The organism is Gluconobacter vitians (assembly GCF_015244565.1).
In the GTDB taxonomy this organism is placed as follows: Bacteria; Pseudomonadota; Alphaproteobacteria; order Acetobacterales; family Acetobacteraceae; genus Gluconobacter; species Gluconobacter vitians.
Genome location: NZ_JABCQG010000011.1, coordinates 1 through 109,474, shown reverse-complemented (window position 1 = coordinate 109,474; position 109,474 = coordinate 1). Strand labels below are relative to the sequence as shown.

At 60.0% G+C, this 109,474-nt stretch carries 102 protein-coding genes; 55 read left to right on the top strand and 47 right to left on the bottom strand.

What is annotated here, in order from left to right; genetic code table 11:
• The coding region (locus tag HKD24_RS09905) for a retropepsin-like aspartic protease (protein ID WP_194260152.1) at positions 1-1,116 on the top strand (1,116 nt) is incomplete at its 5' end.
• On the opposite strand, the gene amaB is transcribed toward HKD24_RS09905, so the two are convergent.
• Both amaB and HKD24_RS09895 read right to left on the bottom strand, forming a co-directional pair.
• The gene (amaB, locus tag HKD24_RS09900; RefSeq protein WP_194260151.1) at positions 1,117-2,655 is read right to left on the bottom strand and encodes an L-piperidine-6-carboxylate dehydrogenase; all 1,539 of its coding nucleotides are present in this window, start codon (positions 2,653-2,655) and stop codon (positions 1,117-1,119) included.
• A 71-nt stretch (positions 2,656-2,726) separates the two neighbouring features.
• Complete coding sequence (locus HKD24_RS09895; RefSeq protein ID WP_194260150.1) at positions 2,727-4,013, bottom strand: NAD(P)/FAD-dependent oxidoreductase; 1,287 nt, start codon at positions 4,011-4,013, stop codon at positions 2,727-2,729.
• 221 nt (positions 4,014-4,234) lie between these two features.
• Between HKD24_RS09895 and HKD24_RS09890 the strand changes: the two genes are divergently transcribed.
• On the top strand, positions 4,235-5,176 hold the full coding sequence (locus HKD24_RS09890) for a LysR substrate-binding domain-containing protein (RefSeq protein WP_194260149.1): 942 nt from the start codon (positions 4,235-4,237) through the stop codon (positions 5,174-5,176).
• 15 nt (positions 5,177-5,191) lie between these two features.
• Here HKD24_RS09890 and HKD24_RS09885 read toward each other — a convergent pair whose 3' ends face one another.
• Positions 5,192-5,506 (bottom strand): antibiotic biosynthesis monooxygenase family protein, encoded by a 315-nt coding sequence (locus tag HKD24_RS09885; RefSeq protein WP_062509089.1) that lies wholly within the window; start codon positions 5,504-5,506, stop codon positions 5,192-5,194.
• Positions 5,507-5,727: 221 nt separating this feature from the next.
• Here HKD24_RS09885 and HKD24_RS09880 point away from each other — a divergent pair, with 221 nt between their 5' ends.
• The gene (locus tag HKD24_RS09880) at positions 5,728-6,885 is read left to right on the top strand and encodes an iron-containing alcohol dehydrogenase (RefSeq protein WP_194260148.1); all 1,158 of its coding nucleotides are present in this window, start codon (positions 5,728-5,730) and stop codon (positions 6,883-6,885) included.
• 38 nt (positions 6,886-6,923) lie between these two features.
• Here the strand turns inward: HKD24_RS09880 and HKD24_RS09875 are convergent, their stop codons facing one another.
• On the bottom strand, positions 6,924-7,514 hold the full coding sequence (locus HKD24_RS09875) for an NAD(P)H-dependent oxidoreductase (protein ID WP_194260147.1): 591 nt from the start codon (positions 7,512-7,514) through the stop codon (positions 6,924-6,926).
• Positions 7,515-7,645: 131 nt separating this feature from the next.
• Here HKD24_RS09875 and HKD24_RS09870 point away from each other — a divergent pair, with 131 nt between their 5' ends.
• Positions 7,646-8,542, top strand: a complete 897-nt coding sequence (locus tag HKD24_RS09870; RefSeq protein WP_194260146.1) for a LysR family transcriptional regulator — start codon at positions 7,646-7,648, stop codon at positions 8,540-8,542.
• 42 nt (positions 8,543-8,584) lie between these two features.
• Here the strand turns inward: HKD24_RS09870 and HKD24_RS09865 are convergent, their stop codons facing one another.
• Positions 8,585-9,559, bottom strand: a complete 975-nt coding sequence (locus tag HKD24_RS09865) for a LysR family transcriptional regulator (RefSeq protein WP_194260145.1) — start codon at positions 9,557-9,559, stop codon at positions 8,585-8,587.
• 166 nt (positions 9,560-9,725) lie between these two features.
• Here HKD24_RS09865 and HKD24_RS09860 point away from each other — a divergent pair, with 166 nt between their 5' ends.
• From HKD24_RS09860 to HKD24_RS09850, 3 genes are read left to right on the top strand one after another with little or no spacing between them, the layout of a single operon-like run.
• Complete coding sequence (locus HKD24_RS09860) at positions 9,726-11,402, top strand: MFS transporter (RefSeq protein WP_194260144.1); 1,677 nt, start codon at positions 9,726-9,728, stop codon at positions 11,400-11,402.
• A 16-nt stretch (positions 11,403-11,418) separates the two neighbouring features.
• Positions 11,419-12,495: an HlyD family secretion protein gene (locus HKD24_RS09855; protein WP_194260143.1), complete on the top strand. Its 1,077-nt coding sequence runs from the start codon at positions 11,419-11,421 to the stop codon at positions 12,493-12,495.
• Positions 12,496-12,503: 8 nt separating this feature from the next.
• On the top strand, positions 12,504-14,003 hold the full coding sequence (locus HKD24_RS09850; RefSeq protein ID WP_228124302.1) for an efflux transporter outer membrane subunit: 1,500 nt from the start codon (positions 12,504-12,506) through the stop codon (positions 14,001-14,003).
• Between the two features lie 24 nt (positions 14,004-14,027).
• On the opposite strand, the gene HKD24_RS09845 is transcribed toward HKD24_RS09850, so the two are convergent.
• Positions 14,028-14,930, bottom strand: coding sequence for a S1/P1 nuclease (locus tag HKD24_RS09845; RefSeq protein ID WP_194260141.1), 903 nt, complete (start codon positions 14,928-14,930; stop codon positions 14,028-14,030).
• 579 nt (positions 14,931-15,509) lie between these two features.
• On the opposite strand from HKD24_RS09845, the gene HKD24_RS09840 reads away from it, so the two are divergent.
• The 4 genes from HKD24_RS09840 to HKD24_RS09825 all read left to right on the top strand — a co-directional run bounded on the left by HKD24_RS09840 (position 15,510) and on the right by HKD24_RS09825 (position 21,165).
• Positions 15,510-17,156: a lactate permease LctP family transporter gene (locus HKD24_RS09840; RefSeq protein ID WP_194260140.1), complete on the top strand. Its 1,647-nt coding sequence runs from the start codon at positions 15,510-15,512 to the stop codon at positions 17,154-17,156.
• A 424-nt stretch (positions 17,157-17,580) separates the two neighbouring features.
• Positions 17,581-18,198 carry a sorbitol dehydrogenase family protein gene (locus tag HKD24_RS09835; RefSeq protein WP_194260139.1) on the top strand — a complete coding sequence of 206 codons (618 nt, stop codon included), beginning with the start codon at positions 17,581-17,583 and terminating at the stop codon, positions 18,196-18,198.
• A 20-nt stretch (positions 18,199-18,218) separates the two neighbouring features.
• Entirely contained in the window at positions 18,219-19,856 is a 1,638-nt protein-coding gene (locus tag HKD24_RS09830) for a GMC family oxidoreductase (RefSeq protein WP_062509116.1), read from the top strand.
• Positions 19,849-21,165: a c-type cytochrome gene (locus HKD24_RS09825; protein ID WP_194260138.1), complete on the top strand. Its 1,317-nt coding sequence runs from the start codon at positions 19,849-19,851 to the stop codon at positions 21,163-21,165. Before HKD24_RS09830 ends, HKD24_RS09825 begins: the two co-directional genes overlap by 8 nt.
• Before the next feature lie 74 nt (positions 21,166-21,239).
• On the opposite strand, the gene HKD24_RS09820 is transcribed toward HKD24_RS09825, so the two are convergent.
• Positions 21,240-21,494 carry a hypothetical protein gene (locus tag HKD24_RS09820; protein WP_062509120.1) on the bottom strand — a complete coding sequence of 85 codons (255 nt, stop codon included), beginning with the start codon at positions 21,492-21,494 and terminating at the stop codon, positions 21,240-21,242.
• A 238-nt stretch (positions 21,495-21,732) separates the two neighbouring features.
• Between HKD24_RS09820 and HKD24_RS09815 the strand changes: the two genes are divergently transcribed.
• On the top strand, positions 21,733-22,788 hold the full coding sequence (locus HKD24_RS09815; RefSeq protein ID WP_194260137.1) for a Rieske 2Fe-2S domain-containing protein: 1,056 nt from the start codon (positions 21,733-21,735) through the stop codon (positions 22,786-22,788).
• A gap of 9 nt (positions 22,789-22,797) precedes the next feature.
• Here HKD24_RS09815 and HKD24_RS09810 read toward each other — a convergent pair whose 3' ends face one another.
• From HKD24_RS09810 to HKD24_RS09790, 5 genes are all read right to left on the bottom strand, one after another.
• Entirely contained in the window at positions 22,798-23,844 is a 1,047-nt protein-coding gene (locus HKD24_RS09810) for an aldo/keto reductase (protein ID WP_194260136.1), read from the bottom strand.
• Between the two features lie 254 nt (positions 23,845-24,098).
• Complete coding sequence (gene glpK / locus HKD24_RS09805) at positions 24,099-25,628, bottom strand: glycerol kinase GlpK (RefSeq protein ID WP_194260135.1); 1,530 nt, start codon at positions 25,626-25,628, stop codon at positions 24,099-24,101.
• Between the two features lie 52 nt (positions 25,629-25,680).
• Positions 25,681-26,568, bottom strand: a complete 888-nt coding sequence (locus HKD24_RS09800; RefSeq protein ID WP_194260134.1) for an MIP/aquaporin family protein — start codon at positions 26,566-26,568, stop codon at positions 25,681-25,683.
• A 36-nt stretch (positions 26,569-26,604) separates the two neighbouring features.
• Positions 26,605-28,185, bottom strand: a complete 1,581-nt coding sequence (glpD, locus tag HKD24_RS09795; protein WP_194260133.1) for a glycerol-3-phosphate dehydrogenase — start codon at positions 28,183-28,185, stop codon at positions 26,605-26,607.
• Positions 28,186-28,303: 118 nt separating this feature from the next.
• Positions 28,304-29,089, bottom strand: coding sequence for a DeoR/GlpR family DNA-binding transcription regulator (locus HKD24_RS09790; RefSeq protein WP_194260132.1), 786 nt, complete (start codon positions 29,087-29,089; stop codon positions 28,304-28,306).
• A gap of 247 nt (positions 29,090-29,336) precedes the next feature.
• On the opposite strand from HKD24_RS09790, the gene HKD24_RS09785 reads away from it, so the two are divergent.
• Entirely contained in the window at positions 29,337-29,789 is a 453-nt protein-coding gene (locus tag HKD24_RS09785; protein WP_194260131.1) for an RcnB family protein, read from the top strand.
• A gap of 79 nt (positions 29,790-29,868) precedes the next feature.
• Here the strand turns inward: HKD24_RS09785 and HKD24_RS09780 are convergent, their stop codons facing one another.
• From HKD24_RS09780 to HKD24_RS09770, 3 genes are all read right to left on the bottom strand, one after another.
• On the bottom strand, positions 29,869-30,051 hold the full coding sequence (locus HKD24_RS09780; RefSeq protein WP_062509130.1) for a hypothetical protein: 183 nt from the start codon (positions 30,049-30,051) through the stop codon (positions 29,869-29,871).
• Between the two features lie 82 nt (positions 30,052-30,133).
• Positions 30,134-31,078 (bottom strand): ribokinase, encoded by a 945-nt coding sequence (locus HKD24_RS09775; RefSeq protein WP_194260157.1) that lies wholly within the window; start codon positions 31,076-31,078, stop codon positions 30,134-30,136.
• 85 nt (positions 31,079-31,163) lie between these two features.
• On the bottom strand, positions 31,164-31,718 hold the full coding sequence (locus tag HKD24_RS09770; RefSeq protein ID WP_194260130.1) for a YceI family protein: 555 nt from the start codon (positions 31,716-31,718) through the stop codon (positions 31,164-31,166).
• Positions 31,719-31,884: 166 nt separating this feature from the next.
• Here HKD24_RS09770 and HKD24_RS09765 point away from each other — a divergent pair, with 166 nt between their 5' ends.
• From HKD24_RS09765 to HKD24_RS09750, 4 genes are all read left to right on the top strand, one after another.
• Positions 31,885-32,160 carry a YtcA family lipoprotein gene (locus HKD24_RS09765; protein ID WP_194260129.1) on the top strand — a complete coding sequence of 92 codons (276 nt, stop codon included), beginning with the start codon at positions 31,885-31,887 and terminating at the stop codon, positions 32,158-32,160.
• Between the two features lie 2 nt (positions 32,161-32,162).
• Positions 32,163-33,212: a multidrug transporter subunit MdtN gene (gene mdtN, locus HKD24_RS09760; protein WP_194260128.1), complete on the top strand. Its 1,050-nt coding sequence runs from the start codon at positions 32,163-32,165 to the stop codon at positions 33,210-33,212.
• Complete coding sequence (locus tag HKD24_RS09755) at positions 33,193-35,025, top strand: FUSC family protein (RefSeq protein WP_194260127.1); 1,833 nt, start codon at positions 33,193-33,195, stop codon at positions 35,023-35,025. The genes mdtN and HKD24_RS09755 overlap by 20 nt, the downstream gene beginning before the upstream one ends.
• Positions 35,026-35,111: 86 nt before the next feature.
• Positions 35,112-36,674, top strand: a complete 1,563-nt coding sequence (locus HKD24_RS09750) for a TolC family protein (RefSeq protein WP_194260156.1) — start codon at positions 35,112-35,114, stop codon at positions 36,672-36,674.
• A gap of 98 nt (positions 36,675-36,772) precedes the next feature.
• On the opposite strand, the gene HKD24_RS09745 is transcribed toward HKD24_RS09750, so the two are convergent.
• Positions 36,773-37,042 carry a con-10 family general stress protein gene (locus HKD24_RS09745; protein ID WP_062509140.1) on the bottom strand — a complete coding sequence of 90 codons (270 nt, stop codon included), beginning with the start codon at positions 37,040-37,042 and terminating at the stop codon, positions 36,773-36,775.
• 297 nt (positions 37,043-37,339) lie between these two features.
• On the opposite strand from HKD24_RS09745, the gene HKD24_RS09740 reads away from it, so the two are divergent.
• Together HKD24_RS09740 and HKD24_RS09735 are read left to right on the top strand one after the other, a co-directional pair.
• Positions 37,340-37,894 carry a 5' nucleotidase, NT5C type gene (locus tag HKD24_RS09740; protein ID WP_194260126.1) on the top strand — a complete coding sequence of 185 codons (555 nt, stop codon included), beginning with the start codon at positions 37,340-37,342 and terminating at the stop codon, positions 37,892-37,894.
• Positions 37,895-38,049: 155 nt separating this feature from the next.
• A complete protein-coding gene (locus tag HKD24_RS09735; protein WP_194260125.1) occupies positions 38,050-40,257 on the top strand; it encodes a TonB-dependent receptor in 2,208 nt (735 codons plus the stop codon).
• A gap of 16 nt (positions 40,258-40,273) precedes the next feature.
• Here the strand turns inward: HKD24_RS09735 and HKD24_RS09730 are convergent, their stop codons facing one another.
• Both HKD24_RS09730 and HKD24_RS09725 read right to left on the bottom strand, forming a co-directional pair.
• The gene (locus tag HKD24_RS09730) at positions 40,274-40,903 is read right to left on the bottom strand and encodes a TetR family transcriptional regulator (RefSeq protein ID WP_194260124.1); all 630 of its coding nucleotides are present in this window, start codon (positions 40,901-40,903) and stop codon (positions 40,274-40,276) included.
• A 70-nt stretch (positions 40,904-40,973) separates the two neighbouring features.
• On the bottom strand, positions 40,974-41,345 hold the full coding sequence (locus HKD24_RS09725; protein WP_194260123.1) for a hypothetical protein: 372 nt from the start codon (positions 41,343-41,345) through the stop codon (positions 40,974-40,976).
• 175 nt (positions 41,346-41,520) lie between these two features.
• On the opposite strand from HKD24_RS09725, the gene metH reads away from it, so the two are divergent.
• The 6 genes from metH to HKD24_RS09695 all read left to right on the top strand — a co-directional run bounded on the left by metH (position 41,521) and on the right by HKD24_RS09695 (position 50,548).
• Positions 41,521-45,027, top strand: a complete 3,507-nt coding sequence (gene metH / locus HKD24_RS09720; RefSeq protein ID WP_194260122.1) for a methionine synthase — start codon at positions 41,521-41,523, stop codon at positions 45,025-45,027.
• A gap of 35 nt (positions 45,028-45,062) precedes the next feature.
• Complete coding sequence (gene purU / locus HKD24_RS09715) at positions 45,063-45,941, top strand: formyltetrahydrofolate deformylase (RefSeq protein WP_194260121.1); 879 nt, start codon at positions 45,063-45,065, stop codon at positions 45,939-45,941.
• A gap of 101 nt (positions 45,942-46,042) precedes the next feature.
• A complete protein-coding gene (locus tag HKD24_RS09710) occupies positions 46,043-46,489 on the top strand; it encodes a hypothetical protein (protein WP_194260120.1) in 447 nt (148 codons plus the stop codon).
• Between the two features lie 143 nt (positions 46,490-46,632).
• Positions 46,633-48,051 (top strand): FAD-binding oxidoreductase, encoded by a 1,419-nt coding sequence (locus HKD24_RS09705; RefSeq protein ID WP_194260119.1) that lies wholly within the window; start codon positions 46,633-46,635, stop codon positions 48,049-48,051.
• A gap of 57 nt (positions 48,052-48,108) precedes the next feature.
• Positions 48,109-49,608, top strand: a complete 1,500-nt coding sequence (mqo, locus tag HKD24_RS09700; RefSeq protein WP_194260118.1) for a malate dehydrogenase (quinone) — start codon at positions 48,109-48,111, stop codon at positions 49,606-49,608.
• Positions 49,609-49,729: 121 nt separating this feature from the next.
• Positions 49,730-50,548, top strand: coding sequence for a DeoR/GlpR family DNA-binding transcription regulator (locus tag HKD24_RS09695; protein WP_194260117.1), 819 nt, complete (start codon positions 49,730-49,732; stop codon positions 50,546-50,548).
• Positions 50,549-50,557: 9 nt separating this feature from the next.
• On the opposite strand, the gene mntR is transcribed toward HKD24_RS09695, so the two are convergent.
• Entirely contained in the window at positions 50,558-51,049 is a 492-nt protein-coding gene (gene mntR / locus HKD24_RS09690; protein ID WP_194260116.1) for a manganese-binding transcriptional regulator MntR, read from the bottom strand.
• Positions 51,050-51,274: 225 nt separating this feature from the next.
• On the opposite strand from mntR, the gene HKD24_RS09685 reads away from it, so the two are divergent.
• On the top strand, positions 51,275-52,570 hold the full coding sequence (locus HKD24_RS09685; RefSeq protein WP_228124310.1) for an Nramp family divalent metal transporter: 1,296 nt from the start codon (positions 51,275-51,277) through the stop codon (positions 52,568-52,570).
• A gap of 3 nt (positions 52,571-52,573) precedes the next feature.
• On the opposite strand, the gene HKD24_RS09680 is transcribed toward HKD24_RS09685, so the two are convergent.
• The 3 genes from HKD24_RS09680 to HKD24_RS09670 all read right to left on the bottom strand — a co-directional run bounded on the left by HKD24_RS09680 (position 52,574) and on the right by HKD24_RS09670 (position 55,470).
• On the bottom strand, positions 52,574-53,530 hold the full coding sequence (locus HKD24_RS09680; protein WP_194260114.1) for a glutaminase: 957 nt from the start codon (positions 53,528-53,530) through the stop codon (positions 52,574-52,576).
• A gap of 152 nt (positions 53,531-53,682) precedes the next feature.
• Entirely contained in the window at positions 53,683-55,104 is a 1,422-nt protein-coding gene (gene cysG / locus HKD24_RS09675) for a siroheme synthase CysG (RefSeq protein WP_194260113.1), read from the bottom strand.
• 147 nt (positions 55,105-55,251) lie between these two features.
• Positions 55,252-55,470, bottom strand: a complete 219-nt coding sequence (locus tag HKD24_RS09670; RefSeq protein ID WP_194260112.1) for a hypothetical protein — start codon at positions 55,468-55,470, stop codon at positions 55,252-55,254.
• Between the two features lie 207 nt (positions 55,471-55,677).
• On the opposite strand from HKD24_RS09670, the gene HKD24_RS15465 reads away from it, so the two are divergent.
• The 3 genes from HKD24_RS15465 to HKD24_RS09660 all read left to right on the top strand — a co-directional run bounded on the left by HKD24_RS15465 (position 55,678) and on the right by HKD24_RS09660 (position 59,254).
• Positions 55,678-55,803 (top strand): hypothetical protein, encoded by a 126-nt coding sequence (locus tag HKD24_RS15465; protein ID WP_264787796.1) that lies wholly within the window; start codon positions 55,678-55,680, stop codon positions 55,801-55,803.
• A 49-nt stretch (positions 55,804-55,852) separates the two neighbouring features.
• Positions 55,853-56,440 carry an HD domain-containing protein gene (locus HKD24_RS09665; RefSeq protein ID WP_194260111.1) on the top strand — a complete coding sequence of 196 codons (588 nt, stop codon included), beginning with the start codon at positions 55,853-55,855 and terminating at the stop codon, positions 56,438-56,440.
• A gap of 153 nt (positions 56,441-56,593) precedes the next feature.
• Entirely contained in the window at positions 56,594-59,254 is a 2,661-nt protein-coding gene (locus HKD24_RS09660; RefSeq protein WP_194260110.1) for a hypothetical protein, read from the top strand.
• A gap of 6 nt (positions 59,255-59,260) precedes the next feature.
• Here HKD24_RS09660 and alr read toward each other — a convergent pair whose 3' ends face one another.
• Positions 59,261-60,364, bottom strand: coding sequence for an alanine racemase (gene alr / locus HKD24_RS09655; protein WP_194260109.1), 1,104 nt, complete (start codon positions 60,362-60,364; stop codon positions 59,261-59,263).
• A gap of 225 nt (positions 60,365-60,589) precedes the next feature.
• Between alr and HKD24_RS09650 the strand changes: the two genes are divergently transcribed.
• The 5 genes from HKD24_RS09650 (at position 60,590) to spt (ending at position 66,456) form a co-directional block, all read left to right on the top strand.
• Complete coding sequence (locus HKD24_RS09650) at positions 60,590-61,957, top strand: lipopolysaccharide biosynthesis protein (RefSeq protein WP_194260108.1); 1,368 nt, start codon at positions 60,590-60,592, stop codon at positions 61,955-61,957.
• Complete coding sequence (locus HKD24_RS09645) at positions 61,957-63,087, top strand: hypothetical protein (protein WP_062509173.1); 1,131 nt, start codon at positions 61,957-61,959, stop codon at positions 63,085-63,087. Before HKD24_RS09650 ends, HKD24_RS09645 begins: the two co-directional genes overlap by 1 nt.
• A complete protein-coding gene (locus tag HKD24_RS09640; protein WP_194260107.1) occupies positions 63,087-64,898 on the top strand; it encodes a fatty acyl-AMP ligase in 1,812 nt (603 codons plus the stop codon). Before HKD24_RS09645 ends, HKD24_RS09640 begins: the two co-directional genes overlap by 1 nt.
• 113 nt (positions 64,899-65,011) lie before the next feature.
• On the top strand, positions 65,012-65,266 hold the full coding sequence (locus tag HKD24_RS09635; protein ID WP_062509391.1) for an acyl carrier protein: 255 nt from the start codon (positions 65,012-65,014) through the stop codon (positions 65,264-65,266).
• On the top strand, positions 65,263-66,456 hold the full coding sequence (gene spt, locus HKD24_RS09630; RefSeq protein WP_194260106.1) for a serine palmitoyltransferase: 1,194 nt from the start codon (positions 65,263-65,265) through the stop codon (positions 66,454-66,456). The genes HKD24_RS09635 and spt overlap by 4 nt, the downstream gene beginning before the upstream one ends.
• 40 nt (positions 66,457-66,496) lie before the next feature.
• Here the strand turns inward: spt and HKD24_RS09625 are convergent, their stop codons facing one another.
• Together HKD24_RS09625 and HKD24_RS09620 are read right to left on the bottom strand one after the other, a co-directional pair.
• Positions 66,497-67,435, bottom strand: coding sequence for a hypothetical protein (locus HKD24_RS09625; protein WP_194260105.1), 939 nt, complete (start codon positions 67,433-67,435; stop codon positions 66,497-66,499).
• Positions 67,428-68,375, bottom strand: a complete 948-nt coding sequence (locus HKD24_RS09620; RefSeq protein ID WP_194260104.1) for a diacylglycerol/lipid kinase family protein — start codon at positions 68,373-68,375, stop codon at positions 67,428-67,430. Before HKD24_RS09620 ends, HKD24_RS09625 begins: the two co-directional genes overlap by 8 nt.
• Positions 68,376-68,517: 142 nt before the next feature.
• Between HKD24_RS09620 and HKD24_RS09615 the strand changes: the two genes are divergently transcribed.
• From HKD24_RS09615 to HKD24_RS09590, 6 genes are read left to right on the top strand one after another with little or no spacing between them, the layout of a single operon-like run.
• Entirely contained in the window at positions 68,518-69,441 is a 924-nt protein-coding gene (locus HKD24_RS09615) for a metallophosphoesterase family protein (RefSeq protein WP_194260103.1), read from the top strand.
• Complete coding sequence (locus HKD24_RS09610; RefSeq protein WP_194260102.1) at positions 69,438-70,592, top strand: LptF/LptG family permease; 1,155 nt, start codon at positions 69,438-69,440, stop codon at positions 70,590-70,592. The genes HKD24_RS09615 and HKD24_RS09610 overlap by 4 nt, the downstream gene beginning before the upstream one ends.
• Positions 70,589-71,698 carry an LptF/LptG family permease gene (locus tag HKD24_RS09605; protein ID WP_194260101.1) on the top strand — a complete coding sequence of 370 codons (1,110 nt, stop codon included), beginning with the start codon at positions 70,589-70,591 and terminating at the stop codon, positions 71,696-71,698. The genes HKD24_RS09610 and HKD24_RS09605 overlap by 4 nt, the downstream gene beginning before the upstream one ends.
• Entirely contained in the window at positions 71,695-72,510 is an 816-nt protein-coding gene (locus tag HKD24_RS09600) for a sterol desaturase family protein (RefSeq protein ID WP_194260100.1), read from the top strand. Before HKD24_RS09605 ends, HKD24_RS09600 begins: the two co-directional genes overlap by 4 nt.
• Entirely contained in the window at positions 72,507-73,262 is a 756-nt protein-coding gene (locus HKD24_RS09595) for a nucleotidyltransferase family protein (protein ID WP_194260099.1), read from the top strand. The genes HKD24_RS09600 and HKD24_RS09595 overlap by 4 nt, the downstream gene beginning before the upstream one ends.
• Positions 73,259-74,329, top strand: coding sequence for a glycosyltransferase (locus HKD24_RS09590; RefSeq protein ID WP_194260098.1), 1,071 nt, complete (start codon positions 73,259-73,261; stop codon positions 74,327-74,329). The genes HKD24_RS09595 and HKD24_RS09590 overlap by 4 nt, the downstream gene beginning before the upstream one ends.
• 20 nt (positions 74,330-74,349) lie before the next feature.
• Here the strand turns inward: HKD24_RS09590 and HKD24_RS09585 are convergent, their stop codons facing one another.
• Positions 74,350-75,336 carry a glucosamine inositolphosphorylceramide transferase family protein gene (locus tag HKD24_RS09585; protein WP_228124301.1) on the bottom strand — a complete coding sequence of 329 codons (987 nt, stop codon included), beginning with the start codon at positions 75,334-75,336 and terminating at the stop codon, positions 74,350-74,352.
• Between HKD24_RS09585 and HKD24_RS09580 the strand changes: the two genes are divergently transcribed.
• The 3 genes from HKD24_RS09580 to HKD24_RS09570 all read left to right on the top strand — a co-directional run bounded on the left by HKD24_RS09580 (position 75,335) and on the right by HKD24_RS09570 (position 77,663).
• Positions 75,335-75,898 (top strand): MmcB family DNA repair protein, encoded by a 564-nt coding sequence (locus tag HKD24_RS09580; protein ID WP_083541360.1) that lies wholly within the window; start codon positions 75,335-75,337, stop codon positions 75,896-75,898. The genes HKD24_RS09585 and HKD24_RS09580 overlap by 2 nt on opposite strands.
• A 10-nt stretch (positions 75,899-75,908) precedes the next feature.
• Complete coding sequence (locus HKD24_RS09575) at positions 75,909-76,697, top strand: inositol monophosphatase family protein (RefSeq protein WP_194260097.1); 789 nt, start codon at positions 75,909-75,911, stop codon at positions 76,695-76,697.
• Between the two features lie 87 nt (positions 76,698-76,784).
• Positions 76,785-77,663: a lipid-binding SYLF domain-containing protein gene (locus HKD24_RS09570; protein WP_194260096.1), complete on the top strand. Its 879-nt coding sequence runs from the start codon at positions 76,785-76,787 to the stop codon at positions 77,661-77,663.
• Positions 77,664-77,699: 36 nt separating this feature from the next.
• On the opposite strand, the gene mltG is transcribed toward HKD24_RS09570, so the two are convergent.
• The 7 genes from mltG to HKD24_RS09535 all read right to left on the bottom strand — a co-directional run bounded on the left by mltG (position 77,700) and on the right by HKD24_RS09535 (position 84,073).
• On the bottom strand, positions 77,700-78,749 hold the full coding sequence (mltG, locus tag HKD24_RS09565) for an endolytic transglycosylase MltG (protein ID WP_194260095.1): 1,050 nt from the start codon (positions 78,747-78,749) through the stop codon (positions 77,700-77,702).
• A gap of 17 nt (positions 78,750-78,766) precedes the next feature.
• Positions 78,767-80,053, bottom strand: a complete 1,287-nt coding sequence (fabF, locus tag HKD24_RS09560; RefSeq protein WP_194260094.1) for a beta-ketoacyl-ACP synthase II — start codon at positions 80,051-80,053, stop codon at positions 78,767-78,769.
• Between the two features lie 122 nt (positions 80,054-80,175).
• Positions 80,176-80,415: an acyl carrier protein gene (locus HKD24_RS09555; RefSeq protein WP_011253554.1), complete on the bottom strand. Its 240-nt coding sequence runs from the start codon at positions 80,413-80,415 to the stop codon at positions 80,176-80,178.
• Positions 80,416-80,635: 220 nt separating this feature from the next.
• Positions 80,636-81,376, bottom strand: coding sequence for a 3-oxoacyl-[acyl-carrier-protein] reductase (fabG, locus tag HKD24_RS09550; RefSeq protein WP_194260093.1), 741 nt, complete (start codon positions 81,374-81,376; stop codon positions 80,636-80,638).
• 12 nt (positions 81,377-81,388) lie between these two features.
• A complete protein-coding gene (gene fabD / locus HKD24_RS09545; RefSeq protein ID WP_194260092.1) occupies positions 81,389-82,333 on the bottom strand; it encodes an ACP S-malonyltransferase in 945 nt (314 codons plus the stop codon).
• Between the two features lie 72 nt (positions 82,334-82,405).
• The gene (locus HKD24_RS09540) at positions 82,406-83,152 is read right to left on the bottom strand and encodes a hypothetical protein (protein ID WP_322783303.1); all 747 of its coding nucleotides are present in this window, start codon (positions 83,150-83,152) and stop codon (positions 82,406-82,408) included.
• 42 nt (positions 83,153-83,194) lie between these two features.
• Positions 83,195-84,073 (bottom strand): class I SAM-dependent methyltransferase, encoded by an 879-nt coding sequence (locus HKD24_RS09535; RefSeq protein WP_194260091.1) that lies wholly within the window; start codon positions 84,071-84,073, stop codon positions 83,195-83,197.
• A 258-nt stretch (positions 84,074-84,331) separates the two neighbouring features.
• Here HKD24_RS09535 and HKD24_RS09530 point away from each other — a divergent pair, with 258 nt between their 5' ends.
• Complete coding sequence (locus HKD24_RS09530; protein WP_194260090.1) at positions 84,332-85,111, top strand: acetoin reductase; 780 nt, start codon at positions 84,332-84,334, stop codon at positions 85,109-85,111.
• Positions 85,112-85,157: 46 nt separating this feature from the next.
• Here the strand turns inward: HKD24_RS09530 and HKD24_RS09525 are convergent, their stop codons facing one another.
• From HKD24_RS09525 to HKD24_RS09510, 4 genes are all read right to left on the bottom strand, one after another.
• A complete protein-coding gene (locus HKD24_RS09525; protein ID WP_194260089.1) occupies positions 85,158-85,883 on the bottom strand; it encodes a glycine betaine ABC transporter substrate-binding protein in 726 nt (241 codons plus the stop codon).
• A gap of 74 nt (positions 85,884-85,957) precedes the next feature.
• Positions 85,958-88,042: a M13 family metallopeptidase gene (locus HKD24_RS09520; protein ID WP_407646364.1), complete on the bottom strand. Its 2,085-nt coding sequence runs from the start codon at positions 88,040-88,042 to the stop codon at positions 85,958-85,960.
• Positions 88,043-88,125: 83 nt separating this feature from the next.
• A complete protein-coding gene (locus HKD24_RS09515) occupies positions 88,126-88,761 on the bottom strand; it encodes a Dabb family protein (protein WP_194260087.1) in 636 nt (211 codons plus the stop codon).
• Positions 88,762-88,861: 100 nt separating this feature from the next.
• Positions 88,862-89,683 (bottom strand): acyl-ACP desaturase, encoded by an 822-nt coding sequence (locus HKD24_RS09510; RefSeq protein ID WP_194260086.1) that lies wholly within the window; start codon positions 89,681-89,683, stop codon positions 88,862-88,864.
• Between the two features lie 103 nt (positions 89,684-89,786).
• Between HKD24_RS09510 and bioB the strand changes: the two genes are divergently transcribed.
• The 4 genes from bioB (at position 89,787) to HKD24_RS09490 (ending at position 94,546) form a co-directional block, all read left to right on the top strand.
• Positions 89,787-90,827: a biotin synthase BioB gene (gene bioB, locus HKD24_RS09505; protein WP_194260085.1), complete on the top strand. Its 1,041-nt coding sequence runs from the start codon at positions 89,787-89,789 to the stop codon at positions 90,825-90,827.
• A gap of 123 nt (positions 90,828-90,950) precedes the next feature.
• Complete coding sequence (locus HKD24_RS09500; RefSeq protein ID WP_194260084.1) at positions 90,951-92,252, top strand: Hsp70 family protein; 1,302 nt, start codon at positions 90,951-90,953, stop codon at positions 92,250-92,252.
• A 296-nt stretch (positions 92,253-92,548) separates the two neighbouring features.
• Positions 92,549-94,108: a carbohydrate porin gene (locus HKD24_RS09495; protein ID WP_194260083.1), complete on the top strand. Its 1,560-nt coding sequence runs from the start codon at positions 92,549-92,551 to the stop codon at positions 94,106-94,108.
• A gap of 147 nt (positions 94,109-94,255) precedes the next feature.
• A complete protein-coding gene (locus tag HKD24_RS09490; protein ID WP_194260082.1) occupies positions 94,256-94,546 on the top strand; it encodes a hypothetical protein in 291 nt (96 codons plus the stop codon).
• A 60-nt stretch (positions 94,547-94,606) separates the two neighbouring features.
• Here the strand turns inward: HKD24_RS09490 and HKD24_RS09485 are convergent, their stop codons facing one another.
• The 6 genes from HKD24_RS09485 to HKD24_RS09460 form a co-directional block, all read right to left on the bottom strand.
• The gene (locus HKD24_RS09485) at positions 94,607-95,509 is read right to left on the bottom strand and encodes a hypothetical protein (protein ID WP_194260081.1); all 903 of its coding nucleotides are present in this window, start codon (positions 95,507-95,509) and stop codon (positions 94,607-94,609) included.
• Entirely contained in the window at positions 95,506-96,462 is a 957-nt protein-coding gene (locus tag HKD24_RS09480; RefSeq protein WP_194260080.1) for an MlaD family protein, read from the bottom strand. The genes HKD24_RS09485 and HKD24_RS09480 overlap by 4 nt, the downstream gene beginning before the upstream one ends.
• Positions 96,462-97,181, bottom strand: coding sequence for a P-loop NTPase family protein (locus HKD24_RS09475; protein WP_194260079.1), 720 nt, complete (start codon positions 97,179-97,181; stop codon positions 96,462-96,464). Before HKD24_RS09475 ends, HKD24_RS09480 begins: the two co-directional genes overlap by 1 nt.
• A complete protein-coding gene (locus tag HKD24_RS09470; RefSeq protein ID WP_194260078.1) occupies positions 97,174-97,998 on the bottom strand; it encodes an MlaE family ABC transporter permease in 825 nt (274 codons plus the stop codon). Before HKD24_RS09470 ends, HKD24_RS09475 begins: the two co-directional genes overlap by 8 nt.
• Complete coding sequence (locus HKD24_RS09465; protein ID WP_194260077.1) at positions 97,995-100,316, bottom strand: cache domain-containing protein; 2,322 nt, start codon at positions 100,314-100,316, stop codon at positions 97,995-97,997. The genes HKD24_RS09470 and HKD24_RS09465 overlap by 4 nt, the downstream gene beginning before the upstream one ends.
• Positions 100,317-100,438: 122 nt before the next feature.
• Positions 100,439-100,594 carry a hypothetical protein gene (locus HKD24_RS09460; RefSeq protein WP_194260076.1) on the bottom strand — a complete coding sequence of 52 codons (156 nt, stop codon included), beginning with the start codon at positions 100,592-100,594 and terminating at the stop codon, positions 100,439-100,441.
• Here HKD24_RS09460 and ygfZ point away from each other — a divergent pair.
• On the top strand, positions 100,593-101,405 hold the full coding sequence (ygfZ, locus tag HKD24_RS09455; protein WP_194260075.1) for a CAF17-like 4Fe-4S cluster assembly/insertion protein YgfZ: 813 nt from the start codon (positions 100,593-100,595) through the stop codon (positions 101,403-101,405). The genes HKD24_RS09460 and ygfZ overlap by 2 nt on opposite strands.
• The gene (hisI, locus tag HKD24_RS09450; protein ID WP_194260074.1) at positions 101,402-101,812 is read left to right on the top strand and encodes a phosphoribosyl-AMP cyclohydrolase; all 411 of its coding nucleotides are present in this window, start codon (positions 101,402-101,404) and stop codon (positions 101,810-101,812) included. The genes ygfZ and hisI overlap by 4 nt, the downstream gene beginning before the upstream one ends.
• Here hisI and HKD24_RS09445 read toward each other — a convergent pair.
• From HKD24_RS09445 to HKD24_RS09435, 3 genes are read right to left on the bottom strand one after another with little or no spacing between them, the layout of a single operon-like run.
• Positions 101,800-102,564 (bottom strand): ribonuclease T2 family protein, encoded by a 765-nt coding sequence (locus HKD24_RS09445; protein WP_194260073.1) that lies wholly within the window; start codon positions 102,562-102,564, stop codon positions 101,800-101,802. The genes hisI and HKD24_RS09445 overlap by 13 nt on opposite strands.
• Positions 102,561-103,409, bottom strand: coding sequence for an S-formylglutathione hydrolase (gene fghA / locus HKD24_RS09440; RefSeq protein WP_228124300.1), 849 nt, complete (start codon positions 103,407-103,409; stop codon positions 102,561-102,563). The genes HKD24_RS09445 and fghA overlap by 4 nt, the downstream gene beginning before the upstream one ends.
• 2 nt (positions 103,410-103,411) lie before the next feature.
• Positions 103,412-104,527: an S-(hydroxymethyl)glutathione dehydrogenase/class III alcohol dehydrogenase gene (locus HKD24_RS09435; RefSeq protein WP_194260072.1), complete on the bottom strand. Its 1,116-nt coding sequence runs from the start codon at positions 104,525-104,527 to the stop codon at positions 103,412-103,414.
• 180 nt (positions 104,528-104,707) lie between these two features.
• Here HKD24_RS09435 and HKD24_RS09430 point away from each other — a divergent pair, with 180 nt between their 5' ends.
• The 5 genes from HKD24_RS09430 (at position 104,708) to HKD24_RS09410 (ending at position 109,258) form a co-directional block, all read left to right on the top strand.
• Positions 104,708-105,583 carry a bestrophin family protein gene (locus HKD24_RS09430; RefSeq protein WP_194260071.1) on the top strand — a complete coding sequence of 292 codons (876 nt, stop codon included), beginning with the start codon at positions 104,708-104,710 and terminating at the stop codon, positions 105,581-105,583.
• 77 nt (positions 105,584-105,660) lie between these two features.
• Positions 105,661-106,248 carry a CarD family transcriptional regulator gene (locus HKD24_RS09425; protein WP_194260070.1) on the top strand — a complete coding sequence of 196 codons (588 nt, stop codon included), beginning with the start codon at positions 105,661-105,663 and terminating at the stop codon, positions 106,246-106,248.
• Positions 106,249-106,433: 185 nt separating this feature from the next.
• Positions 106,434-107,234, top strand: a complete 801-nt coding sequence (locus HKD24_RS09420) for an SDR family NAD(P)-dependent oxidoreductase (protein WP_194260069.1) — start codon at positions 106,434-106,436, stop codon at positions 107,232-107,234.
• A 5-nt stretch (positions 107,235-107,239) separates the two neighbouring features.
• Entirely contained in the window at positions 107,240-107,620 is a 381-nt protein-coding gene (locus tag HKD24_RS09415) for a response regulator (protein ID WP_194260068.1), read from the top strand.
• Between the two features lie 9 nt (positions 107,621-107,629).
• The gene (locus HKD24_RS09410) at positions 107,630-109,258 is read left to right on the top strand and encodes a tetratricopeptide repeat protein (RefSeq protein WP_194260067.1); all 1,629 of its coding nucleotides are present in this window, start codon (positions 107,630-107,632) and stop codon (positions 109,256-109,258) included.
• A gap of 6 nt (positions 109,259-109,264) precedes the next feature.
• Here HKD24_RS09410 and HKD24_RS09405 read toward each other — a convergent pair.
• Positions 109,265-109,474, bottom strand: a 210-nt coding sequence (locus HKD24_RS09405; protein ID WP_194260066.1) for a transposase, incomplete at its 5' end; no start/stop codon positions are given.

Genomic DNA, 109,474 nt, shown 5'->3' with positions numbered 1-109,474 from the left:
GGGCGAACCGCTTCAATCAGAGGCTCCCAGATCGCCCATGTCTCGTCCGTAAAAGTGCCTGTTCCGTCTCCTTCTTCCATCCCTATAATATGGGAAGTGTTTCAAGTGCTAACAGGCCCTAGAACCATTCATGATTGTGTTCTGACGAGTGAGGTTCTTCCTTTTCTCAATCCCGCTGGCGCGCCCGTCATTCATGTCAAGATTAACGGAAAGGATGTCGGGGCCTTTTTCTCGACTCTAACGACACTCAGCAGCGTGTGGAACGCCAAGGGTTTTAATTTCTTTCGCGACGATTTTATCAATACAACGTCTGTAACGGGCTACGGTACCAATTATACCACTACGATCCATAGTCTACAGATTGGCAATTCCGTTGTAAAAAACATGTCTGCCCTTTTGGTCGATGACCAGCCTCCGAAAACACCGGACGGGTTGCTGCTTATGCTGGATCTTGGCTGGGATATCTTGGGACAGTTTTATGTCCTGATAGACAGACATTCCCAGAAAATGGCTTTCTTTACTTATGATACTGCACAGGATTGTCCAGATATTGGGACACTCCTGCAGAATCCAGGCCCTTTTCTGCCTCTTAACGCAATAGATGACGAATCATCTCAAAAAAATCAGGTCAGTGTCCTTCTCGACGGTTACAAAGTCGATATGCAGGTCAATACAAGCGCCAACCGCTCGATCATTCAGCAGCGCATTGCAAGAAAGATGGGTATTTCCAGACGCATTCTGTCTCAGGATGACGAGATCCGTGTTGGAGCAGGAGAAGTACTACTCGGACACCGACATCATTTCAAAACTCTTCAACTTGGCACACACACGCTTCATGACATCACACTGGATGTCGTGCCCGACGCAGAGTTCAATATCCTGGGGATGGATATCCTCAAGCATTTCAATATTCTGATAAATTCCGAAGTGGGGAGACTCTGGTTAGAAGACTATACGCCCCCACCAGGGCAGGTGCAGGATAAAGCTCTTCCATGGTCCCCCACACATGATCGGCTTGGCCATACGCACGCAAGTGAGGAAAAACCACCGCGTTCGACACCTGCCAAAGACCAAGAGGCGGAGCCTGCTGCGCTCCACCCCTCTGAAAATCCGTAGTCAGGCGTCCGCCGAGCCACCATCCACATCGAACTTCACACCCTGCGCAAGCGGCAGGGTCCGCCCATAATTGATGGCGTTGGTCTGCCGACGCATATAGGCCTTCCACGCATCGGAACCGGACTCACGGCCGCCGCCGGTTTCCTTCTCGCCCCCGAAAGCCCCGCCGATTTCCGCGCCAGAGGGCCCCATATTGACGTTCGCAATACCACAGTCGGAACCCTGGGCCGACAGGAACTGCTCAACTTCGCGGATATCGGTCGCGAAGATCGAGGACGACAGCCCCTGCACCACATCGTTCTGAAGCGTGATGGCTTCATCGAGCGTGTCATATTTCATGACGTAAAGGATCGGCGCGAAGGTTTCTTCCAGAACCGGTCCCGTCTGTGATGGCATTTCGACCATGGCCGGGCGGACATAGAATGACGCCTCGCCGTTCACATCCACACGCGTTCCGCCGTGGACCGTACCGCCAGCATCAGCCGCAGCCTTCAGGCTGTCCTGCATCATCCTGAAGGAGGCCGCATCGATCAGCGGACCAACGAGCGCGTCCCCCTCGACCGGATTACCGACCGAAATCGTCTTATAGACAGTGACCAGATTCGGCACGAGCGTGTCGTAGACGCTGGAATGAACAAACAGGCGACGCAGCGTCGTGCAGCGCTGGCCAGCCGTTCCCATGGCACCGAAAGCAACAGCACGCAGCGTCAGATCCAGATCGGCGGAGGGTGTGACGATGGACGCATTGTTGCCGCCAAGTTCCAGAATGGAGCGCCCGAAACGACGCGCCACACGCTCACCAACATCGCGGCCCATCCGTGTCGAACCCGTTGCCGAGATGACGGGAACACGACGGTCTTCCACCATCAATTCGCCGATCTCGCGACCACCGACCAGAAGCGTGCTGAGCGCGGCCGGTGCGTCACTGCCGAAACGGGCAGCGGCTTTCAGAAACAGAGCCTGCGTGGCCAGCGCCGTCAGCGGGGTCTTTTCCGAAGGTTTCCAGATTACGCTGTCACCGCAGACCAACGCCAGCGCGGCATTCCAGGACCAGACGGCCACCGGGAAATTGAACGCCGAAATGATGCCCACCGGGCCGGCGGGATGCCACTGCTCCGTCAGGCGATGGTCCGGACGCTCGGACTGGATTGTCAGACCGTAAAGTTGGCGGGACAGACCAACCGCGAAGTCGCAGATGTCAATCATTTCCTGCACTTCGCCCAGACCTTCAGACGGCACCTTGCCCACTTCCAGCGTGACGAGACGTCCGAGCGCCTCCTTGTTCGCCCGGAGCTCTTCACCCAGCAGGCGCACAAGCTCGCCACGACGCGGCGCTGGCACCTTGCGCCAAGCTTTGAACGCATCAACCGAACGGGCAATCGCCGCCTTCGCCTGCTCCGCGCCGATTTCCACAACCTCGGCAATCACGTCTCCCGTAAGGGGTGACTTCACCGTCAAACTGCCGCCCGTGTAGAGATCGGCTGACACATCAAGGCTGTCGAGGAGTGCTTTTACTTCGGAACGGAGAGATGCCGTCATTGTTCTTCCTGTCTTGGGTATCATGCCGGACGCATAAGACGTCCGGATCTGTAAAAACTGTCCAGCGTGTCTCAGAAGCGATCCATTACAAGATGGGCGGCAGAAGCACCTACCTCGTACCAGGCTTCCTGAACATTCCGGAACCTGACCGGAACGGCTGCCGACATCGGAAGCGGCATGTCCTCAGAGGTATGCTTTCCGAGAATCAGCTCTGCTACGGCTCGGCCGAAAACCGTTCCGGGCCCGATCCCACGTCCGTTATATCCACAAACGGTTACGACACGTTCGTCAAGATGATGAAAGCGCGGAACATTATCGCTGGTCATTCCAATACTGCCCCACCAGCCGCTTTCAAATGCGACACCCTTAAGCTGCGGAAACAACCGCTCCATCGCCCGTCGGGACCATTCCTTATGAATGGCCTGCCCTCCACCTCTTAGCGCGCCTACACTTCCAATCACCAGTCGTCCGGCCTGATCCATCCGAACGGAAGTCAGGATCTCTTCCGTATCCCAGATGCCGTGGCTTTCCGGCAGAACAGTTGCACGAAGATCGGGCGGAAGAGGAACGGTCGCAATGTTGAAATATGGCAGATGAACCAGTTCGCTGCGTATGGAGCTCCACGGACTGACCGTATAGGCATTGGTCGCCACAATGACCCAGGGCGTCGTGACACTGCCGTTATCGGTCTGAACCTTCCAGTCCCCGCCCGGAAGACGACATGCCCCCATAACCCTACTGCCAGTATGGATACGGGCTCCGGCATTAAGGGCAGCTCCGGCAAGACCGCGGGCATAGGCAAGCGGCTGGATCGTACCGGCCCGCTGGTCCAGCAGACTGCCGTGATAGGCGCTGCTTCCGGTCAGGTGTTCCGTCTGAGCCGCATCCAGAAACATGACCGGTGCGCCGAATTTCTGCCACTGTCGCTCCCGTTCCCGGAGTTGGCGCGCGCCTTTTTCTCCAACCGCACAATGTAGAGTGCCCGGACGCAACGCTTCACAGGCGATATCATGTTTTCGGATCAGATCGAAAACGGCCGAAGGCGCCTGATCGAGGTATGTCAGGATCCGCTCACCATACACATCTCCCAACTGCTGGCGGACCTCGTCTGGCTGTAGCCAGAGCCCCGCGTTTACCAACCCGACATTGCGCCCAGAGCCGCCAAATCCGATCTCCTCAGCATCAAGAACGACACAGGATCGTCCCTCTTCCGCAAGTGTCAGAGCAGCAGAAAGGCCCGTATATCCAGCCCCGACAATCACGACATCCGCTACAATATCCCTGTCGAGCACGGTCGTCGGAGGAGCCGGAGGTGCAGAATGCTCCCAGAGGCCATGACTGCGTGGATCATTTTTCATTGGTATTGCCTCCAGCCCATCAGAAACCAAACAGTGAACAGACGCACAGGTCTCGGCAATCTTTCAGAATATCGAAACCTGTCGCAGCCCAGAAATCCTGATGCGAGACCGTTACGAAATTACCGTCATGACTTTTGCTCTGCCAAACGATAATGCTGCGTAAGGTCATGCAAAAACGGAATGACCCTGAGTCTTCAGACGCCTGGAAGGAGCAAGAGCCTATGACCATTGCCCGTCGTTTCCTTCCCTCGACGTCCCTGCTCTATTCCTTCGAAGCCTCGGCCCGCCATCAAAGCTTCACAGCTGCAGCCGACGAACTGAACCTCACGCAGAGTGCCGTAAGCCGGCATATCCGCGCCCTGGAAAGTCATCTGGGTGCAGAACTTTTTCTTCGGGAACGCCAGACCGTTCGTTTGACCCGCGCTGGCGAGAATTATGCCCGTGAGATCCGCGAAGCCCTGAAGCATATTTCTGCTGCAACCCTGGCCTTTCGCGCCAACCCGGCCGGCGGGACGATCAATCTGGGCGTCCTTCCTACTCTTGGCACGCGTTGGCTTACTCCCCGCCTCGTCAGGTTCATGACGGAACATCCTGACATCACGGTCCATCTGCATACCCGACTGCAGCCGTTCGATTTTTCGGGCGATCCTCTGGATGCCGCCATCCATTTCGGCCTTCCCGAGTGGCCCGGTGCAGAATTGTCCCTGTTAATGCCTGAGGATATCGTAGTGGTCTGTAGTCCAGGTTTTGCAGACAAAATGGAATTTTCTTCCTGCGAGGATCTTCTGACGGCGCCACTTCTGCATCTCGTAAGCCGCCCCAATGCGTGGGAACAGTGGTTCATCACGCAGAATGTCAAAGCGATCAGCCTTCATGGGCCGCTTTTTGACCAGTTCAGTTTCATTATTGTCGCAGCACTTCATGGCGCAGGATGCGCACTTATTCCGCGTTTCCTGATTCAGGAAGAACTGGCTGCAGGTACATTGATCGAACTCCTTGCTCCACCATTACGCAGTGAAGCAGCCTATTATTTTGTTCGACCGATGACCCATACAGCATCAGACAGTGTACAACTGTTCCGTAAATGGCTTGCTCAGGAAGCGGTTTACAACAATACGAAGCCGTCGTCACACTTCAGTAGGCGGACGTTGCATCTGTCCTGAAAGGCGTGAAAATACTTACGCCTCGATATCCTGAAGAACCTGAAAACCTTCGAAAACCGGAGGGCCAAGCGTCAGAACCGGTCCCTGCCCTGCACCGGCATGAGCAGCGCGGAATTCCTCCGATCGCGTCCAGCCGATAAAGGCATCGTAGGACGCCCAGACGGTGTGCGAGGCGTAGAGGACATAATCTTCCATTGCAGGCCCACGCAGAAACTGGAAGCTGACAAACCCGGGGACAGTTCTGAGAAGGACGTCGCGATCCAGCCATTTCTTACGAAAGGCTTCTTCGCTGTCCGGCCGGACCCTGAAGCGGTTCATGGCAATATACATCGGAAGATCCTCGCTTTTCGCCTCACCGGCTCCGTGCCCGGCGGTCAATATAACGGTCGGGCCACAGCCGGGTTTTCCTTGCGACCCTCTTCCGGTCTGGGACGCGGCCCTCAAACCGGTTAGGGTGGAAAGAAAGCAGGACCCTGCGGTGGCTTTTGCTGGACCGCATGTTCCGTGTCGAATACGGCGCAATCAGAACATTCATCTTGAAGTCAGGACCCATGCAGAATTTCGAATTCTACAATCCCACACGCATCATTTTCGGCGAGAACACGATCCCGAAACTGGTGGAGCAGATCCCGGCCGAAGCCCGCCTCCTGATCCTGTTTGGCGGATCGAGCGCGGAGCGTAACGGGACGCTCCCGGAGGTCCGCAAGGCACTGGAAGGCCGATATACGCGGGAATTCGGCGGAATTGAAGCCAATCCGACCTATGAGACCCTGATGAAGGCCGTGGACCTCATTCGGACAGACAAGCTGGATTTCCTGCTGGCCGTGGGCGGAGGCTCCGTGATCGACGGAACAAAATTCGTGGCCGCAGCCGTGGATTTCGAAGGCGATCCGTGGAGCATTCTCACGACGCATGGCGCGAACGTCAAAGCCGCGATGCCACTAGGCACCGTCCTGACGCTGCCGGCCACGGGTTCGGAAATGAACAGCTTCAGCGTCATCACGCGCCAGTCCACGCGCGAGAAGCTGGCCTTCGGCAGCCCGCATGTCTTCCCGCGCTTCTCGGTCTTGGACCCGACCCGCACCTATTCCCTGCCCGTCCGGCAGGTTGCGAATGGTGTCGTGGATTCCTTCGTCCACATCATGGAGCAGTATCTCACCTATCCGGCCGATGGTCTGGCGCAGGACCGCTTTGCCGAAGGTCTGCTTCTCAGCCTGATCGAGATCGGGCCAAAAGTCCTGAAAGAGCCTGAGAACTATACGCTGCGTGCCAATTTCATGTGGATCGCAACGCTGGCGCTCAACGGAATTATTGGTGTCGGCATGCCGGAAGACTGGTCCACGCACAGCATCGGCCATGAACTGACGGCACGGTATGATATCGACCACGCCCGGACGCTCGCGATCGTCCTGCCCTCCATGCTGCGCGCACGGAAAGATGCCAAGCGCGGAAAGCTGCTTCAGTACGCTTCCCGCGTCTGGAACCTGCATGAGGGCACGGAAGACGAGCGGATCGAAGCCGCTATCTTACGAACCGAAGAGTTTTTCGAAAGTCTGGACATTCCGACGCGGCTGTCAGCCTACGAGATTGGCAAGGACGCGATCGAGCCTCTGATCGGGCAGCTTGAGGCGCATGGCATGACGGCGCTGGGCGAACATGCTGACATCACGCCAGATATCAGCCGCCGTGTCCTGCAGATGAGCCTGTGAAAATCAGGGGCAGCTTACAGGCTGCCCTCCTTTTCTGCTCAGGACGCCGTGCCGACGACATCCTGCAGGTGCTGATGGTAGGCCGCGAGAGTGGCATCAACATTCGGTGCCTTCATCACGTCGGTAGCCAGGAAAGTCGGCACGGCAGACATGCCCAGAAACTCATGGGCCTTGTGGAACGGGAAATAGACCCCGTCCACGCCACGTCCTTCAAAGAACTGCTTCGGATCCGTGAAGGCCTCTTCCGGTGCATTCCAGGTGACGGACAGCATGTAGCGCTTGCCCTGTGCCAGACCGCCCGAGCCATATTTGCGTTCGGGACGGGACCGGCTGCGACCATCATTGGCGTAGAGCTTTCCGTGCCCGGCCGTCAGAACCTCGTCCATGTATTTCTTGACGGTCCAGGGCACACCCATCCACCAGCCGGGGCACTGGTAGATGACCAGATCGGCCCACATGAAGTTTTCGACTTCCTGCTCCACGTCATAGCCATCGTCAATTTTTGTTTGACGGATTTCATGGCCGCTCTTGGGCAGAATATCTACTGCCAGAGCCTGAAGCGTGTCGTTCAGCCGTCCGTGGGAATGGGCAAACGCCTTGCCACCATTCAGGAGAAGAATTCTTGTCATGAGTGCATGTCCATTCTGTCAGGCATCGGGGATGTGACTGTTTGAGAGTCATCATGAACCGATAAATGTCTCTTGATAATTGTTTCAGGCTCCACAAAACCTGTGAAGCAGTTTCACAGATCGGAAAGCTGATGGATAACCGTTTCGGCGAAATGAAAATCTTCCTCCGCGTCGTGGAGAGTGGAAGCTTTTCCGAAGCCGCCCGCCTGTCCATGACCACGCCATCCACGGTCAGCAAGCTGATCGGACGGGTAGAGAACCGTCTGGGCGTGCGCCTTGTGGAGCGATCAACACGGCGGCTGTCGGTCACGCCTGAAGGTCTGGCCTATTACGACCGGGCGCAGGCTTTAATTGCAGAGCTGGATGACATGGAAGGTTTCCTGTCCAAAAAGACCGTCCAACTCAAGGGGACGGTGCGGATCAACGCCTCCGTGGCATTCGGAACGCTGGCGCTGGAGCCATTGCTACCGGCGTTCTGGGCGGCATATCCGGATATTCTGCTGGATCTGTCACTGTCGGATGAAATGGCGGATCTGTATCTGGACCGGACGGATATCGCCTTCCGCGTTGGAAAACTTCAGGATTCCAGCCTCACCGCCCGGCATCTGGGGACCGTGCCGCGGCTTATCGTGGGGGCGCCGCACTATCTGGCGCAGTTCGGACGCCCGGAAACCGTGGACGATCTGGAGCATCATCGTTGTCTGGGATTCAATTTCCGTCGGGCAGCCCCAGTCTGGCCGTTACAGGAACGCGGCCGGATCGTGGATCGGATCGTGCGGGGCCCTCTGCTCGCCAATAATGGTGAGACCGTGCGGCGGGCAGCCCTTCGCGGCGCCGGACTGGCGCGGCTGGCGGAATATCATGTGCGCGAGGATCTGGCGGCAGGACGGCTGGTCGAGGTTCTGGCAGAAAGCGGAACGCGGGATGAAGAGGAAATCCATGCGCTCTATCAAGGTGGCAAACGCGTTCCGCAGCGTATCCGGGTGTTCCTGGATTTCGTGGTGCCGCGCCTTCAAGCTTATCTTTAGCCGCTTCGGGAAAATCTATGAACGCAATTCCCAGATCCTGTTTCAGGCATCTGGCAATGCTGGCCCGTTGCCTTCGCCCCTGAACCGGACGAGTTCACGGCGGATGACCTGAAAGACCGTATCCCGCAGCCAGCGGTGAACCCCGTCCGTATCCACACGGGGATGCCAGGCCTGAAAGGACGTGACAGGCGGCAGTTCAAACGGGAAATCGAAAGCCTCAAGCTGGATCTGGGAGAGTGGAAGGCGATCGATCACGATATCGGGCAGCGGCAGGATCATGTCCGTCTCGCGCATGGTCTCGATCATGGAATGGTAGGTCGGCACGACCATCGCGATGGGGCGGGTCAGGCCGTAGCGTTCCTTGAGAATAGTGTCGATTGGACCATAGGGACGACCTTTGCGGGAGACACTGATATGGTCGTAATCGACGAGCGTCTGGGGCGTGATGCCGCGCGCGAAAATGGGGTGCCCCTCGCGGACCATGGCGCGGAATGACGTCAGGAACAGGGTCTGGCGCATGATTTCAGGGCGCAGATCGTCTGTGGCACCCACATAGAGGTCGATCCGGCTGTTGCGTAAAGCCTCGCTGGCCGGCTCCTCCGTTTCGGGCGAAAACACGATGCTGCATTCCGGGCAATCCTGTTTCAGGGCCATCAGGATCGCATTCCCGAAAGCCCCCACGATCAGGTCATTGGCCCGGATCGTGAAACGGGGCGAGAGATGCTTCAGGTTTAGCGTTTCGCTGTCATTCACGAGCGCATCAGCGTCCCGCACGATGGTCTGGACGCGGTCGCGGATGCGGTTGGCAAAGCTCGTCGCCATCATACGGCGGCCCGACAGGACCAGGATCGGGTCTCCGAACACGGTTCGCAGCGTGGCGAGATGGCGGCTCATGGCGGCGTCGCTCACCTTCAGGCGGCGTGCAGCCTGTGAGACGCTCTCTTCCTCCACCAGAACCTGAAGATAGCGCAGAAGATCAAGATCGTAGCGTCTGTGGCTATCGGTCCGCTTCGCCATCGTACACTCCGTTTTCCGCGGGTCTCACGCGCATTTTCACGCCTTCGTGTAAAAATGGAAGGGATTTCTTCAACCCTTGCGAAAAGTGGAAACGTCACTTGCTGCAAACGTGGGTTTTCGGACCCATACACTCCGGATAGGGGCTGTCTGGTAACGGAAGAGATCCATGGAACCAGCAGCCTCGTCGCCATCTGCCGCACCACCCGCCCAGCCCTCCTATATTCCGCCTTTCGGCATGCGGACCATTGTCGGCTGTCTGGGGATGCTGCTGGCCGTGCATGTGGCCGGTTTCAACGAACACATCACGGAAATCGGCCTCGCTGATATCCGCGGTGCAATGCATATCGGGCATGACGAGGGGACGTGGTTCACCTCGATCTATGAGGCCTTCAACATTGCGGCCATGGCGTTCACGCCCTGGTTCTACATGACGTTCTCAATCTACCGGTTCTCGATCTTCATGACGGCCGTGCTCGCCATGCTGTCGATCCCCCTGCCCTTCATGCCGGACATGATCTCGCTGTGCTTCCTGCGCGCGGCGCAGGGGCTGAGTGCCGGATGTCTGCCGCCTGTCCTGATGACGGTCATGCTCAAATACCTGCCACCGCCCATCAAGGTGTTCGGCATCGGCGGCTATGCGATGAGCGCGACCTTCGGACCCAATCTGGGCGGACCGCTGGAAGCGATGTGGTTCGAGCATGTGGGCTGGCGCTGGCTGTACTGGGAGGTCATTCCCCTCAGCATCATCGCAATCGCCATGATGGCCTATGGCCTGCCCCGCGACCCGGTGCATCTCGAACGGTTCAGAAAGTTCAACTGGCGCGGCTTCTTCATTGGCGTGCCGTCCATCATCTGCGTGGTGACGGTGCTCTATCAGGGGGACCGGCTGGACTGGTTCCGCTCGCCCATCATTTCCCATCTGACGTTCTGGGGTGGTGCGCTGTTCGTGGGGTTCCTGTTCCATGAATGGCATCATCACAGCCCGTTTTTCAGGCTTCAGTACTGGAAAAACCGCAACATCACGATGTCACTCCTCACACTGGTTGCGGTGCTCATCATCTGCGGGCTAATGCTCGAAGTGCCGATGACGTATCTGGAAGCCGTGCGCGGATACCGGCCGATCCAGGCGGCCCCGGTTGCACTGACGGTGGCTCTGCCCCAACTCATCATGCTTCCGCTGACAGCCGCGCTCTGTAACTCCGCGCGGGTGGACTGTCGGTATGTGCTGGCCTTCGGCATGTCGTGCCTGGCGCTCTCGGCCTTCCTTGGAACCTGGCTGACGCCGGACTGGGTGCGGGACAATTTCTACGTCATGCAGGGGCTTCAGATCTTTGGCCAGCCTATGGTCGTGATCCCGGTGCTGATGCTGGCGACCATGTCCCTTGGCCCGGCGGACGGGCCGTTCATTTCTGGCATGGTGAACATGCTCAAAGGCATGGCCAATGCGTTTGCAACCGCCATTTTCGAAATCCTGCTGCGCCGCCGGGAACAGTATCATTCCACGATGCTGCTGGACCGGGCAGGCAACAATGCCACGTCGCTCTCGGGCATGGGCGATCCGATCCATGCGGCGATCAGCAACACCTCGCCTGACAGCGATCATGTGGCGCGCAATACGCTTCAGATTTTCCACACCTATCTGCACGAACAGTCGATCACGCTGGCGCTGGTGGACATCTACTTCGTCGTGATGTGCATCTGCATCTTCTATGTCGCGCTGACCGCCGTGCTGCCGAAACGGGTCTATCCGCCCGGCAAGGGCCCTGCGCCCGCCATTCCTGCCGCGGCCCGCGAACCGGATCCCGAACCGGCCCCTTCCTCCATTCCCGCCACCGCACACTGACGGACCTGCCTCGAACATGATTTACGGAAAACCCCTTCTCCTGGCCGGATGTGCGGTCATTGTCCTGACGGGTCTGGCCTGGACGGCTGACCGCTTCTTCGTGGGTGACGGCATCCGTCAGGAAACCAACGACGCCTATGTCACGGCCGATTTCACGACTGTGGCTCCGAAAGTTTCGGGACGTATTGACCGCGTACTGGCCGAGGACAACGAATACGTCCATGCCGGGGAAGAACTCGCCCATATCGAGGACGATGATTACCGCGCGGCTTTGGGGGCTGCCCGTGGTGATACCGCCGCAGCGCAGGGCGATGTGGACAATCTTCAGGCTTTGCTGGACCGTCAGGGCTCCATTGTCGATGCGGCGAAATATACCGTGCAGTCCGACGAGGCCGCACTGGTCTTTGCCCGGCAGAATGCGGCACGATATCGCAATCTCTCGGCCGGAGGGGCCAGCACGATTGAGCAGCAGCAGGGCGCGGAAGCCCGGCAGCTTGAAGCCGTCGCTGCTCTGGCCCGCGACAAGGCCGAAACCAGCACGGCTGAACAGCAGGTCGCCGTGCTGAAGGCGCAGCTCGAAAAAGCGCAGGGCGCGCTTCTGAAGGCCCAGAATGCGGAGCATCAGGCCGAACTGAACCTGTCCTACTGCACGATCCCCGCCCCCGTGAATGGCGTGGTCGGCGAGCGTGGCGTGCGCGTTGGTGCGTATGTCCATCCGGGCACGGGGCTGCTGGCGGTCGTACCGGTCCGCAAGGCGTATGTGCTGGCGAATTTTCAGGAAACGCAGCTGACGAAGGTCCAGACCGGCCAGAGCGCGACGATCTGGGTCGATACGTTTCCCGGTCATCCGCTCAAGGCGCATGTGGACAGTCTGGCCCCGGCGACGGGTGTGGCCTTCGCCGCCATTCAGCCGGACAATGCGACGGGTAACTTTACCAAAGTCGTCCAGCGCGTGCCGGTCAAGCTGACCTTCGATCCCGGCCAGCCTCTGGCAGAAAAAGTGCGCGTCGGCATGTCCGTCGAAGCGCGGATCGACACGTCCTCAACGCCTGAAGGCATTCATGCCCATGACGAGCGGTACCTCTGGAAATGAGACCTTCCATGCTCCAGCCTTCCCGCTGCCTTCTTCTGGCCCTGACCGCGCTGTCTGCCTGTACGGTCGGGCCGGACTATCATCGTCCCGATCCGCATGCGCCAGCCCACTGGCACCAGAGCCTCGCTCCTGCTGCGAGCCATCCGCAGGAAATCTCCACAATCGATGCGCAGTGGTGGCGGATCTATCGTGATCCAACGCTGACGGCGCTGGAAGAAGACGTGGCGCGCAACAACCTCGATCTGCGCGAAGCCGCCCTGCATTTCACGGAAAGTCAGGCTGAACGGAAGATCGCCAGTGCGGCCCAGATGCCGCATATGGAAGGTGCTGCGGCTTATGCCCGCGAGCGCGCCAGCACGAACGGTATCCTTGGTCTTCTGGGAACCATGCAGCAGGCCGGACCGGGCGAAGTCGCCAGCGGACAGCAGGGTTTTGGACCGGCTGCCGCAGACGGCGCAAAAGGCAACCCGTCGTTCAACCTGCCGCAATACGGGCTCAGCGCGTCTTGGGAAGTCGATTTCTGGGGGCATGTCCGGCGGCAGGTCGAAGCGGCGACGGCGGCCATGCATGAGACGGATGAACTGCGTCGCGATGTGCTGGTCTCGCTCATGGCCGAGACCGCGCAGGACTATCTGAACCTGCGCAACATCCAGACGCAGATCGGCATCACGCAGCAGAGCATCGCCATTGCACAGCATAGCGTGAAACTGACGGAACTGCGCTTTGCACAGGGTACGGCAACGAAGCTCGATGTCGCCTATTCCCGCGGACAGATGCATGGCTTTGAGGCACGCCTTCCGGTCCTGAAAAGTCAGGAAGTGCATCTTGTGAACGCGCTGAGCTTCCTCACGGCACGGGAACCCGGCGCGCTGAAAGACAGGCTTGGATCGTCCCAGACGATACCGCCCGTTCCCGATATTATTCCGGTTGGCTTGCCCTCCGAGCTGGCCGAACGGCGCCCGGATGTGCGGGCGGCCGAAGACCATCTCCATGCCGCAACAGCCAGTATCGGTGTGGCAGTTGCAGACTTTTTCCCGCGCGTGACGCTCTCGGGCAGTCTCGATATTCAGGCGTTGCAGTTCAGCGGCTTAGGCTCATGGGCTTCCCGTCAGTACGGGTTTGGCCCGACCATGACGCTACCGCTGTTCGAGGGTGGACGCCTGACCGGACAGCTTCATCTGCGCCGGGCCCAGCAAAAGGAAGCAGCGATTGCCTTACAGCGCACGCTTCTGAAAGCCTGGGAAGAGGTCGATGACTCCATGGCGGATCTGAGTGCCGCGCAGGAGCGTCGGAACCGGCTGGAAGAGACGGTTTCAGAAGACGCGACCGCCGTGCATATCGCGCAGCTTCAGTACAGTCAGGGTGCGGGAGACTTCCTCAACGTCCTGACGACGCAGAATGCCCTTCTGGCGAGCCGGAGCGCGCTGGCTGAATCCAGTGCCGGCGTATCTGTTTCCGTGGCCCATCTGTACCGGGCACTGGGTGGAGGATGGACGCAGAAATCCTGACATCCATCCACACGGCCACTGTTCTCAGCCGCCGTTCAGGGCGGTGTTGAGGACGGCGGCCAGACGCACGCCGGCCTGTTCCAGACGCAGTTCCATGATTGGCCAGGTCAGCGCGGTGTAGTCCTTGCCGATATCGGCACCCTTGTTGGCGGGAAGCGCGCCATAGGCCACGCTGCGAGCCAGGGAATGGCTCTCATCGGCCCAGTCAACGGTCGCATTGTAAACATCGCCGCCATCCAGATCCTGCACCCAGTATTTCGTCTCATCCGGCGTGATCAGGGTGCCCAGACGGTCGGCTTCCTTTTTCGCGCGGGAGGCGTCGATGCTGTAGAATGGGCCGACATGCAGATCCGCCTCATGGTCGATCACACCTTCGTCCCACAGAGAATGCAGGTTCATATGGCCGTTGGCGTTGTCGCCGAAATAGGTCAGGCGGATCGCGTTTCCGCCCATATCCTTGTTACGTTCGGCAGCATGCAGCGGTTGATGGATGTCACCAACAAGATGCACCACCCATTTCAGGGCTACGAGACGCTCCTGCGCGGGCGCATGCGTATCGGCGAGGATCCTGATCTCCTCGGGTAGCTTCTCGACGACACAAGCATGGTCGGGGCAGTCACGGGCCTGATCATAGGCGGGATGGGACACGTCAATATCAACGTAATGCCATTTCAGCGTCTCAGGCAGGCCACCCTTCTTCTTGGGTACATGGCCAATCGTATCCGGCCAGGACGCAACCTGATCGAGCGTCTGATGGTTCTCCAGCGCCAGCAGCGCAGTTGCGGCCTTCTGGGCCTGCGGGGTCAGCCGTTCCTGGGCGATGTCTGCAACGATTGCGTGACCATAAGGCCCCCAGGCGAATGCGCTGGATGAAAAGGCAATCGTGCTGGCCCCAATCAGGGACGCACATAGAAGACGAAGATGCATGGGAACCTGACTATCCATCTGTGAGGGTGACGTTTGAACCTGTTTCTCACCCTTTCGAGAGCCGGACAAGGCGTCGGGGTCTCGCAGCGGTCCTGCGAAACGAGTGATCTGTTTGTGTAACATAAAAGCGAGTGGACCAGCCCTAAGGAGGTTGCGGAGCAGGCTGTATTTCAGCGTCTGTCCCGAATTGTTGTGACGCCTTTTCGAAATCAGTGATATTTTTCCTGAAATCCAAATATTATTAAATTCACTTTTAAGTTTCGTATCAAATATTCCGCAAATACTTATGTTCGGAGAAAGCGTTCAACCCGCTTTTCCGGTTTCGAAACCGGATTTTTGAGCGAAATTACCTTGAAGACGGGAGGTATTTACCTTCCATGATCCATCCCAAGTGAAATCTTTAGAAAATAATAACTGAATATATCTAACTATTAAAAACAGTATGTCATAAAGTTTACCCACAGTTATATGCGCGGCTTATTGCGCTTATTGTTTTCGAAAAATACGATCCGCCAAAGAGAGGAAGAAAAAGCGATCAATTTCTTATTATCACTTAATTTTTACTTGGAGGCTTTCGGGATGTCATCCTGGGCACAGGTTTACGATCCAATTGGAAATATCTGGATTTCCGGCGCAATCGCTCTTATCCCAATCCTGTTTTTCTTTTTCGCCCTTCTGTATCTGCGCATGAAGGGTCATGTGGCCTGTACGATTACTGTTGGAATTACTTTCGTTCTGGCGGTCGCATTTTACGGAATGCCGTTCTTCATGGCCATATCGGCCTGCCTGTACGGGTTTGCCTATGGATTGTGGCCCATTTCGTGGATCATCATCGGGGCGGTCTTTCTCTACAAGGTGTCGGTCCGGACCGGTCAGTTCGACATCATCCGTCATTCGATTTCCACGGTTTCGGAAGACCAGCGCATCCAGCTTCTGCTGGTCGCCTTTGCGTTCGGGGCCTTTCTTGAGGGCGCTGCCGGTTTTGGTGCACCGGTGGCGATTACCACGGCCCTGCTCGTGGGCCTGGGCTTTCCGCCGATCTATGCAGCCGGACTGTGCCTGATCGCCAATGCTGCACCAGGTGCTTTCGGTGCCATGGGTATTCCCGTCATCGTGGGGGCACAGGTCATCGGCGCCGAACCTTATGCGGTCGGCCGACTGGTCGTGATGCAGCTTATCGTGATTGGCGTGGTCATCCCGTTCTGGCTGGTGGGTGTGGTGGACGGACTGCGGGGCATTCGTGAAACATGGCCCGTCATCCTGATGACGGGGGCGACGTTCGCCATTACACAAACCCTGACAGCCCTGCTGATCGGGCCTGAACTTCCCGACATTATCGCACCACTGCTGACGATGATTGCCATTCCGGTCTTTCTGCGGGTCTGGAAGCCGCGCCGGATTTTCCGCTTCGAGACCGGCGAGGCTCCCGCCAGTGCCGTCACTGAAAAGCCCTCCTATACAGCGTCGCAGATCCTGCGGGCCTGGTCTCCGTTCATAATCCTCACGGCTTTTGTAGCCGTCTGGAGCATCAAGCCTTTCAAGGCGCTTTTCGCTGCGGGTGGCCCACTGGACTGGACGGTACTCGTCGTCCGGTTCCCCGGACTGCACAACCTGGTGCTGAAAACAGCACCGATTGTTCCGAGTCCGACACCTTATGCAGCCATTTTCAAGCTTGATTTCATTTCATCCGTTGGAACAGCCATTCTGCTGGCGGGCATAGTCTCCGTCCTGTTCCTGAAAATGCGCCCTAAAGATGCCCTGACGACTTTTGGAGACACCCTGCGCGAACTGAAGACGCCGATCTACGCCATCGGCATGGTGCTGGCCTTTGCGTTTCTCGCGAATTACTCGGGCCTTTCCACAACGCTCGCCCTGGTGCTCGCCATGACCAAGGGGGCATTCACGTTCTTTGCGCCGCTGCTGGGCTGGCTCGGTGTGTTCCTGACAGGTTCAGACACCTCGTCCAACGCGCTGTTCGGCGGCCTTCAGGCAGCAACCGGACGCCAGATCGGCGTGAGTGGAGAGCTTCTGGTCGCAGCCAATACGGTTGGCGGTGCTGTTGGAAAGATGATCTCCCCGCAATCCATTGCCGTTGCCTCGGCAGCCGTGGGACTGGTCGGACAGGAAGGCGCGCTCCTTCAGTTCACCCTCAAATGCAGCATTGTTCTGGCCGTTCTGGTTGGCCTGATGACTACGGCGCTGGTCTTTATGGGGATCGGCACCTAGCCTTTTCCCTTTTTGAATGAGGTCAGCAGGGCGCGGACCATACCGCGCCCTGTTCTGTTTTTCAGGACCTGTAGAGTACCATATTCATCATTCAAGAATCGGGGTTGGGAGACTTTCGCATTCAATAGAGAGAGCTCCGGGAGGAAGCGTCTGACGACTCCAATATATTCACGACCATCAATGCGCATTTAATACTTCAAGTCTCTTTGATGACTACCAAAAACCGCAATAGGGTAACGGGCGTTACCGCCTGCTATCCTTTTTGCAGACACCCGTCGATCCGCTTCTTTCGCCGAGATATTTCCGGATAATTGGCCGTTCACGGTTGCATGATCACTCTGTCTCTGTAGGTTGAGGCCCATTGAAGGTGACATGGATCACGGTCGTGTCACCGGTCTCGAGTGTATGCAAAGAGTGATTTTCCATGACGAAAGAGCGTCACTGCCCTCTTGTTGACCTCCATGTCTCCTCTCCGAATGCCATGCGCCTGAACCGGCTGATGCGGATGTCCCGTCGCGATACGCTGATGACGGGCATGGCCGGCATGGGAGTTCTGGCGACAGGAACAGCAGTTTCCGCAGAGCCTGCAACCGGCGCAGATCCTGAACTTGAACGCTTCATGAAAGTCTCGGAGCGCCTGACGGATCGCCCGTCCCTGGACCCGCGCATCGGACAGGCCCTTTACGAGCGCATTCTTCAGTCCGGGCCCGAGCGGAAAGCCCAGCTGGGCAGACTGGCCGATCTTCTGGCTGGCGGCACTTACGAAGATGCCTCCGCATTCGCCAAGGCTGCCGAACAGTCCGATCCGGCATTCAAGGACGTCATCCATGACCTGATGTCCGGTTGGTATCGCGGGGTCGCGAACGGCAAGGTCGTGGTTTACCGCTCGGCGCTGATGTTCGACATCACCAAGGACGCCATCTACCCCAAGACCTATGCCGCAGGCGGTCCGTTCTACTGGACGACGCAGCCGCCTGAAGTCGACAGGCCGACCGGCGCACCTGCGCTGTCGCCATCGAAGTTCGACGTGGAACCTACCTGAGAGCGGGAACAGCATCTCCTATGTCTTCTGAGCAGAATCTCTCCGCCGATGTCGTGATCGTCGGATCCGGTGTCGCGGGCAGTTCCATTGCGAACGAACTGGCGCGCGCGGGCATTTCCGTCATCGTGCTGGAAGCCGGCCCGCGTGTGGACCGACAGCATTTCGTGGATAATTTCCGCAATCTGGAAAACAAGCCCTCCTATCAGGGGCCTTTCCCATCTACACCCTGGGCCGAACATCCGCCCAACCAGATCACGCCGAATAAGTACCTGCATACGAGCGGCCCGAACGCCGAAGCCTATCAGCAGGTCTATCTGCGGATGATGGGGGGCACGACCTGGCACTGGGCCGGGTGTGCCTGGCGTTATCTTCCGTCCGATTTCGAGCTCAAGACCCGCTATGGTCAGGGCCGTGACTGGGCGCTGAAATATGACGATCTCGAGCCGTTCTATTATCAGGCCGAAGTCATGATGGGCGTCTGTGGTCCGGACCCGAAAGTCGAGGATCTGGGGTCGCCCCGCAGGCAGCCCTACCCTATGGAAGCCCTGCCGATTTCCTATGCGGCGCAGCAGTTCCGCAAGCTCATCAGCGAAAAGACGCCCTACCGCGTCGTGCATGAGCCGCAGGCCCGGAACACCAAGCCCTATGACGGCCGTCCGACCTGCGAAGGGCACAATAACTGCATGCCGATCTGCCCGATCGGGGCGATGTATAACGGTGGATATTCCGTCTATCACGCCGAGGCAGCCGGAGCGAAGTTCGTCCCGAATGCGGTCGTCTACAAGATCGAGCGGGACAGCGCGAACAAGAAGGTGACGGCCGTTCACTATTACGATCCGGACAAGGGATCGCACCGTGTGACGGGCAAGTATTTCGTCATCGCCGCACACTGCATCGAGACGGCCAAGCTGCTGCTGGTTTCGGCAGATGAAAAGAGCCCCAACGGTATTGCCAACAGCTCGGGCCATGTCGGCCGGAACATGATGGACCATACCGGCGTGCAGGTGACGTTCATCAGCGGTGACAAGGCGCTATGGCCGGGACGCGGTCCACTTGAGACCAATGTGATCGACAATTTCCGTGATGGCGACTGGCGTGGTGATCGCGGCGCGTATCTCGTGCACATGGTCGATGACAACCAGGTTGATTTTGCAACGCAGCTTGCGATTTCAAAGGGTTATGTCGGCAAGGCCCTGGAAGAGCAGATCCGCTATCTGGCCTCCCACACAGTCCGCCTGTTCAGCCATAACGAGGCCCTGCCCGATCCGGACAACCGCCTGACGCTGAGCACGACGCACAAGGACGCGCTCGGCATTCCGCACCCGGATGTCTATTACAAGCTGCCGGAATACACAGTCCGCAGTTGCGAGCACACGCGCGGACTGTTCAAGAACCTCATCGGCCTGATGCATGGCACGGACGAGCAGTGGACGCCGGGTTACTTCCCGCAGGATCATCCCTCGGGCAGCACCATCATGGGCGTGGACCCGAAGGATTCCGTGGTGGACGGCCATTGCCGGACGCATGACCACGAGAACCTGTTCATCGCAAGTTCGTCCGTGTTCTCCACGGTCGGAACCGGGAACATCACCCTCACCGTCGCAGCCCTTGCGCTTCGTGTTGCCGATACGCTGAAAAAAGAACTGCTCCATGCCTGATTTCAAAACCGTTTTCTGGTCTTTCCTTGTTGGCGGAACGGTTCTGGGTGGACTGTCTGCTCATGCTGCGCGGGCGGCAGATGTGGATCAGGATGTCATGAACCGTGGCGCCTATCTCGCCACGGCTGCGGACTGTGTTGCCTGTCACACCAAACAGGGCGGCACGCCGTTCGCGGGTGGGCTGAAAATCGCAACCCCCATGGGCGACATCATTTCCACGAATATTACGCCTGACGCCGATCATGGCATCGGGAAATATTCGGAACATGATTTCGAACAGGCCCTGCGTCGCGGCAAACGCCGCGATGGCGAAAACCTGTATCCCGTGATGCCTTACGTGTCTTACGCCGGCATGACGGATCAGGACATTCACGCGCTGTATGTCTGGTTCATGCACGGGGTCAAACCGGTTGCGGAAACACCCCCCGCCACGCAGCTGAGCTTTCCCAGCAATATCCGCCTCACCCTGTCAGGCTGGAACATGCTGGCAGGGAGCGAGAAGCAGGAAACGGGCGATTCCGCCACTTATGACACGCTGCGGCGCGGCAAATACCTCGCGACCGCGCTAGAACACTGCGGAACTTGTCATACGCCCCGCAATGTGATGCTGATGGAGAAATCCGATCAGTATCTGGCGGGCAGCCCGCTTGCAGGCTGGTATGCGCCAAACATCACGCCGAGCAGGACCGGCGGCATTGGCGACTGGAGCGAAGATGACATCGTCCAGTATCTGCGCACCGGCCGGGTCAAGGGCAAAAGCCAGGCAGCCGGACCGATGGGCGAAGCTGTCGAACACAGCACGAGCCATCTGACCGATGCCGACCTGCATGCGCTTGCGGCCTTCATCCGCCAGGTCAAACCCATGGAGGATGACGCCGATCATCAGCCGCGTGACGGGTTCGGCAAGGCCAATGATATCCCCGATATCCGCTCGGGCGAGCTGACGCGGATCGACAACCTGTCGCACAAGAGCCCGGCAAACCTGTTCGATGCCAACTGCGCCGCCTGCCACGGGCAGAATGGTGCGGGAACAGTCGATCAGTACGCGCCGTCCCTTTATAAAAACTCCGCCGTTGGCGCCGGTCGTCCCGACAACCTGATCATGACGATCCTGATGGGCGTGAACCGCACGACCGCAGACGGTCATGCCAGCATGCCTGCCTTTGGCAGCACGGGAGACGTGCAGCGTCTGGATGACGAGGAAGTCGCAAGCCTCGTAAACTATGTCAGTAAGACGTTTGGCAACGGCTCCTATAACGTGACGGCCGATCAGGTCGCACAGGTGCGCAAGAACAATACGCCGCACTGATATTGGCGGCATACAGACAAAAAAGGGGAGACGGATCTGATCCGCCTCCCCTTTTTTGTGGGTCATTCCGAAGTTCAGCTTTCGCCGGAGCGGCGGTTCGTCAGCAGCAGAATGAAATACGGCACGAAGAAATAGAGCGCGATCATGACCATGAGCGGCCCCAGAAGCCATGCCATGTTTTCATGAAAAAGCGACTGGCTGAACAGATTGCCCAGCCCCATCATGCAGCTGACGCAGAAGAAACCGCCCAGATTTGCAAGAAATCCACGATCTCCATTGATCTGACGCAGCTGCTGGAAAAAGGGGCTGGATTGCTGCGGGACGGTCATGCGGACATACTTCCTGTTTGCCGGCAGGGAATGAAAAAACGCGCCATTCGCGCCTGTCCATGCTGCGGACTGCGTGACAGGATACTGCCAAGTCCCGCAGGATCAAAGCCTGAACTCTATAAACTGGGCCTCACAATACTCCGGTGATCTCTTTTTGCGAACATATGATCATTGAATTTGATATATCTGAGAACACTCAGGTGAGGAATGATGGGGCTCCAACGCCTAGGAGCCCCTCATGACCTTACAGGCCCCTCAGACCGAACGCCCGTCCTCTGCTCCCCTGCCCCGCAACTGCACGTTCGAGCCTGCCGACTGGGATCTGCTGTCCCGCTGCTGGCATCCGGTGGCGCTGGTCCGTGAACTGAGAGACAGTCCGCTTGGCGTCACGCTGCTGGACGCGCCACTCGTGATTTATCGCGCTGGTGAGCGGATCGTGATTGCGGATGATCTGTGCCCGCATCGGGGCGTGCCACTGAGCATGAGCAAGGGTAACGGCGAGACGATCGCCTGCGCCTATCACGGGTTCCGCTTCGGGGCGGAGGGACGTTGCGTCCGGGTCCCGGCACATCCTGACAATGCCATTCCCTCCAAGCTGAACCTGCAGACTTATCCGGCTGTCGAGCAATACGGGCTGATCTGGACGTGCCTGAACTCCGATGGCTCCCAGAACATTCCGCCGATGCCGCACTGGGATGAGCCAGACTATCAGCAGATCAACTGCCCCTGGATCGATATTGCGGGCTTTGCAGGTCGGCAGGTTGAGGGGTTCATCGACGTGGCGCATTTCGCTTTCGTCCATACGGAGACCTTCGCCGATCCCGACAATCCCGTCGTTCCCTCTTATATGCCTAAGATGACGAAAGACGGCTTTGAGGCAGAATACCGCAGCACAGCCAGCAATTTTCCCGTGGGTCACGAAGACTGGGAAAAGCCGGGCTTCGAATGGCTGCGGCATTTCCGCGTGCATGTGCCCTTCGTCGCAACACTGGAAATCCATTTCCCGGATAATGGGCGGCTGGTCATCATGAATGCCGCCTCCCCCGTCTCGGCACGAATGACGCGGATGTTCTCACCGATCTGTAAGAACTTCGACAAGCATATCCCGGTTCAGGCCGTCTATGATTTCAACCGCAAGGTTTTTGAAGAGGACCGTGCTCTGGTCGAGGCGCAGAAACCCGAGAACCTGCCGCTGGACCCCACGCTGGAAGCGCATGTGATGGCGGATCGGAGTTCGATCGCCTATCGCCGTGCCCTGCGCAGCATGGGTTTCAGCCAATTCTTCACGGCTTGAAAATGGGCGTCAGTTAGGCTCCAGCTCTTTCTCAGCCATATCAGACGGAACGGGCGCATTTTCTGCCAGAAGGCCGCGCTGCTTCAGGGCTTCCCAGAACTCAGGCGGGATTGGATGGCTGAACCAGCCAAGGTTCTGTTCAAGCTGATCGACTGTCCGGGTTCCGGCGCAGAAAGCCTTGATGGCCGGGTGTGCCACGACGAACTGCAAGGCTGCGGCCGGCAGGGGCACGTTGTATTCCCGGCAGACGGCTTCGATCCGTGAAACACGGTCAAGGATTTCGGCCGGTGCGGGCGTGTAGTTATATTTCGCACCGGGGACGGCGCCTGTCGCGAGAATGCCGGAATTGAAACCTCCGCCCACCAGAAGGCTGACGCCGCGTTCTTCGCAAAGCGGCAGAAAACTTTCGAGCGCATCCTGTTCAAGCAGTGTGTAGCGGCCTGCCAGCAGGAAGCAGTCGAAATCCCGCTGTTGCAGGGCTTCATGGCAGACCTGCCATTCATTGGCCCCGACACCGATGCCTTTGATTACGCCTTCAGAGCGCAGTTTTTCCAGCGCGCGCCAGCTTCCATTCATGGCCGCTCTGAAATGCTCGGGCTGTGCGTCCCCATGAGTGAAGCGATCAATATCGTGAATGAACACGAAATCGATCCGTTCCAGTGCCAGACGCTGAAGGGAGTCTTCAAATGCCCGCATCGTGCCGTCATAGCTGTAATCGAACGTCATCGTGTTGGCAGCGGCATTGTTCCAGGGCGCAAAATCAATGCTGGAGCGCGGCGCCGGATGAAGGACACGGCCGACTTTCGACGTAAGAGCGTAATCATCCCGGTTTTTCCAGCGCAGGGCGTGTCCGAGCCGAAGTTCCGCCAGTCCGTGGCCGTACATGGGCGCCGTATCAAACAGCCTGATCCCGCTGTCCCAGGCATGGCTGATCATGGTCTGGGCTGCCTCTTCCCCAACTTCATGAAGGAAATTTCCCAGCGGGGCGGTCCCGAACGCGAAGGCCGTAACGTCAACTCCGCTCCGCCCGAAGATGCGTTTTTCCGTTGGTTTCATGCCGTTCTTTCCTTTTCAGAGATGCCTGTGCCGGTCGCTTCAATGCCGGGCTACGTCTTTGTTCAAGTCGAAGCTTGACGCTCCGAAGGAAAAGCGGATTTGTTTACACGCAAACTTCATCTGTAGCGTGTATTTCAGGTTTTTCAGATATATTTATTTCCGTTTTACTATGCAGACCTTTTTTATAGCGTGAACGCCATAAAAAAAGCCGGCGCTCCTTTCAGAGCGCCGGCCGGTCAAAACATGTTTAACGCTCAAGCCGCACGGATCGACGTGACCTCTGCGGTGGGCTGGGCGGGCGGTGTCAGCGTGCGACGCACCGCGTCATGCCAGCCGTCGATCATGATGCGGCGCTGGGCCGGATCCATCTTCGGCGCAAAAACGCGCTCCTGTTTCCAGGTTGCTGCAACTTCATCCAAGCTCTTCCACAGGCCGACCTGCAGACCGGCAAGGAAGGCCGCACCAAGAGCCGTGGTCTCGATATTGACCGGACGCTCGACTTCAGCCTTCAGCATGGACGACAGAAACTGGGCGAACCAGTCATTGACGGCCATACCACCATCGATACGCAGGATGCTGGTGCGCATGGCGCCGTCCTCACGCATCGCGCGGATCAGGTCGTAGGTCTGGAATGCCACCGATTCCAGCATGGCACGGGCGATATGAGCCTGCGTGGAACCCAGCGTCAGACCACAGATCAGTCCACGGGCATCTGGATCCCAGTGCGGTGCACCAAGTCCGACAAAAGCCGGAACCATATAGACGCCATGACTGTCCGGGATGCGCGTCGCCATGTCATCGGTCTGGGAAGCATGCGTAATCAGCTTCAGTCCGTCACGCAGCCACTTGATGCCGGCACCGGCGACGAAGATGGAGCCTTCGAGCGCATAGAAGGTCTTGCCCCCGATGCGATAGGCGATCGTCGTCAGCAGACGGTTATGGGACATGATGGGCTTCTCACCGGTATTGAGCAGCATGAAGCAGCCCGTGCCGTAAGTCGCCTTTGCCATGCCTTCCTGGAAGCAGGCCTGCCCGATGACGGCAGCGTGCTGGTCACCCGCCATGCCACCAATGGCAATTTTCTCCCCGAACAGCTTGGCTTCCGTTTCGCCGAAATCGCTGCTGTTGTCGCAGACTTCCGGCAGGAGCGAACGCGGGACGTTGAAAAGCTGAAGAAGGTCCTCGTCCCATTCCTGCGTATGGATGTTGAACAGTGACGTCCGGCAGGCATTGGTGATGTCTGTTGCATGACGCTTGCCGCCCGTCAGACGCCACAGCAGGAAGCTGTCGATCGTACCCGCGGCAAGTTCGCCCGCTTCCGCACGACGGCGCGCATCGGGCACATGATCCAGCAGCCAGGCAATCTTGCTTGCGGAGAAATACGGATCGAGCAGAAGGCCGGTCTTTTCCCGGACCATGGCTTCCTTGCCCTGCTGACGGAGCAGGTTGCACTCATGGGCCGTCCGGCGGTCCTGCCAGACGAGCGCACGATGGATCGCACGGCCCGTCTCACGGTCCCAGATCACGATGGTTTCGCGCTGGTTGGTGATGCCGAGGGCCGCGATACGGTCCGGACCGCCGACCTCGTCGATCGCTTCACGTGCCGTAGCCAGCACATCGCGCCAGATGTCTTCCACATCATGCTCGACCCAGCCGAGTTCGGGGTAATGCTGGGGGAACTCGCGACGGGAAATCGACAGCGCCTGCGCATCTTTTCCAAAGACGATGCTGCGGGTCGAGGTCGTGCCCTGATCGATGGCGAGGATGCAGTCTTTGTTGCTCATTGTATATTCTCCGGCAGAAGGTCTTGAGAATTCGGAAGGTTTCGGACGGATTTCAGGAGACACGGTTGATGACGGGTTCGGCAGGATTGGAGACGACCAGAACCGGCTCGGCAGGGTTGATGCCTTCAGGTGTGACGGTAATGGTCTGCTCGACATAGCGGGGCATGAAGGGACGCAGACCGTACTGATAGATGGCCGCCCCGATCGGACCACCGACCAGCGGGGCTACGATCGGAACCCAGAAATAGTTGCCCGGTGCCGGCAGGGCGCTCTGTCCCCATCCTGCAAGGAAGCAGAACAGCCGCGGGCCGAAATCACGGGCCGGATTGATGGCCCAGGCATCCAGATAGCCACAGGATGCACCGATGATTGCGACCAGCAGACCGATGATCAGCGCGCTGGAGTTCGCCTGCGGGGCCTGCGTGTTGTACTGGCAGGTGATCGCGAAGATGCCGAACACCAGAACGGCCGTCAGAACCAGCTCATCCCAGAACGCATGCGAGACCGTGACGAAATCACCCGGATGGGTAAAGAACACGCCCGCTGCACCACCATCGACAGCGCGCGTCAGGTTATGCGCCACGTTGAAATGGTCGATCACCGGGACATAAAGCGAGTACACGAGTGCTGCGCCGACAAAACCGCCCAGAGCTTGAGCGCTAATGTAAGGAAGCACTTTTTTCCACGAAAAGCCGCGGAACATGGCCAGCGACAACGTGACAGCCGGGTTTGCATGGGTTCCGCTGATGGCGCCGGTCGCGTAGATCGCTACCGTCACGCCAAGGCCCCAGACGATACACACACCCCAGTAGGCCGTTTTATACGGACTGGGATCGTACAGAGAGTACATGGCCGCAACACCATCTCCGAAGAGAATGATGATTGCGACTGCGAAGAACTCCGAGAGGAGCTCACCAAGGTAACGCCTGTTTTCTGACATGACTGGTATCCGCCATGAAAAGATGAAGCTATGCGGTCAGGCGACGTTCTGACGCGTGACCAGGCTGGGGTCGGGAATGGAGACAACACCGCCCTGCAGACGGCCTTCGACATAGGTCTGAAGGTCCGCACGGTCGGCATCGCTGACGAACAGGCCAAGCCGCGAGCGGCGCCACAGGATGTCCTCGGCGGTCCGGGCCCATTCATTGTCGATCAGGTAATCCACCTCACGCGCACTGAGCGTATCGCCGAAATTCCGGCCCATACCCTCGGGATCAGGTGTCGCAATGTCATAGGCCCGCAGGCCGTAATTGCGCATCAGACGCCAGGAACTGCGCTCGGACAGATGCGGTGCATACCCTCTGAAACGGCGAAGCTGTGCCTCGAAATCCTTCGGGGCGAACTCGCCTCCGGGAAGCGGCGTCCCATCCGTCCAGCCCGGCTTGCGCAGGACGGGAAGATGCTGTGCGAGCTTCTCAACGGCATGCTCGGCGAGCTTGCGGAACGTCGTGATCTTGCCGCCGAAAACGGACAGGATCGGCGCGGCAGTCGCATCCACGTCCAGGACGTAATCACGGGTCACGGCCGAAGCATTGCCCGAGTTGTCATCATAGAGCGGACGCACGCCGGCATAGGTCCAGACAACGTCATCGGGACGCACGGTCTTCGTGAAGTAGCGGTTTACGCTCTCACACAGATAGGTCACTTCGTCGGGCGAGATTTCGACATGACCCGGATCCTGCTCCCACGGAACATCCGTGGTGCCGATCAGGGTGAAATCCTGCTCGTAAGGAATGGCGAAGACGATCCGCTTGTCCGGGTTCTGGAAGATGTAAGCCTGCGAGCCTTCGAAGACGCGCGGCACCACGATGTGGCTTCCCTTGACCAGACGCACGCGGTTGCGGCTCGGCACGTTCAGGCGATCCTGAAGCAGTTCGGCAACCCATGGACCCGCCGCATTGACGACAGCCCTGGCGTAAACCGTGCTCTGCTCGCCAGTCTCGGTGTTTTCAATCGTTGCGGTCCAGCCCTGAGGCGCACGCACAGCCTTCACCAGACGGGTCCGCGTCCGGATGTCTGCCCCGACGCGCACGGCATCCATGGCGTTGAGAACGACAAGCCGGCTGTCTTGCACCCAGCCATCGGAATATTCGAAACCGCGCACATATTCCGGACGCAGCGGCTTACCGGCCGGAGCCGTCCGCAGGTTCAGCGCCTTCGTTCGCGGCAGCGTCATGTTCGGACAGAGGTGATCGTACAGGAACAGTCCTGTCCGCAGCAGCCAGGCCGGACGCAGCATTTTCGAATGTGGCAGGACAAAACGCATCGGCCAGATGATGTGCGGCGCGATCTTCAGCAGACGCTCACGCTCCATCAGGGCCTCGCGGACCAGCCGGAACTCGTAATATTCGAGATAGCGCAGGCCACCGTGGATCAGCTTGGTGCTCGCGGAAGATGTATGGTTCGCAAGGTCATCCTGCTCGACGAGAAGCACCTTTGCTCCCCTGCCCGCGGCATCCCTTGCAATTCCACAGCCATTGATGCCACCGCCCACGACCAGCAGGTCGTAAGGTGCGGAAGCACTGGCCGCGGAAGAAACCTCATGAATCGATGACATCACACTCTCCTGTCATCACGCTCCAAAACGAGCGGTCGATGTTCGTTTTGGAGCATGTTGAGCGATAAAGAAAGAGATTTATGTGATTCGTAACGAGATAGTGTTCGTTTTTGTGAAATCAGGCGTGATTTTCAGCAATGTGAAGCGTAACACCCGCAGCATCCAGATGCCGCTGAAACGCTTCGGGGACCGGCTGGTCGGTAATCAGATCATCAATATTTCGCAGATCCCCCACCCGTCCCATCGGATGGCGGCTGAACTTGGTGTGATCGGCCAGAAGCAGGACGCGGCGCGAGTTGCGGATGATCGTCCGGGCGCACTGGATTTCGCTCAGATCGAAGTCCAGCAGTGTTCCATCATCTTCGATTCCACTGATGCCGATGACGCCGAATTCCGTCCGGAAAGACGACAGGGACTCGATCGCACTGCTTCCCAGAATGGCGCCATCCTGAGGCCGTAACTGGCCGCCGGTAATGACCGTGTGAAAATCCATCCGGCCTGATACGAGCGACGCCACGTGCAGATTATTCGTCACAATCCGCAGATCCCTGTGCTTTGTAAGCGATCGCGCAAAGGCTTCCGTGGTCGTGCCGATATTGATGAACAGGGAAGAGCGGTCCGGAATCAGGGAGGCGGCATAACGTCCGATGGCGTCTTTGGCCGAGGCGTTCAGAATCTGGCGCGCGTCATAATCCAGGTTCTCGACCGTGGAGACAGGCGTTGCACCGCCGTGATGCCGACAGAGCAGACCGAGCCCCGCAAGAGACGTCACATCCCGGCGGATGGTCTGGACCGCGACGCCAAAATGCTGCGCCATTTCCTCATTGGCCATATAGCCGTTGCTGCGCACCAGACGCACGATCTGGTCCTGACGCGGGCTGATCAAAGGCGATTCCTGGCGCATGGAAGAAGGTCCGGATACAGGGCTGTAAGAAAACGAACATAAGCGCACATTTTCCCGGACGGAAAGCCATAGAAACGCACAGTCCTTTTGATCCATCACATGAAAGGAAACCTCTGCCCCTCGAACACCGTTACAAAGCGCGCCTCGAAAGCCATATTCCAGCCATGCTTGAAGGGCTTTATGACAGTCCGGTACATGCCCCCGGCCGTTTTATCCGGGTGGTGATGACTGGATTTAAAGGCGAGTTATGAAGACAAAACTATTCGCAGGGTTGATGGCTGGCGGCCTCCTCGCCGCAGCACCTCTCGCATCTGCTGATCCCCGCGGCGGTGGTCCTGGCGGACCTGGCATGAATGGCCCGGGCGGTCACGGAGACTATCGTGGTGGTGGACGTGGCGACGGCCATGATCGCGTCTGGCGTCGGGGGGACCGTTACGACGGACCCCGTGGCAGCCGCTGGGCCATCAATAACTGGCGCAACTATCGCGGTCTCTATGCTCCGCCTCGTGGGTATTACTGGATGCGCTATGGCAACCAGTTCCTGCTGACCGCCCTTGCGACGGGCCTGATCGCTGGCGTCGTGAGCGCCAATGGCATGGGTGTCGCACCGGGCGTCGTGCAGCCTGGCGTTCCCGTGGCACCTGCACCGGGTGCGGTCGCACCGGGATATGGTCCTGGCTACGGACCCGGACCTTACTGATCCGCTCCGGCCTCGACAAAAAGCAGGGTACCTTCTGGTGCCCTGTTTTTTTATGCCTCTGGCGACTGAAAGAAGCCCGTTATTTTGACATGCATGTGCAGTAAACATGCACGATGGCAAAAATGATGAACCCGGCCATCCAGAAATAGCTGGCGTGGATGTGTCCTGCGGCATCCATCGTCGTTGTCATGCAGGCGACAAGAAAAAACGCCGTCATGAGGGCTCCGGAGAGAACCATCCATGTGATGCGTCTTTTCGTCATTGTCCCGCAGTTCCGTTTTTCAGTTCGGTTTGTCTTGTGTGCGGGAACCTGAACCTGAAAAACCGATGACGCAAGCAGCTTTTCAGCCTGCGACCAGCGCGGCGACCTCATCCCACTCCGGAGCCGCATCCGCAGCGCCATGCCGTGTCGTAGCAAGTGCTCCGCAGGCGGAGGCAATCTTTGCTGCTTCCGGAAGGCTCTTGCCAAGCGCGAGCGCCACGGCAAGTCCCGCATTGAAACAGTCACCGGCGGCCACCGTATCAATCGGGACGACACGAAATGGCGCCAGATGCCCGGACGCTGTTCCGTCATGCCAGAACACCCCTTTCGCGCCCATCTTGACCAGTACGGCACCCACCCCTTTTGCGAGCAGGATATCCGCAGCCTCCCGCGCCTCCTCGACGGTCGTGGGGCGGATACCGGTCAGGCTGAAAGTCTCGCTCTCATTGGGGGTGAGAATATCAATCTCGGACCAGAGCGGTTCAGGCAGACCCTTTTCAGGAGCCGGAGCCGGATCGAGCACGACAGTCCCCCCTGCCCGGCGCATCTGGCGCGCAGCGGCGAGGACAGCATCCTGCGGGATTTCGAGTTGCAGCAGAAGAACTTTGGCCCGCTCCAGCCAACGTGCGGCCGCGTCGATATCCGTGCCGTCCACCGCCATGTTCGCACCACCAGCAACAGTGATGCAGTTTTCCGCCAGGGCATCGATCCCGATCAGGGCAATCCCCGTTGGGTTCTCCGGATCATCACGCAGCGGGGAAAGGTCCACGCCAAAGCCTGACAGGCTGGCACGGGCCTGCGCGCCGAACGCATCGCACCCGACCCGCCCGGCAAGCGCCACGTCCAGATCGAAGCTTCGCGCCAGCCGCGCCGCAGCGGCGGCCTGATTGCTGCCCTTGCCGCCCAGACCAATCGCATAGCTGTCGGCATGGACGGTTTCGCCCGGTCGGGGAAGCCGCTGGCTGCGGGCCGTCAGATCGATATTGATGCTGCCGAAGGAAAGGATCAGGGGCGTCTCGAAGGTCATGTCCACAAGGCCGGAAAGCTGGAGGAACGGGGAGTCGAAGGCCTGCTTATCGGAGGAACCGGTACCCTTCAAGAACGCCCGCGTGTCACTTCATGAGGATTATGGTTTCGACCTTCACCATCGGGTTCACCGAATGCAGCAGGGTACTCACGCCCCACTGTCTCTGATCGAACGTACCGCGGCTTACGATGCGCATGAGCGTATTGCCCTGAAACTGAAGCTCCGTCGTGAAGACGAGAGGATGGGTCTGCCCGCGCATGGTCAGCTGTCCGGCAAGCTCGGTCTGCAACTGGCCTTTGGTGATCTTCGGACGACAGTCGCCGGCATATCGCATGACCGGATGGCTGTCGCTGTCGAGCATGATCCCCGAAAGCATGATCTGCTTCATGACGGCACTGCCGACCTTCAGCGAATTGACGTTCATGGTCATGTCCACGTGACAGGTCTGCCGGTCCAGATCGTAAGTCAGTGTTCCGGAGACATCCCCGAAACTCCCGTCAATATCTGTCAGGGCGGAGCGTGCGTGCAGACGGGCCTGTGTATTGACCGGCGACAGGACAAGATCCTGCCTGGCAGCAAGAGCCTGACCACTCGTCATCAGAGCCAGAAGAAACACTGCGGGGAAAAAGCCGTTTTTCATTGCCTCGGACCATATTCTGAACCGTGTCTGCTTTTTAAAACTTCCCGCAACGGGTCCGGTTTTCTTTTTCGACATCGGGCGCAGGGCAGCGGGACTGTGGCTTTCACAAAAGGATGTGATAGGGTCCGGCTTTCCTGATGGCCGCGCGAAAGTTTCAATTCCCCTCATGCGTCCTGCCCGCCTGCGTCTGCCTCTATCCGGCCTGTGCCTTGTGACGACGGGCGGGTGTTCCCTCCGCGGAGCACCGTCCTTCCCCGTCGTCGGTGCCTATTTTCCGGACTGGATGGTCTGTGGCCTCATCGGGATTGGGACGGCCGTGGGACTGCGGGTTGTCTTTCTGCTGACGGGTCTTGATGCCCTGCTCAGCTTTCGCCTCTTTACCTATGTCGCCCTGGGCGTCATCGCCGCACTCACGGTGTGGACACTGGTATTCGGACCCTGATCGTGCAGCGCATCCATGTCTCCGGCAAGAAGCCGGTCGGTATCATCATCGCAGTGCTCTGTGTGGGGGCAGCCGTCATTTTCGGTATTCATGTTGCCCATGAAGACAGCACGCATCCCTCGTCCGACAGCGGCACCATTGATGCGGAAGTCGTGCATGTTGCCTCGACTGTCGGCGGGCGGCTGAAGGAGCTTGATGTCTCGGTCAACCAGCATGTTCACAAGGGTGATGTCCTGTACCGGCTGGACCCGGAGCCCTACGAACTGACCGTCCGTCAGGCGCAGGCCAATCTCGATCTGGCGGCGGCCGAGGTGGAAAACCAGACGCGCCTGCTGAGCATCAAGACCTCCAATGCCGCAACGGCCGATGATCAGGTCGTCCGGGCCCAGACCAACCGCGATCTTGCGGCGCGCACGGTGCAGCGGCTTCAGCCTCTGGCGGGCAAATCCTACATCCCCTGGCAACAATACGATCAGGCCCGCGTCGCCCTTCATGATGCCGAGGTCTCGCTGGCCCAGTCCCGCAACCAGTCCGTTGCCGCAACCACCGCGATCGGGGATCTGAAAAGCTCGATCGCCGCGCGCGATGCCAGTCAGGCGGCGCTGGACCATGCGCGTTATGAACTGCGGCAGACCACCGTGATTGCTCCGGTGGACGGCTATGTCACCAGCTTGCGGGTGAAGACCGGTGAAGTTCTGGCACCATCGCAGGTCCTGTTCACGCTGATTGCGGATGATGAATGGTATGCGATGGCCAATATCCGCGAGATCAATCTGGGAGCCGTGCAGATCGGGGACTGCGTGACGGTCCATTCCATGATCGACCGCCGTACGCCATTGCGGGGGCATGTCGAGAGCATCGGCTGGGGCGTGCTGTCGGTAGATTCCGCCGGGATTGCCCGCTCGCTGCCGATCGTGCCGCGGCAGATGGACTGGGTGCATGTGGCGCAGCGTTTCCCGGTCCGCATCCGTCTGGAAAGAACCAGTCCGCTTCTGCTGCGGCTTGGTGCCACCGCAACGGTCGAGATCCGGCATGGCGCTGCCTGTCCCTGAGACTACCCTTCCGCTGGAGGGGCCGCGTCCGGACATGATGCGGCCCGGTCTGGGACTGGCCCGGATCTGGCGTCTCGTCTGCAATCCCGCTCCGGGGCGTCTGGGCTATGCGGTTCGTATGGCGGCAGGCTGTACGACAACGGTTCTGGTCGGCGAAATCTGGCAGGTTCCGGATCTGGCCGTCCCCGCACTTGTGACGATGGCGCTGTGGCAGAAGGACCGCGTCACGAATGCGCTTGCCGGCGTAGGCGTCAATATCGCGGTTCTGATCCTGCTGGCCATCATCTACGGGCTGATCCGTCTGACGCTGGATCATCCGATGGGGCTGGTGATCGTCATTGCCCTGCTGTCCTTCATGTTTTTCTTTTTGGGATCGGCCAGCAAGCTCAAGCCCGTGGCCTATATGCTCGGGCTGATCACCGTGTACGGGCTGATTGCGATCGACGAGGTTCCGGTCGGCGAGGTCGTCACACGCGCCCTGCTTTATACGGACCTGTTTCTGGCCGTACCGGGCGCGGTCATGGTCGTACTGGGCCTGCTGATCTGCCCTTCCCCGCGAAAGATTCTGACCGATAGTATCGCGGACCGTCTGCGCATGGCATGCGCCCTCCTGCGCAATCCTGACGAGCACATCCGCGAACAGGCCACGGACATGCTGCGCAGCGGCACAACGGACATGATGAAATCTGCCAAGATGGCAGGTCTGGAAAAGATCTGGTCCCCCCGGGATCTGGCCTGCCTGCGACAGGCGGCCAGCAGCAGTGTCGCGGCACTCGCCCTTGCGGATGACGCCAGCAGAACCGGGATTGCGGCAGACGATGCTGCCTGTCTGACACAGACGCTGGAAGAAATGGCCACCATTTTCGCAGATGGAGACTATCCTGCGGCCATTACACGCCCGGCGGTCAGTCCCAGTTCTGCCACGGCCTGTGCGATGGCAGATCTGCTGCCAGAATTCACAACCCCGGTTCCGGATGAAGAAAAAACCAGAAAGCCGGAGAAGAAATCCGGGTTCTTTGCCGGGGACGCCTTTACCAATCCCGACCATGTGCGCTTTGCGGTCAAGGGCACGGCTGCCGTCATGCTGAGCTATCTGATCTTCAAGGTTCTGAACTGGCAGGGCATCCATACCTGCATCATCACCTGCTTCATTGTTGCCCTTCCTACGATGGGGGAAATGATCTCCAAGCTGACCCTGCGTATTTCCGGCGCACTCGTAGGGGGTGCGCTCGGAATTGCGTCCATCATTTTTGTCATGCCGCATCTGAACGACATTGCCGGTTTTCTGGTACTCGTCTTTGTCGTGTCCCTGATCGGGGCCTGGGTCAAAACCGGTGATGAACGCATTGCCTATGCGGGATTTCAGATCGGTCTGGCCTTCTATCTGACGGACCTGAAAGGTTACGGCCCCACCAGCGATATGGCGACCGCGCGGGACCGTATCGTCGGGATCATGCTCGGCAATTTCATCACCTACGCCATGTTCACAAGCTTCTGGCCCGCCAGCGCCTATGACAGGATCGGCGACAGGTTGCGCACACTGGCGGACTGTCTGAGGGGACAGGCAGACGCCTCAAGCGCTCAGGATCGTGCGGAGGCCGTCGCCCAAACCCAGTCGGCCCTTCTGCAAAGCGAACTCACACTGGAATATGCCATGTCCGAACCCGTCCATATGCGGGCCGATCTGCCCCGGCTTGAGGCCACACGGATGGCGCTCGATGATGCGGGGCGGCTGTCCGAAGACCTGCTCGTCACACCCGGTAGGCCGGATCTTTCCGAACGCACGGCACGACTGGAACAGATTGCCCGATGACCTGTCCTGCACCGCCCCATTTACGCTTTGTCTCACACCGCAGGGCTGCGCGCATCCTGACAAGGAGCGCACTGTATTCAGTGCCGATGCTGCTTTCCGCCTGTGCCACGCAGGCCCTCGATAGCGCGCCGACGGCCCCGGACCGGCCCTGGCAGCCCAATATCGCCGCGAATGGCGAAATCCTGCCTGGAAAGCACAATCCGCATGCGCTCAATCTGCCGGCAGGCTACACGCTGCCATCCAACACACAGATCCGCGTGCGGCCCCCTGCCCCGGAACTGTCAGTTCAGGGCGGCCATGCCTATTCGCTGGCAGAACTGATCGATATCGCACAATCCGCCAATCCCGAAACACGCCGGGCCTGGAACATGGCGCGGGATGCGGCTCTGGCGGTTGGCATTGCGCGCAGTACCTACCTGCCGCGCCTGACAGCAACCGTGGTCGGAGGCTACAACCATAGCCGCAATGACGGCGCGAACCCCACGATCAGCAATGCGGGGGCGGCAGAAGGTATCGTCAATTCCGGCCTGAGCGGGCTGGAAAATGCGCTGGGCGGCGTGCGCAACAACAATTCGGGCGCAGGCGAAGTCCAGACGCTTGGCATGGAATGGCTGCTGTTCGATTTCGGCAAGCGTGAAGCCGTGATCGAGGCCACAAAACAGGCCCAGATTGCCACCAATGTGCTCTTCACCGCGGCCCATCAGAAAATCATCTACGGCGTCACGACGGCCTATTACACCCATGCCGCAGCAGCCAGCCGGGTACAACTGTTGCGACAGGCACGGGATAATGCCCGGTTTGTGCAGACGGCAGCCGAAGCGCGGCTGCATCAGGGTCAGGGCACGATTGTCGATGTCACGCAGGCGCGACAGGCAACGGCCCAGACGGAACTACGCCTCGTGCAGGCCGAGGGCGATGAAGAGAACACCCGGCTGGAACTTCTGAATGCCATCGGGATTTCTCCGTCCACGAAGCTGGAGACGCTGGATATTTCCGGACGTCCGCTCGCTCTGGATGACATGCGTCTGACGGATGCCTTCGTTCAGCAGGCGGTCTCGCGCAGGCCGGATGTTCTGGCGGCCTATGCAAGCGCCAAGGCGGCAAGGAGCAGGGTTCAGGCGGCCAGAAGCGAGTTCCTGCCCAAAATCTTCATGACAGGCAACGTTGCCTACACGACCGGACGTCTGGCGTTGTCATCCGTGCCGGGCGTAGGAAGCGAAGCCCCCCCGACGCTGAACCTGTCCAGCAATGCCTTCAGCAGCCTGATCCTCGGTGGCATCACCGTGCCGATCTTTGATGGCGGAACCCGTGCGGCTCTTCTGAAACAGGCGCAGGACCAGTCAGACAGTGCAGACGCAACCCTGCAGCAGACAGTGGACAGTTCGGTCAAACAGATCGTGGCCGCGGAAAACGCCTTGCGAACAAGCCTGAGCGCCTATGCGGCATCAGGAAAACTGGAAACCGCCGCGCGTACGAGTTTCGAGGCATCTTCAGCCGCCTATCGCAGCGGCGTAGGCTCCCTGACCCAGACCAGCATTGCCCAGAACGGCTATCTGGATGCGACGCTCAGTCATTCGGATGCCTATTACGCCGCACTGATCGCCGCAGCAGGGCTGGCCTTCGGAACAGGCTCGATCAGCCGGGACTGACGCTTCAACGCACAAAACCTGCCGGGGATCGCCCCTCGGCAGGTTTTGCAACAGCAGTCGCGCAGAAAGGACAGTCTCCTATCTGCGCGCTGGCCGGTTCAGGACTTGTGGGAAGCCTGTCCACCTTTGCGGCCGGCTTCGGACGCTTTCTGCGGGTCCTTGGCAAAGCCACGGGTAGAATGCTCTCCCCCTGAAGAGGACGACTTGGAGGTCTCCTTGGTGGAGTGACCGCCATGACTGTGCTCGCCGCCCTTGCGACCAGCTTCCGAGGCCCTTTCGCGATCCTGCGAAAAGTTGCCGGAGTTGCCGCTGCCGGAGCCGTTGGCGGCGAAAACGGTACGGAAATTCTCTTCATATTTAAGAAACATGATGGTTTTCCTTCTACAGGTGCCGGCGCATCCTCTTCGCGGGAAAGAAGCTCTGAACCGGACGAGCGGAAAACAGAACCCAATGCTTACAGTTGCTGAAATACAGAACAAGAATATTTTACTTTAAGTAAAGTGTTTTATTTATGGAACGACATATTTGAAATACTTGAATAATCGGAACAATAAATCTTTAATGAAAGAACTGTTCTTCTCTCAAACTTGCAGACATCTTTTCGCTTGCCCTGCAGGAACATCGGGACAAGAGTTCTGGTCCTGTCCCAGTTGCCGGAGCCACCCATGCCCCCGTCCCGCCTGCGCCTTGCTGTCGATATGGATGAAGTCCTTGCGGATGCATTCTCCGCCCAGCGTGTCTGGTTTCGCAAAACCTACGGCTATGAATGGACGGATGCTGAACTGCAGGGACAGCGTTTCCGGGATCTCGTCTCGCCCGAAGATTATGCCGCCATGGAAGCCATGCTGCATCAGGGGGACTTTTTTGCGAACCTTGATGTCATGCCCGGCGCGCAGGAAGCGATTTCCGCCCTGTGCGAAACCTGTGAAGTCTTCATCACGACGGCAGCCATGGAATATCCGGCCTCTTGCGCCCCGAAGTTTGCGTGGCTGCGGGAGCATTTTCCCTGCATCTCACCCCTGGACATCGTTTTCTGCGGCGACAAGAGCATTCTGGCCGCCGATGTGATGATCGACGACAATCTGCGGCATTTCAGGCGTTTTCGCGGTCAGGGCGTGCTCTTTACTGCCCCACACAACATGTCGGAAACCTGGACCCCGCGTGCCAATAACTGGCAGGACGTGCTGACGATTGTCGATCAGATCGATACCAGTCGCTGATTTGAACCTGATGGGCACAGCTGTGTCTTTCAGAAAACAGCGATGGCTCAATCACAGCGCCAGCGGCACTGAAGCAGACGAATCATTTTGACACCGGGTGTCATAATGTAGAGAGGAGAGACCAGCTTCACGACACGTACCGATCAGGATCACCTATGAAATACGCACGCCTGCTGCTTTGTCTTCTCTCCGGATCTGTCCTCAGCAGTATGCCAGCGTTTGCGGCAGAAACACAACCCGTTTCCGATACGAAGGCCGCGGCCAGCAAGCCCGCCACGAAGGCAAAACCGGCAGTGCCGAAAGCCGAGACCATCACGGTTCACAGCCGCAACGGCTCCGGCACGGCCGCGGATTACCGGACCAAGGACGTGGCTCTGGGCCCGCTCGGGACGCGTTCCGTGCTCGATACGCCGATGTCCATCATGGTCGTCCCGCATGATGTTCTGGTGAACCAGCAGGCGCGTAATATCAACGATCTCGTGGCTTATGTACCCTCTGCACAGCTCGAAATGCGTGGCGACCCGAATACCAGCCGCCCGCAGTCCCGTGGCTTTGAAGGCGATGTGATTTCCAACACTCGCATGGACGGGCTGAACATGGTCATCACCACGCCGTATGCGGCCGAGCAGTTCGACAGCATGCAAGTCCTGAACGGTCTGGCAGGCGCGCTTTATGGACCGCAGAACCCGGCTGGTACGTTCGACTTCACGCTCAAGCGCCCGACGGACCGCATGACCGAGCGGCTGGTCGTGGGCACGGACTCCATCGGCTCACCGCTGGAAAGCGCGGATGTCTCCGGACGTGTAGGTAAAAACGGATGGTTCGGCTATCGCCTGAACCTGCTGAACCAGAACGGCGAAGGCTATGTCGAGGGCTCGCATCTGCGGCGTGATCTCGTCAGCGGCGATTTCGACATCCATCTCTCGCCCAAGACCGTTATCCAGCTCGACGCCAGCCAGTACACCTATGCCGAGCGCGGATTTCCGGGCGGTTTCGCTTACAGCACCGCGATCCAGCTGCCCCAGGCGCCGGATCTGAGCCAGAAGGGTTATGGCCAGCCACAGGCGGGCTATAACATGGAAACCGATACGGCCATGGCCAAGATCATCCATAACTTCAACGACAACTGGAGCCTCAAGCTCGGTGGTCTGTGGCAGAACGCGGCCCGTAACGTCTTCAGCACGTCCAACCAGCTTCTCAATTCTGCCGGTCTGTACAAGCAGACGATCTCCGCGGCCCTCACGGCCAATGACTTCGTGGCCGGCAGCAACATGGCCTACCTGAACGGCAAGTTCCGCACCGGCCCCCTGCGCCACCAGATCGAGCTCGGCACAAACGGCTATGTGATGGGGAACTACAACCCCACCTCCTCCACCGGCACCCTGACGCTGGGTGAGGCCACGATCGGCCATCCCAAGAGCTTCGCCAGCGCGCAGCCCTACTATTCCGGCCGGTACAAATCCGCCGACACGATGAACCAGTCGCTTCTCGCCGGCGATACCATTTCGCTCGGAAAACACTGGTCGATCATGGGCTCCCTCGCCTGGAGCTGGCTGAGCACGAACAACTACGCCAAGACGGGAACCAAGACCTCGAGCTACAGCCGTTCGGCCGCGTTCAGCCCGATGACGAGCCTGCTGTACAAGCCGACCGACAACCAGACCGTCTATTTCACCTGGGGCAAGTCGCTGCAGGCCGGTACCATCGCACCTGCCGGGGCGGTTAATATGAACGAAGTCACGGCGCCGCTACGTTCGGAAGAATACGAGGTTGGCTACAAGATCCTGATCGCCAAGCGGATGCAGGTGAACATCGCCGGCTTCCGCATGTCCCGCCCCTATGGCTTCACGGACCCCGTCACCAATGTCTACGCCAATTACGGTCTGCAGCGGAACTATGGTGTCGAGTTCCAGGCTTCCGGCAACATCACTGACGACCTGACCTTCCTCGGCGGCATGACCTGGCTGGATGCGCAGATGCTGGGTACGGGATCATCGCTGACGGCCAACAAGCAGGTCGTGGGCGTTCCGCCGCTGATGGCGAATGCGCTGCTGGATTATCGCCTGCCGTTCCTCAAGGGTGCTGCCGTTAACGCGAATGTCCATTACATGGGCCGTCGCGCCGCCAACGTGTACAACACGACCTTTGCGCCGTCCTATGTCACGCTGGATCTGGGCGCGCGTTATGCAACCCATGCTTACGGGCAGCCGCTGGTGTTCCGCTTTGGTGTGAACAACGTGACGAACCAGAGCTACTGGGCGTCCGTCTATCCGTCGAGCATCAACGGTGTGAGTTCGGCCACGAACTCGGCCGTGGCGGGTCTGCCGCGCACCTACCATTTCAGCATCGAGCTGGACCTCTGAGGTCCAGTCCGAGCTCCTAGCCGGAACTCAGGGGGAAGTCGTCCTGCCATAGCAGGGGCTGGAATGTGAAGGTCCGGCGCAGGATGGCTTCCAGATCCGCCTTGCCCTCCGTTTTGATCCATTCGTCCAGAGCGGTCCGGAATGTCGCAATCGCTGTCCGGGCCAGCAGCCGGGCCACGAGAGACGGCATTTCGGTTGCGGGCAGCCGGGTGATCAGGAGGGAGGCCAGCGTCTCTTCCCATTCGGAATAGCGACGCAACGCCATGTCGCGCAGCGCGGGCGTCTGCTCCACGAGCCTGACAACCGCATAGGCGTCCATCCGGTCGGACGAATAACAGGCTACAACCGGCAGAAGCCCGGCAAGAACGGCATCCTGCAACGGAACATCCAGCGGTACGGCCCGAATGGCATCGGTCAGGATCGTGGTGACACCGCCAGTCCAGGCAAGAATGATATCCGCCTTGCCTGGAAAGTAACGGAACAGTGTCCGGCGCGAAATCTGCGCGGCCTCGGCGATTTCGTCGACGGATGTTTCCTCATATCCATATGTCGAGAACAGACGCATGGCCTCACGCACCAGCGCGGCATGGGTGCGGTCCTTCTTGCGTTGCCGGAGCGGCCCGTCCTGTTCTGCGTCTGTCGTCATGCCGTCCAGTTATCCCGAAGTCCCGCAGGAGCATAGACCCGAACTGCAAAACCCTTCCAGCGATGAAGGATTATACGTCTTCAGGCACAAGTCTGTAGCGGGCACGGACCAGCACATCGTTTTCAAGCTGTTGCCGGACTGCCACGCGGTCTTTCGATGCGACGGATACCGCGACTTCCCTGAAAAGCGGACGCTTTCCCAGCACGCGATCCTGAAAAACCTCTGCGAGCATCATGGCCACAGGATCCCGTGTGCAGCACAGACAGCCCGCCGCATGACGGTTCATGAAGGGCGACGGGGCCGGAATATCCGCTACATCTCCCCACCCTCCTTCCCGATCCGGAACGCCAATCAGCAGGGCCTGGCGTCTGCGTTCTTCCGGCCAGAGCGCGTGGTCAGACAGAATGGTCAGGGGGATCAGGGAATTGCGGGATGAGGTCATGCCATTCCCTGTAGCAGGACCGACCGCAGCAAACAGCATTTTATGGTGTTGCCTCTTTGCCGGAGCAGAACCGTTTTGCTACACCCTCCTGTCCCTGACCGTGTATAGAGGCGCAAGCCCGATCGCGGCTTCCATATCCATTCCCAGTCATCCTTAACTACAGAGCAGCCTGCCCATGTCCTCACGTCCCCATCTGCTTGACGCCCTCGCCGATCAGGTCCTGCTGTGTGACGGCGGCATGGGATCGCGCGTGCAGATGCTGGATCTGGAAGTCGAGCGCGATTACTGGGGACAGGAGAACTGCACCGAAATCCTGAACCTTTCGCGCCCGGAACTCGTCCGTGAAATCCATCGCGGCTATTTCGAAGCCGGTGCGGACATGGTGGAAACGAACACCTTCGGCGGCTCCATCGTCACCTTGGCGGAGTTCGGGCTTCAGGACCGCACGCGCGAAATCAACCGCACAGCCGCGACACTGGCCCGCGAAGCCGCCGAGACGTTTTCGGACGGACGGCACCGCTATGTCATGGGCTCCATCGGTCCGGGCACGAAGCTGCCGACGCTGGGCAACATTGCCTATGACGATCTGGAAGCCGGTCTGGTCGAACAGTGCCGCGGGCTGATTGATGGTGGCGTTGACGGGTTCCTGATCGAGACGTGTCAGGACACGCTCCAGATCAAGGCCGCCGTGAATGCTGCCAAGATTGCGCGGATCGAACTCGGTTCGGATGCACCGATTTTCGTGCAGGTCACGGTCGAGACCACGGGCACGCTGCTTGTCGGGCCCGATATCGCCGCCGCCGCCACGACCGTTCAGGCGCTGGATGTCCCCTCCCTTGGTCTGAACTGCGCTACCGGCCCGCAGGAAATGGGCGAGCATGTCCGCTGGCTGTCGGAAAACTGGCCGGGTCTCCTTTCCATGCAGCCCAATGCCGGTCTGCCGGAGCTTGTGGACGGCAAGACCGTCTATCCGCTCAGCCCCGAGGAAATGGCCGTCTGGATGGAACGCTTCGTCAAGGAAGACGGGCTGAACCTGATCGGCGGCTGCTGTGGCACGTCCACGCCGCATATTCAGGCGCTGGACGGCATGCTGCGTCGCCTTGGTGGCACGAAGCTGCGCCCTGCCCCGGTCAAGCGCAGCACGGTCTGGATGCCGTCGGTCTCCAGCCTCTACACCCAGACGCCGCTGCGTCAGGAAAACAGCTATTTCTCCATTGGCGAGCGCTGCAACGCCAACGGTTCCAAGAAATGGCGCGAGCTTCAGGAAGCGAACGACTGGGACGGCTGCGTCGCCATCGGTCGTGAACAGGCGGCCGAGGGCTCCAACGCGCTCGATATCTGCACGGCCTTCGTCGGGCGTGATGAAGTTCGCGAAATGAACGAGGTCGTCACCCGCTTTACGTCGTCCGTGAATGCGCCGCTGGTGATCGATTCCACCGAAACGCCGGTCATTGAAGCCGCGCTGAAGCTGCATGGCGGCAAGCCCATCATCAACTCGATCAACTTCGAGGACGGTGAGCAGCAGGCCCATGACCGCATGAAGCTGGCCCGCAAGTTCGGCGCTGCCATGATTGCGCTCACGATCGACGAAGTCGGCATGGCGAAGGAGCCGCAGGACAAGCTGCGCATTGCCGAACGTCTGGTCGATTTCGCGTGCAACCAGTACGGGCTGCCGCAATCCGACCTGATGATCGATCCGCTGACCTTCACCATCGCCACGGGCGTGGAAGACGACCGGAAACTTGGTCAGTGGACGCTTGAGGGTATCAAGCTGATCCGCGACAAATTCCCGGACATCCAGATCATCCTCGGCCTCTCGAACATCTCCTTCGGCCTGAACCCGGCCGCACGTGCGGTGCTGAACTCGGTGTTCCTGGATCATGCAGTCAAGGCCGGCATGACGGGTGCGATCGTGCATGTCTCCAAGATCCGTCCGCTGCATCTGATTGCCCCGGAAGAGGTCAAGGTCGCGGAAGACCTGATCTTCGACCGCCGCACCGAGGACTACGATCCTCTCCAGAAGCTGCTGGAACTGTTTGCGGGCCGTAAAGCCGCCGATGCCGTCAAGAAGCGCCGCGCGGAGACCCCGGCGGAGCGTCTGAAAGACCGGATCGTGGACGGTGACCGCAAGGGCATCGAGCAGGATCTGGAAGACGCGATGGCGGAAATGCCGCCGCTCGACATCATCAACAACGTCCTGCTTGATGGCATGAAAGTCGTGGGCGAACTGTTCGGTTCGGGCAAGATGCAGCTTCCGTTCGTGCTGCAATCCGCCGAGACGATGAAGACCGCCGTCGCCTGGCTTGAGCCGCACATGGAGCGCGTGGAAGGCCAGCATCGCGGCACGATGGTGCTCGCCACCGTCAAGGGTGACGTGCACGATATCGGCAAGAACCTCGTAGACATCATCCTGACCAATAACGGCTATCAGGTCATCAATCTGGGCATCAAGGTGCCGCTCGCGGACATGATCGCGGCCGTGAAGGAGCACAAGGCGGATGCGCTCGGCATGTCCGGACTTCTGGTGAAGTCCACGGTCATCATGCGCGAAAACCTTGAGGAAATGCACCGTCAGGGCTTTGACGTTCCGGTCATTCTCGGCGGCGCAGCCCTGACGCGAAATTACGTCGAGGAAGAATGTGCGCGCTCCTACGGCGACGGTGAACCGGGGCGCGTGGCCTATGCGCGTGATGCGTTCGACGGTCTGGGCCTGATGGACAAGATTGCCAACAAGGAACTCGATTCCTATCTTGGTGCAATCCAGACGCGCCGCGCCAGCCAGGCGAGCCGCAAGACGGCGCGCGCACCGGAAATCGCGGAAACACGCGGCTTCGGCGTGGTGGATCGTGAAGCCGCCAAGGCCCGGCGTGAGCGGATTTCAGGCTCCGAGCCGGTCATTACACCGCCGTTCTGGGGTGGGCGTGTGCTCGAAGCGACGCCAAATGCGGTTCTGCCGTTCCTCAATGAGCGCTCGCTGTACCAGTTCCAGTGGGGCTTCCGGAAACAGGGCCGCTCGCTCGACGAATTCATGGAATACGCCAAGACCGAACTCCGCCCCGTGCTGAAGCGCATGCTGGCGCTGAGTGCGGAGCAGGACATCATCCGGCCGCAGGCAATCTATGGATATTGGAAGGCCGCAGGCGACGGGAACGATCTCGTGCTGTTCGAAGAGGACGGCAAAACGGAAGCCGCGCGCTTCACCATGCCGCGCCAGCCCAAGGATGACGGCGAGTGCATCGCCGATTTCGTCCGCGACATCAGCGATGACGTGCGCGATGTGGTCGGACTGCAGGTCGTGACCGTCGGACAGAAGGCGTCTGATCTGGCGCGGGTATGGTTCGAGGAAAACCGCTACCAGGACTATCTGTACCTGCACGGTCTGTCGGTCGAAATGGCGGAAGCCATGGCGGAATATACCCACAAGCGCATCCGCGCCGAGCTGGGTTTTGCCGGCGAAGACGATCGTGACATGGAGAAGCTGCTGTCGCAGTCCTATCGCGGCTCGCGCTATTCCTTCGGCTACCCCGCCTGCCCCCGGCTTGAGGATCAGGAACCGATCCTGAAAATGCTGGATGCCGAACGCATCGGCGTGTCGCTTTCGGACGGCTATCAGCTTCATCCCGAGCAGTCGACCTCGGCCCTCGTGATGCTGAATCCGCGGGCGAAATACTTCACCGTCTGAGGACGGCGGTTTCAGAAAACGGGAAAAGACAGTCCATGACGGCCCCATCAGTTCCGCAGACTACCTGTGTCCTGACGCTTTCCTGCCCTAACCGACCGGGCATCGTGGCGGCAATCAGCGGCAGGCTTGCGGAACTGAACGCCAACATCACTGAAGCCCAGCAGTTCGATGACCGGGACAGCACGGTCTTTTTCATGCGGATCGTCTTCGAGATCACGGATGGCCGAACCAGCATGCAGCAGCTTCGCGAGGCACTGGCTGTTCTGGGCGAGACGTTCAGCATGGACTGGGCGCTGCATGACCGAAGCGTGAAGCCGAAGGTCCTGCTGATGGTCTCGCGTTTTGATCACTGCCTGGTGGATCTGCTGTATCGCTGGCGCATCGGGGAACTACCGATCGAGCCCGTCGGGATCGTGTCGAACCATCCGCGCGAAGTCTTCGCAGATCTGGATTTCTACGGCATTCCGTTCCACCACCTTCCCGTCACGAAAGACACGAATCCCGCGCAGGAAGCGCGTATTCTGGACCTGTTTGCCGCGACCGGGGCCGAACTGGTCATTCTCGCGCGCTACATGCAGGTCTTGTCCAATGAGATGGCCGCCAGCCTGTCGGGGCATTGCATCAACATCCATCACTCCTTCCTGCCGGGCTTCAAGGGGGCGCGCCCCTATCATCAGGCCTTTGCGCGCGGCGTGAAGCTGATCGGCGCGACCGCGCATTACGTCACGCGCGATCTGGATGAAGGTCCGATCATCGAACAGGATGTGGAGCGCATTTCCCATGCCGACACGCCCGATGACCTGATCCGCAAAGGGCGCGATATCGAACGTCGGGTTCTGGCGCGTGCTGTCCGGTATCACATCGAACGCCGGACCATCATCAACGGCAACAGGACAGTCGTCTTCACGCCCTGAGACCTGCTTTTCGCCGACACGACATGAATATTTCGCACGACATCCGGAATATTCTTTCCTAGGCTCGACCCGGCATGTTCACAGCCGGCAGCAATATTCAGATGACCGTCCGTAAAGCCCTTTTTTCACTTGCCCTGTTCACCACTCTCATCACACAGGCAGCCTGTTCCGGTGACGTGGTTCTTGAGAAGCGGTTGACGCCTGCGGATACCCTGCGTGAGACCACGAACCGGACCGTCGTACCCGGCACATTCGTCATGACTGTGAAAAGCGTGAACGTCTTCAACAAGATGGTCTTCCTCAATTCGGAAGATACCTATCTGGACCGGGCCAATGTCGCCGTGCAGATCACGTCCGCCGTGGCCTATAATGCCGATATCCGTTTCGGCGGCGATTTCCGCAAGATGGTCCTGAACCGCAAGATCCTGGTGATCGGATCGGCCATGAAGGTTGGCGCTGATCTCGAACAGGGGATTGTCGTGAACAACAAGGACGATTACCGGACCTATATCTTCGTCAGCCGGGCGAGCAATATTTTCCTGAGATAGTCACGGATAATATCTGATCTTGCATCGTGCATTCATTTGCCGACAGATTATTCCATTTTATACCCCTATATCGAACTGAAGATATTTCCCGGACCTTCGATCCGGCCTATGAAGAGCATCCTTTCTTCATGCCGGAACCAGTCATGACCGCCTCTTCCGCCTCCGCTCCGGACCGCCTTCAGGCCGTGCTCAAAGCCCTCCAGCCTGTCATGGGTGAGCGGATCAGCATGGCACCGTCCGTTCGCGAAGAGCACAGCCACGGCGAGGCCATGAATGCCTCCAACCTGCCCGAGGCGGTGGTGTTTGCGGCAAGTACGCAGGATGTCGCAAGCGTCCTGCGACACTGCCATGAATGGCGCGTTCCGGTCGTGGCGTTCGGCGCTGGCACGTCGGTCGAAGGCCATGTCGTACCGCCCGAACAGGCCATCAGCCTCGATCTGTCCCGCATGACCGCCATTGTTGAACTGAACGCCGAGGATCTGGACTGCCGGGTCCAGGCCGGCATCACGCGCCAGACCCTGAATGTTGAAATCCGCGATACGGGTCTGTTCTTCCCGGTCGATCCGGGCGGGGAAGCCACGATCGGCGGCATGTGCGCCACACGCGCTTCGGGCACGGCCGCGGTGCGCTACGGCACGATGAAGGAAAATGTGCTCGGCCTGACGGTCGTTCTCGCAACCGGCGAAGTCATCCGCACTGGCGGCCGCGTCCGCAAATCGTCCACTGGCTACGATCTGACATCCCTGTTCGTTGGCTCGGAAGGCACGCTCGGGATCATCACCGAAGTCCAGCTCCGTCTGCACGGGCGCCCGGACAGTGTTTCAGCCGCGATCTGCCAGTTCGAGAACCTGCATGACGCCATCCAGACCGCCATGGAAATCATCCAGTGCGGCATCCCCATCACCCGCGTGGAACTGATGGATAGCGTGCAGATGGCCGCTTCCATTCAGTATTCCGGCCTGAACGAATATCAGCCGCTGACCACGCTGTTTTTCGAGTTCACGGGCTCACCCGCAGCCGTGCGGGAACAGGTCGAGACGACAGAAGCCATTGCATCCGGCAATAACGGGCTTGGTTTCGCCTGGGCCGAAAGTCCCGAAGACCGCACCCGCCTGTGGAAAGCGCGGCATGACGCCTACTGGGCGGCCAAGGCCATCGTTCCGGGTGCGCGCGTCATTTCCACGGACTGCATCGTCCCGATTTCCCGTCTGGGCGAACTGATCGAGGGCGTGCACCGCGATATCGAGGCATCTGGCCTGCGCGCACCCCTTCTGGGTCATGTGGGCGACGGCAATTTCCATACGCTCATCATCACGGACGACACTCCCGAAGGCCATCAGCAGGCCCTGGATCTGGACCGCAAGATCGTGGCCCGCGCCCTGTCTCTGAACGGGTCGTGCAGCGGGGAACATGGTGTCGGCATGGGCAAGCTGGAGTTTCTGGAAACCGAGCATGGGGCTGGAAGCCTCAGCGTGATGCGCGCTCTGAAGAACACGATGGATCCGCACCATATCCTCAACCCCGGCAAGCTCCTGCCGCCCGGCCCTGTTTACACGGGTTGAGCTTTCGGGGATCTTTCCCCGCCCCTTTCTTTCCAGCCCCTGCCGGATTTCAGCATCATGCCGTCACTCTCCAGCCTCTGCCCCGATATCGTCCTGATCGGCGCCGGGATCATGAGTTCCACGCTTGCCGCCCTGCTGCGCGAGCTGGATCCGTCGCTCTCGATGGTGATGTTCGAAACCCTCTCCGACTGCGGGCAGGAAAGCTCCTATGCCTGGAACAATGCCGGGACCGGGCATGCCGGCAACTGCGAACTGAACTACACCCCCCAGCGCGCGGATGGCAGCGTCGATATTTCCAAAGCGCTGGCCGTCAATACGGAATTCGATCTCTCCCGGCAGCTCTGGGCCCACTGGGTGCGTGAAGGCCGCATTGCCGATCCGGCCGCGTTCGTTCAGCCCTGCCCGCATATCAGTCTGGTCTGGGGTGCGGAGAATGTGGCGTTCCTCAAGGCCCGCTATGAGGCCATGGTCGCCCATCACTGCTTTGCCGACATGGAATATACCGATGATCAGGCGGTCATCGCGCAATGGGCCCCCCTAGCCATGGCGGGCCGTGACACGACGCAGCCCGTCGCGGCCACGCGCATCAGGGAAGGCACGGACGTCAATTTCGGGGCCCTGACCCACGCCCTGACCGCATCGCTCAGGACCGACGGCAACGTCTCCATCCACTATAACCATCGCGTCACGGATCTGACGCGCACCAAGGACGGCCGCTGGCGCGTTACGGCAACGGACACCGAAAGCGGTCACGCCACAACGGTCCTGACGCGCTTCGTGTTCATCGGTGCGGGCGGTAATGCCCTGCCGCTTCTTCAGGCATCCGGCATCCCAGAAGCAGCGTATTATGCTGGCTTCCCGGTCAGCGGGCTCTGGCTGCGCTGCACCGATCTAGCCATCACCCGCCAGCATCACGCCAAGGTTTACGGCAAGGCGCCCGTCGGCTCCCCGCCCATGTCCGTCCCGCATCTCGATACCCGCGTGATCGACGGGAAATCCTGTCTGCTGTTCGGACCCTATGCCGGGTTCTCCACGAAATTTCTCAAGAGCGGGTCATGGACGGATTATTTCCGCTCCCTCACGCCGAAAAACATCATCCCTGCCCTGATGGCCGGAAAAGACAATCTCGGCCTGCTGGACTATCTCGTAAAACAGGTCATCCAGACCAACGAGGCGCGTTTCCGGGCCCTTCTGGACTTTTATCCAAACGCGCGCCCCGAGGACTGGAGCAAGGTCGTGGCCGGGCAGCGGGTGCAGATCATCCGGCCGGACAGCGGTCTGCACGGAAAACTCCGCTTCGGTACCGAACTCGTCAAAAACGCCGATCGTTCCCTCGTCGCGGTGCTGGGCGCTTCTCCCGGCGCGTCCATTGCGGCGTCCGTAGCGCTTCAGGTCGTGCAGGGCTGTTTTCCGGAGCGCCTTGTGGAGAGCGACTGGCTGCCCCGTCTGCGGCAGGTTTTCCCTGCTTATGGCGTCGATCTGACGCAGGACGCCCAGGCCTGCACGACGCTCCGTCGTGATACGGCTCAGGTCCTGAAGATTGCCACACCGACCTGATAATCACCTTTTTGGGGCTGAATGCTCTCCAGCGGGCGTTACAGACGGCCCCTGGCCTGTTATGATGGATGCGATTTTACATTTATCTGTTTGTATTCAGGCTCAGGAATCGATTTGAGACATGACTGATGGTTCGGGCTCCGTAGTCGCTACCGCCGCACCGCAGGGTTCAAAGCGGCGGGATAATACGGCCCGCCAGAAACAGATCCTCGACGTTCTTCTCGAAACTGGCAGTGCGACGATCGAAGGTCTGGCCGAGCGTTTCGATGTCAGCCGCATGACGATCCATCGCGATGCGCATGCGCTGGTCCAGCAGGGCCTGATCGACAAGCTGCATGGCAGCATCGTTCTGCGCAACAAGGTTACGACGCAGAAAACCGTCAATTTCCGCCGCTCGCGCGCCACGGATCTCAAGGACGCCATCATCCAGCGGGCCATCTCGCTGATCCAGCCCGAACAGGTTCTGGTTCTGGATGACTCCACCACCGTCGCGGCAATGCTGCCCCTGTTGCCTACCCTCGCACCGCTGACGATCATCACGAATGCCGTTGGGGTAATTCAGGCGCTCTCGCCCTATCCCAACCTGAAGCTGATCTGCCTTGGCGGCGACTACAACCCGCCGCGCAATGCCTTCTTCGGTCTGGTCTGCGAACAGGCGGCGCAGTCGCTGCGGGCGAACATGATGTTCCTCTCGACATCCATCATCCACAACGCCACCGCGTTCCAGAACGATCAGGACGTTGTGAAGGTCAAGCGGGCCATGATGGATATCGCGGATCAGTGCGTTCTGCTGGTGGACAGCACGAAGTTCCGCAAGGGCGGTCTGCACCGTCTGGCATCACTGACGGAATTCGACCGCGTCCTGACAGACTCGCAACTCAAACCATCCATCGCCAAGGCGCTGATACAGGACGACGTGAAGCTCGAAATCTGCACCTGAATCCCGGGGTCAGGCGTTGTGTAACGCCTGCATGAACTGTTTCAGTCCGCCCTCGATCGCTTTTTCGAACAGGTTCAGGGTTTCGCTCCCGACATAGTGCTCCACACCTTCGGCATCAACGCGGGCATTTTCCTCGCTCACGCCCAGCGCGAGCAGAAATGCCTCCACGATCCGGTGCCGGTGTCGCGCCCTGTCGGCCATATCCTGACCGGCCGGTGTCAGGAAAACGCCCCGATAAGGCTTCTGCGTGACATACCCTTCTGTCGCAAGACGAGCCAGCATCTTCGCTACTGTCGGCTGTGAGACGCCCAGACGCCCGGCAATATCCACCTGCCGGGCCTCCTGCCCTTCTGACAGCAGGTCCGAAATCAGCTCCACATAGTCTTCGACCAGCACATTGCGTCGCGCCGCCCGATTGGCACGGAAGCCTTCGGAATGGGTTTCGACATCAGGCAGCGTCTCTTTGGGCGCCGCATTTTTCAGACGTCTTTTCCGGTCCATTCCCGTCCTGTGCCTCCATAGGGAAAACAATATTCGCGGCGGAATAAAACATTCCTGCATTTTCCGCCAGTCCGAATGATCACGTTTTTCCAGATCGCGTCTTTTTCAACATGCTCATCAATATAGCATATTGAATATTCACCATGGATGGGATTGGATGTTTTCCTGATGTCAGATTCCACCACTCCCAGCACTCCACCCGTGGAGTCCCGGACGTCCCCGGATATGCGGCAAAGTCTGCCCGATGCCTTCTCCAGCATTCATGTGCCGGGGGCTGATGCGTCCTGGATCAGACGCTTTCTGGCCTTTGTCGGGCCGGGCTTCATGGTGTCGGTCGGGTATATGGACCCGGGCAACTGGGCCACGGACCTGCAGGGCGGCTCGCGCTACGGCTATACGCTGCTCTGCGTCATCATGCTGTCGAACCTGATGGCGATCCTGCTTCAAGCGCTTTCCGCCCGCCTCGGGATTGCGACGGGACGTGATCTGGCACAGGCGTGCCGGGATCATTTTTCGCCGCGAGTGAACATCGTACTGTGGCTGGCCTGTGAACTGGCCATCATCGCCTGTGATCTGGCGGAAGTGATCGGCACGGCGGTCGCGCTTCAGCTTCTGTTCGGACTGCCTCTTCTGGGCGGCGCGCTGCTCTCCATTCTGGATGCGCTGATCGTCCTGCTGCTGATGAACCGGGGCTTCCGGTATCTGGAAGCCTTCGTGATCGCGCTTTTAGGCATTATCGCGCTGTGTTTCGGCATCCAGCTCGTCGCTGCAGCCCCCCCCGTGCACAGCGTTCTGGCCGGGCTCCTCCCTGATCCGAAGATCGTGACGACGCCGGGAATGCTCTATGTCGCCATCGGCATCATCGGCGCGACCGTCATGCCGCATAACCTGTATCTGCATTCCTCGATCGTACAGACCCGCGCCTATGAACGCACGCCGGCTGGCCGCCGTGATGCGATCCGCTGGACGACCTGGGACAGCACGATTGCCCTGACGCTGGCACTATTTATCAATGCGGCCATCCTGATCGTGGCGGCAGCGGCATTCCACACTTCCGGCCATCAGGACGTCGCGGAAATCCAGGATGCCTACAGGCTGCTCTCCCCGATCCTCGGGCTGGGCATGGCCTCCACGCTCTTCGCGCTGGCCCTTCTGGCGGCAGGCACGAACTCGACGATCACCGGCACGCTGGCCGGGCAGATCATCATGGAGGGCTTCCTGCACCTCCGCATCCCGCACTGGGCCAGACGGCTTCTGACCCGCGGACTGGCCATCGTGCCCGTCGCAATCGTCACGCTGATCTATGGCAACCGGGGCGTGGGCGATCTGCTGATGGCCAGCCAGGTTATCCTGTCGCTGCAACTGCCATTTGCCGTCATCCCGCTGGTCATGTTCGTCTCGGATCGCAGAACGATGGGCGAGTTTGTGATTTCCGCACCCGTCCGTGTCCTGTCATGGTTCGTGGCGGGACTGATCCTGCTGCTGAACTTCAAGCTGCTTTACGACACGCTGGCAGGCTGAGCGTCAGGTCGGGTTGGCGACCCACGGGTTGGCCCGGAAAACCGACCAACCCGTATGCTGCACAAGCCGTTCCAGCGCGCGTGTCCCCAGCAGGGAGTTACCCTTCGCATTCAGCCCCGGCGACCACACAGCAATGGACGCAACACCCGGCGCGACCGCCAGAATACCTCCGCCCACGCCGGATTTTCCAGGCAGGCCCACGCGGATGGCGAAAGCGCCTGAGCCATCATAATGGCCGCACATCATCATCAGCGCGAGGATCGTCTGGGCATTGCGCTCGGACATGACGCGTTCGCCCGTAAGCGGATTACGGCCGCCCGTCATCAGATAGGTCCCGACCTGCGCCAGCTGGTGGCAGCTCATGGTCAGCGCGCATTGATAGAAATAGAAATCCAGCGTGTCCTCGACCACGTTGCGGATATTGCCGAAGGTCCGCATGTAGTTTGCAAGCGCCATGTTGCGAAAACCGGTTGCGCGCTCCTGACGGGCGACGTCCGTGTCGATGTCGATTGAAGCAGGATCACTCACAAGCGGACGTAGGAACTCCAGCAGGCGCGTCTGGGCGTTCTCGCGGCCATAACGTGAGACCAGAATATCAGCGATAACGATGGCGCCCGCATTGATGAACGGATTGCGCGGAATGCCATGCTCGTTTTCGAGCTGGACGATGGAATTGAAGGCGCTGCCCGAAGGCTCCTGACGCACCCGGCCCCATAGTTCTTCACCCATCGTATTGAGCGCCATACTCAGGCTGAACACCTTGGAGACGCTCTGGACCGAGAATGGGACTTCCGCATCCCCGACTGTATGGGTCGCCCCGTCCATGCCGACAACTGCCATGCCAAACCGGTCCAGATCCACCCGGGCAAGCGGAGGAATGTAATTGGCGACGGCCCCACGTTCGGAGGCCGTGCGCATTTCCTCTGCAATCGAGACGATAATGGACGCAAGTGTGGTCATGGGACCTCGGTGATTGGATCGCGATGTGACTGAAAGAGCAGGAGTTTCACAGGCCCGGACGCATGCGGGCAACCCGCGGGAACGTAAAGAGGGATATGCACTGAAAGCATGGCTGAGAGAGCCGGTCTTCCTGCCATGCAGAACACGTCAGGTCACGGTGAGATCACACGGTGCCGGACCACCTTCCCGACGATCACCAGTGCGGGTGACTTCACCTGCGCCTCGGCGGCCTGTCCGGCAATCGTCTCCAGCGTTCCGGTGAAGACACGCTGACCCGGCTGTGTTCCACGCTCGACGATTGCCACCGGCCAGTCTGCGGGCAGTCCTTTGCCCATCAGCCCGGCGGCAAGCTGCGGCAGGGTCGAGATACCCATATAGATTACGACGGTCTGACGGCGGTCAGCCATATCGTCCCATGGCAGGTCCAGCACGCCATCCGCCTTCGCATGGCCGGTCACGAACAGGCAGGCCTGCGCGCAGTCACGATGCGTCAGGGGAATACCGGAGCACGCAGCGCATCCATTGGCTGCTGAAATGCCCGGCACCAGACGAAAGGCAACACCGGCCTCAACCAGCGCCTCGATTTCCTCACCGCCACGACCGAAGATGAACGGATCGCCCCCCTTGAGCCGCAGAACACGCTCGCCAGCCTGCGCGCGACGGATCATTTCACGGTTGATCTCATCCTGCGGCAGGGCATGACGGTCCCGCTGCTTGCCGACAAAGACGAGTTCAGCATCACGGCGGACCATATCCAGCAGGGCTGGCGAGAGCAGGTTGTCGTAGAGAACGGAATCAGCATTCTGCATCAGACGCAGCGCCTTGAGCGTCAGAAGGTCCGGATCACCGGGCCCCGCCCCGACAAGCCAGACTTCTCCCGTTTTGCGGGGCGCGTCCAGAAGCGCCTGCAGATACGCATCGGCCCGGCTCTCGTCACCGGATCGCGCGACTTCCGCGCCGGGGCCATCGAGAAAATCTTCCCAGATGCGCTTGCGGTCCTGAACCTCGGGATAGCGTCCTGACACCAGCGCGCGCCGCGATTGCATATAAGCAGCCAGACGACCCGTGCCTTCCGGCAGAAGTGTTTCGATCTGTTCGCGCATATGACGGGCAAGGACCGGGGCGGCCCCGCCTGTAGAAACAGCCACCCTCACCCCGCCCCGGCGCACCTGCGCGGGTGTGATAAAGCTTGAAGGCTGGGGATCATCCACTGCGCAGACGGGAATGTTCAGTTCATCGGCAATGGCTGCCACCTGCCGGTTGGTGTCCCGGCTATCCGTCGCAGCGTAAACCAGTCGGCAACCCGGCAGACAGGTCCGCAGGGTGTGCTCATCCGCCCGGCCGCCAATATGGTGAACCAGACCTGCCTCAACCCATCCCTGAACGACCGGATGCAGTTGCTCGGCCAGAACATCGATCCGCGCACCGTGATCAAGCAGAAGACGCCCTTTGTTGAGCGCAATTTCTCCTCCACCCACCAGCAGGACGCGAGCACCGGAAAGCCGGATGGAAATGGGAAACCAGCCTGTCTCCGGAGAAGAGTCCGGGCTGGAAGGCGAGCGCGGTGCAGTCATCGAGGTGTGGATGTCCGGATGAGAGGGGCCTGGCAGAGTGCAGAACTGCATTCAGCGGCAGTCAGGCCTGAACGTCAAATCCGGACCGCCCCACTCCCATCAGAGTCAGGACGCGCCCTTTGAACGGGCGCGTCCCGGCAGGGGCTGTTACCAGCCGCCCTGACGTCCCGGACCGCCATTCATGCCCTGCCCGTTCATGCCTCCACCGTTCATGCCAGGACCACCCATATTCTGACCGCCATAACCCCGGTCGTCGTGGCGATGATGATGGTGTCCGCCGTCACGGCGTCCATCATAAGGGCCGTCACAGGCTGCAAGCGACAGGGAAAGGCCGGCTCCGAGAACCAGGGCAACAATCTTCTTCATGAACAGCTCCACCGAAAATATTTCAGGCTCTAAGATGCAGGGCCAAATATGGTGTTCTCAAGGAGAGAACGTAACAGAGGATGACAGCACAGAATTTTGCAAAGAAATTCCAACAGAAAGGCTGATGGAAATGCTAGGATTATGAATGAACAGGGATCCCGTTGACTGGCGCTTGTGGATCAAACTTCTTTTTACGGAACATGTCTCATGCCCGCGTTGATAGTCAAAATGCTGAAATCCCTTCAGAACGGGCCCGGATTTCTTGTTCTGCTCGTGCTTCTGGCCGTTGCCGTCTTTGTGGGATATGAAGTCCTGTATGCGCTTGTCGGATAAATCTCCCGCAACGGCCGTAACGCGCACCGTCACAGACAGGACCCACTGCATGACAAAAGGCGATCTTGAAAAGCGCCTCGATTTTCTCCGGGAAGCCTCCCGCCTCAAGGATATTCTCAGACGGACCTATACCCATGGTGGCCAGACCGAGAGTACGGCCGAGCATACCTGGGCGCTCTGCCTACTGGTCATGACTTTCGCCGACCAGCTTGAAGGCATCGACCTTCTGAAACTGCTGAAAATCTGCATCCTCCACGATCTGGGCGAAGCCATCCATGGCGACGTCCCCGCCATTTCGCTTCAGGCTTCGGCCAATAAGGCGGCGCAGGAACGCGAAGACTTGCTGACGATCATGGCTCCCCTGCCCGATGATCTGCAGGCGGAATTCCTGGCGATGTGGGACGAATACGAGAATGCGGCGTCTCCCGAAGCCCGTCTCGCCAAGGCTTTCGACAAGATCGAGACGATCAGCCAGCATAATGCCGGCCTCAACCCGGATGATTTCGACCATACGTTCAATCTGACCTATGGCCGCAAATATACAGACGCCACGGAACTGACCCGTCGCATCCGCGAAATTCTGGACGAGGAAACCCGCCGAAATATGATGCGCAGCCGGAACATAGTGACCAGCTAGAGGCGCCTTTAGTCTCGACAGACGGAAGAAAATCCGCCAGAAACAGCTGTAAATGGCCTTTCCTTGCCACGATATCCTTACAGGTTCGTGACATTCTGCACTTGCTGCGGACGACCGGGCCCGCACGCAATGCAGGAAGACGCAAAAGAGCGCATGTCAGATCATGACCTGAAAATTCAAGTCGTCCCCACTCTGACACGTCCCATGCTGCATCCGGCTCTCAGCCTCCTCTGGAGTCTTGGCAGCCTGTTTCCTGCTGCGTCCGCACTTGCACAGACCACACCCGGTGCTACCACCGCACCAGCCGCCACGCAGCACAATGCGACAACTGTCACCACGTCCACGACATCAGTAAACGGCGGCGAAAAGATCGTCGTCAAAGCCCACAAGCCGGCCGGAGCCGTGCTGGGTGACGCCAAGCCGATCATGCAGATCCAGGCTGACGAAATCCGCTCTTACGGCGTCGATACCGCCGCCGATCTCCTGACGGCCATTGCCCCGGAAACACGCTCGGGACGCGGCGCGACGGGAAATACGCCGGTCGTGCTTCTGAACGGCAAGCGCATCTCGGGGATGCAGGAAGTCAACGATCTGCCGTTCGAGGCCGTCGCCCGCGTCGAGATCTTTACCGAGGAAGAAGCCCTGCGTTACGGCTATCCTGCTGATGAGCGCGTGGTGAACATCATTACCGTCAAGCACTTCCGCGCCGTCCGGATGCGGGCCTATGGCAGCACATCCACGGATGGTGGCGGCGATGACGGTGTTCTTGGCGCCAGTTTCACAAAGCTCTCCGGGGATCGTCGGATCAATCTGAGTGCCCGCTATGAAGCACAGGCCCGTCTGCTCGACAGTGACCGCGGCGTGACCCCGCCTTCCGCCAGCAGTCTCTATTCCAATGCGGGCAACATCGCATCCGCCGACGGAGGAAGTCTTGATCCGGCGTTGGATACACTTGTGGGGCAAAGCGTGACTTCGGCCGGCGTTCCCGTACTCGCAGCAGGACAGATCCCGACCCTTCAGGATTTCACAGCCTACGCCAATGCGCCGCATGTCAGTTCGAATGCGTCAGATTACAGCCTTCAACCCAGAACGCATGAACTGCGTCTGAACGGCGTCTATGCGGACCAGATCTTCAAAACGGTCGCGGCCTCCTTCAACGCCAGCTACACCCACAGCAATTCCGAAAGCCTTCAGGGCCCGGCACGGGGCATCCTTACACTTCCTTCCACCAGCCTGTATTCGCCCTTCTCGCAGGACACATTGCTGTACCGGGATTATACGAATGTCTCCGCACTCCAGCAGACATCCCATACAGATGCGGTTCATGCCGGGGTAAATTTCAACGGCGATGTCGGAAACTGGAAATGGAACAGCACCGGAAGTTTCGACCGCTCCACCACAACAACCAACAGCCAGACCGGACTTGACCTGACAGATGCCCAGACGGCGCTGACCAAGGGCATGACGACCTTCGATCCGTTCTCGGCCGTAGACCGGAGCTGGCTGAACAACCGTCTGGTCAATCACGGACACACCGCCGGCACGACCGGCAAGATCACGGGGCTGCTATCGGGTTCGGTTTTTTCCCTGCCTGCCGGTGATGTCTCGACCAGCATCGCCCCGACCGGCACCATTACCGAGCAGAATGCGACGTCGCTCAGCCAGGGCAAACTGCAGCGGAGCCATATCAGCCGCGATGTCGGTACGCTGCAGATCAACGGCGATATTCCCATTGCCAATGCGCGCAAACACGTCCTGTCGTTTCTGGGCAAGCTCGATGCAAACATCAACGGCGCCGTCAGTCAGGTGTCGCATTTCGGAACGCTGGGAACAATTGGCGGCGGCGTGACATGGGAGCCCGTGTCATGGGTCCAGTTCCCGTTCTCCGTCACCGACCGCACCGAGGCACCCGCAGCCACGGATCTGATCGCCCCGCAGATCGAGACGCCCAATGTCACGACCTATGATTACGTCACCGGACGCTCGGTGCAGGTGACGACCATCTCGGGCGGCAACAGGAACATTCGGGCAGCGGACCGGCACGAAATCAGCATCGGGACGATCATTTCCCCGGATTTTCTCGAAGGTGCACGGCTGCATGTCAATTATGTGCGGGACCGCAACCACAATCCGGTCATAAGCTTGCCAACCGCGACTGCCGCGATTGAGGAAGCCTTCCCCGACCGCTATCAGCGCAATTCGGACGGGATTCTGGATGTTGTTGATATCCGGCCGGTCAATGCGCTCATGGAAAAGCGTAATGAGTGGAACGCGACGTTCTCTTTTTCGCGCCCACTGGGAAAAAAGCCTTCCGGCAGGGGCGGAAAACATGGCACTGGTGGACGGTACTATATTGTCCTGACGCAGGTCTGGCGCCTGAAAGACACCGTGCAACTGCGTGCTGGTCTGCCGCCAATTGATCTGCTGAACGGCGGCACTATTGGTGGAACGGGCGGCCAACCGCGGCACGAAGTCGAGCTTCAGGGCGGCGTCTTCAAGAACGGGTTCGGCTTCCGCCTGGTCACCAAATGGCAGTCCGGAACGTCCACCCTGGCCAGTACGCACGCCAACAGCCTGTTTTTCAGTGATCTTGCGACCGTGGATATGACGGGCTTTGCCGATCTGGGGGAAATTCCACGCTGGCGGAACCGCCCCTGGGCGAAGAACTTTCGCGTCATGGTCTCGGTCAGTAATCTCTTTAACAGCCGTATCCGCGCCCGCAATGGCTCTGGTATTACTCCGGCCGGCTACGAACCAGCCTTTCTGGACCCGCTCGGGCGGACCATCTCGCTTTCGATCCGCAAATCGGTCTGAGACGCGTCAGGCTGCCGGGACATAAACACGATGGAAACGGCTCCCCAGAGACGTCAGCACCTCATAGCCGATCGTCCCCGCTGACCGCGCCAGTGCATCAACATCCTGCGCGCTTCCCAGCACCGACAGCACGTCCCCGGCCTCAAGATCGGCAGGAGCCTCGGTCAGATCGACAGAAATGCTGTCCATCGAGACACGCCCGATAACCGGAAGCCGTGTCCGGTCATGCCAGACCGCTCCCCGCCCCTCCTGCGCCCGGAAGAATCCGTCGGCATAACCAAGACCAAGCGTGGCGACCCGTGTCGGCTTCGTGGCGGCCCAGCTCAGGCCATATCCAACGCGGTCCCCGGCCTCCACGGTCCGGATCTGAACGATCCGCGCATCAAGGCAGACGACCGGGCGGAGCATCCGGTTGCCTTCTGAGGGTGCAATTCCGTAAAGCGCCGCCCCCGGCCGGATGAGCTCGAAATGATACTCCGGCCCCAGAAAAATGCCGGATGAGGCAGAAAGGGAACGGGGAATGCCCGGGAACTGGGCTGCCATATCCACAAAGCGTTGCCGCTGCACGTCATTGGCCGGATTGTCAGGCTCATCAGCACAGGCCAGATGGCTCATTACCAGTTGCAGGTTCAGGCCCTCAAAGACCGCGCGATCCTGCAAATCAGCCGAGCTCAGCCCGAAACGGGACATTCCCGTATCGAACTGAAGCGCTGCCGGAAATGCCTGTTCGTTCTTCGTGCAGAACCGTTTCCAGCTCCGGACCTGATCAGGATCGTTGAGAACGGGGATGAGGCCACGCGCCTGCATGCTGCCTTCGCAGCCGGGCATGAAACCATGCAGGACGAAAATGCGGACATCCGGCAGCACGGCTCTCAAAGCGATGCCTTCATCTAGATGTGCCACGAAGAATGTTTTCGCGCCCCTCGCAGCGAGCACGGGAGCCACCTGCTCCGCTCCCAGTCCGTAGGCGTCAGCCTTGACGACGGCCGCGCATTCCGCTTCCGGAGCCAGTCCGGCGACAAGATCATAATTTTCTGCAATGGCCCGGAGGCTGACGGTCATCCAGGCTCCGGCCCGAGCTGATGCGGCGTCCTGAAAAAAGATATGCATAGGGCTGTCCGTAAGACTGCGATGCTTCCTTATGGCATCCCTGTGATATCACGCAACGGTCATGCTTTCTTTTCAGAACGGCGGTTTTGCGCAATACTGGATGATGTGTTGCAGGCAAGCGCAATCTTCAGTCACAAAAAGTGAGTTCAGATTTCCGGGGAAATGCCTATTTCTGGTGCCGAACAGAGTTAACGGCAAGACTGTCACGAAAGTTTCCATAAATTGATGTCAGACGATTCATCGTCTTCCCAGACCGCCCGAACGGGCGGGGTTCAGCGTGTCATGAGCAATCTGGGCGTCCTTCTCGGAGGACGTGCAGTCAATGCGCCGCTGAGTCTCGTCCATATCTGGATGGCGACCCATCTGCTGGGAAGTTACAGCTTCGGACTCGTTGCGATGATGTACGCTTTCGCGCGGACGATGGGCGATATTGTCGATTTCCAGTCATGGCAGACGGTCCTGCATTTTGGACTGCGCCCCTTAACGCAGGGTGATCGCCGCAGTTTCCAAAAAATCGTATCTTTCAGTCTTCTGCTGGACAGCTTCGGCGGTCTGCTGGGTTTTGGCGGTGGTGTCGTCATCAGTCTTCTGGCCATGAATCTGCTGGGCTGGCCGCCGCAGATCCATGTCATCGGTGTCATTTACTGCGTTTCCATCCTGTTCATGGCGTCCGCCACCGCGACCGGGCTCCTGCGGGTTTTTGACCGTTACGACCTCCTTGCCGTGCAGGGAACGGTTGCCACGATCGTCCGTGTGGTTGGCACGGCCTCAATGGCTCTGGGCTGGGCTTCGGTTGCCGCGCTGGCCAGCGTATGGATCGCCGCAGAAATCGCGGCCTGGGGCACGCTCTTCTTCATGGCGACCCGCGAGATGTATCGCCGTGACCTGATCCGCGGCCTTTTTCAGGAAATGCGCGGCATCGTCCCTGATATCCTGAACGGACAGTTCTTCCGCACCTACCCCGGGATCTGGCGCTTTGCGCTGAACACGAATCTCAATTCAACGCTCGCACTGGCCTTTGGCCATATCGGAACGCTTGTTGTGGGTGCATTCGTCGGTCCGACCAGTGCCGGATATTATCGCATTGCCAGCCAGATCGCGGCAGGAATTGCAAAGCCTGCAACCCTGATCCAGACGACCGTCTATCCCGAAATGGCCCGCCTGTGGCGCGACCGGGCCATGAACCGGCTTTATCGTCTTACGGGCCAGATTGCCCTGATGGCCGGCGGCATCGGAACCGGGCTTCTCCTGCTGACCCTGTTTGCCGGACAGCCGCTTCTTCAGCTCTATATCGGCCACAAGGGCGCAACGGAGGCTCTGCCGGTCACATTATGGCTGCTGGCGGCCGAAGTGGTCACGGTCTGGGGCCTGCCGCTCGAGCCACTGCTGTTCACGACCAACCGGTCGGGCGCTGCAATCGGTGCACGCATCCTCGAATGCCTGTTCTTCCTGCCGGCCCTCGTGCTGATGGTGCGTCACTACGGGCTGAGTGGCGTTGGGCCTGCCACATTATGTGGCGTGACGCTTCTCATCACGATCCAGCTTGTGCTCGTGGTTCGGACGATCCGCGCTCCTGAAGGGGCCGTGGCATGATGAAAGTTGCGTTCCCACTCATCGGCCAGCGTCACCAGACCCTGCACGCGCTGCCGATCGCGCTGGAAGTCTCCGCGCGCCATCCGGATGTTGCAGTTCACGTCTCCTGCCTGACCGTAAGCCATCTTGAACTGGCGCGTTCGCTGGCCACGCTCTATCCGGAAGCACGGGTGCAGTTCGATCTGCTCCCGATTTCCGCGAAGCTGCGTCGCCGCATCGAGCAGCATGGTCTGCGGGTCGTGGACCGCCTGATCGGGCTTTTTGCATCCCGTCGCTATTTTCGGAACTTCAATTCGATCATCGTCCCGGAAGCAACGTCCCTGCAGCTTCGCCGCATGGGTGTGCGCCGTCCGAAAATGATCTGGACCGGACATGGCGCCGGTGACCGGGCAATCGGATTTGCCCGGCATCTCGGGAAATTCGATTTCCTGCTGGTTCCAGGCCGCAAAGTGGAGCAGCGCATGCTGGAAAAGGGCATCATCCGTCCGGGCGCCTATCACCGTGGCACCTACGCCAAGTTCGATCTCGTACGGCGCATGGATGCGAAACGGCCGAAACTGTTTAACAACAACCGGCCGACGATCCTGTATAACCCGCATTTCCTGCGACGCCTGTCATCCTGGCCGGAAATGGGACATCAGATCCTGGATTTCTTTGCCAGGCAGGACCGCTACAACCTTGTTTTCGCGCCACATTTCCGTCTCTTCGACAATCACCGTGAAGAGGGGGAAGCCCTGAAGCGCCAGTATGGGCATCTGCCGCACATGCTGATTGATCCGGGAAGCCATCGCAGCATCGACATGACCTATACGATGGGGGCAGACCTCTATCTGGGTGATGTCAGCAGTCAGGTGGCCGAATTCATGATCCGCCCGCGGCCTTGTCTCTTCCTCAACGCCCACCATGTCAAATGGCATGGAAATCCGGATTATCAGTTCTGGACACTGGGACCGGTGACGGAAAACGTGTCGGATCTGGGCGCTAAGATCGAGAATGCCTTCGAAACGCATCCTCGTTTTCTTGAGGCGCAGCGCCAATATGTATTAGAGACATTCGAAACACTGGGTGATGAGCCCACTGCTCCCGCTGCGGCGGACGCAATCGTCGATTTTCTGAAAAGGGCTGCCTGATGTCAGGTAATCCAAACGGAGCTAGTCCAGGTTTGACCGAGGCCAACCAGAACCCAACCGCCAATCCCGTCCCGACGCCCAGCCGTTCCGGCCTGGAAAGACGTTACGGTGATTTCCCCAGCTTTGCTGCCGCACTCGATTACGCGGCGCAGGGTGAGAGCGGATTCAACATCTATTCCGGACGGGGACAGCTTCTTGAAGCGCTGCCTTACCGTCTGCTGCGCGAGCAGGCCCGCTCCATGGCCTGCCGCCTGCTGGGTCTTGGCCTTGTCCCTGGTGACCGTGTTGCGATCGTTGCGGAAAGCGATGGCGATTTCGCCCGGATTTTCTTCGGCTGCCAGTACGCTGGCCTCGTCCCCGCTCCTCTGCCTCTGCCCGTCGCGTTCGGTGGACGTGAAGGCTACGTGGCAACCCTGCGCGGGATGATCCAGAGCGCTACAGCGCGTGCTGTCGTGGTTCCGGACGTGATCGGAAGCTGGACCGGCGAGATCATTGACGGACTTGATCTGGTGTTCGGCGGATCGCCGGCCGACCTGTACCGTCACGCCGAAGCCCGCGTTGAACTGCCGGAAATTTCTCCGACGGCCCTGTCCTACCTTCAGTTCTCCTCAGGAAGCACGCGCTTTCCAATGGGTGTCTCGGTCACGCAGGCGGCCGGCATGGCCAATGCCCGCGCCATCGCCCGAGACGGCCTGCATGTTCACCCGGCGGAAGATCCGCGCGATGACCGCTGCGTCTCCTGGCTGCCGCTCTATCATGACATGGGCCTCGTCGGCTTCTTCCTCACACCGCTGACCTGCCAGCTCTCCGTGGACCTGCTGCCGACCCGCGAGTTTGCGCGGCGTCCGCATGTCTGGCTGGACCTGATTTCCCGCAACCGCGGCACGATCGCCTACAGCCCGTCCTTCGGCTACGAACTCTGCGCCCGCCGCAGCGGTCAGGCCGATCTTGACCTGTCGTGCTGGCGTATTGCCGGCATCGGCGGCGACATGATCCGCCACCATATCCTTGAAGGCTTTGCCGAGCGTTTCGCATCAAACGGCTTCCGGGCCAGCGCTTTCGTCGCCAGTTATGGCATGGCGGAAGCCACCCTCGCGATCAGCTTTGCTCCGCTCGATACCGGCATCCAGACCGATACGATCGACCTGCGCCGTCTTGAGAAGGACGGCATTGCAGAGCCGTCCAACGATCCGTCCCATCCGCTGCGGACTTTCGTCCTGTGTGGTGAGGCCCTCCCCGATCACCAGATCGAAGTCCGCGATGCAACGGGCCGCGATCTGGCAGACCGACAGGTCGGAACTGTTTATGTCCGCGGACCGAGTCTCATGTGCGGCTATTTCCGTCGCCCTGACGAGACCGAGGCCGTCCTCGATGCGGATGGCTGGCTGAACACGGGCGATCTTGGCTATCACCTCAACGGCCAGATTGTTGTCACCGGCCGCGCCAAGGACCTCATCATCATCAACGGTCGCAACATCTGGCCGCAGGATCTGGAATGGTCCGCCGAAAGCGAGATCCCGTCCCTGCGATCGCGTGACGTTGCCGTCTTCTCCGTGGATAGCGATGAAGGCGAGAAAATCGTCGCGCTCGTGCAGTGCCGTGCAACGGAAGATGCGAGCCGTGACCAACTCCGCGACGAAGTCACGAGTCTGTTCCGCCGCCAACATGGTGTGGATGTTGACGTCATTCTCGTTCCGCCCCGCACGCTCCCCCAGACGTCCTCTGGCAAGCTGACCCGTGCGAAGGCCAAAAGCATGCTGCTCTCCGGTCAGTTCGAACAGCAGCCCGAAACCACGCCTTCGGTCGCCTGATCTCTTTCCGGCCGCGCCATCCGGCTGCCAGAACAGGCAGAGGGGTGGCGAACGGGGCCGGTTTGGAGCATAAGGCTTGCCCAAGATTGCACAGACACCGAGAGTTGAAGTCCATGACTGACAGCGTCGCCGGCATTTCCGGAATGATCATTGAAAAACTGCTTGCCAACCCGAAGGTTCCCCGGGACATCGACGGCAACAGCAAGATTGTCGAAGACCTGGCCTTTGACAGCCTGGCCGTCATGAACTTCGTCATGGAAATCGAGGACGAACTCGACGTTTCCGTGCCGCTCGACAAGCTTGCGGACATCCGGACCATCAATGACCTTGCCGCATGCCTGCACACGCTCAAGGTTGCCCACGCGTGACAGATATTTTTGCCAAGCACGCAGGCCTGCGCGAAGCCTATGAAGGCCTGACGGCCGCGTCGCCGCGCAATCCGTTTGAAGTCGTGATCGAACGCCCGATCTCCGCCAGTGTCGGGATCATCGAAGGCCGCGAGACGCTTCTGTTCGGGACCAACAATTATCTTGGTCTCAGCCAGTCGAAGAAAGCCATCGAAGCAGCCGTGGAAACGGCGGAGACGATGGGCGTTGGCACGACAGGCTCCCGCATTGCGAACGGTACCTTCGGTCTCCATCGCAAGCTGGAAGCAAAGCTTGCCGAGTTCTTCCGCCGCAAGCACTGCATGGTGTTCTCCACCGGCTATCAGGCCAATCTGGGCACGATCTCGGCACTGGTGAACAAGGACGACGTCCTGCTGCTCGATGCTGACAGCCATGCCAGCATCTATGATGGCGCCAAGCTGTCCGGCGCGCAGGTCATCCGCTTCCGCCACAATGATCCGGTCGATCTGGAAAAGCGTCTGGCACGCCTGAAGGACCATCCGGGCGCCAAATTGATCGTGGCCGAAGGCATCTATTCCATGACAGGCAATGTTGCCCCGCTGGACAAGTTCGTGGACATCAAGACGCGCCACGGTGCGTATCTGATGGCTGACGAGGCCCATTCATTTGGTGTTCTGGGGGATCATGGTCGCGGCGTTGCGGAAATGCAGGGTTGTGAGGACGGGATCGACTTCGTGGTCGGCACGTTCTCCAAGTCGCTTGGAACCGTTGGCGGCTACTGCGTCACGGATCATGACGGCGTGGACCTGATGCGTCTGTGCTCGCGGCCTTACATGTTCACGGCCTCCCTTCCCCCCGAGATCATTGCCGCCACCATGGCAGCCCTCGAGGACATGCAGGAGCGTCCTGAACTGCGGATCAAGCTTCAGGACAATGCGGCCCGTCTGCATGCCGGACTTCAGAAAGTTGGCCTTAAGACAGGCGAGCATGTCTCCCCGGTCGTCGCCGTAACGCTGGAGACCGTGGACCAGGCTGTCGGGTTCTGGAACGCCCTTCTGGAAAACGGGGTTTACGTAAACCTCTCGCTGCCGCCAGCAACGCCGGATAACCGTCCGCTTCTGCGCTGCTCGGTTATGGCTGCGCATTCTCCTGAAGAAATCGACCGTGCTGTTGCGGTCTTTGGCGAAGTCGCCAGACATTTCGGACTGTAAGACCAAAAAAAGGGGATCCGATGGATCCTCTTTTTTGTTTTCAGTTTTTCTGACGTTTCAGAAGATGGCGTGCCCGCCACAGAAGCCGGGGCAGCATCACAAGCGGATGCCTGCTTTCAAAGGGCGATAGCTGCATATCAAAGCCCGTATGGCGCTTTATCTTCCAGGCCAGATAGGATGCGCCATTTTCAAAAGTGAAGGCCCCTTTCATAAGTCTGGCTACATTGCGAGGGCGACCTGATTTCTGGATCAGAGCCCAGCGGCGGATTGCCTTTTTGCGGAGCGCTGCACTGATAACAGGTTCCAGCATATCGCCACGTGCCGCAAACTGCAGATGTGCCCGTGCCCAGCCCAGAGGCAGCATGGCTGCGTAACGCGCTTCCTGCCCTTCCAGAATACTGCTTCCCCGCCCCTTTTTCTCCACGCGGAGTTCAGAGGCATAGGTGTGCGCAAAGAGGATTTTCCAGAAATCGTCCGCCGTCATGGATGGCTGACCCAGCAGCGCCGCCCAGCATGATGCCGTTGTGACGCAGGCTGCGATCAGTGACAGGACAGCATCCGCACTTTCCGGATCGCGCACCCAGACCAGCCGCGCCGGCTGGCAGAATCGCGCCCAGATTGTCGTATCCAAGGCCCCGAGCCCGGTTCGGGCGGCAAACTGCGCACGTGACAATACCGCAATCTTGGCTCTCAGAGTACGGTGACCGTGGCGGAATTCGGCGTAGCGGACATTGGGGGGCAGAACGAGATTGCCGGTCCGGGCCACCAGCCCGCCTGAAAAACCTTCGGCGTTTTCAGTGACGATATAGAAGTCGAGAATGCCGTCCGGATCGGCTTTCCGCAGCATCGAACCATAAAACAGGATGCCCAGCGGCAGAACAGGACAGGCGCGGGCCAGCGCTTCGGCAAAGGCGGCGACACCAGAGTCGACCGGCGTTGTCAATTCACCGATCAGACGCTGTTCGAGCGCATCAGGCATGGAGAAACCTGAAGCCGGGAGCACGTTCCAGACGCAGGACTCCACCAGGTGCTGCCGTAAAGACCTCGCCGTCGAGTACGAAATCGCTTTCCGTGACCAGCGTCATGTCATCCGTACGACCACTGACGTAATCGGGATGACGGCGCAGCCAGCGGGGTGCGCGACCGCATAGAAGGGCCGCCGTCGCCCGCAGCAGACTGTCCGGCCAGGCACTGACATCAAGATAACGCAGTCCCTCGACATTGGGCTCGGCATCCCAGAACGGCCAGATGCCACGCGACAGGCGCGACAGTCCGGTCGTCAGGAACATGAAGCTCTGGCCGTCATAGACATGGCCGCCGGTCTCGATCCGCAGCGGATCGCCCCTGAGCCAGTCTTCACGGCTTTTGCGGAACATGAGGCTGACGAATGTGGACAGCAACGTGATGCCGACAGCCAGATCATGGGGGGCAAACCGCAGGACGGTGGGAGAATGTGCGATCCGCACGGCTCTTGCATATCCCGCACAGCCGCCGAACAGGCCAAGCACCGGCATACGGTCCGTTCCCGGCCAGGACAGACGGATCGGTGTGCGCATACTGGAGCGGAGCCCGCCCTGACGCAGACGCTGGATCGCTTCCATGCCACGCAGGCCAAAACCAACGTCACCCGCGATCAGGTTGGTATTGCCAGACGCCAGGACCACGATGTCCGGAAACCTGTCGGCCGGATAGGCACGCGCGATGGCGGTCAGTGCGGTGCTGACCGTCCCGTCCCCGCCATCGATGAGAATGGTGTCGATCCCGCGCTCGTAAAGCTGCCGGACATGCTCCGTCGTGCCTTCACGACTATCCGAAGGAACGAAATCCTTTCCCAGAAGGGCCTGGGCCTCGACAGCAAAACTGGAACCGTCCCGGCGATTTTTCCGGCTACGGGCATTATGGATCAAGGCAATGCGCACTGGGTGAGGCAATCTTCATCTGGCGTTCGGCTATGCGGGCGGGTCTAGCACGGCTATGATGGAACTGCCAGAACAGGGCGGCCCGGATCCTCGTCCGGACACCTATTCCTGGCGTGGATACTGACAAGGCCCTTTTCTGATCATGACCCCTGACCTGCCCGCAGATCCCATCTCGTCGCGGCACACGTCCCCTGTCCCCACGCCCGCTGTCACACTGGCCCATATTTCGGACCCGCATCTGCCCCCGCCCCCGGTTTACTGGCGCGAGGCGCTCAACAAGCGCGCCCTGAGTCTCCTGTCCTGGAAGAAGCATCGCCAGTACGTCCATCTTGCGCAGACCTGCGCAGCGCTGGTGAAGGATATCGGACGCTCGAATGTCGATACCATCCTCGTCAGCGGGGACTTGACCAATTTCGGAACGCCGGACGAATTCGCGGAAGCAGCCCGCTGGCTGGATGCCCTGCCCGCGCCTGCCCTTGTTATTCCCGGCAATCATGACTGCATGGTCCGGCAGCCGGCATCGGCCGGCCTGCACCAGTGGGAACGCTGGTCTGCCCGGCAGTACCCTTACGTCCGCATCCAGAACGGCGTTGCGATCATAGGCGTCAATTCCGGTATTCCGACCGCACCCTTCATGGCCTGCGGGCGTGTCGGACGCCGGCAGCGTGACCGGCTGGAAGCCCTGCTCGAGCGTCTCGGGAAAGAAGGACTGTGCCGGGTCGTGATGATCCATCATCCGCCAAAGCGCGGCCTCGTCCCGTGGCGCAAGTCCCTGCTCGATCACCGGGAAGTCGCCGGGGTGTTCCAGCGGGCGGGAGCGGAGATCGTCCTGCATGGACACTCCCATGATGCGACCCTGACCCATATCGCCGGAACAGACATTCCACTGCTCGGCGTGGCGTCCGCATCGCTGACCGATGAACGCCCGCATCGGCAGGCCTGCTGGAATCATCTGTCCATCCACCCATATGAAAAGGGCTGGACGATCAATCTGGCACGTCACCGGCTCGATGGTTCCGTCAGCGAACGGGCGTCGTGGAAGCGGGCAGGAAGGACAGAGGCGTGAAACAGCGGGCCCATATTCTGGACCGGTATCTGCTGACACAGATGGTGCCCCCCTTCGCGATCGCGCTTCTGGCCATGCTGGTCGCCCTGCTGCTGGAACGCCTGCTGTCCCTCTTTGACTATCTGGCTTCGGCAGGCAGTTCACTTGGAACCTGCATCGCGCTTCTGACGGATCTGCTGCCCCATTATTTCGGTATCGCGCTGCCTGCCGCACTCTGCATTTCGGTTTTCCTGACCATTCGCGGCATGAGCGACAATAATGAGATTGATGCCCTTCAGGCCGGTCGCGTCTCCCTGATGCGGATCAGCCGACCGTTCATGATCGTCGGGCTGCTCCTCAGCGCGGCCAGCATGTTCCTCTACGGCTATATCCAGCCGGTCGCGCGCTATGACTATCGCGCGGGCTTCTATTTTGCCGAGCATACGGGCTGGGCGCCGCATCTTCAGGCCGGGATGTTCGCATCCACTTCCAGCAAGGCCGTCATGACAGCGGACAGTGTCAGCCACGCCGGCACCCGGCTCAGGCGTGTGTTCATCCGTGAAGTCAATGCGAATGGTGTCGCCCATATCATTACGGCCCGCACCGGGGCGCTGACCATCTCCGAAAAGACCCGCAGCACCCGCCTCGACCTGTGGAACGGGGAAATCGTGGATGATCCGTTCCAGGCGACCAAACCCCACAAGCCGACCGTGACTCATTTCGAACATGTCGTCCGCGTCATCGACCGGCCGACCAGGGAAACGACTTTCCGCTCACGCGGCGCCGACGAGCGTGAGTTGACGCAGTTCGAACTGGCGCATGATCTGCGCTATGGCCTGCCTGGCATCGAATACCGCACGCTCCGGGCAGAGATGGATTTCCGCATGGCCCGCGCACTGGCCATCCCCTTCATTCCGCCTCTTGCCGTTGCTCTGGCCATCGGCTCCCGGCGTAAAAAATCCGTCTGGGGCCTGATTGCGGTTGCCGTCATCCTGATCGGCTTCGACCAGACCCTGATGTTCGGTCACAGCCTTGCCTCGACCGGCCGCCTTCCGATCTGGCTGGCGATCTGGGTGCCGGAACTCATATTCTGCATCGGCTGTCTGGCGGCCCTGCTCCGTCGCTCCCGCGGCTCCTGGCGCCGCCGCAAGCTGACACGGGCACCGGCATGACCGAGTCCACGCATCGTATGCCCCGGTTTGTGCTGATCAAGGCGCTCAACCGTGCCCTTCTGGGACGGTTCATGCTCTGCGGCGCCGTCCTCGTCTCCCTGCTGGAGATCCTGGCGCTTCTCGAAAAGACGACTCCGATCCTGAACCGGCATCTTGGCGTGCGCGGTATCCTGACATTCGCGTTCCTGCATCTGCCGGCCCTGAGCATCGACATCCTGCCACTCGCCTTCATGGTCGGGGCACTGTTCCTCCTCACCCAGATGACGCTGTCGAGCGAAATCTCGGCGCTGCGGGCGGCCGGACTGTCAACGCCGGCGCTGTACCGCCTGCTCATACCCGCCGTTTTGATTGCGGGGATCGGGGGCGCCTGTGCCCAGTACTGGCTGGTCCCACCCTGCGAAAATGCCCTCACCACCTGGTGGAACCGGACCGACCCGCTGGCCGGAAAGGAAGGGCAGCCCGAAGACGACATCCTGTGGTTTCGCGCGGGTCCCACGCTGGTCCGGATCGGGCAGATCGCCCAGGGCGGCTATTTCCTGCGGGACGTGACGATCTATCACCGTGACGCCACGGGCCTGCTGACCGGGACCGAGCATACGAATATCCTGACGTACCAGAACGGTCAGTGGCATCCTGATGGCGCGCAGGATCTTTCCCTTTCCGACGACAAGTCGTTCGTCAATGTGACAAAGGGTGACAACACTTTCGTTATTCCCGCCACACCGTCGATCATCATGACGCTGTCGCAGAACGGAGCATTCGTAACACCCGCCCAGATCAGCGCCATTCTTCACAAAGGCGCACCGGCAAGTCTGCCGAGGGCCACATACCGTATGGCGCTGTTCACGGGCATGATTTTGCCCGTTCAGATTGCAGTAATGCTTCTATTGACGCTGCCGGTGATCTATATCCCACCTCGTGCAGGACTTCGAAACCCGCTCCCGGTCTATGTTCTTGCAGCCGGAATGGGCTTTGTCATCCTGCAGGGAATGATTTCCGCACTTGGAAATGCCGGGACGCTTCCGGCGCCCCTGGCTGTCAGTGTAGGCCCGCTGCTGGGCGCCCTTATGGGGCTGACCTGGCTTCTGCGGATGGAGGAACGATGAGCAACTTCAAGGCACCATGGCGCAACATGTCCGCCATCCGGACAGGCCGCAGCTTCGATCTGGGAAAGATGAACCTCCCGCAGCTGTGGTTCGCCTATCTGACCTATCCGACGATCCTGCTCTATTTCGCGCTGATCGCAGTGTCCGCCTGGGCCGCCCTGCATTTCTCGACCGCGCTCTGGGCGACGCTCATTCCCGTTCCCGTCGTGATCGTGGTCTATCCGCTGGCCTGGTATGCGATCCACCGCTTTATCCTTCACGGGCGCTGGCTGTACCGCAACCACTGGACCGCTTCCCTGTGGAAGCGCATCCATTTCGACCATCATCAGGACCCGCATCTGCTGGACGTGCTGTTCGGCTCCCCGCTGAACACGGTGCCGACCATGGCGATCATCACAATGCCGATCGGTGGCCTGATTGCAGGATGGAGCGGTGCGTTCTGTGCGCTTTCCACCGCGCTAGTCATGACCTGCATCTACGAGTTCTTCCACTGCATCCAGCATCTGGCCTACAAGCCGCGCTGGAAATGGGTGGCGGACATCAAGCAGCTTCACGTCCTGCACCATTTCCACGATGAAGACGGCAATTACGGCATCACGAATTACGTCCCGGACCGTCTGTTCAGCAGTTTCTACCGCGAGGCCCGTGACCGGCCCCGCAGCAAGCATGTCTTCAATCTCGGCTATGACATCGAGGAAGCGCATCGCTATCCGTGGGTCATGGATCTGACGGGGTCGCCTCCGAAGGACCGTCCCGACGGCGCACGTCCGGCTGCAGCCCGCACGGCTTCCGGGCATAACCGCGCGGCATGAGCCTCCCCGTTCTGGTTCTCGCCGGCTCCCGCGACGGCGAGAATGATGTGCTTGCGAAGCTGGGGCAGGTTTCCCACAAGGCGCTTCTTCCCGTCGCCAGTCAGCCCATGCTGGCCCGCGTCCTCGACACAATTGCCCACACGCCCGGCCTTGGGCCTGTGACGATCAGCATCGAAAATCCGGACTGCATCAGGGATCTGGCAGGTGACGCCACGATCCTGCGCTCCGCCCCCTCTCCCAGCGAGAGCGTGGCCGAAGCCATTGCCCGGATTGGAATGCCTTGTCTGGTGACGACAGCCGATCACGCGCTTCTGCGTCCGGAATGGATTCAGGAGTTTCTGGCCAAGGCCCAGGGCTGCGATCTGGCCGCCGGTGTCGCACTGCGCTCCACGGTCGAACGCGACGTGCCCGGTACGAAGCGGACCTATATCCGGCTGTCGGATATGAGCTTTTCCGGCTGCAACCTGTTTCTCATCAGCACCCCAAAGGGGCGGAACGTCATTGAGTTGTGGAAGCGGCTTCAGCAGAACCGCAAGCGCCCGCTCCGGATGGCCATGACGCTGGGCCTCGGAACCCTTCTGCGCGCCGTGACCCATACACTGGATTCGACAGCGCTCTGTCGCCGCATCCATAAGCTGACCGGTGCCAGCGTGCGTCTGGTGCCCCTGTCGGACGGACGTGCGGCAGTGGACGTGGACAAACCTTCCGACCTGAAACTGGCCGAAAAAATCCTGGCGCAGACGACCCCATGAAAATCGCCTACATCATCAATTCCCTTGAATGCGGCGGTGCACAGCTTCCCATTCCGGACATCGTGTCGGTTCTTCGGGCGCGTGGCGGCGATGTGACGATCTTCGCACTCGCCCGCAAGGACGGCCTCGCCATTCCGCTGATCGAAGCCGCCGGTATCCCCGTGCGCGTCCGGGAAGGCACGACGCGGGATCACATCGCGGCCTATCGCTGGCTGCGGGACGAGATGGAGGCGTTCCAGCCGGACCTGATCTGGACGTCTCTCAGCCGCGCCACGCTTCTGGGGCAACTGATCGCGCTGCGTCACAAGACTCCAACGGTTCATTGGCAGCACTGCGGACGTCTGAAGAAGGTCAATGCCTTCCTGCTGCGCCTGTGCCGGCCTTACACCACGCTCTGGGTTGCCGACTCCCAGTCCGTCATCACCTTTGCAGACAAGGAACTCGGCATCAGCGACAATTTCGTCGCCTGGCCCATTTTCCGGGCCGATCCGGATGCTCCTGTCGCCGCATCGTGGAAAGAAGGCGAAGTCGTGCGCGTCGGAACACTGGGACGCCTGAACCCGGTCAAGGCGTATGACATGCTATGCGAGGCCGTGGCTCTTCTTAAAGATCATCCGGACCTGCCGCCATTCCGCCTTCAGATTGCAGGCGATGGTCCCGAACATGCGGCGCTTCAGGCCCGCATCACGGCTGGAAATCTGCCGATCGACCTGCTGGGCTATGAATCAAAGCCCTTTGATTTCCTGAAGACATTGCATCTTTACGTCCAGTCATCGCACTGGGAAGGCATGTGTGTGGCAGGGCATGAAGCCATGTCCTGCGGTCTGCCGGTTGTCTCCACCCCTGCAGGCGAACTGGCATCGAGCATTCTCGACGGTGAGACGGGACGCATCGTGCCGTTCGACAATGCCCCCGCTCTTGCCGCCGCTCTGGCAGACCTGATCGGCAGACCCGCAGAGCTTGCCGCGATGGGAGCACGCTCCCGCAAACGGGTGCTGGAACGCTTCGGTCCTGAAGCGTTCGTCAGGCATGGCAATGCGGTGCTGGATCGTATCCCGGGCTTCTGAGCGCCTAGGATACGTACCCTTCAGGCGCCGAAAATCCGATGCTTCAGATTAAGCAGGTCTCGTTTAGGGCCAAATCCGATTTTCTTGACGTCGATCAGCGTTACCTGTCCTGCCGCAGACAGGGTGTGCATGCCGTCCGGATACCGCTTTCGCAAAGACACCGGGATGGAAATCGACAATCCCGGCGTGACCTTCGGCAAGCCCCGCTCCAGACCTTCAATTTCCAGCAGCCGGATCCCGTGGCCATAGGTCCCACGACAGTCCTGCGTCGGCAGAAAAATCTTTCCCTCCACGATGGTCGGCGTGCCACCGGGACGGGCTCCGGCGCGGTCGTTCAGGAACAGCCCGAGATTTTTCCACGGCCCCATCAGGGTGTCGGCCACGGAAATGTTCAGCAGGCTCTGCCGTTCGTCCTTGTCACCCGCAGGCGTCCAGAACATCCACCATCGGTCTGCATACTGGAATGGCGTGGCGTCAATCGCGGCTTCAGGGAAGTCGAAGGCCTCGACCCGTTCCCAGTCCAGCGGGAAAGACTTCGCACGATACAGCGAAAGCCGCCCTGACCCGTTCGCCTCCGGCAGCATGTAAACTTCGCCTTCATGCTCGAACACGAACGGATAGGACAGGTGCCAAGGTTCTTCCAGAACGGTCTCACGGCGGACCATCTGGCCTGTCCCGTCATAGATCAGAACCTCGATCGTTCCTTTCGGACTGCGATAATCGAACGCTTCGGCAAAAACATGCAGCTTTCCGTCCCGCCAGAACCCGAACGGATCAGCCAGAAAACGATGATCCCCGATATCGGGCAGCGTCGTGATGGGAAAGCCGTTCAGGCTGGCGGCTTCGATCACCTCCGTCAGAGGCGCGTGAACGATGGCGCAGCGCCAGTGATCCGTCCGCAAAAATGGCATGAAGCCCTCTCCCACAAAAAGCGTGACCGCAAAACGGCCGGTCAGGGTCGATCCCGGGGCAGACATAGAGCGCAGATCGGGGCAGGATGAAACCATGAGTACGGATCTTTCCGACATTCCCTGCCAGAGTCCCGATAAGAATTCCGTGCAGAGCCCCTGCGGCCTTCCGGAAACGCAGCTGGCCATCCGGCGCGCCGTCCTCGGACTGTGCCGGACCATGAACTGGGCTGCTATCAATGAATTCGCCCTGCCCGCTGCAGGACGGCGGGCGGACATCATGGCCCTTCTGCCGGATCACTCCCTGACCTGCATCGAGATCAAATCCGGCCTGCGCGACTTCCAGACCGATCAGAAATGGCCGGAATACCGTGGCTGGTCTGATCGTCTGTTTTTCGCGGTGGATGACGGGTTCCCACTGGATCTGATTCCGCCGGATGTGGGGCTGATCGTCGTCAGCGTCAGCGCCGTCCCGTCGGCCTTTCGCGACAGTATTCTGGCGGAATGCACGATCCTCCGGGAGCCTGCGCTCCACAAACTCGCTCCTGCCAGACGACGCACGCTCCTGCATCTTTTTGCAACCACGGCTGCCAGTCGTCTCATGACCCTTGAAGACCCCGCCATCACGGCATCCCTCCGCGCTGCACGGCGCACAGACTAGGACTGTTTCCATGACTTTCGATCCGATTGCCGTCCGCCTCGAAGCCGCCCGTTCCGTTGTGCGCGATGCGGCCCAACTGGCCCTCTCCCTGCGCCCCGCTCCCGGTGGCCCGACCGGCACCCTCAAGGGACGGCAGGACTACCTGACCGAGACGGATGGTGCCGTCGAAGCTTTCGTCAGCCGCCGCATCCAGGAGCTTTTCCCCGAGGACGGTTTTCAGGGTGAGGAAAATGGAGCGACACGTCAGGGTGGCTTCCGCTGGGTGGTGGACCCGATCGACGGGACATCCAACTATGCCCGTGGACGGGACCGCTGGTGCGTCTCGCTCGGCCTGCTGGACGGAGACGAACCTGTTGCCGGCATCATCGACGCTCCGGCCCTCGGCGAAGTCTTCACGGCGCAGAAGGGCAAGGGCGCGTTCCTGAACGGTAAGCCGATCAAGGCCTCCCCCATCACGAACACGCAGGAAGCCATGATCGAAATGGGCTGGTCAGCGCGTGTTCCGACCGAAACCTTCAACGAAAAGATCGCCGCCATCATGGCTCTTGGCGCGATGCCCCGCTCTGGCGGTTCCGGCGCGCTGGCCCTGGCTGACGTGGCCTGCGGACGTTCCGACGGCTATCTGGAAATCGTCATCCAGCTCTGGGATGTGGCGGCGGCTCTGATCATTCTTTCCGAAGCAGGTGCAGCGGTCTCACCCTTCCTGAAAACCGGTGGCCTGACGGGTGGTGCCACCATTCTCGCGGCGGCTCCAGGTATCGCGAAAGCGCTGTCAGCTGCCGTTGACGTGGAAATCTGACATTCCCCTCTCCCGCACTCGTGATTTGGCCGCATTTGGCGCATAGTGCGGGAAACATTCCCACGATGACTGCAGAAGGTATCCTCCATGACCCTGTCCGGTCTCCTGCGTACGACGATGCTCGTCGCTTCGGGCTGCGCCGCCCTGTCAGCCTGTTCCGATGCGCCCCAGACCACAGCCAGCCAGCAGCAGATCATCATTGATCGCGCCACGCTGGCCGTTCAGGATCTCTTCACCGGAACCACGGCGCAGTCCCGCTCCCAGAAGCTTCTGGCGCAGGCCAAGGCCGTCATGGTCTGCCCGTCCGTGCTGAACATGTCGTTTGGCATTGGCGGCTCCGGCGGCCGCTGCGTCCTGCTCAGCCGTGATGCGCGCGGCTCATGGTCCGATCCGGCGTTCTACCGTCTGAGCACGGCTTCCATGGGGCTCCAGCTTGGCGTCCAGAGCACGGAAACCATCCTGTTCATCATGTCCCAGCGCGGCATCCAGGCCATTCTGGACAGCCAGTTCAAGTTCGACGCCTCTGCGTCCGCTTCCTTCGCCAGCATCGGAACCGGTCTGGAAGACAGCACGGCTGGCGCGCACAACACCGACATCTACGCAGCCCAGAAGAACGAAGGCCTGTATGCCGGTGCAGCGCTGGGTGGCTCGAAGCTGACGGTCGATAGTGGTGCCAACCGGGCCTATTACAACCAGACGGTCGGCCCCGAGGACATTGTCGTGACAATGCGTGTCAACAACCCGGCCGCAGATCCGCTGCGTCGCGTCCTGATGACGGTTGCGCAGGTTCCGGTGGCCGCAACGGCGACCTCCGGCGTGACAAAGGCGGCCACCACAGTACGAACCACGGCCACACAGGACGCAGTCGGCAACAATCCTTACCCGACGACATATGATTCTTCCCGCCCGTATTCGTCACAGGCGGCCGGCGTACAGAGCCAGAGCCTCGCTCCCCTGAAGCACTGAAACACGGTGCCCCGTCCTCGTTAGAGGGCGGGGTTTTCAGTTCTGGTTCTGGGGCGTCGCTGACAGGCGCGCATGATAGGCGCGGATGTTTTTATCCTGATCGGCCAGGGTCTCGGCAAAGCTGTGACCGCCATTTCCCGTCGCTACGAAATACAGCATCTTTCCCTCGGCCGGATGTGCCGCAGCGTCCAGAGACGTTTGCCCCGGCGAGCAGATAGGGCCGGGCGGTAGTCCCGCCTGCAGATAGGTGTTGTATGGTCCGGGCGTCTGCAGATCCTCATGGGTCAGCGGCGCATCCAGCGTTCCTTCCCCATTGCTAAGCCCGTAGATCACGCTCGGATCCGTCTGAAGCCGCATTCCCAGTTTCAGGCGGTTGAGAAACACACGGGCCACCATCGGCCGCTCGGACGGCACAGCCGTCTCCCGCTCGATCAGGGAAGCCAGCACCAGAAGCTCCTGCGGAGACTGGACCAACCCGTCCAGCGCCTCGACATCCCGGCCGTTCCAGGCTGCCGCAAGCTTCGTCACCATCATTTTCTGGAGTTTTTCGGATAAAGCCTGACGCGGTGTGCCCCAGACGTAAGAGACTGTCTGCGGAAAAACGCTGCCCTCGGCAAGCGTCGGCAGTTCGCCGGTGAGTGCCGGAGCCTTGTTCAGAATGGCCGTAATTCTAAGAGCCGTCAGCCCTTCGGGCACCGTGACCTGATGGGACACGGGTTTTCCATGACGCAGGATTTCGAGCACATGGGCGACAGAGACTCGCGCTGGGAAGCGGAGTTCCGCCGCATGGATCTGCCCGTCACGATGCGTCAGGAAAGCGGCGATCCGGAAAAATGTGCCGGATGCCCAAGTCGGGGAAAGGATCCCGTCGTCCTGGAGTGCCTTCGTCACACGGGCGTTGTTGCCGTGCGGAATAACAAAAGTCTTCTCGTCCTGAAGCGGTCCGGGATCGGTATAATGGCCATATCCTGCCACCAGTCCCGCAACGAGAAGCAGGGGCGCTCCGAAGAGCGCCAGCTTCCGGCCAGCCTGTGGAGGAAGAACGAGCTTCCGCGGTTCTTCGCTGTCAGACGGGCCTTCAGACATGAAAAACGAGCCCTTCCTCAGTCCTTGAAGCGCTTGAGGATGATGCTCGCATTCGTCCCGCCAAAGCCGAAACTGTTGGACAGGGCGACGTCGATCTTGCGCTGCTGGGCGACATGCGCCACGCGGTCGATCACGCTTTCACGCGCCGGATTGTCCAGGTTCAGCGTGGGCGGCACGATGCCGTCACGGATCGCCTGAAGGCAGAAGATCGCCTCAACCGCACCGGCCGCACCCAGAAGATGACCGATGGCCGACTTCGTGGAAGACATGGCCAGACGCTTGGCGTCATCACCAAAGAAGCGCTCGACTGCATCAAGCTCGAGGTCATCCGCCATGGTGGAGGTACCGTGAGCATTGACGTAGTCGATATCAGCGGTGGTCAGGCCACCGCTGTTACGCAGCGCGGCCTTCATGGCACGGAATGCGCCATTATGGCCTTCGGCAGGAGCCGTGATGTGATACGCATCACCGGACAGGCCGTAACCGCCGATCTCACCATAAATCTTCGCGCCACGGCGTTTCGCGTGCTCAAGCTCCTCAAGCACGACCACACCGGCGCCCTCACCCATGATGAAGCCGTCGCGATCCTTGTCCCAGGGGCGCGAGGCCTTGGTCGGATCGTCGTTGGAGCCGGTAGACAGCGCACGCGCCGAGCAGAACCCGGCGATACCGAGCGAGCAGATCGCAGCTTCCGCACCGCCTGCCACCATCACGTCCGCGTCACCATACTGGATGAGGCGCGAGGCATCACCGATGGCGTGGACGCCGGTCGCACAGGCTGTCACGACAGCATGGTTCGGTCCCTTGAACCCGTAGCGGATCGAAAGGTGACCGGAAATCAGGTTGATCAGGGCCGAGGGAATGAAGAACGGCGACAGACGGCGGGCCTTGCCGCTCGAAACCGTCAGGGAGGCGTCATAAATCGTCTGCAGACCGCCGATGCCCGAGCCGATCATTACGCCCGTGGCGCAGCGACCATCCTCGTCCTCAGGCATCCAGCCTGAATCCTCGACAGCCTGGATGGCTGCGGCAAGGCCCAGATGGATGAAGCGATCCATCTTCTTCTGGTCCTTGGCCGGCACCCAGTCGGACAACGTGAGACCACCTTCCGCCGTCGGGCCGTCCGGAACCTGTCCGGCAACCTGGGCAGGAAGTTCGGAGGGATCGAAATGCGTGATCCGGCCAATGCCGGACTGTCCTTCGATCAGCCGCTTCCATGTCAGTTCCGCGCCCACAGCCAGTGGGCTGACAACACCGATACCGGTTACGACGACACGCCGCCCGTTAGTTGCAGTCCCGCTCATCGATGCCTCTTGTCTCACGTTATGTCCGGGTCTTGCAGTCCGGCCTCATGACAGGGCCGGACTGGTCTTCCGCCTCGGGACGAGGCGGGAATCCGGGGCCGGAAAACCGGCCCCGGTCAGCCTCAGGCTGCCTTCTGCTTCTCGATGTAGTCGATGGCGTCCTTGACGGTTGCGATCTTCTCGGCTGCATCTTCCGGGATCTCGACGGAGAAGGCTTCTTCGAAAGCCATGACCAGCTCAACCGTGTCGAGACTGTCAGCGCCCAGATCGTCGATGAACGACGCGTCCGGCGTTACCTTGCTTTCGTCCACACCGAGGTGCTCGACAACGATCTTCTTTACCTTGTCAGCAATATCGCTCATCTGTTCGTTCCTTATGCCCATCCGGGATCTCTGCCCGTCCGGTGCGTTACATCAAAACTCGTACTGCCGCCTGCCAGTCCGGAGGCCCGCAGGTCCCTCCAGAGCAGAGCCGTCCCCTTTGCAGGAGAGACGTTGCCGCCGGAAGAACCGGACATCAGCCTTCAGCAGGCCGGGCAAAGCAGCGCGCGATTAGCACGCTTTAACCAAAAAGGCCAAGCATTCACACCATCGCCATGCCACCATTGACGTGCAGGGTCGTTCCCGTGACCCATGCCGCCTCATCGGAAGCCAGATATACCACTGCGGACGCCACGTCACCAGTATTCCCCATCCGGCCGAGCGGAATGGAGCCAACCAGCTTCTCGCGCACGGTTTCCGGCAGCACATCCGTCATCGGCGTTTCGATGAAACCGGGCGCCACGACATTGACCGTCACACCTCGCGGACCGGCTTCCTGTGCCAGCGACTTGCTCATGCCCACGATGCCGGCCTTGGCGGCGGCATAGTTGGCCTGACCGGCATTGCCCGTCGTGCCCACCACGGATGCGATGGAGATAATCCGCCCCGCACGGCGACGCAACATGCCCTTGAGCGCAGCGCGGGCCAGACGGAACGGGCTTTCCAGATCCACGGTCATGACCTGCGACCAGTCGCTGTCCTTCATACGGATGGCGAGCGTGTCGCGCGTCAGACCGGCATTATTGACCAGAATGTCCAGCGGCGCGCCCGCAACGGCTTCGGCCTTGGCGACGAGGCCATCAGCCTTGGCCGGGTCGGACAGGTTGGCGACGGCGATATGGGCGCGCTCGCCCAAGCTGTCAGCCAGTTCCTGAAGAGCGGCTTCGCGCGTGCCGCTGAGCACGACCGTCGCACCCTGTGCATGAAGCTGACGGGCAATCGCAGCGCCAATGCCGCCGGATGCACCCGTGACGAGAGCAGTCTTGCCGGAAAGAGAGAACATGATCGGTTGTCCTTACAGGGTCTTGAGCAGGGCTTCGATTTCAGCGGGCGTCCCGGCATTGCTGGTCGCCAGTTCCGGAGCGATACGACGCGCCAGACCGCACAGGACCTTGCCTGCGCCAAGCTCGTGCATGTTCGTCACACCCATGGCCACCATCGTCTGCACGCTCTCGCGCCAGCGTACCGTGCCCGTCACCTGCTTGACCAGCAGCTCGCGGATCACGGCAGGGTCAGTGACCTTGGCGGCCGTGACGTTGGCGATAACAGAAACCGACGGAGGATTGAGTGTCGCGGTCGCCAGCGCCTCTTCCATCTCCCGCGCCGCCGGAGCCATCAGCGACGAATGAAACGGTGCGGAGACCGGAAGCTTCACGGCGCGCTTGATGCCATGCTCCTTGGCGACGACGATGGCACGGTCAATGGCGCTCATCACACCGGAGACCACGATCTGGCCACCACCATTGTCGTTGGCGATCTCAAGCGTCTCACCCTGTGAGGCCTCATCGCAGATCGAACGGGCCTGTGCAGCATCAACGCCCAGAAGAGCCGCCATACCGCCCTCACCGGCCGGAACCGCGCGCTGCATGGCCTGTCCGCGCAGACGCAGCAGACGTGCACCTTCTGCGATACCAAGCGTTCCAGCAGCAGCCAGGGCGGAATACTCACCCAGCGAATGACCGGCCACCAGAGCCGCCTTGTCCGCGAGCTTGAAGCCACCTTCGCTTTCCAGCGCGCGCACAGCAGCGAGCGAAACTGCGAACAGCGCCGGCTGGGCGTTTTCGGTCCGCGTCAGTTCATCCGCATCGCCGGAGAACATGAGGCGCGACAGATGATCGCCGAGCGCCTCGTCCACTTCCTGAAAAACGGCGCGGGAGGATGCAAAAGCCTCATTCAGGGCCTGCCCCATCCCGACGGACTGGCTCCCCTGTCCCGGAAAGACAAACGCGTGAACCGACATGGATCCCCCTGCTGGCAGTGAAATTAAGGTTTCGGGTGATGCGTCCTTACGGGCCATCTGTCAAATCCCGCGTCATTTTTTCCGTTTGAGCGTGAAGAACTCGTTCGTCGGCACCTTCACGCGGATCATGGAAAACGGCCTGTCGGACCGGAACACTGTCCCACCCTGATAATCCTGTGGGCGAAGGATGTAGGTGTAGGGCGTGGCCCCCTGATTATCGACCAGAAGCCGCGCTGTTCCGTTTTCTACAGCCTCGAACCGCGCGCCGGGAGCGACATCGACCTTCAACCGATGGGCATCCGGGGCCAGAAAGGCGAGGATCACACCAAAGAAGTCCCGGATGGAGGCGTTGATCTCGCCAAGCCAGACCTGCGCCTGCTCTTTTGTAAAAGAGGGCGTTGGTAAAGGCGCCACTTCGATCGCCAGTTCAAGCTGGACCTTCCGGCCGGGCGACAGGGTTAGCAGGACAGGCGGATTTTCAGCCAGTAGCGCGTCGGAACGGGGGAAATGCATGTCCCGGTCATTGCCTACAAAAAGCGGAATATCACCGCTTTTGGCATGGAGCACGACATGCGCTTCGGATGGCACGGCATGATCGGGCAGGATATCGCCCAGAAAATGCAGCGACAGATTCTTCCGCGCGCGTTCCGGCAGGCGGTCGAACCGGTCATAGACCCAGTGGATGCCCTTGTAGCTTCCAACACGCATGGCACGCTGGCCGGTCACGGTTACCGTTTCCGCAGTCTGAGCCATAGCACCGCAGAAAGGCATGAGCACGAAACCGGCAACCAGAAGCGCTCTGATACTGGCTTTCCTCACACCATTCTCCTCATACCCCCGTCACTTCATGACAAATGGTGACTATCCGATCTTCTGCATCACGATCAGCACCTGAGGCAACCGCACGGGGTTGTCCAGATATTCGATCAGGCGGAACAGACCACCCCAGGCCTTGATGATATAATTCCGCGGAATGATGGCCTCACCATAATGCGACTGAGGCTGCGGCGGTTTCGAGGAGGCCGCATGAAGGAAGCGTCCGGCTTCAAACTCGGCATTGGCCCGGGCTTCATCAATAAAACTGTCCGCGCAGACTTCGTGCCAGGGATGTTCAAGCCGGATGCCGGAGGCGCGCTTGAGCCTCTGCTCGGCACAGAAGGCAATGAACCTGCGGCTCTGCGTCGTCATGACCAGCATCCCGCCCGGCTTGAGCAGACGATGGAACTCCCGCACCCAATGCCCGGCCAGAAATTCATCCAGATGGGAAAACACTGACCAGGACGTGATCAGATCGAAGCTTTCCGATGTCAGGAAAAGCGGCGGCACCAGATCACTGCTCAGGAAATTGAGGGCTGGATTGGCCCGTCGCGCCGCCATGAGGAACCGGTCCGTAATTTCCGTCCCATACAGATTGGATGGCCGGATATCTTTCATGAACAGCCGTGCGATACGTCCCCATCCACAGCCAAAATCCAGCAGCATCGTCTCGGCCCGCACCGGCCGCCCGGCATAGGCGCAGTAGGCCTTGATTTCCCGGAAGAAAACATGCGCTTCATGGATGGAGATTTCCCCATGATGCCCGTGAATTTCCCTCTGAAGGTCATCCGGCGGAAAAGCCGGCATCGTCACGCCCTGAATTTCAGGAATGTGCACGGACGACACCAGAACCTGAAGCCACTCTTCATCACTGATGCCACCGAATGCGTCAAAAACGGCGCTAATGCTGTCCGGTTGGTTCATCAGGTCCTGCCAAAGCCTTGTCGTAACGTTTATTTAACGCATCCTTGCAGGCACGGGAACACATGACGAGCGGTCCATTTCCGAAAACCGCGAACTTTTGGGCGCCTCTCCGGACATGCCTTGTCCCCTTTCACACAATCCCGTGTCACTTTTGGAAAACGGGTGATTTTTTGTGGCAAGCGGAAAGTAATGGGACGATGGTTCCCGCCGTCATGGCAGTCACATGCCGATGACGGACAATCGAAGGATCTTTTTTCAATGTCCCTTTCTGGAAAAATCGCCGCAGTTACGGGTGCAGCCCAAGGTATCGGCAAGGCCATTGCGCTTCGTCTGGCCAAGGACGGCGCGGATCTCATCCTGCTGGACGTCAAGCAGGACACGCTCGCCGAAACCGCAAAGGAAGTTGAAGCCCTCGGACGGCGCGCTGTGGCCCTGACGGCCGATATCAGCAACCGCGACCAGTTCCGCAGCACGCTGACCGATGCTGCAAAGCAGCTCGGTGGCCTGGACATCATGGTCAATAATGCCGGGATCTGTCAGGTCAAACCGGTTCTGGACATCGAGCCTGCAGAAATCGAAAAGATCTTCAGCATCAACGTGCAGGGTGTGCTGTGGGGCATGCAGGCGGCTGCCGGGATTTTCAAGGAGAAGGGCACCAAGGGCAAGATCATCAATGCCTGCTCGATCGCCGGACACGAAGGCTATCCCCTTCTGGGCGCCTATTCCGCAACCAAGTTTGCCGTTCGCGCCCTGACACAGTCCGCGGCCAAGGAACTGGCATCCTCGGGCATTACGGTCAATTCCTATTGCCCGGGCATCGTGGGCACGGATATGTGGGTCACGATCGACAAGCGCATGGCCGAGATCACCGGCACGGAAGTCGGCGCAACCTACAAGAAATATGTTGAGGGAATCGCGCTCGGTCGCGTGGAGACGGCGGATGATGTCGCCGGTTTCGTCGCCTATCTTGCCAGCAGCGATGCCGATTACATGACGGGTCAGTCCGTCCTGATCGACGGTGGTCTCGTTTTCCGCTGAGACCAGAAAAAAGGGGGCCGGTTTCCCGCGCTCCCTTTTTGTTTTTTCAGCGGCCGATCAGGCGTCCGCGCTGCCAGGCCTCGGCAGCCCCTTCGGGGTCCTGACCTTCGATGGAAATGACATAATCCAGGGCACTCATGACCTTATTGCCCAGCATCATTTCCGAAAGCTCGTCGAGCAGATCGCTGTCCGCCTGACGCGCCACATCCTCGCGCATCACCATCCGGGCCGACATCTCGCCACCCAGCAGACGCGCCGGATCCTCGATCACGGTCAGCAGATCCGTATGGAAGACTGCATGCGGCTGCGTCGCCACGACCAGCGGCTTCTCGCCAGTGTCACGCGCCTTTTCCAGACGCTCGATCAGCGCCCCTTCCCCGATGCTTTCGATCGGCAGAACCGAAAGGGCCGGAAGCTGCTTGAGGGCTTCTTCCAGAGCGTGACGGCTGTCATCGCTGACAATGATCCGGTCCACATCCGCTGATGTCAGCGTCCCGACAGCACCCAGCGGCGACAGAGCCGCAAAGCTGACGACAGGCTGATAGAGATCGCCCAGCACGCGACGACCGGGACCGGCAAACCTCTCGTCCCGCGGAAACCATGCGGAGACGAGAAGATCGACTTCCGCCTGTTCGAGAGCGTCCTCGATATCATCGGGGTCCAGATCGACATATTCGACCTCGACCTCGTAAGCCTCAAGGACGCGCGCGACTGCGCTGGCACAGCCCGCATGCAACGAGGTGTACAGATGGCCGATCGTCATTTGCGTCATGAGAATGGGTCCGTCAGGTAGAAAAGTGAAACGTGAGACCGTGATTAGGCCCCACGTTCCGATTTGTCACGACCTTACCAGATCTTTACGCGCTGATCCGGTGCCAGATAGAGCTTCTGGCCAGGCTTCACACCAAACGCATCATACCAGGCATCGATGTTGTGAGCCGGAATGTTGACGCGGGTGATGGCCGGGGCGTGCTCGTTCGACAGCATCTGCTGACGCAGCGCATCCGGACGATCCTTTTCACGCCAGACCTGGGCCCAGCCGAGGAACACGCGCTGGTCACCGGTCAGACCATGCACGACCGGCGCGGGCTTGCCGTGCAGCGAGTCATGATAGGCCTGCAGACCGAGGTTCAGCCCGCCGGAATCCGCTATGTTCTCGCCCATGGTCATCTTGCCGTTCACATGCGCGCCCGGCAGGACTTCCTGTGCGTCATACTGCGCGCCAAGACGGTCGGCCAGCTTCTGGAAGGCATCCGTCGAAGCCTTGGTCCACCAGTCATTCAGACGGCCATGCTCGTCGTAATGACGGCCCTGATCGTCGAAGCCATGGCTCATTTCGTGACCAATCACGCCACCAATGGCACCGTAATTGACGGCGACATCGCCCTTGGGGTCGAAGAACGGCGGCTGTAGAATTGCAGCCGGGAACACGATCTCGTTCATCGTCGGATCGTTATAGGCGTTCACCGTCTGTGGCGTCATGCCCCACTCGTCACGATCAACAGGCTTGTCGAGCTTGTCCAGATCGTGCTGCCAGTTGAACGCCACGCCACGCACGGCATTGCCGTAGACGTCGCCCTTGCGGATATCGAGCTTGCTGTAATCCCACCACTTCTTCGGATAGCCGACCTGAAGGGCGAAATGGTCCAGCTTGTTCAAAGCCGCCTTGCGGGTCGGCTCGTCCATCCAGGTGTTGTGCTCGAGGCGCTCGTGGAACGACGCCTTCACTTCCTGCACCAGCGACGTGATCTGCGCCTGTGCAGAAGGCGGGAAATAACGTGCGACATATTCGCGGCCCAGAGCCCAGCCCAGAGCGCCATTCGTCACGCGCACGGCGCGCTTCCAGCGCGGGGACTGCTGCGCCACACCCGACAGCGTATGGCTGTTGAAGTCGAAAGACGCATCATAGAACGTGCTGGACAGATAGGCCGCCGCATTGTCGCCGAGATGGAAGGCGAGCCAGGCCCGCAACGTTCCGATATCCGCATTCTTCAGGACCGTCGCCATCGCCTTGATCCCGGCCGGCTCACGCACGTCGATTTTGCGGTTTTCCAGCCCTTCGGCCGGCAGGCCGGCACTGATCAGGAATGCAGACCAGTCAAAGTCCGGCGCAAGCTTCTGAAGCTCGGAAACGGGCATTGGGTTGTAGGTCTTGAGCGGATCACGGGTCTGGTCACGGGGGACTTCGACCTTTGCCAGCGCCGTTTCGAGATCGACGACGGCCTGTGCGTTCTTCTCGGCGTCCGGCCAGCCCTCAAGCGTCAGCATCTTGGCGATATAGGCCTGATAGGCCTTCTTCTTGTCTGCCAGCTTGGGGTTTGTGTAATAGCTCGTGTCCGGCAAACCGAGACCGCCGCCAACACCGATGCTCATGCCCTGATCGAGCATCAGCATGTAGTGCTCGGGGTCCTTCTGGTCCTGCTCCACGCCGATCTGGAATGTCGTGAAAGCCATGGATTTGAGCGAGGAACCGAATGCCGCGGCCAGACCCTTGCCGTCATTGACGTTGCGAATCTTTTCCAGATCGGCAGCGAGCGGCTTGGCGCCCAGACGATCCACGGCCTTCTGGTCCAGGAAGCTGGCGTAATAGGTGCCGATCTTGCCCATGTCGTCCGTCGGCTGGTCAACGGACTTTTTTGCGGCTTCGTCAAGAATGGTCTTCTGACGCGACAGGGACAGCTCGTAGAGGATACGGAACGGGCCGTAGCTGCTCATGTCGCCGGGGATCTTGAGATTCTTGAGATAGGTGCCGTTGGCATACTCGAAGAAATTGTCGCCCGGCTGGACGGCACGGTTCATGCCGGCTTCGTCAAAGCCCCAGCCCGCATTGTATCCTGCAGCCTGCGCACCGGAGACCATCAGCCCTGCTGCCAGGGCAAACAGGCTGGCTCCGTGTTTCAGAGCATGTCGTGACGTAAGAAATCGTTTCACATTAAACCTCATTCCAGAATGGTGCCCCTAGAATGAGGTATAAAATATCATTTCGTCAAAAGGACGGAATGCAAACAGTGCAATCAGCGGTCGTGCCTTGCTTTTCTGGCCTTTGTGCCCGCTCCGTCAGGCGTGACCTCAGCCGCAACTGTGTAGTCAAACACGACAACCTTCTCGAGATACGGAGCCGCAAATTCCTTGAAAGCTTCATGGGCCGGATCAAAGAATGCAGAATCCGTAACGACCGGCTTGCCGACATAGTAGTTGCGGTCGCCTTCCGAACGGAACGTCACGAGGAACGCCTGCTGCAGACCGGCATCGGCCCCTTCCCCGCTGCTCTGGAACCCGGTTTCAATGCTGGCGACGACCTGCTTTCCATCCATACGGCGGCTGTCCTGCACCAGATGCAGGAAACGGCCGGAGACTTCGGCACGCTGGGCGGTCGTTGAGTCCTTGGTGTAGCGGAACATCACCATGTGCCGGACCGGCCCGACATCCCAGTCAGGCGCCGTGAACTGTGCGTAGCCGACCTGCTTGGCAAGCTGCTGGGCGGACAGGGTGGCCGGGCTGACCGTATCGGTCTTGACCGGCCCGGATGAGGCGATTGGAAGCGAATAGGGATCCGCTTTTGCGGCCGGAAACTGATACAGCCCGACGGCACAGACCGCCAGGGTAGCCCCATAGACGGCACGACGGGAGAAAAGGGCGGAAACGGTCATCTCGATCTCCGGACGCAGGGTAGGAAAACTGTTGCCTTTCATGGCACAACCGCCCTGTTCCGTCTCCTTTTTTCAGTATCCCAATGTTTCGTTTGCGGACTCAGGCCTCCACGGCCTTCTGGAAGACCTTCCGGCGCCACTGCATCAGACGATAGACAACATTCGCGGCCAGCTTCTGCCAGCGCGAATGCGGCGTGAAACCGATGGTCTTGAAGATCATCGCCGTCACCCGGTCGATATGCTTGGGCTTGTAGAACCCCATGGCCTTGGACATGTAGGCAGCAATGCAGCGCTGGTGATCGTAAGCCATGCCCGGCGGCTCGTTGGTCGTGTGATAGGCCGAGGCCAGTTCGTCGTCCTCGCTCTCGGTCACGCGGCCCAGCGCAATCCGCGTCCGGGCCCAGACACCGAGCTTCTCACGCTTCAGGTAACGGCGCATGTGATCGTAGAACAGCTTGAAATGCCGGTATTCGTCGGCCGCGATCTGCTTGCAGATGGCCTTGAGCAGCGGCTCGTCCGTCGCATCCGCCAGAGCCGTATAAAACGACGACGTGCCAGTCTCGACCATACAGCGCGCAATCAGCTCGCCTGTGCGGGAGCCCCGGATCGAGGCATCCACATCGGCATCGATCTTGTAAGACGCGCGATAACGGTCGAACGCCTTTTCATAATTCCAGGACGGATCGGCCAGCATGGCCCAGCGACCAAGCGCATCCCCGTGCTGCACTTCCTCGACGGCCCAGTTCTCGGCCGCCTTGCTGAAATCCGGATCGCCCACGAAGACGCGACGGAGATACTGGGCGTAGTCGAGACCGTTCTTTTCCACCACGGAAGCGGCCTTCACGAGGGGGATGATCTCGGGATCGACGCGGGAAGGATCAAAGGAGTTCCAGTCCATCTGATCGATATGCCAGTGTTTCATTCTGCGACCTCGTCCGTTTTCCGGCTCATCAAGAGTGACGATGAGATGACACGATGGGACAATTTTGGGTAGGTGTGATGCAGCAACCCTTGGAGATTGATCCGTGACGGCCACCACCACGACCAAGCCAGACGTCCGCCACGACTGGACCCGCGACGAAGTCGAAGCCCTTATCAGCCTGCCTTTTCCGGAGCTGATGTACCGCGCGCAAACCCTACACCGGCGGTACTTTGACCCCACGAAAGTGCAGATTTCCACGCTTCTTTCGATCAAGACGGGCGGCTGCCCGGAAGACTGCGCCTATTGTCCGCAGAGCGCGCTGCACGAAAAAAGCGTCAAGGCCCAGCGCCTGATGGCCGTGGAGTCCGTCATGAAGGAAGCACGGGCTGCCAAGAAGGCTGGTGCGGGCCGATTCTGCATGGGGGCCGCCTGGCGCACGCCAAAGGATCATGACCTCGACACTGTCTGCGAGATGATTGAGGGCGTGAAGTCCCTCGGACTGGAAACCTGCGTGACCCTCGGGATGCTCGACGCGCAGCAGACCGAGCGTCTCAAGACTGCGGGGCTGGACTACTACAACCACAACCTCGACACGTCCGAAGAGTTCTACGGCTCCATCATTTCCACCCGCACCTATCAGGAACGTCTCGACACGCTCTCGAACGTGCGCGACGCGGGCATCAATGTCTGCTGCGGCGGAATCGTGGGCATGGGCGAGGATCTGTCCGACCGTGCCGGCCTGCTCATGACGCTCGCCAACCTGCCCAAGCATCCCGAGAGCGTGCCGATCAACCTGCTCGTCCGCGTCGAAGGCACCCCACTGGGTGAGGCCGAAGCCGTCGATCCGATCACCTTCGTTCGCATCATCGCCACGGCCCGCATCATGATGCCGGAAAGCCATGTCCGCCTCGCCGCAGGCCGCGAGAACATGACCGACGAAGCCCATGCGCTGTGCTTCCTGGCCGGTGCGAACTCGATCTTCTGCGGCGAAAAGCTCCTGACCACGCCGAACCCGGCCGAACACCGTGACCGGCAGCTCCTGTCCGCGCTTGGCATGTCGCCCATGGTGCAGTCCGAAGCCGAGATGGGCACGATGCGCCCGGCCGTGACGGAAGACGCTGTCTGCGAGATGGCCGTCTCCTGATCCTTGGCCCACGTCTGAAAGGGGAAGCGTTCGAAAGGGCGCTTCCCCTTTTTTATCCTTGGCCTTTGCCCGCTTCTTCCCTAAACCCACGCCCTTTGCCCAAACCGGAAGAAAGCAGAACCAATGACGGCGCCCGGACACAACCAGACCAAAATCCGCGTCGGAATTGATTTCGGCACCACCAACAGCGTGGTCGTCATCGCCGATGAAAACGGCAACACGCACCCTGCCCGCTTCGTCTTTACGGACCACGCCACCAGCGAAACCTGCCGCACGCTGCTCTGCCTTTGGATGGATCAGGACGGACGACGCCGCGTCATGAAGGATGCGATCGGGCTGGACGCCATCGAGGCCTATCTGGACGATCCGGCCGAAAGCCGCCTCATCATGTCCATGAAAACCTACCTCGCGCAGGGATCTTTTCGTGAAACGCGGGTTTTCAGCAGCGTCATGACGCTTGAAGCCCTGATTGCGCGCTTTCTGACGTCGCTCATGGACAAGGCCGGGCTGAATCCGGGCGATGTGAGTGCCACAATCGGCCGTCCCGTGCGCTTTGCAGGCGAACTGGCCGATGATTCGCTCGGTGTGGCCCGTCTGCGCGAGAGCTTTCTGGAGGCAGGCTTTCTCGAGCCCAATATCGTCCTCGAACCCGAGGGCGCAGGCTGGCGCTTCATGCAGCGCCTCGATAAGCCTGCCACCGTTCTCGTCGGCGATTTCGGCGGCGGTACCAGCGATTTCTCGATCATGCGTTTTGATCCGCATGGAAGCCAGCGTGTCACAACGCTGGGCCATTCGGGTGTCGGCATCGCCGGCGACCAGTTCGACTACCGCATCATCAGCCATGCCGTTGCTCCGGCACTGGGACGCGATGCGACCTATCGCGTCATGGGTGGTCAGCCCCTGCCCGTCCCTGCCGAATGGTTCGCAAGCCTCGGCCGCTGGCATCGCCTGTCGCTGATGCGCACGCCGCAGACCCTGCGCGACATTGCCGACGTGGCCAAAACATCCTCCGAGCCGGAAAAGCTGCGCAGCCTGCTGCGACTGATCGAGGATCAGGAAGGCCAGAACCTCTATCGCGCGGTCGGTCAGGCCAAAAGTGACCTGTCGCGTCAGGACAGCACCATCCTGCGCTTCATTCACCGCGATCTGAAGATCGAAGAAACCATCACCCGCGCAGATTTCGAAAGCTGGATTGCGCCTGATCTGGAACGTCTGGATGACGCCATCGAAGACGCCATGCGTCAGACCGGGCTTGGGCCAGACGATATCGACCGGGTCTTCCTGACCGGGGGCACATCTTTCGTTCCCGCCGTCCGCAACCTGTTCGACCGCCGTTTTGGTGCCGAGCGTGTCGATGGCGGATCAGAGTTTGTGTCCGTTGCCGAAGGACTGGCCCTGATCGAGCGCGAACGTCATCTGGCCTGAAAGCCTTGTGGGCCTTTCCCTGCAGGTCATCATACCGTGCAGGTCGAGAGACAAATCCATGATGTCCTGCCCCGGAACTCCGGAATAACGGCGCAAATCCAGCATTCGAAATTATACTTTTTTATTTAGTGAAGAAAATTCCGGATTATGTGATTGGGAATTTTCTTCATTCCGGACTTTATCTTTCTTTGAAAGACCAGAAACGCGCGGCTACGCCTTTTGGCCGCTTCGTTTTCGTCTACTATATTTAGAGTAATTCGCCATAATTATTATGAACGCAGGAAAGAATACCAGAAATGTCTCGTAAATGTTTTTTAAAAGTCTTCCTGCAGATCAATATTCTTTCGGCCATCGCCATTACTCCCCTGACAGTTCATGCTCAGGACACGACCCAGACAACCCAGCAGCCCGCTCCGGGTACGGCTGTCCGGCAGCTTCCGTCCACGACACCCGGCATGTCTCACCCGGCCGCACGGACGCAGCATGCACGTGCCGCCCATCCCCCCGCACCATCTGCGGACCATCTCGGGGCAATCTTTGATACGGAAAGCATCTCCTCCCTCCTCAACCGCAATGACGACGCCCTGCGCCGCAGTGACCTGACAGCCGGTTATTACGTACCGGCAGAAGCCTTCGGTCATATCGCACCCCAGCTCTCGCCTTATCGGAACTGGCTGGCAGAGCGCGGTTTCAGCTTCGAGTTCTCCTACAAGGGAGAAGCCATGGCCAATGTTGGCGGCGGCATCAGCAAGGGCATGTCCTACGCCCATGAACTGACGTTCAACACACGCTGGGATCTGGGTCGGCTGCTGGGGCTGGATGGCTGGATCCTGCACGCGGTGATGATGGAACGTGCCGGTCGCGAAGTCTCCTACGACCATGTTGGCGAGCACCACATCCTGCTGAGTGAAGTCTACAGTCTTTCCGGACATGCGGCGGCCCATCTGGCGGACATCTATCTTGAGAAATCGTTTTTTAACAACCGCATCAACATCAATATCGGCCGCATCACGCTGACGCATACCTATGCGACCTCCGTGCTGCTCTGCACCTTCATGGTGCAATGCTCCGCGCCTCCTGCCATCAAGGCCGACGAAGGCTGGAGCGTTTATCCGAAAGCCAACTGGGGCGGCACGCTGCGTATCAAACCCACACGTGACCTGACCCTGCGAACAGGCGTCTATCGGGTCGGCGCGCTGACGGAAAATCCCAGCGGCTGGGCCTGGGGCAGTGAACACTCAACCGGTGTCATGCTTCCAATCGAACTGACCTGGGAGCCCTTTATCGGTCCAGACAACCTTCCGGGCCATTACAAGCTCGGCTTTGCGCATGACACGTCGCCTTATGCGGATCGCCTCGGCACCATTCCGGCGATGTTTGCGAAGGACGTGATCCACGACGCCAACAAACCGCGCGACACGTTCTATATCGAAGTGGACCAGATGGTATATCGGAAGGGCGGACAGCACCAGATGGCGGGCGGCTACATCCTCGCCGGCTATGTGCACAATACGCCCAGCGTCTCGACATTCTCGGATCAGGTCTATGTCGGAGCATCGCTGCTGGGCATCATTCCCCGCCGGCCGTTCGACCGTTTCGGTGTGATGTATTCCTATTATCAGATGAGCCCGGCCATCACGGTCGGTCAGCGTCTGAGACAGCTTGCGGGCATGTCCATGGGGGCCTTCGTCAACGGCCCGCAGACCCATTCGGCCATTCTGGAAGCCTATTACGGTGTCCCCATCCGTCCCGGTCTCGTGCTGCAGCCGGAGTTCGAATACATGATGCGCCCCGGCCAGACCTCCGTCATTCCGAATGCAACACTGGTCGGCCTGAAGGTTCTTGGAAACCTGTAAGACAAGATCACTGATAACAGATCCGTTACTTGTGAATTAACATGAATGTTATTCTTTGACAGTAGAATTACCGGTTCGTGATTTGGATATGCTTTCCCCTTTACATAATCTGAAGGCAGCTACTGATACCTGATAAGGAATTCTCACATGAAAACGGTGCTCGCTTCTTTCTTCATCCTCGGACTTCTCGGCGGAACGGCCGTCGCTCAGGATCCGAAAGTCGAAAACGCCGTTGTCAGCGCACCCTCAGAAGGAAAGCCCCAGGTTACGCAGGCCGCAGACACCCGGAACAGCGAGGCCTGCAATCAGGTCTGGGTCAACACGGCAACCCATGTTTACCATGTACAGGGCAGCTTCTGGTACGGCGCCACTTCACATGGAACCTATATGTGCGAAGACGAAGCCAAGCGGACAGGAAATACCCGCGGCCAGTTCTGAGTTTTACTTGAGGAGAAGGCGTCAGAACCCGTGCAATCCGGGTTTGACGCCTTTTCTTTTTCAGTCGCCGGCCCCGAGGCCTGACTGATCGGCAGGCGTGCCACGCACCTGCACCGTAACCTTGGCCGGGACTGATCCGGGCGCAGGAGCATCTCCTGCAGCACCCCCATTTTCCCCAGCCTGTTTCACAGCCACCTGCTTGCTGATCTGTTCCTCCTGCCGGAGTGCGGTGGCCTGCGGAAGGTGCCCTGCCGCCTCGGCAGCATCGGCCGCGAGTGTGAGCGCCCGGCGCATTCCACGATAATCCAGCGCATCCCGACGGCTCTTCACCACTGACAGCGCTCCGCTATAGGCCAGTTCCGGCTGCCTCCGAAGCAGGTTCAGGCGGGCCGTCAGTTCCTGCTGATCGACTGTCGCGCTGTTTGTATGAAATCCCGCCAGATCGTTCACACGCCGGGCCAGAACCGTGTCCTGTTTCAGGTCCGCTGCGATCAGCCCTGACAGGTAAAGCGCCCGTTCGCGGATTCCCATATCTGGAGACTGAAGAGCGCGCTCCACGGCCTGCGACGCGAATACCGTGTCATGAAGCCGGTAAAGCGCGGCCGCACGGATCACGGCCAGATCGGACGTATCGGAGAAACTGTGCAGACTAAGCGCGGCTTCGGTCGTGCTCAGGCTCTGCAGGGCCTTGCGGGGCTGATCCTGCGCCAGCAGGACGGTCGCCAGATTGAAACCGGCCTCATGGATACCCGCAGCATCATCGCGCATCAGCGCACGATCCATGGCCGTCCGGTACTGAGCCTCGGCCTGCGAGGCCTGACCGATTTCATACACGCTTTTGCCCGTATCCATGGCGTCTTCGTAAGGCTGGTCCGGCTTCGGAGCCTTCGTCGCAGTCGAAGACGAGCAGCCAGCAAGCGTCAGGACCATCAGGGCGGAGCATCCCAGGAGAACCTGCCTCATGGCCGCACCGCCTGCGCCGGCAGTCGACGCGAGGGCTCCTGTTTCGATCCGCCACCACCCAGCAGCCAGAGCCCCCGCAACTGATCCGTCAGCTTGCGCAGACTGCTCGCACTGGCCTCCGCCTGCGCCAGCAGGGCCGGAAGCTGTGCGGTGGCCGTATTGGTATGAGCGATAGTCTGCTGGACCTGCGGCATGCTCTGACGCAGACTTGCCGTCGCGGCCCTGGCATTGGCCATCGTGCCATCAGCCTTGGTCATGATTCCTCCGGCCTGTTTTTCAATGGGTCTGAGATCCGCAATAACAGTATCGAGATGCGCCAGCGCAGCATTGGCCTTGTCGAGCACGTCATCCTTCACCAGCAATCCGCCAATCGTTCCCTGTCCTTTTCGCATGTCTGTCAGCATGTCGTTGACCTGCGCCGTAATGAGCTGGACGTTGTTCATGGCCGGTACGAGCTTGTTGCGCAGATCCGTGACGGTCTGGGTGATCACATCCGCCGGATTGGCCTCCACCGTGGCTTGTAGAACGGCATAGTCCCAGTCCAGTGGCTTGCCCTTGCCGCGACCCAGTTCAATGTAACTTGCTCCTGCTACGATCAGGCGGTGACGGATAATGGCCGTGCTGTCCTGCCGGATAAAGGGCACGAACTGCGGGTCCAGATAGCCTTCCGCATACATCCGGCCCGTTTCATTGAGCTTGAGACGACGGATTTCACCGGCATGGACGCCCATGACCTCGATGTCATTTCCGATCGCCAGTCCCGCCACACCGCTTTCAGGCAGCACGAAATGCAGTTTCTTTTCCGGCGTCAGCCACTGGCGCAGGAAACCGGCTTCCACGACGGCCACCGAGAACAGGACGATCGCGGCAAGGACAAGCAGCCCGACCCATTCATCCGCATAGCGGTTCTGAAAGAGCGGACGGGCGGTCTCGGTCTGGCGTACGCGAAACATCAGGAACCTCGCATCGAAAACAGTCCGTCATCATAAAGGCGCAGGCGGATGGTGGCATCGGACGCATAATCCCCCCACCCGCTTTCATCCGGAGCCATCCAGACCACCGCACATCCGCGGTCCCGCAGATTGGTCACGAGAGACAGGAACGCCTCCATCAGACTGACGGACGCCCCCTCCATCGGGTGCTCCAGCAGCAGGAGCGCAGGTTCGCCCAGCATGGACCGGACACAGGCCGCACGCTGCCGATCCATGGACGACAGGCGGTTTGGCGGAACGACTGGCAGGCCTGGAAGACCAAGCCTCACGGCCAGATGCACCGCTTGGGCCTGAAGCTTCTCGATCGGTGTGCGGGTATGGTGCAACTGTGGCCACAGGATGTTCATATGCGTCCCGTACAGGTCCACCCAGCCGCCCGTCATGACCACACGGCCGATCCGGCCCCGCAGCGCGTTGCTACGCCGTTCGTCCAGATCGGCCCAGTCGAGCCCCATGCAGCGGATATGCCCGTCATCAAGCGGGATCAGCCCGACGCACATATCGGCAAACAGGGCCGCCTGCCCCATGTCCCGGCACTCGATCAGGGCACATTCCCCCGAATTGAGACGCAGATTATAGCGGCTGGAGACCAGCCCGCTTTCATCAAAGCGCGGCCGCGCATCCAGAAGCTCCAGACGGGCATCGAGCGAATTCGGAAAGACGTCGTCAGGTTCAGCCATCGAAACACACACTGAAGACGACGTTGATGGCCATAATGGACAGCATTCCGCGCGCAAATCCGCGGGGCATCATGCTCGACAGATCATCTTCTGTCGTCACGTCCATGCCCGACAGGCACGAGCAGACGCCCACGGCGTAACCGCTGAAGATGAATTTGGCCGGGATCACGATATAATCGATCGGCTTCACGCTGCTGACGACCTGATCCAGAAATGCCCAGATCGGCATCGTGATCGCATCCTCGACGCGGCAGACCGCATACCCCACAAGGAGTGCGGTCGCGCTGAAGATGATGCCAAGCGTAAAGCCGCTGATCGTCATGGCCAGGCTGCGTGGCACCAGAAAGGAAATGAACGGATCAATGCCCATCCCGGTCATGGACCGCATCTGCCCGCCCGTCGTCAGCGTCCCGAGTTCGGTCAGCATCAGCATCCCGGAGCGTCCCAGCAGGATCACCCCCACCAGAACCGGCGCGATCTCACGCACCAGCACCGTGGACAGAATGGAGCCCGTCATCTGCGCCATGCCCGCAAAGCCGAGCCAGTAAACGGTCTGCGCCACGATACCGAACCCCGTCAGCGCCGCCGTCACCAGCGTGCTCAGGATCCCGCCGCCAACAGCCTGATGCAGGGAGGTCCAGAACTCGATCCGGACCGTCCGCCGCCAGGTCGTCAGCCGGGTAGCCTCACGCATGATGCCCCAGCCGGCACCGATCATCATGAGCGTGAAGCGCATCTGCGTGCGGGAGAAATATCCCAGATGCACCAGCATGCTCCGGACCATCGTAATCCGGTCGAAATTGCGCAGCATTTTCATCGACGGCCCGCCAGAATGAAGCTGCGGGTGATCCCGCTATTGGGAAGGTAGAACATGCCCCGGGCACGGAAGAGGAAATGTTCACGCAGGATCATATAGGCCTGTTCGGAGACCTGGATCGTGCCCGCATCCGGCGCGCTGCCGGTCAGGAGTTCAGCGCCGTTGAGCGCATCGCCCCAGATGTTGAAGACCGAAGGCGACTCTCCGAGTTCGGAGGCCATGACCGATCCCACATCCATGCCAATCCGGAAGACGGGGTCGAGATCCGCCGCGGCCAGCGAGGACAGGCAGGCCTCGCGGATCGAGACTGCTGCGTCCGCCAGCCGGACGGCAGCGGACGGGTCCGGCGTCTGCGAGCAGCCACCCACGAGAACAAGACGGTTGCTCACCACCTGAACGGAGAACAGTCCGCTGTCGCGCGCGATTTTCTGGATCTCCAGACTGAGCGCGCGGATGACGTTCATGGCGCGCGCGATGCTGTCGCGGTCCGGCGCATAGGGGTCCACGAAGGAGATGACCATGACCGGCACCTGCGGATACACGCCCGCCGCCACCGGTTCTCCGGCCGTTGTATCCGACGGGGCCAGCAGAAAGCCTTCGTCAAAGCGCGTATCGTGCTTTTCCGCCGGAACCGTAAGACCCGTCTTGCTGTCTTCCGCGGCCCCGTCGAACGGTTTGGCAAAGCGCAGGGCCACGATGGACGCCACGATGGCAATGATATGTTCCATCGTCTCCGGCTGGCCTGGATCTTCCAGTACGATCGCGCCGACCGTTTTATGCGCGTTGCGGACCGGCTGGAACAGCAGCGTATTGGCGCCTACGGCCCTCATGATGACGCGCTGGAAGTTCTGTGTCCGCTCGTCCTGCGACGCATCCGCGATCGAGAGGGTATGGCCCTCTTCCAGAGCCTCGAACAGCTTGCCATTTTCACGCTGACTGATTTCGACGCCGGTGCTGTGCACGTCACGCGCGGGATCAAAGGCATCCTCGCAGAGCAGGCGGTCGCCATCGGGCAGCAGTCGCCACAGACTGGCACGCCGCGCGCTGGTCCGGGCCGTCAGGGCTTCGGTCAGGATCGGCACTTCATGCGCGGGATCGAACAGGTCCGGCGTGCTGGCGATTTCAAGCAGCGAGGCATTCTCTGCCCTGACCTGGTCCCGTCCGCGCTGGAGCCGCTTGCGCAGACGCTCCACATGTCGCCCCTGCGCAACAAGTGCGAGCGCCAGAATGGACGCCAGTCCGACCACCAGCAGCGAAAATCCGATATTCTGCCGCCGCGCGGTCTGTGCGAAATCGGCAAAATCGCTCTCCGGGGCATTCAGCAGCAGCACCCAGTGCCGGTGCACGAAGGGCAGTTCGGAGGCAATGGTGACGTAATTCCTGCCCCGCGCCTGCACCACGCCCGTGCCCGGTCCCTTGATGCGGAAGCGGTTGAGCGCATGGATAAAGACCGGCTGCGTCTTGGGATCGAGGAACACATTCCCCGGATCGAAAGTCTTCGGGTCCTGCCCCTCCGCAACATTGTGCCCGGCAATGATCTGGCCGTGCATGTCCACGATCACGGCCTGCCCGCTCCGCCCGACCTGAAGCTTGTTGAGGAAGGACGTCAGCTGGTTCAGCGAAATGTTGATCGCAAAGACCGATTTGTGCCCGTCATGTCCATCGAAGGCGAGCGAGGCCGTGATGATGAACTGATGGGTCGAAATATAGGCATAGGGATCGGTCCAGTGGAGCTGCCGCTCCGGGTCGTTCTGATGCTTGACGGCTTTTGCGAACCACGGACGGGTGACGACATTGTAGCCTTCCGCCGGGTCCGAACTTTCACCCGTAACGTTGCCGTCCTTGTCCGTATAGACGTGATGATAGACCTGCTTGCCGTCATCGGTCTGAAAATGGGTCTGCTCGAACCCGTCCTGACCGTGGCGCGTAATCATCCAGAACTGGCCCTGATCATTCGCAATATAGAAGCTGTCCACCTGAGGCGTGTGCGTCAGGATGGAGCGGCCATAGAGCATGAACGTGTCAGGCGTGGCATTCGTCAGCGGATCGCGGAACATGTCCTGTGCGATCAGGGCGCCGATGGAGGCCGGGGCGAGATAGTCGCTGACTTCCTGTGTCACATAGCGCTGCTGGCTGCGCAGAAGGTCGTTGGAAAGCGAAATCACGCCCGTGCGGGTCGTCTGGTAGTTGTGAAGGCTGATGCCCGTAATCGCGGCGATGACCAGAAGCACGCCCACGAGCGGACCCAGGATCTGAAAGATCCGGCGGCGGTCGCTGGCAGGGCTCTGGGTGGGGTCCACGATTTCTGCGGCTGACAACGTCTTCTCTCTCCGGACAGGCACGGGGTCGCGGAACAGGGCCGTACTACCGCGATACGGCAATATCCCCCGAGTACTGCCAGACTGCAACCCGCAGCCATGGTCCGAAACAGAGGCTTACATCAGAAACCCATCATTTCTACATGATCTGCCCAACCGACTTTTAAGCATACTGGTCCGACACGGATATGGCGGCCCGCAGATTTCGCCGTTATGGTCAGGCAGTTTTCCAACATGGTGGTTTTGCTGGAAACCGTCGAAACTGCGGTATCATACATGCATGGATCTCTCTCCCACCGCGCCGTCCTGTCTTTTACGGGGTCGGACCGGACCAGCTTTCTTCAGGGCCTCATCACGAATGACGTCCAGGATCTGACGCCCGCGACGGCGGTCTGGAGTGCGCTGCTCACGCCGCAGGGACGCTGGCTGAGCGAGTTCTTTTTGTATGAAGCGCAGGACCGGATCCTGATGGACTGCGCGGCAGATCATGCCGACATGCTCGTCAAACGCCTGTCACGCTTTCGCCTGCGTGCGGATGTGCAGATCGAGAGGACGGATCTGCGCGTTATAACCGGAGCGGACAGCCACTCCGTGCCACCGGATGCACTCAGCAGCGCGCCCGATCCGCGCTGTGAGGGTGCAGGCTGGCGGGCCATCGTGTCCGGAACGGATCAGAGCGGTGAGACACCATCCGCGTTTCTGGAACGCCGCCTCCTGCTCGGCCTGCCCGACGTCATGGATTTCGAGAGCGAGCAGACGCTGGCGCTCGAAGCCGACATGGACCTCCTGCGCGGCGTATCCTGGAAAAAGGGCTGCTATATGGGGCAGGAACTGACCGCCCGCACCCATTACCGCGGCCTCGTCAAGCGCCGCCTGCTGCCGGTTGTCCTGTCGGAGGGCACGTTCCCCGACGAAGGTGGTGTCATCGTTTCCGGCGAGCGTGAAGTGGGCGACATCCGCTCCCGCAGCGGAAACCGGGCGCTCGCCATGCTGCGCCGGGAGGCCTGGTCCTCGCCGGACCTGACGTGCAATGGACAGCCGCTTTCTGTAGCGTGGCCCGTCTGGTTTCCCGAGGAGATGCGTTCGTGACCTATGTTCCCCCCGCCCCGTCCGTTGTCGATGACATCATCGCGCAGGTGAAGTTCGACGCGAACGGCCTGATTTCCGCGCTCGCGCAGGCGCCGGACGGCGTGGTGCTGATGCTCGCCTGGATGAATGCGGACGCCCTGCGCGAGACACTTCTGACGGGTCGCGTGTGCTACTGGTCCCGCAGCCGCCAGAAACTGTGGCGCAAAGGCGAGACCTCGGGTCAGCAGCAGAAGCTTATCGAAGCCCGGCTCGACTGCGACATGGACGCCGTTCTCATGATCGTCGACCAGACCGGCGTGGCCTGCCATACCGGTCGGCGGAGCTGTTTCTATCACGGGGTGACGCCGGACGGGCTGCGCGACACCTCGCAGCCCGAAATCAGCGCCGAAGAGCTTTACGGCCGCTGATCAGCCGCAGACGGCGCGGTCCAGCCCGGCACGAGGAACGTGGCCGGGCAGCCGTTCTGATCGTCCGGTGAGGACAGGTAAGCCCCTTCATACGGGAAGCGCGAGAGCTTCTTCGGGTCCAGCGTGAACCAGAGCTGTGTCAGCACCATCTGGCCGTTATGGGCCGGTTCGCAGCGGACCTGAAGAACCCGGCTGTCCCGGACGTTCATCAGACGCGCGAAGGTGGCCAGCATGTCATCTCGATTGACCTGAAATCCTGCCTGCTGTGCCAGCCATAGCCCGAAAGCCGAGGCCGCAAACCGGTCCCGCATTTCCATGGACGTGATAAAGAAGCGGTCCGCATCATAGCCGAAGCAGCGCGCATGCTTGGTGTATTCATGCATGTAAAGCGGCTTCTTCAGATGCGGCATAACACCCCGGAGCGCCTCGACCGTTGTCGGCAGAAGCTGCGGCGGGGTGTCGTTGTGATCATAGAGATCACAGCCCTTGGACCACCATTCCTGCACCGGCACGCCCTGTGCTTCCAGAGCATGTGGCTCGGACGCCCAAAGTCCGTGCAGACCGATCGAGATGCGATGCGTCTGGTCCCATTCACATCCGCCGCCCGTGGCACAGAAACCCGGCTGCCAGGTCAGGGCCAGCGTGTCATGCCGGAAATCGGTATGGGCTGTGGGCGTGATCGAAGGCCCGGTTGGAGCCTGCGAGACACAGCCCCCCAGCAGGAAAAGAGCGACAAGAACGGAACGCTTCACGCGGAAAGCCCTTTGGCATGGTGGGTCAGATGGTCCGCGATGAAACTCTGCACGAACCAGTAGGAATGGTCATACGCGGCATGGCGACGGAGTTCGAGAGACTGTTTGCCTTCTCTGGCCGCTTCCTCCAGCGCATCCGGGCACAGATCGGCCAGATACTGGTCCATCAGCCCCTGATCCACGAGAATGGTGGACGGATGCGTATGCCCCGAGCGCAACAGGAGCGTCGGGTCGCAGCTCTGCCATTTCGCCGGATCGCCGCCGAAATACGCGTCGAACGCTTTCTGCCCCCAGGGTACGATGCTCGGATGGCAAATCGGCGCGAAAGCCGAGACGGTCCTCCAGCGATCGGGATATTTCAGCGCCTGAAGCAGCGCCCCCATCCCGCCCATGGAATGCCCCATGATGCCGCGCCGGGCACCATCCAGCGGATAAAGCCGTTCTGTCAGCGCAGGCAGTTCCTCGCCGACATAGGTCTCCATCCGGTAGTGATGGCTCCAGGGTTCGGACGTGGCATCAATATAGAAGCCCGCGCCCGATCCAAGATCATAACTGTCGTCCTCACCTTTTGTCCCCGTATGGCGCGGGGACGTATCGGGAGCCACCAGTGCGATGCCATGCTCGGCGGCAAAGCGGATGGCATTGGCCTTGATGAGGAACGTCTCCTGCGTGGCCGTCAGTCCGGCCAGCAGATGAATGACGGGGACTTTCTGCCCCGCCAGAGCCTCTTTCGGGAGGAAGATGCCGAACGTCGCGGGAACGCCGAGCGCCTGCGAATTGTGCCGGACAAACCGCAGGGAGCCGTCGAAACAGGCGTGATGCGCCAGAACTTCGATGTCGGACATGCTTAGTACTCCACGACGGTGCGAATGCTCTCACCGCGGCTCATCATATCGAAGCCCAGATTGATATCCGCGAGCTTGAGCTTGTGGGTGATGAGATCGTCGATATCGATCCGGCCTTCCATGTACCACTCCACGATCTTCGGCACATCGGTTCGTCCGCGCGCGCCCCCGAACGCCGAGCCGATCCAGCGGCGTCCCGTAACAAGCTGGAACGGCCGCGTGCTGATTTCCTGTCCTGCCCCGGCTACACCAATAACGCAGGACACACCCCAGCCACGATGCGCACTCTCCAGCGCCTGACGCATCAGCGTCGTGTTGCCGACACACTCAAATGTGTAGTCCGCGCCACCGCCCGTCATCTCGATCAGATGGCCGACAAGGTCGCCATCCGGTCCGAGATCCTTCGGGTTCACGAAGTCGGTCATGCCGAACTTGCGGGCCATGGCCTCGCGGCCCGGATTGATGTCGATGCCGATGATCCGGTTCGCCCCGACCATTTTGGCACCCTGAATGACATTGAGCCCGATGCCACCCAGCCCGAACACCGCAACGGTCGATCCCGGCTCGACCTTGGCCGTGAACAGCACGGCGCCAATGCCGGTCGTCACACCGCAACCGATATAGCAGACCTTGTCGAACGGCGCGTCGGGCCGGATTTTTGCCAGTGAGATTTCCGGCAGGACCGTGAAGTTCGCGAAAGTGGAGCAGCCCATATAGTGATGAATCGGCTGCCCTTTATAAGAGAAGCGGGACGTGCCGTCCGGCATCACGCCCTTGCCCTGCGTGCTGCGGATTGCCGTACACAGATTGGTCTTGCGTGACAGGCAGGACGGACATTCCCGGCACTCGGGCGTATAGAGCGGTATGACGTGATCGCCGGGCTTGAGATGCTTCACCCCGGCGCCGACCTCCCGGACGATGCCTGCACCCTCATGCCCGAGAATGGCCGGAAACAGGCCCTCGGGGTCCTGACCGGAGAGCGTGTACTTATCGGTATGGCACAGTCCGGTCGCCATGATCTCGACCAGTACCTCCCCGTCATGCGGGCCTTCGAGCTGAACCGTGTCGATTTCCAGCGGCCTGCCGGCCTCGAACGCAATGGCTGCGGTCACGTCCATAACATCAATCTCCTCTCAAAAGTGCAGACACTGTGTCGTATGGGACAGGCGCGCGGCAAGAGGCGGTTCTGATCGCTGCAAAAGAAAGTAAAGTGACAGACACCCTTTGGTGTTGGCCCCCGGCAGACTTCACAGCTAGGCTTTGAATGGACTTTTCCATCCATCCGAGGAGACAGCCGTTTGATCGTCAACCGTCCGCATGGACTGGCCATTCTGTTCCGGGAATCCCTGCCGCCCCTGATCATCCTGACGCTGTGGGACTTCGTCGTGGTTGTCCTGTTCCAGATCTACCATCAGGACTGGATGGAACAGCCGTCGCTCCCGATTTCCCTGATGGGTTCGGCGCTCGCAATCTTCCTCAGCATGCGCAACAACGCAGCCTATAACCGCTGGTGGGAAGGCCGGACTCTGTGGGGTGCGATCACCAATAACTGCCGCTCCTTCGGTCGTGAAGCCGCAACCCTTCTGGGAGGACGTCCGGATCTGGCCCGCGCCATGGCAGCCTATCCGCATGTCCTGCGCGCGGCGCTGAGGGGCGATCCGCCCAATGAGGACACGAAAAGGCTACTGACGCCTGAGATGTATGAGAAGGTCTTTTCCTGCTCGAACACGGCGAACATGCTGCTCTATCAGATCGGTCTGGGTGTCCGGGACGAGGTCGAACTTAAGGGAATCGATGGTGCCGTCCATGGCACGGTGGACCGTATCCTGTCCGACATCGCCAATGCGCAGGGCGGACTGGAGCGGATCAAGAACACGCCCCTGCCCGCGCAGTATTCCATGCTGCCGGAAATCGCGACGCATCTGTTCTGCATCATCCTGCCGCTTTCGGCCGTGCAGACGCTCGGCTGGATCACGCCACTGGGCTCCAGCATCATCGGCATGCTGTTCCAGATGCTCGATCGCAGCGGCCGTGACCTTCAGGAACCGTTCAAGCAGAGCGTCCACGCCCTGCCCATGCTGACGATGGCACGGACGATCGAACGTGACCTGCTGCAGCCGATCGGCGATACCCCGCCCGAGCCCATCCAGGCCATCCACGGCGTTCAGCCCTGACGCCACGAAGGCCCCAGGGCGGCCTGTCTTGCGAACGGGCAAGACAGGAGAGGGTTTTTCTGCTATAACCTGCGGCTATGAACACGTTCAAAAGCCCCCAGAAGGGCGGCATGACCGATGAAATGGCTCGTGTCGCAGCCAACAACACTGCCCGTCAGACCGACCCGGACCAGGATACGGACCCGTTCCGCGAAGGTGACTCCATTGTTTACGCTGCCCATGGTGTCGGGCGCGTGGACAAGATCGGCATGGTCGATGTCGCCGATACCGTGATCGAGATGATCCAGATCTCGTTCCCCGGCAACCAGATGACGCTCCGCATCCCGCTGGCGAAGGCCCGCAAGGCCGGCCTGCGCAAGATCGTCACGCGCGACATCGTTGACAAGGCAATGACCGTCATCAAGGGCAAGCCGCATGTCAGCAAGGGCATGTGGGCCCGCCGTGCCGTGGCCTATCAGGAAAAGATCAACTCCGGTGATCTGATCCAGATTGCCGAGGTTCTGCGTGATCTGCGCCGCAACGTGGACAGCCTCGATGGCAGCTTCTCCGAGCGCAAGCTGTTCGAAGCGGCACAGGAACGTTTCGTCGCTGAAGTCGCCGTGCTCGAAAACGTCGATCCGGCGCAGGTGCTCGAAAACCTGACCAAGACCATGAAGGCCGCCTGAAGCGCGGCCAAGGGCACGGTTTGAAAAGCCTGCACTTCTCCAATATGGATCAGGATGTGGTTTTCTTCGCATCCCGGATGGGGTCTTCCGCGTTGGCGACACGGAAGACCTTTTTCACGATGCGTTTCACGATGCGTTTTCAGTCACGGTTTCAAACCTGCATTCACAAGGAGAGGTGAGGCCACATGCCTGCCCCTTACAAAGACCGTTTCGCCGGCAAGAAAGTCCTCGTCACCGGGGCATCCCAGGGAATTGGAGAAGCGACCGCGCTTCGTTTTGCCCAAGAAGGCGCGCAGGTCGCCCTCAACGGCCGCAAGGAAGACAAGCTGATCGCGGTCCGCGACAAGCTGCCCAAGGTCTCTGGCGGAGAGCACCCGATCGCCACGGGTGACATTTCCAAGGAAGAGGACGTCAAGCGCCTGGTTGCCGAGAGCATCAAGGCCATGGGTGGTCTGGACGTGCTCGTCTGCAATGCAGGCTATCAGATTGCTTCACCGTCCGAGGACATCGAGCTCGAAGACTTCGAAGGTGTGATGGCCGTCAATGTGACCGGCGTGATGCTCCCCTGCCGTGAAGTCATCCGGTACTGGCTGGAGAACGGCATCAAGGGCACGATCATCGTGAACTCTTCCGTTCACCAGATCATCCCCAAGCCGCATTATCTGGGCTATTCCGCCTCCAAAGGTGCCGTCGGCAACATCGTGCGTACGCTGGCGCTCGAATATGCCAGCCGTGGCATCCGCGTGAATGCCGTGGCCCCGGGTGCCATCGTGACGCCGATCAACATGTCCTGGGTCAACGATCCCGAGCAGTACAAGGCTGTCTCAGGCCATATCCCGATGAAGCGTCCGGGTGAGAGCCGCGAGATTGCGGATGCCGTCACGTTCCTCGCCGCTGAAGACAGCACCTACATCACGGGCCAGACCCTGTATGTGGATGGCGGTCTGACGCTTTATGGCGATTTTGAAAAGAACTGGTCTTCGTAACCCATATGGCCCCTTCCCTTATCGTTCTGCTGATCGAAGACGACTTCCTTATTCGAACCTGTCTGGCGGAATTTCTGCTGGATAGTGGCCTGACAGTAAGGGAAGCGGACAATTGCGCCGAGGCCCGTGCCATCATCGGCGCGGAGTGCCGGCTGGATGCGCTTGTGGCCGACATGACCCTGCCGGACAGGGACGGCATGAGCCTTGTCCATCCGGCCCGCGAGCGCTGGCCCGATCTTCCGGTCATCTATATCAGCGGCCATGGCGACCTGCGACGTGACGAGACATCCGGCGATCCTGCACGGGACCGTTTCATCTCGAAGCCTTATACGCTAGCAAGCATCCTGGAGGCCCTGAAAGACATGACATCGGCGGCCTCGGACTAGGAGATCCGTATGTCTGCCAGTCTGGACAGACCAGCCCTCGATGATCCGGCACCTGCGACCGGACCGGAACAGAGCAGCCCGGCCGACCGTCTGGCCCAGGCGCAGGACGCCCTGACCCGCAAAGACCCAGAGCAGGCCCTTGCTCTTGCCGGCCCTGCTCCGGAAGAAGGTCTGGACATTCCTGCGCTCCATTATGTCCGCGCCCGCGCCCTGTTTCATCTTCACCGTTACGAGGACTGTGCGGAGCAGCTTGAGAAGGCCAGCATCAATGCCGGCCCGCATGCTGTTTCCCTGCTGCTGGACGAAGCCGTGGCCATGCGTCGGCGGGACGACCTGCTTCCGCTGCTGGAGATCTGCCGCAGACGCAAACCGGATGATGTACGTCTGCTGGATGCCGAAGCGACCGTACTGATCCAGATCGGCCGGTTCGATCAGGCCGAACTCCTCCTGCGCAAGAGCCTGCAGTGCCGTCCGGACAACCGCACCACGCTCAACCTGCTTGCCCTTCTTCTGACGGAAACAGGGCGCTTCGACAGTGCTCTCTCCGTCATGAATGATCTGTGTGAAGGCGACCCGGATGACTGGGAACCGATCTGCAACATGGCCTGTATCCTCAGCAGCCTGGGGCGGATGGAGGAAGCAGCCAATCTGTACCGGCAGGCGGTCCCGATGGCCCCGAAAGACCCCCGTCTGCGACTGAACCATTCGATTACCATGCTCAAGAGCGGCCGTATGGCACAAGGCTGGGCTGAACATGAATGGCGTTTCGGTCTGCCGGGCCATACCAGCATGCCGCTGGACCGGCTCCTGCCCAATATTTCCCCATCGCTGGACCTAGAAGGCAAGCGCGTCCTCGTCACGCAGGAGGAGGGTCTGGGCGATACGCTGATGTATCTGCGCTACATCCCGCCCCTCGCCCGGACAGGCGCTATCGTCCATATCTGGGGCACCGAGACACTGGCGGCGATCTGCGAACGTGTCGCCGGGGTTGCAGAAGTTCAGTTTGGTGGCGAGACGCCGGAATACGACTATCACTGCCCGTTCATCAGCCTGCCCCGCGCTTTTTCCGGCACGCCGGACGCGATGGGCGCCCCCGTCCCCTATCTCAGTGCGGACCGTCGGAAAGCCGAGATATGGCGTCAGCGCCTGCAGGATGATCACAAATTCAGGGTCGGTCTGGTCTGGGCCGGGGCAGCGCGGCCTGAAGATACGGCGGCGCTCATGGTGGACCGCCAGCGTTCCATGCCGCTTTCCGCCCTCGCCCCTCTGGCCGACATTGAAGGTGCAAGTTTCTATTCCCTGCAGAAAGATCGCCCGGCCGAGCAGATCCCTGATTTTCCGGGCGAGCTGATCAATTTCATGCCCGAATGTCGCACCATGGACGACACGGCGGCGCTGATGGTGAACCTCGACATCATCGTCTCGGTGGATACATCAGCCGTTCATCTGGCGGGCGGACTGGGCAAGCCTGTTATTATGATGGATCGCGTCAATAACTGCTGGCGCTGGCTTCACGGGCGCGATGATACGCCCTGGTATCCACAGATGACGATCATCCGCCAGACCCGTTTCGGGGACTGGTCGGACGTCGTGAAGCGCGTGAAACGGCGCCTCGAAGACGCCGTTGCCGCATACTAGGGCCTGTTAGGGCTTGATCCAGTCTGCTGCGGCAGCGATGTGGATGACCGCGAGGAACGACGTTGCTGTTTTTTCGTATCTGGTCGCGACTGCACGCCACTCCTGGAGGCGCGCCCAGAGGTTCTCGACCATGTGCCGACACCGATAGGCCCATTTGGGGCAGGCAACAGGTGCATCGCGTCGTTTCGCGGGAATGGCCGGTCGGGCTCCCATGTC

Bases quoted from the DNA above. Each gene is read 5' to 3' on its own strand.
- HKD24_RS09730 (WP_194260124.1), bottom strand. From the start codon at position 40,903: ATGACGACAGACGCAGAACAGGACGGGCCGCTCCGGCAACGCAAGAAG.
- HKD24_RS09410 (WP_194260067.1), top strand. From the start codon at position 107,630: ATGTCTGCCAGTCTGGACAGACCAGCCCTCGATGATCCGGCACCTGCG.
- purU (WP_194260121.1), top strand. From the start codon at position 45,063: ATGACGGCCCCATCAGTTCCGCAGACTACCTGTGTCCTGACGCTTTCC.
- HKD24_RS09705 (WP_194260119.1), top strand. From the start codon at position 46,633: ATGACCGCCTCTTCCGCCTCCGCTCCGGACCGCCTTCAGGCCGTGCTC.
- HKD24_RS09555 (WP_011253554.1), bottom strand. From the start codon at position 80,415: ATGAGCGATATTGCTGACAAGGTAAAGAAGATCGTTGTCGAGCACCTC.
- cysG (WP_194260113.1), bottom strand. From the start codon at position 55,104: ATGACTGCACCGCGCTCGCCTTCCAGCCCGGACTCTTCTCCGGAGACA.
- HKD24_RS09735 (WP_194260125.1), top strand. From the start codon at position 38,050: ATGAAATACGCACGCCTGCTGCTTTGTCTTCTCTCCGGATCTGTCCTC.
- alr (WP_194260109.1), bottom strand. From the start codon at position 60,364: ATGCATATCTTTTTTCAGGACGCCGCATCAGCTCGGGCCGGAGCCTGG.
- ygfZ (WP_194260075.1), top strand. From the start codon at position 100,593: ATGCATGGATCTCTCTCCCACCGCGCCGTCCTGTCTTTTACGGGGTCG.
- HKD24_RS09890 (WP_194260149.1), top strand. From the start codon at position 4,235: ATGACCATTGCCCGTCGTTTCCTTCCCTCGACGTCCCTGCTCTATTCC.
- HKD24_RS09590 (WP_194260098.1), top strand. From the start codon at position 73,259: ATGAAAATCGCCTACATCATCAATTCCCTTGAATGCGGCGGTGCACAG.
- HKD24_RS09765 (WP_194260129.1), top strand. From the start codon at position 31,885: ATGCGTCCTGCCCGCCTGCGTCTGCCTCTATCCGGCCTGTGCCTTGTG.
- HKD24_RS09510 (WP_194260086.1), bottom strand. From the start codon at position 89,683: ATGAAACACTGGCATATCGATCAGATGGACTGGAACTCCTTTGATCCT.
- fabD (WP_194260092.1), bottom strand. From the start codon at position 82,333: ATGTCGGTTCACGCGTTTGTCTTTCCGGGACAGGGGAGCCAGTCCGTC.
- HKD24_RS09695 (WP_194260117.1), top strand. From the start codon at position 49,730: ATGACTGATGGTTCGGGCTCCGTAGTCGCTACCGCCGCACCGCAGGGT.
- HKD24_RS09425 (WP_194260070.1), top strand. From the start codon at position 105,661: ATGAACACGTTCAAAAGCCCCCAGAAGGGCGGCATGACCGATGAAATG.
- HKD24_RS09855 (WP_194260143.1), top strand. From the start codon at position 11,419: ATGATTTACGGAAAACCCCTTCTCCTGGCCGGATGTGCGGTCATTGTC.
- HKD24_RS09750 (WP_194260156.1), top strand. From the start codon at position 35,112: ATGCTGCTTTCCGCCTGTGCCACGCAGGCCCTCGATAGCGCGCCGACG.
- amaB (WP_194260151.1), bottom strand. From the start codon at position 2,655: ATGACGGCATCTCTCCGTTCCGAAGTAAAAGCACTCCTCGACAGCCTT.
- HKD24_RS09790 (WP_194260132.1), bottom strand. From the start codon at position 29,089: ATGCGCCAGGAATCGCCTTTGATCAGCCCGCGTCAGGACCAGATCGTG.
- HKD24_RS09780 (WP_062509130.1), bottom strand. From the start codon at position 30,051: ATGACGAAAAGACGCATCACATGGATGGTTCTCTCCGGAGCCCTCATG.
- HKD24_RS09585 (WP_228124301.1), bottom strand. From the start codon at position 75,336: ATGGTTTCATCCTGCCCCGATCTGCGCTCTATGTCTGCCCCGGGATCG.
- HKD24_RS09480 (WP_194260080.1), bottom strand. From the start codon at position 96,462: ATGTTTCGCGTACGCCAGACCGAGACCGCCCGTCCGCTCTTTCAGAAC.
- HKD24_RS09710 (WP_194260120.1), top strand. From the start codon at position 46,043: ATGACCGTCCGTAAAGCCCTTTTTTCACTTGCCCTGTTCACCACTCTC.
- HKD24_RS09530 (WP_194260090.1), top strand. From the start codon at position 84,332: ATGTCCCTTTCTGGAAAAATCGCCGCAGTTACGGGTGCAGCCCAAGGT.
- HKD24_RS09850 (WP_228124302.1), top strand. From the start codon at position 12,504: ATGCTCCAGCCTTCCCGCTGCCTTCTTCTGGCCCTGACCGCGCTGTCT.
- HKD24_RS09880 (WP_194260148.1), top strand. From the start codon at position 5,728: ATGCAGAATTTCGAATTCTACAATCCCACACGCATCATTTTCGGCGAG.
- fabF (WP_194260094.1), bottom strand. From the start codon at position 80,053: ATGAGCGGGACTGCAACTAACGGGCGGCGTGTCGTCGTAACCGGTATC.
- HKD24_RS09640 (WP_194260107.1), top strand. From the start codon at position 63,087: ATGTCAGGTAATCCAAACGGAGCTAGTCCAGGTTTGACCGAGGCCAAC.
- HKD24_RS09725 (WP_194260123.1), bottom strand. From the start codon at position 41,345: ATGACCTCATCCCGCAATTCCCTGATCCCCCTGACCATTCTGTCTGAC.
- HKD24_RS09680 (WP_194260114.1), bottom strand. From the start codon at position 53,530: ATGACCACACTTGCGTCCATTATCGTCTCGATTGCAGAGGAAATGCGC.
- HKD24_RS09775 (WP_194260157.1), bottom strand. From the start codon at position 31,078: ATGACCTTCGAGACGCCCCTGATCCTTTCCTTCGGCAGCATCAATATC.
- HKD24_RS09580 (WP_083541360.1), top strand. From the start codon at position 75,335: ATGAGTACGGATCTTTCCGACATTCCCTGCCAGAGTCCCGATAAGAAT.
- HKD24_RS09870 (WP_194260146.1), top strand. From the start codon at position 7,646: ATGGATAACCGTTTCGGCGAAATGAAAATCTTCCTCCGCGTCGTGGAG.
- mqo (WP_194260118.1), top strand. From the start codon at position 48,109: ATGCCGTCACTCTCCAGCCTCTGCCCCGATATCGTCCTGATCGGCGCC.
- HKD24_RS09845 (WP_194260141.1), bottom strand. From the start codon at position 14,930: ATGCATCTTCGTCTTCTATGTGCGTCCCTGATTGGGGCCAGCACGATT.
- HKD24_RS09435 (WP_194260072.1), bottom strand. From the start codon at position 104,527: ATGGACGTGACCGCAGCCATTGCGTTCGAGGCCGGCAGGCCGCTGGAA.
- HKD24_RS09490 (WP_194260082.1), top strand. From the start codon at position 94,256: ATGAAAACGGTGCTCGCTTCTTTCTTCATCCTCGGACTTCTCGGCGGA.
- HKD24_RS09600 (WP_194260100.1), top strand. From the start codon at position 71,695: ATGAGCAACTTCAAGGCACCATGGCGCAACATGTCCGCCATCCGGACA.
- fghA (WP_228124300.1), bottom strand. From the start codon at position 103,409: ATGTCCGACATCGAAGTTCTGGCGCATCACGCCTGTTTCGACGGCTCC.
- fabG (WP_194260093.1), bottom strand. From the start codon at position 81,376: ATGTTCTCTCTTTCCGGCAAGACTGCTCTCGTCACGGGTGCATCCGGC.
- HKD24_RS09840 (WP_194260140.1), top strand. From the start codon at position 15,510: ATGTCATCCTGGGCACAGGTTTACGATCCAATTGGAAATATCTGGATT.
- HKD24_RS09535 (WP_194260091.1), bottom strand. From the start codon at position 84,073: ATGAACCAACCGGACAGCATTAGCGCCGTTTTTGACGCATTCGGTGGC.
- HKD24_RS09770 (WP_194260130.1), bottom strand. From the start codon at position 31,718: ATGAAAAACGGCTTTTTCCCCGCAGTGTTTCTTCTGGCTCTGATGACG.
- HKD24_RS09755 (WP_194260127.1), top strand. From the start codon at position 33,193: ATGGCGCTGCCTGTCCCTGAGACTACCCTTCCGCTGGAGGGGCCGCGT.
- HKD24_RS09830 (WP_062509116.1), top strand. From the start codon at position 18,219: ATGTCTTCTGAGCAGAATCTCTCCGCCGATGTCGTGATCGTCGGATCC.
- HKD24_RS09460 (WP_194260076.1), bottom strand. From the start codon at position 100,594: ATGTATGATACCGCAGTTTCGACGGTTTCCAGCAAAACCACCATGTTG.
- HKD24_RS09605 (WP_194260101.1), top strand. From the start codon at position 70,589: ATGACCGAGTCCACGCATCGTATGCCCCGGTTTGTGCTGATCAAGGCG.
- HKD24_RS09615 (WP_194260103.1), top strand. From the start codon at position 68,518: ATGACCCCTGACCTGCCCGCAGATCCCATCTCGTCGCGGCACACGTCC.
- HKD24_RS09665 (WP_194260111.1), top strand. From the start codon at position 55,853: ATGACAAAAGGCGATCTTGAAAAGCGCCTCGATTTTCTCCGGGAAGCC.
- HKD24_RS09525 (WP_194260089.1), bottom strand. From the start codon at position 85,883: ATGACGCAAATGACGATCGGCCATCTGTACACCTCGTTGCATGCGGGC.
- HKD24_RS09810 (WP_194260136.1), bottom strand. From the start codon at position 23,844: ATGAAACCAACGGAAAAACGCATCTTCGGGCGGAGCGGAGTTGACGTT.
- HKD24_RS09595 (WP_194260099.1), top strand. From the start codon at position 72,507: ATGAGCCTCCCCGTTCTGGTTCTCGCCGGCTCCCGCGACGGCGAGAAT.
- HKD24_RS09625 (WP_194260105.1), bottom strand. From the start codon at position 67,435: ATGCCTGATGCGCTCGAACAGCGTCTGATCGGTGAATTGACAACGCCG.
- HKD24_RS09835 (WP_194260139.1), top strand. From the start codon at position 17,581: ATGACGAAAGAGCGTCACTGCCCTCTTGTTGACCTCCATGTCTCCTCT.
- HKD24_RS09485 (WP_194260081.1), bottom strand. From the start codon at position 95,509: ATGAGGCAGGTTCTCCTGGGATGCTCCGCCCTGATGGTCCTGACGCTT.
- metH (WP_194260122.1), top strand. From the start codon at position 41,521: ATGTCCTCACGTCCCCATCTGCTTGACGCCCTCGCCGATCAGGTCCTG.
- HKD24_RS09785 (WP_194260131.1), top strand. From the start codon at position 29,337: ATGAAGACAAAACTATTCGCAGGGTTGATGGCTGGCGGCCTCCTCGCC.
- HKD24_RS09820 (WP_062509120.1), bottom strand. From the start codon at position 21,494: ATGACCGTCCCGCAGCAATCCAGCCCCTTTTTCCAGCAGCTGCGTCAG.
- HKD24_RS09660 (WP_194260110.1), top strand. From the start codon at position 56,594: ATGTCAGATCATGACCTGAAAATTCAAGTCGTCCCCACTCTGACACGT.
- mntR (WP_194260116.1), bottom strand. From the start codon at position 51,049: ATGGACCGGAAAAGACGTCTGAAAAATGCGGCGCCCAAAGAGACGCTG.
- glpD (WP_194260133.1), bottom strand. From the start codon at position 28,185: ATGTCATCGATTCATGAGGTTTCTTCCGCGGCCAGTGCTTCCGCACCT.
- HKD24_RS09895 (WP_194260150.1), bottom strand. From the start codon at position 4,013: ATGAAAAATGATCCACGCAGTCATGGCCTCTGGGAGCATTCTGCACCT.
- HKD24_RS09860 (WP_194260144.1), top strand. From the start codon at position 9,726: ATGGAACCAGCAGCCTCGTCGCCATCTGCCGCACCACCCGCCCAGCCC.
- HKD24_RS09500 (WP_194260084.1), top strand. From the start codon at position 90,951: ATGACGGCGCCCGGACACAACCAGACCAAAATCCGCGTCGGAATTGAT.
- HKD24_RS09745 (WP_062509140.1), bottom strand. From the start codon at position 37,042: ATGTTTCTTAAATATGAAGAGAATTTCCGTACCGTTTTCGCCGCCAAC.
- HKD24_RS09415 (WP_194260068.1), top strand. From the start codon at position 107,240: ATGGCCCCTTCCCTTATCGTTCTGCTGATCGAAGACGACTTCCTTATT.
- HKD24_RS09645 (WP_062509173.1), top strand. From the start codon at position 61,957: ATGAAAGTTGCGTTCCCACTCATCGGCCAGCGTCACCAGACCCTGCAC.
- glpK (WP_194260135.1), bottom strand. From the start codon at position 25,628: ATGAGCAACAAAGACTGCATCCTCGCCATCGATCAGGGCACGACCTCG.
- HKD24_RS09800 (WP_194260134.1), bottom strand. From the start codon at position 26,568: ATGTCAGAAAACAGGCGTTACCTTGGTGAGCTCCTCTCGGAGTTCTTC.
- HKD24_RS09865 (WP_194260145.1), bottom strand. From the start codon at position 9,559: ATGGCGAAGCGGACCGATAGCCACAGACGCTACGATCTTGATCTTCTG.
- HKD24_RS09420 (WP_194260069.1), top strand. From the start codon at position 106,434: ATGCCTGCCCCTTACAAAGACCGTTTCGCCGGCAAGAAAGTCCTCGTC.
- HKD24_RS09885 (WP_062509089.1), bottom strand. From the start codon at position 5,506: ATGTATATTGCCATGAACCGCTTCAGGGTCCGGCCGGACAGCGAAGAA.
- HKD24_RS09470 (WP_194260078.1), bottom strand. From the start codon at position 97,998: ATGAAAATGCTGCGCAATTTCGACCGGATTACGATGGTCCGGAGCATG.
- HKD24_RS09635 (WP_062509391.1), top strand. From the start codon at position 65,012: ATGACTGACAGCGTCGCCGGCATTTCCGGAATGATCATTGAAAAACTG.
- HKD24_RS09495 (WP_194260083.1), top strand. From the start codon at position 92,549: ATGTCTCGTAAATGTTTTTTAAAAGTCTTCCTGCAGATCAATATTCTT.
- mltG (WP_194260095.1), bottom strand. From the start codon at position 78,749: ATGTCTGAAGGCCCGTCTGACAGCGAAGAACCGCGGAAGCTCGTTCTT.
- HKD24_RS09875 (WP_194260147.1), bottom strand. From the start codon at position 7,514: ATGACAAGAATTCTTCTCCTGAATGGTGGCAAGGCGTTTGCCCATTCC.
- HKD24_RS09685 (WP_228124310.1), top strand. From the start codon at position 51,275: ATGCGGCAAAGTCTGCCCGATGCCTTCTCCAGCATTCATGTGCCGGGG.
- HKD24_RS15465 (WP_264787796.1), top strand. From the start codon at position 55,678: ATGCCCGCGTTGATAGTCAAAATGCTGAAATCCCTTCAGAACGGGCCC.
- HKD24_RS09650 (WP_194260108.1), top strand. From the start codon at position 60,590: ATGTCAGACGATTCATCGTCTTCCCAGACCGCCCGAACGGGCGGGGTT.
- HKD24_RS09740 (WP_194260126.1), top strand. From the start codon at position 37,340: ATGCCCCCGTCCCGCCTGCGCCTTGCTGTCGATATGGATGAAGTCCTT.
- HKD24_RS09825 (WP_194260138.1), top strand. From the start codon at position 19,849: ATGCCTGATTTCAAAACCGTTTTCTGGTCTTTCCTTGTTGGCGGAACG.
- HKD24_RS09570 (WP_194260096.1), top strand. From the start codon at position 76,785: ATGACCCTGTCCGGTCTCCTGCGTACGACGATGCTCGTCGCTTCGGGC.
- HKD24_RS09670 (WP_194260112.1), bottom strand. From the start codon at position 55,470: ATGAAGAAGATTGTTGCCCTGGTTCTCGGAGCCGGCCTTTCCCTGTCG.
- HKD24_RS09815 (WP_194260137.1), top strand. From the start codon at position 21,733: ATGACCTTACAGGCCCCTCAGACCGAACGCCCGTCCTCTGCTCCCCTG.
- HKD24_RS09515 (WP_194260087.1), bottom strand. From the start codon at position 88,761: ATGACCGTTTCCGCCCTTTTCTCCCGTCGTGCCGTCTATGGGGCTACC.
- HKD24_RS09475 (WP_194260079.1), bottom strand. From the start codon at position 97,181: ATGGCTGAACCTGACGACGTCTTTCCGAATTCGCTCGATGCCCGTCTG.
- HKD24_RS09575 (WP_194260097.1), top strand. From the start codon at position 75,909: ATGACTTTCGATCCGATTGCCGTCCGCCTCGAAGCCGCCCGTTCCGTT.